The 113,509-nt window shown below is 66.5% G+C and carries 103 protein-coding genes, 1 tRNA gene and 1 pseudogene (2 of these 105 cut by a window edge); 45 read left to right on the top strand and 60 right to left on the bottom strand.

Features of this window, described 5'->3' with window-relative positions:
• Positions 1-938, bottom strand: partial view of a uroporphyrinogen decarboxylase gene (gene hemE, locus ACQY4Y_RS12980; RefSeq protein ID WP_428491031.1) — the 5' portion only. The gene continues 106 nt to the left of window position 1, outside the view; 938 of the gene's 1,044 nt are visible here — the first part of the coding sequence; it begins with the start codon at positions 936-938; its stop codon lies off the left edge, out of view.
• 127 nt (positions 939-1,065) lie between these two features.
• Here hemE and ACQY4Y_RS12975 point away from each other — a divergent pair, with 127 nt between their 5' ends.
• Complete coding sequence (locus tag ACQY4Y_RS12975; RefSeq protein WP_428489471.1) at positions 1,066-2,340, top strand: ISNCY family transposase; 1,275 nt, start codon at positions 1,066-1,068, stop codon at positions 2,338-2,340.
• 187 nt (positions 2,341-2,527) lie between these two features.
• Here ACQY4Y_RS12975 and ACQY4Y_RS12970 read toward each other — a convergent pair whose 3' ends face one another.
• Entirely contained in the window at positions 2,528-4,141 is a 1,614-nt protein-coding gene (locus tag ACQY4Y_RS12970; RefSeq protein ID WP_428491030.1) for a tetratricopeptide repeat protein, read from the bottom strand.
• 235 nt (positions 4,142-4,376) lie between these two features.
• Between ACQY4Y_RS12970 and ACQY4Y_RS12965 the strand changes: the two genes are divergently transcribed.
• A complete protein-coding gene (locus ACQY4Y_RS12965) occupies positions 4,377-5,447 on the top strand; it encodes a fatty acid desaturase family protein (RefSeq protein ID WP_428491029.1) in 1,071 nt (356 codons plus the stop codon).
• 9 nt (positions 5,448-5,456) lie between these two features.
• Here the strand turns inward: ACQY4Y_RS12965 and ACQY4Y_RS12960 are convergent, their stop codons facing one another.
• Complete coding sequence (locus ACQY4Y_RS12960) at positions 5,457-5,870, bottom strand: response regulator (RefSeq protein ID WP_428491028.1); 414 nt, start codon at positions 5,868-5,870, stop codon at positions 5,457-5,459.
• Between the two features lie 283 nt (positions 5,871-6,153).
• Positions 6,154-7,434 (bottom strand): hypothetical protein, encoded by a 1,281-nt coding sequence (locus ACQY4Y_RS12955; RefSeq protein WP_428491027.1) that lies wholly within the window; start codon positions 7,432-7,434, stop codon positions 6,154-6,156.
• 437 nt (positions 7,435-7,871) lie between these two features.
• On the opposite strand from ACQY4Y_RS12955, the gene ACQY4Y_RS12950 reads away from it, so the two are divergent.
• The gene (locus ACQY4Y_RS12950; RefSeq protein ID WP_428491026.1) at positions 7,872-7,994 is read left to right on the top strand and encodes a hypothetical protein; all 123 of its coding nucleotides are present in this window, start codon (positions 7,872-7,874) and stop codon (positions 7,992-7,994) included.
• A 94-nt stretch (positions 7,995-8,088) separates the two neighbouring features.
• On the opposite strand, the gene ACQY4Y_RS12945 is transcribed toward ACQY4Y_RS12950, so the two are convergent.
• Entirely contained in the window at positions 8,089-8,802 is a 714-nt protein-coding gene (locus tag ACQY4Y_RS12945) for a DUF2459 domain-containing protein (protein WP_428491025.1), read from the bottom strand.
• 107 nt (positions 8,803-8,909) lie between these two features.
• Here ACQY4Y_RS12945 and ACQY4Y_RS12940 point away from each other — a divergent pair, with 107 nt between their 5' ends.
• Together ACQY4Y_RS12940 and ACQY4Y_RS12935 are read left to right on the top strand one after the other, a co-directional pair.
• A complete protein-coding gene (locus ACQY4Y_RS12940) occupies positions 8,910-10,145 on the top strand; it encodes a CaiB/BaiF CoA transferase family protein (protein WP_428491024.1) in 1,236 nt (411 codons plus the stop codon).
• Positions 10,146-10,147: 2 nt separating this feature from the next.
• Positions 10,148-11,032, top strand: coding sequence for an HpcH/HpaI aldolase/citrate lyase family protein (locus ACQY4Y_RS12935; RefSeq protein ID WP_428491023.1), 885 nt, complete (start codon positions 10,148-10,150; stop codon positions 11,030-11,032).
• Positions 11,033-11,109: 77 nt separating this feature from the next.
• On the opposite strand, the gene ACQY4Y_RS12930 is transcribed toward ACQY4Y_RS12935, so the two are convergent.
• Complete coding sequence (locus ACQY4Y_RS12930; protein ID WP_428491022.1) at positions 11,110-12,885, bottom strand: c-type cytochrome; 1,776 nt, start codon at positions 12,883-12,885, stop codon at positions 11,110-11,112.
• Positions 12,886-13,191: 306 nt separating this feature from the next.
• On the opposite strand from ACQY4Y_RS12930, the gene ACQY4Y_RS12925 reads away from it, so the two are divergent.
• From ACQY4Y_RS12925 to ACQY4Y_RS12895, 7 genes are all read left to right on the top strand, one after another.
• On the top strand, positions 13,192-13,938 hold the full coding sequence (locus ACQY4Y_RS12925) for a Crp/Fnr family transcriptional regulator (protein WP_428491021.1): 747 nt from the start codon (positions 13,192-13,194) through the stop codon (positions 13,936-13,938).
• Between the two features lie 47 nt (positions 13,939-13,985).
• Positions 13,986-14,186 carry a hypothetical protein gene (locus ACQY4Y_RS12920; RefSeq protein WP_428491020.1) on the top strand — a complete coding sequence of 67 codons (201 nt, stop codon included), beginning with the start codon at positions 13,986-13,988 and terminating at the stop codon, positions 14,184-14,186.
• A 49-nt stretch (positions 14,187-14,235) separates the two neighbouring features.
• Positions 14,236-14,478, top strand: coding sequence for a hypothetical protein (locus ACQY4Y_RS12915; RefSeq protein WP_428491019.1), 243 nt, complete (start codon positions 14,236-14,238; stop codon positions 14,476-14,478).
• A 111-nt stretch (positions 14,479-14,589) separates the two neighbouring features.
• Complete coding sequence (locus ACQY4Y_RS12910; protein WP_428491018.1) at positions 14,590-17,115, top strand: helicase-related protein; 2,526 nt, start codon at positions 14,590-14,592, stop codon at positions 17,113-17,115.
• Between the two features lie 83 nt (positions 17,116-17,198).
• Positions 17,199-17,552, top strand: a complete 354-nt coding sequence (locus ACQY4Y_RS12905; protein WP_428491017.1) for an RNA-binding S4 domain-containing protein — start codon at positions 17,199-17,201, stop codon at positions 17,550-17,552.
• Positions 17,553-17,598: 46 nt separating this feature from the next.
• Positions 17,599-17,931 carry a ferredoxin FdxA gene (gene fdxA / locus ACQY4Y_RS12900; protein WP_428491016.1) on the top strand — a complete coding sequence of 111 codons (333 nt, stop codon included), beginning with the start codon at positions 17,599-17,601 and terminating at the stop codon, positions 17,929-17,931.
• Positions 17,932-18,391: 460 nt separating this feature from the next.
• Positions 18,392-19,003: a CarD family transcriptional regulator gene (locus tag ACQY4Y_RS12895; RefSeq protein WP_428491015.1), complete on the top strand. Its 612-nt coding sequence runs from the start codon at positions 18,392-18,394 to the stop codon at positions 19,001-19,003.
• Between the two features lie 61 nt (positions 19,004-19,064).
• Here ACQY4Y_RS12895 and ACQY4Y_RS12890 read toward each other — a convergent pair whose 3' ends face one another.
• From ACQY4Y_RS12890 to ACQY4Y_RS12865, 6 genes are all read right to left on the bottom strand, one after another.
• A complete protein-coding gene (locus tag ACQY4Y_RS12890) occupies positions 19,065-19,934 on the bottom strand; it encodes a CheR family methyltransferase (protein WP_428491014.1) in 870 nt (289 codons plus the stop codon).
• Positions 19,931-21,040: a protein-glutamate methylesterase/protein-glutamine glutaminase gene (locus tag ACQY4Y_RS12885; protein WP_428491013.1), complete on the bottom strand. Its 1,110-nt coding sequence runs from the start codon at positions 21,038-21,040 to the stop codon at positions 19,931-19,933. Before ACQY4Y_RS12885 ends, ACQY4Y_RS12890 begins: the two co-directional genes overlap by 4 nt.
• Positions 21,037-21,405 carry a response regulator gene (locus tag ACQY4Y_RS12880; RefSeq protein ID WP_428491012.1) on the bottom strand — a complete coding sequence of 123 codons (369 nt, stop codon included), beginning with the start codon at positions 21,403-21,405 and terminating at the stop codon, positions 21,037-21,039. Before ACQY4Y_RS12880 ends, ACQY4Y_RS12885 begins: the two co-directional genes overlap by 4 nt.
• Positions 21,406-21,411: 6 nt before the next feature.
• Positions 21,412-21,903 carry a chemotaxis protein CheW gene (locus ACQY4Y_RS12875; RefSeq protein WP_428491011.1) on the bottom strand — a complete coding sequence of 164 codons (492 nt, stop codon included), beginning with the start codon at positions 21,901-21,903 and terminating at the stop codon, positions 21,412-21,414.
• A gap of 46 nt (positions 21,904-21,949) precedes the next feature.
• Positions 21,950-24,685, bottom strand: a complete 2,736-nt coding sequence (locus ACQY4Y_RS12870; RefSeq protein WP_428491010.1) for a chemotaxis protein CheW — start codon at positions 24,683-24,685, stop codon at positions 21,950-21,952.
• A gap of 160 nt (positions 24,686-24,845) precedes the next feature.
• Positions 24,846-25,496 carry a histidine phosphotransferase family protein gene (locus ACQY4Y_RS12865; protein ID WP_428491009.1) on the bottom strand — a complete coding sequence of 217 codons (651 nt, stop codon included), beginning with the start codon at positions 25,494-25,496 and terminating at the stop codon, positions 24,846-24,848.
• A gap of 354 nt (positions 25,497-25,850) precedes the next feature.
• On the opposite strand from ACQY4Y_RS12865, the gene moaA reads away from it, so the two are divergent.
• The 4 genes and pseudogenes from moaA to secF all read left to right on the top strand — a co-directional run.
• Positions 25,851-26,837: a GTP 3',8-cyclase MoaA gene (moaA, locus tag ACQY4Y_RS12860; protein ID WP_428493632.1), complete on the top strand. Its 987-nt coding sequence runs from the start codon at positions 25,851-25,853 to the stop codon at positions 26,835-26,837.
• A gap of 113 nt (positions 26,838-26,950) precedes the next feature.
• Complete coding sequence (selB, locus tag ACQY4Y_RS12855; RefSeq protein ID WP_428491008.1) at positions 26,951-28,876, top strand: selenocysteine-specific translation elongation factor; 1,926 nt, start codon at positions 26,951-26,953, stop codon at positions 28,874-28,876.
• A gap of 159 nt (positions 28,877-29,035) precedes the next feature.
• On the top strand, positions 29,036-30,613 hold the full coding sequence (gene secD / locus ACQY4Y_RS12850) for a protein translocase subunit SecD (RefSeq protein WP_428491007.1): 1,578 nt from the start codon (positions 29,036-29,038) through the stop codon (positions 30,611-30,613).
• Positions 30,614-30,855: 242 nt separating this feature from the next.
• A pseudogene (secF, locus tag ACQY4Y_RS12845) lies at positions 30,856-31,779 on the top strand (protein translocase subunit SecF); the annotation flags it as partial.
• Between the two features lie 304 nt (positions 31,780-32,083).
• Here the strand turns inward: secF and ACQY4Y_RS12840 are convergent.
• A complete protein-coding gene (locus tag ACQY4Y_RS12840; protein ID WP_428491006.1) occupies positions 32,084-33,337 on the bottom strand; it encodes an arabinose transporter in 1,254 nt (417 codons plus the stop codon).
• 106 nt (positions 33,338-33,443) lie between these two features.
• On the opposite strand from ACQY4Y_RS12840, the gene ACQY4Y_RS12835 reads away from it, so the two are divergent.
• The 4 genes from ACQY4Y_RS12835 (at position 33,444) to ACQY4Y_RS12820 (ending at position 37,896) form a co-directional block, all read left to right on the top strand.
• On the top strand, positions 33,444-34,376 hold the full coding sequence (locus ACQY4Y_RS12835) for a LysR family transcriptional regulator (RefSeq protein ID WP_428491005.1): 933 nt from the start codon (positions 33,444-33,446) through the stop codon (positions 34,374-34,376).
• 265 nt (positions 34,377-34,641) lie between these two features.
• On the top strand, positions 34,642-35,637 hold the full coding sequence (glpX, locus tag ACQY4Y_RS12830) for a class II fructose-bisphosphatase (protein ID WP_428491004.1): 996 nt from the start codon (positions 34,642-34,644) through the stop codon (positions 35,635-35,637).
• Positions 35,638-35,950: 313 nt separating this feature from the next.
• Entirely contained in the window at positions 35,951-37,732 is a 1,782-nt protein-coding gene (recJ, locus tag ACQY4Y_RS12825; RefSeq protein WP_428491003.1) for a single-stranded-DNA-specific exonuclease RecJ, read from the top strand.
• Between the two features lie 88 nt (positions 37,733-37,820).
• Positions 37,821-37,896: transfer RNA gene (locus ACQY4Y_RS12820), tRNA-Glu, on the top strand.
• A 348-nt stretch (positions 37,897-38,244) separates the two neighbouring features.
• Here ACQY4Y_RS12820 and ACQY4Y_RS12815 read toward each other — a convergent pair.
• The 14 genes from ACQY4Y_RS12815 to ACQY4Y_RS12750 form a co-directional block, all read right to left on the bottom strand.
• A complete protein-coding gene (locus ACQY4Y_RS12815; RefSeq protein WP_428491002.1) occupies positions 38,245-40,236 on the bottom strand; it encodes a hydantoinase B/oxoprolinase family protein in 1,992 nt (663 codons plus the stop codon).
• Positions 40,236-42,263, bottom strand: coding sequence for a hydantoinase/oxoprolinase family protein (locus tag ACQY4Y_RS12810; RefSeq protein ID WP_428491001.1), 2,028 nt, complete (start codon positions 42,261-42,263; stop codon positions 40,236-40,238). The genes ACQY4Y_RS12815 and ACQY4Y_RS12810 overlap by 1 nt, the downstream gene beginning before the upstream one ends.
• 42 nt (positions 42,264-42,305) lie before the next feature.
• Complete coding sequence (locus tag ACQY4Y_RS12805; protein ID WP_428491000.1) at positions 42,306-42,560, bottom strand: hypothetical protein; 255 nt, start codon at positions 42,558-42,560, stop codon at positions 42,306-42,308.
• Positions 42,561-42,801: 241 nt separating this feature from the next.
• Complete coding sequence (locus tag ACQY4Y_RS12800; protein ID WP_428490999.1) at positions 42,802-44,745, bottom strand: sigma-54-dependent Fis family transcriptional regulator; 1,944 nt, start codon at positions 44,743-44,745, stop codon at positions 42,802-42,804.
• A gap of 114 nt (positions 44,746-44,859) precedes the next feature.
• Positions 44,860-46,491 carry a molecular chaperone GroEL gene (locus ACQY4Y_RS12795; protein WP_428490998.1) on the bottom strand — a complete coding sequence of 544 codons (1,632 nt, stop codon included), beginning with the start codon at positions 46,489-46,491 and terminating at the stop codon, positions 44,860-44,862.
• Between the two features lie 2 nt (positions 46,492-46,493).
• Positions 46,494-47,255 carry a metal-sulfur cluster assembly factor gene (locus tag ACQY4Y_RS12790; protein WP_428490997.1) on the bottom strand — a complete coding sequence of 254 codons (762 nt, stop codon included), beginning with the start codon at positions 47,253-47,255 and terminating at the stop codon, positions 46,494-46,496.
• A gap of 4 nt (positions 47,256-47,259) precedes the next feature.
• Entirely contained in the window at positions 47,260-48,282 is a 1,023-nt protein-coding gene (locus tag ACQY4Y_RS12785) for an amidohydrolase family protein (protein ID WP_428490996.1), read from the bottom strand.
• 47 nt (positions 48,283-48,329) lie between these two features.
• The gene (locus tag ACQY4Y_RS12780) at positions 48,330-48,695 is read right to left on the bottom strand and encodes an MmoB/DmpM family protein (RefSeq protein ID WP_428490995.1); all 366 of its coding nucleotides are present in this window, start codon (positions 48,693-48,695) and stop codon (positions 48,330-48,332) included.
• A 31-nt stretch (positions 48,696-48,726) separates the two neighbouring features.
• Positions 48,727-49,827, bottom strand: coding sequence for an aromatic/alkene monooxygenase hydroxylase subunit beta (locus ACQY4Y_RS12775; RefSeq protein ID WP_428490994.1), 1,101 nt, complete (start codon positions 49,825-49,827; stop codon positions 48,727-48,729).
• A gap of 30 nt (positions 49,828-49,857) precedes the next feature.
• Entirely contained in the window at positions 49,858-50,898 is a 1,041-nt protein-coding gene (locus ACQY4Y_RS12770; protein ID WP_428490993.1) for an FAD-binding oxidoreductase, read from the bottom strand.
• Between the two features lie 72 nt (positions 50,899-50,970).
• Entirely contained in the window at positions 50,971-52,641 is a 1,671-nt protein-coding gene (locus tag ACQY4Y_RS12765; RefSeq protein WP_428490992.1) for an aromatic/alkene/methane monooxygenase hydroxylase/oxygenase subunit alpha, read from the bottom strand.
• A 261-nt stretch (positions 52,642-52,902) separates the two neighbouring features.
• Positions 52,903-53,082, bottom strand: coding sequence for a hypothetical protein (locus tag ACQY4Y_RS12760; RefSeq protein ID WP_428490991.1), 180 nt, complete (start codon positions 53,080-53,082; stop codon positions 52,903-52,905).
• Entirely contained in the window at positions 53,079-54,140 is a 1,062-nt protein-coding gene (locus tag ACQY4Y_RS12755) for a WD40 repeat domain-containing protein (protein ID WP_428490990.1), read from the bottom strand. Before ACQY4Y_RS12755 ends, ACQY4Y_RS12760 begins: the two co-directional genes overlap by 4 nt.
• Positions 54,141-54,149: 9 nt before the next feature.
• The gene (locus ACQY4Y_RS12750) at positions 54,150-55,196 is read right to left on the bottom strand and encodes an NAD(P)-dependent alcohol dehydrogenase (protein ID WP_428490989.1); all 1,047 of its coding nucleotides are present in this window, start codon (positions 55,194-55,196) and stop codon (positions 54,150-54,152) included.
• A 313-nt stretch (positions 55,197-55,509) separates the two neighbouring features.
• On the opposite strand from ACQY4Y_RS12750, the gene ACQY4Y_RS12745 reads away from it, so the two are divergent.
• A complete protein-coding gene (locus ACQY4Y_RS12745) occupies positions 55,510-57,339 on the top strand; it encodes a sigma-54-dependent Fis family transcriptional regulator (protein WP_428490988.1) in 1,830 nt (609 codons plus the stop codon).
• A gap of 104 nt (positions 57,340-57,443) precedes the next feature.
• Positions 57,444-58,103 (top strand): phosphoribosylanthranilate isomerase, encoded by a 660-nt coding sequence (locus tag ACQY4Y_RS12740; protein WP_428490987.1) that lies wholly within the window; start codon positions 57,444-57,446, stop codon positions 58,101-58,103.
• A 19-nt stretch (positions 58,104-58,122) separates the two neighbouring features.
• Here the strand turns inward: ACQY4Y_RS12740 and ACQY4Y_RS12735 are convergent, their stop codons facing one another.
• Both ACQY4Y_RS12735 and ACQY4Y_RS12730 read right to left on the bottom strand, forming a co-directional pair.
• A complete protein-coding gene (locus ACQY4Y_RS12735; protein WP_428490986.1) occupies positions 58,123-58,530 on the bottom strand; it encodes an aconitase X swivel domain-containing protein in 408 nt (135 codons plus the stop codon).
• Positions 58,527-59,756, bottom strand: coding sequence for an aconitase X (locus tag ACQY4Y_RS12730; protein ID WP_428490985.1), 1,230 nt, complete (start codon positions 59,754-59,756; stop codon positions 58,527-58,529). Before ACQY4Y_RS12730 ends, ACQY4Y_RS12735 begins: the two co-directional genes overlap by 4 nt.
• Positions 59,757-59,987: 231 nt before the next feature.
• Here ACQY4Y_RS12730 and ACQY4Y_RS12725 point away from each other — a divergent pair, with 231 nt between their 5' ends.
• The 3 genes from ACQY4Y_RS12725 (at position 59,988) to ACQY4Y_RS12715 (ending at position 63,064) form a co-directional block, all read left to right on the top strand.
• On the top strand, positions 59,988-60,854 hold the full coding sequence (locus ACQY4Y_RS12725) for an ADP-polyphosphate phosphotransferase (RefSeq protein ID WP_428490984.1): 867 nt from the start codon (positions 59,988-59,990) through the stop codon (positions 60,852-60,854).
• Between the two features lie 365 nt (positions 60,855-61,219).
• Positions 61,220-62,821: a chaperonin GroEL gene (gene groL, locus ACQY4Y_RS12720; RefSeq protein WP_428490983.1), complete on the top strand. Its 1,602-nt coding sequence runs from the start codon at positions 61,220-61,222 to the stop codon at positions 62,819-62,821.
• Between the two features lie 57 nt (positions 62,822-62,878).
• Entirely contained in the window at positions 62,879-63,064 is a 186-nt protein-coding gene (locus ACQY4Y_RS12715; RefSeq protein WP_428490982.1) for a hypothetical protein, read from the top strand.
• A 13-nt stretch (positions 63,065-63,077) separates the two neighbouring features.
• On the opposite strand, the gene ACQY4Y_RS12710 is transcribed toward ACQY4Y_RS12715, so the two are convergent.
• The 5 genes from ACQY4Y_RS12710 to ACQY4Y_RS12690 form a co-directional block, all read right to left on the bottom strand.
• On the bottom strand, positions 63,078-63,635 hold the full coding sequence (locus tag ACQY4Y_RS12710; RefSeq protein WP_428490981.1) for a hypothetical protein: 558 nt from the start codon (positions 63,633-63,635) through the stop codon (positions 63,078-63,080).
• Positions 63,636-63,919: 284 nt separating this feature from the next.
• Complete coding sequence (locus ACQY4Y_RS12705) at positions 63,920-65,263, bottom strand: ABC1 kinase family protein (RefSeq protein WP_428490980.1); 1,344 nt, start codon at positions 65,261-65,263, stop codon at positions 63,920-63,922.
• 161 nt (positions 65,264-65,424) lie between these two features.
• Complete coding sequence (locus tag ACQY4Y_RS12700) at positions 65,425-66,375, bottom strand: NAD(P)-dependent oxidoreductase (protein WP_428490979.1); 951 nt, start codon at positions 66,373-66,375, stop codon at positions 65,425-65,427.
• A 19-nt stretch (positions 66,376-66,394) separates the two neighbouring features.
• The gene (locus ACQY4Y_RS12695) at positions 66,395-66,721 is read right to left on the bottom strand and encodes a carboxymuconolactone decarboxylase family protein (protein WP_428490978.1); all 327 of its coding nucleotides are present in this window, start codon (positions 66,719-66,721) and stop codon (positions 66,395-66,397) included.
• 155 nt (positions 66,722-66,876) lie between these two features.
• Positions 66,877-67,695, bottom strand: coding sequence for an SDR family NAD(P)-dependent oxidoreductase (locus ACQY4Y_RS12690; protein ID WP_428490977.1), 819 nt, complete (start codon positions 67,693-67,695; stop codon positions 66,877-66,879).
• 485 nt (positions 67,696-68,180) lie between these two features.
• Between ACQY4Y_RS12690 and ACQY4Y_RS12685 the strand changes: the two genes are divergently transcribed.
• A complete protein-coding gene (locus ACQY4Y_RS12685) occupies positions 68,181-69,413 on the top strand; it encodes an FAD-dependent monooxygenase (protein ID WP_428490976.1) in 1,233 nt (410 codons plus the stop codon).
• Between the two features lie 56 nt (positions 69,414-69,469).
• Here the strand turns inward: ACQY4Y_RS12685 and ACQY4Y_RS12680 are convergent, their stop codons facing one another.
• From ACQY4Y_RS12680 to ACQY4Y_RS12640, 9 genes are all read right to left on the bottom strand, one after another.
• Positions 69,470-70,675, bottom strand: a complete 1,206-nt coding sequence (locus ACQY4Y_RS12680; RefSeq protein ID WP_428490975.1) for an acyl-CoA dehydrogenase — start codon at positions 70,673-70,675, stop codon at positions 69,470-69,472.
• On the bottom strand, positions 70,672-72,207 hold the full coding sequence (locus tag ACQY4Y_RS12675) for a DEAD/DEAH box helicase (RefSeq protein WP_428493631.1): 1,536 nt from the start codon (positions 72,205-72,207) through the stop codon (positions 70,672-70,674). Before ACQY4Y_RS12675 ends, ACQY4Y_RS12680 begins: the two co-directional genes overlap by 4 nt.
• 705 nt (positions 72,208-72,912) lie before the next feature.
• The gene (frc, locus tag ACQY4Y_RS12670; RefSeq protein ID WP_428490974.1) at positions 72,913-74,223 is read right to left on the bottom strand and encodes a formyl-CoA transferase; all 1,311 of its coding nucleotides are present in this window, start codon (positions 74,221-74,223) and stop codon (positions 72,913-72,915) included.
• Between the two features lies 1 nt (position 74,224).
• A complete protein-coding gene (locus tag ACQY4Y_RS12665; protein WP_428490973.1) occupies positions 74,225-74,971 on the bottom strand; it encodes a GntR family transcriptional regulator in 747 nt (248 codons plus the stop codon).
• A gap of 182 nt (positions 74,972-75,153) precedes the next feature.
• A complete protein-coding gene (locus tag ACQY4Y_RS12660; protein ID WP_428490972.1) occupies positions 75,154-76,416 on the bottom strand; it encodes an alkaline phosphatase family protein in 1,263 nt (420 codons plus the stop codon).
• A 118-nt stretch (positions 76,417-76,534) separates the two neighbouring features.
• On the bottom strand, positions 76,535-77,038 hold the full coding sequence (locus ACQY4Y_RS12655; RefSeq protein WP_428490971.1) for an OsmC family protein: 504 nt from the start codon (positions 77,036-77,038) through the stop codon (positions 76,535-76,537).
• Positions 77,039-77,047: 9 nt separating this feature from the next.
• On the bottom strand, positions 77,048-77,842 hold the full coding sequence (locus ACQY4Y_RS12650; protein WP_428490970.1) for an N-acyl homoserine lactonase family protein: 795 nt from the start codon (positions 77,840-77,842) through the stop codon (positions 77,048-77,050).
• A 3-nt stretch (positions 77,843-77,845) separates the two neighbouring features.
• The gene (locus ACQY4Y_RS12645) at positions 77,846-78,874 is read right to left on the bottom strand and encodes an LLM class flavin-dependent oxidoreductase (protein ID WP_428490969.1); all 1,029 of its coding nucleotides are present in this window, start codon (positions 78,872-78,874) and stop codon (positions 77,846-77,848) included.
• A 158-nt stretch (positions 78,875-79,032) separates the two neighbouring features.
• Entirely contained in the window at positions 79,033-80,070 is a 1,038-nt protein-coding gene (locus ACQY4Y_RS12640) for an MBL fold metallo-hydrolase (RefSeq protein WP_428490968.1), read from the bottom strand.
• Between the two features lie 598 nt (positions 80,071-80,668).
• On the opposite strand from ACQY4Y_RS12640, the gene ACQY4Y_RS12635 reads away from it, so the two are divergent.
• A complete protein-coding gene (locus ACQY4Y_RS12635) occupies positions 80,669-82,285 on the top strand; it encodes a tetratricopeptide repeat protein (protein WP_428490967.1) in 1,617 nt (538 codons plus the stop codon).
• On the opposite strand, the gene ACQY4Y_RS12630 is transcribed toward ACQY4Y_RS12635, so the two are convergent.
• The 4 genes from ACQY4Y_RS12630 to ACQY4Y_RS12615 form a co-directional block, all read right to left on the bottom strand.
• Positions 82,228-83,313, bottom strand: coding sequence for an acyl-CoA dehydrogenase family protein (locus ACQY4Y_RS12630; RefSeq protein ID WP_428490966.1), 1,086 nt, complete (start codon positions 83,311-83,313; stop codon positions 82,228-82,230). The genes ACQY4Y_RS12635 and ACQY4Y_RS12630 overlap by 58 nt on opposite strands.
• A gap of 145 nt (positions 83,314-83,458) precedes the next feature.
• Entirely contained in the window at positions 83,459-84,607 is a 1,149-nt protein-coding gene (locus ACQY4Y_RS12625) for an acyl-CoA dehydrogenase family protein (protein ID WP_428490965.1), read from the bottom strand.
• A gap of 10 nt (positions 84,608-84,617) precedes the next feature.
• On the bottom strand, positions 84,618-85,664 hold the full coding sequence (locus ACQY4Y_RS12620) for a TIGR03617 family F420-dependent LLM class oxidoreductase (RefSeq protein WP_428490964.1): 1,047 nt from the start codon (positions 85,662-85,664) through the stop codon (positions 84,618-84,620).
• Positions 85,664-86,269, bottom strand: a complete 606-nt coding sequence (locus ACQY4Y_RS12615) for a 2-hydroxychromene-2-carboxylate isomerase (RefSeq protein ID WP_428490963.1) — start codon at positions 86,267-86,269, stop codon at positions 85,664-85,666. Before ACQY4Y_RS12615 ends, ACQY4Y_RS12620 begins: the two co-directional genes overlap by 1 nt.
• Positions 86,270-86,508: 239 nt before the next feature.
• Here ACQY4Y_RS12615 and ACQY4Y_RS12610 point away from each other — a divergent pair, with 239 nt between their 5' ends.
• On the top strand, positions 86,509-87,360 hold the full coding sequence (locus ACQY4Y_RS12610) for an MBL fold metallo-hydrolase (protein WP_428490962.1): 852 nt from the start codon (positions 86,509-86,511) through the stop codon (positions 87,358-87,360).
• A gap of 7 nt (positions 87,361-87,367) precedes the next feature.
• On the opposite strand, the gene ACQY4Y_RS12605 is transcribed toward ACQY4Y_RS12610, so the two are convergent.
• Together ACQY4Y_RS12605 and ACQY4Y_RS12600 are read right to left on the bottom strand one after the other, a co-directional pair.
• Entirely contained in the window at positions 87,368-87,766 is a 399-nt protein-coding gene (locus tag ACQY4Y_RS12605) for a putative toxin-antitoxin system toxin component, PIN family (RefSeq protein ID WP_428493630.1), read from the bottom strand.
• On the bottom strand, positions 87,766-88,002 hold the full coding sequence (locus tag ACQY4Y_RS12600; protein WP_428490961.1) for a hypothetical protein: 237 nt from the start codon (positions 88,000-88,002) through the stop codon (positions 87,766-87,768). Before ACQY4Y_RS12600 ends, ACQY4Y_RS12605 begins: the two co-directional genes overlap by 1 nt.
• A gap of 150 nt (positions 88,003-88,152) precedes the next feature.
• Here ACQY4Y_RS12600 and ACQY4Y_RS12595 point away from each other — a divergent pair, with 150 nt between their 5' ends.
• Complete coding sequence (locus tag ACQY4Y_RS12595; protein ID WP_428490960.1) at positions 88,153-89,307, top strand: LLM class flavin-dependent oxidoreductase; 1,155 nt, start codon at positions 88,153-88,155, stop codon at positions 89,305-89,307.
• A gap of 105 nt (positions 89,308-89,412) precedes the next feature.
• On the opposite strand, the gene ACQY4Y_RS12590 is transcribed toward ACQY4Y_RS12595, so the two are convergent.
• Positions 89,413-89,826, bottom strand: a complete 414-nt coding sequence (locus ACQY4Y_RS12590; RefSeq protein WP_428490959.1) for a hypothetical protein — start codon at positions 89,824-89,826, stop codon at positions 89,413-89,415.
• Complete coding sequence (locus tag ACQY4Y_RS12585) at positions 89,826-90,608, bottom strand: aldolase (protein ID WP_428490958.1); 783 nt, start codon at positions 90,606-90,608, stop codon at positions 89,826-89,828. The genes ACQY4Y_RS12590 and ACQY4Y_RS12585 overlap by 1 nt, the downstream gene beginning before the upstream one ends.
• A gap of 81 nt (positions 90,609-90,689) precedes the next feature.
• Here ACQY4Y_RS12585 and ACQY4Y_RS12580 point away from each other — a divergent pair, with 81 nt between their 5' ends.
• The 6 genes from ACQY4Y_RS12580 to ACQY4Y_RS12555 all read left to right on the top strand — a co-directional run bounded on the left by ACQY4Y_RS12580 (position 90,690) and on the right by ACQY4Y_RS12555 (position 96,597).
• A complete protein-coding gene (locus tag ACQY4Y_RS12580; protein WP_428490957.1) occupies positions 90,690-91,949 on the top strand; it encodes a Zn-dependent hydrolase in 1,260 nt (419 codons plus the stop codon).
• A 40-nt stretch (positions 91,950-91,989) separates the two neighbouring features.
• Positions 91,990-92,196, top strand: a complete 207-nt coding sequence (locus tag ACQY4Y_RS12575) for a DUF4258 domain-containing protein (RefSeq protein ID WP_428490956.1) — start codon at positions 91,990-91,992, stop codon at positions 92,194-92,196.
• 31 nt (positions 92,197-92,227) lie between these two features.
• Positions 92,228-92,419 (top strand): DUF2283 domain-containing protein, encoded by a 192-nt coding sequence (locus ACQY4Y_RS12570; RefSeq protein WP_428490955.1) that lies wholly within the window; start codon positions 92,228-92,230, stop codon positions 92,417-92,419.
• 351 nt (positions 92,420-92,770) lie between these two features.
• On the top strand, positions 92,771-94,294 hold the full coding sequence (locus ACQY4Y_RS12565; protein WP_428490954.1) for a sugar ABC transporter ATP-binding protein: 1,524 nt from the start codon (positions 92,771-92,773) through the stop codon (positions 94,292-94,294).
• 93 nt (positions 94,295-94,387) lie between these two features.
• On the top strand, positions 94,388-95,479 hold the full coding sequence (locus ACQY4Y_RS12560; protein WP_428490953.1) for an ABC transporter permease: 1,092 nt from the start codon (positions 94,388-94,390) through the stop codon (positions 95,477-95,479).
• Positions 95,476-96,597 (top strand): substrate-binding domain-containing protein, encoded by a 1,122-nt coding sequence (locus ACQY4Y_RS12555; protein ID WP_428490952.1) that lies wholly within the window; start codon positions 95,476-95,478, stop codon positions 96,595-96,597. Before ACQY4Y_RS12560 ends, ACQY4Y_RS12555 begins: the two co-directional genes overlap by 4 nt.
• Positions 96,598-96,731: 134 nt before the next feature.
• Here the strand turns inward: ACQY4Y_RS12555 and ACQY4Y_RS12550 are convergent, their stop codons facing one another.
• Complete coding sequence (locus tag ACQY4Y_RS12550; protein WP_428490951.1) at positions 96,732-97,280, bottom strand: carboxymuconolactone decarboxylase family protein; 549 nt, start codon at positions 97,278-97,280, stop codon at positions 96,732-96,734.
• An 85-nt stretch (positions 97,281-97,365) separates the two neighbouring features.
• Between ACQY4Y_RS12550 and ACQY4Y_RS12545 the strand changes: the two genes are divergently transcribed.
• A complete protein-coding gene (locus ACQY4Y_RS12545; RefSeq protein ID WP_428490950.1) occupies positions 97,366-97,857 on the top strand; it encodes a L,D-transpeptidase family protein in 492 nt (163 codons plus the stop codon).
• Here the strand turns inward: ACQY4Y_RS12545 and ACQY4Y_RS12540 are convergent.
• Positions 97,847-98,857 (bottom strand): Gfo/Idh/MocA family protein, encoded by a 1,011-nt coding sequence (locus ACQY4Y_RS12540; protein WP_428490949.1) that lies wholly within the window; start codon positions 98,855-98,857, stop codon positions 97,847-97,849. The two genes, ACQY4Y_RS12545 and ACQY4Y_RS12540, sit on opposite strands and share 11 nt — an antisense overlap.
• 106 nt (positions 98,858-98,963) lie before the next feature.
• Here ACQY4Y_RS12540 and ACQY4Y_RS12535 point away from each other — a divergent pair, with 106 nt between their 5' ends.
• A complete protein-coding gene (locus ACQY4Y_RS12535; RefSeq protein ID WP_428490948.1) occupies positions 98,964-99,710 on the top strand; it encodes an SDR family oxidoreductase in 747 nt (248 codons plus the stop codon).
• Positions 99,711-99,723: 13 nt separating this feature from the next.
• Here ACQY4Y_RS12535 and ACQY4Y_RS12530 read toward each other — a convergent pair whose 3' ends face one another.
• Positions 99,724-100,551 (bottom strand): TauD/TfdA dioxygenase family protein, encoded by an 828-nt coding sequence (locus ACQY4Y_RS12530; protein ID WP_428490947.1) that lies wholly within the window; start codon positions 100,549-100,551, stop codon positions 99,724-99,726.
• Between the two features lie 111 nt (positions 100,552-100,662).
• On the opposite strand from ACQY4Y_RS12530, the gene ACQY4Y_RS12525 reads away from it, so the two are divergent.
• Positions 100,663-102,099: an NAD(P)-binding domain-containing protein gene (locus ACQY4Y_RS12525; RefSeq protein ID WP_428490946.1), complete on the top strand. Its 1,437-nt coding sequence runs from the start codon at positions 100,663-100,665 to the stop codon at positions 102,097-102,099.
• A gap of 42 nt (positions 102,100-102,141) precedes the next feature.
• Here ACQY4Y_RS12525 and ACQY4Y_RS12520 read toward each other — a convergent pair whose 3' ends face one another.
• Positions 102,142-102,783 (bottom strand): endonuclease/exonuclease/phosphatase family protein, encoded by a 642-nt coding sequence (locus tag ACQY4Y_RS12520; RefSeq protein WP_428490945.1) that lies wholly within the window; start codon positions 102,781-102,783, stop codon positions 102,142-102,144.
• Between the two features lie 119 nt (positions 102,784-102,902).
• Positions 102,903-104,327 carry a phospholipase D-like domain-containing protein gene (locus ACQY4Y_RS12515; RefSeq protein WP_428490944.1) on the bottom strand — a complete coding sequence of 475 codons (1,425 nt, stop codon included), beginning with the start codon at positions 104,325-104,327 and terminating at the stop codon, positions 102,903-102,905.
• A 119-nt stretch (positions 104,328-104,446) separates the two neighbouring features.
• On the opposite strand from ACQY4Y_RS12515, the gene ACQY4Y_RS12510 reads away from it, so the two are divergent.
• Positions 104,447-104,716 (top strand): hypothetical protein, encoded by a 270-nt coding sequence (locus ACQY4Y_RS12510; RefSeq protein WP_428490943.1) that lies wholly within the window; start codon positions 104,447-104,449, stop codon positions 104,714-104,716.
• A gap of 178 nt (positions 104,717-104,894) precedes the next feature.
• Here ACQY4Y_RS12510 and ACQY4Y_RS12505 read toward each other — a convergent pair whose 3' ends face one another.
• Both ACQY4Y_RS12505 and ACQY4Y_RS12500 read right to left on the bottom strand, forming a co-directional pair.
• On the bottom strand, positions 104,895-105,920 hold the full coding sequence (locus ACQY4Y_RS12505; RefSeq protein ID WP_428490942.1) for a hypothetical protein: 1,026 nt from the start codon (positions 105,918-105,920) through the stop codon (positions 104,895-104,897).
• 638 nt (positions 105,921-106,558) lie between these two features.
• A complete protein-coding gene (locus ACQY4Y_RS12500; RefSeq protein WP_428489471.1) occupies positions 106,559-107,833 on the bottom strand; it encodes an ISNCY family transposase in 1,275 nt (424 codons plus the stop codon).
• 145 nt (positions 107,834-107,978) lie between these two features.
• Here ACQY4Y_RS12500 and ACQY4Y_RS12495 point away from each other — a divergent pair, with 145 nt between their 5' ends.
• The 4 genes from ACQY4Y_RS12495 to ACQY4Y_RS12480 all read left to right on the top strand — a co-directional run bounded on the left by ACQY4Y_RS12495 (position 107,979) and on the right by ACQY4Y_RS12480 (position 110,426).
• Positions 107,979-108,278 (top strand): hypothetical protein, encoded by a 300-nt coding sequence (locus ACQY4Y_RS12495; RefSeq protein WP_428490941.1) that lies wholly within the window; start codon positions 107,979-107,981, stop codon positions 108,276-108,278.
• A 60-nt stretch (positions 108,279-108,338) separates the two neighbouring features.
• Complete coding sequence (locus ACQY4Y_RS12490) at positions 108,339-109,490, top strand: acyl-CoA dehydrogenase family protein (protein ID WP_428490940.1); 1,152 nt, start codon at positions 108,339-108,341, stop codon at positions 109,488-109,490.
• Positions 109,487-110,068, top strand: a complete 582-nt coding sequence (locus ACQY4Y_RS12485; RefSeq protein WP_428490939.1) for a DNA-3-methyladenine glycosylase I — start codon at positions 109,487-109,489, stop codon at positions 110,066-110,068. Before ACQY4Y_RS12490 ends, ACQY4Y_RS12485 begins: the two co-directional genes overlap by 4 nt.
• Before the next feature lie 160 nt (positions 110,069-110,228).
• Positions 110,229-110,426, top strand: a complete 198-nt coding sequence (locus ACQY4Y_RS12480) for a hypothetical protein (protein ID WP_428490938.1) — start codon at positions 110,229-110,231, stop codon at positions 110,424-110,426.
• A 243-nt stretch (positions 110,427-110,669) separates the two neighbouring features.
• On the opposite strand, the gene ACQY4Y_RS12475 is transcribed toward ACQY4Y_RS12480, so the two are convergent.
• Positions 110,670-111,158, bottom strand: a complete 489-nt coding sequence (locus ACQY4Y_RS12475) for a PEP-CTERM sorting domain-containing protein (protein ID WP_428490937.1) — start codon at positions 111,156-111,158, stop codon at positions 110,670-110,672.
• Positions 111,159-111,567: 409 nt separating this feature from the next.
• On the opposite strand from ACQY4Y_RS12475, the gene ACQY4Y_RS12470 reads away from it, so the two are divergent.
• Positions 111,568-111,858: a DNA-3-methyladenine glycosylase I gene (locus ACQY4Y_RS12470; protein ID WP_428490936.1), complete on the top strand. Its 291-nt coding sequence runs from the start codon at positions 111,568-111,570 to the stop codon at positions 111,856-111,858.
• 4 nt (positions 111,859-111,862) lie between these two features.
• Entirely contained in the window at positions 111,863-113,281 is a 1,419-nt protein-coding gene (locus ACQY4Y_RS12465; RefSeq protein WP_428490935.1) for a M20 family metallopeptidase, read from the top strand.
• 60 nt (positions 113,282-113,341) lie between these two features.
• On the opposite strand, the gene ACQY4Y_RS12460 is transcribed toward ACQY4Y_RS12465, so the two are convergent.
• Positions 113,342-113,509, bottom strand: the end of a protein-coding gene (locus tag ACQY4Y_RS12460) for a LysR family transcriptional regulator (protein ID WP_428490934.1). 984 nt of this gene lie beyond the right edge of the window; the window shows 168 of its 1,152 coding nt (coding positions 985-1,152); its start codon lies off the right edge, out of view; the stop codon is at positions 113,342-113,344.

Raw genomic sequence — 113,509 nt, 5'->3', positions numbered from 1 at the left:
TGCAGGATTGCCGCTGTTTCCGCCGCCATCGGCGCGCCGCCGGCGACCACCGCCAGCGGGTCGAGGTTGCCCTGCAGCGCCAGCCGCGGCGGCAGCATCGCCGCCACCGCGGCGATATCGCTGCCGGTATCGACGCCGATGCCGTTCACGCCGGTGGCGGCGTAGTCGCGCGCCAGCAGCCCCGCCAGCCTGGGAAAGCCGATCAGTGGCAGCCCGGGATGGCGCGCGTTCAGTGCCGCCACGATTCGGGTGGCCGGTGCCACGCAATGGGTGCGGAACAGCGACGGCGACAGCACGCCGGCCCAGGAATCGAACAGCATCAGGGCCTCGGCGCCGGCGCTCGCCTGGGCTGAGAGGTATTCGATGGTGGCTTCGGTCAGCACGTCGATCAGCCTGCCGAACAGCGCCGGCTGGGCATAGGCCATGGCGCGGACGGCGGCGAAGTCCTTCGATCCGCCGCCTTCCACCATGTAGCAGGCGACGGTGAACGGAGCGCCGGCGAAGCCGATCAGGGTGGTGTCGGGAAAGCCTTCCGCCGCCAGGCCGGCTCGCACCAGGCGTACCGTCTGCATGATCGGGGCGAGCCGGTCGGCAACCCTGGCCGGGTCCAGCGCGGCGACGGAAGCGGCATCGCGCAGCGGCGGCAGCACCGGCCCCTCACCCTGCCTGTATTCCAGGCCGTGGCCGAGCGCCCAGGGCAGCATCAGGATGTCGCTGAACAGGATCGCTCCGTCGAAGCGATAGCGTCGGATCGGCTGCAGGGTGACCTCGGCGGCGAGGTCGGGGGTGGTGCAGAGCGCGACGAAATCGGCGACGCCGGCGCGCACCGCGCGGTATTCAGGCAGGTACCGCCCGGCCTGGCGCATCAGCCAAACCGGCGGCGGCCACACCGCTTCCCCGTTCAAGCTCCGCAGCAAGGGTTTCATCGAAAGGTCCATTCATCGCAGGTGGCACCGTTCCGACTGTGTCCAAGCTATCGGCGCGACGGTCAAGCGACGAACGCACACTGTTAGCCCCAAGTAGGAATGTCCCCTCCGTCCAAAGTTAGAATGTCCCCTTTTGCGCATGCTTGGGGACGCAATGGCCGAGACGGGGTTGTGGATGACGCAGGCGGAGCGCGATCGCGCCTATTGGGTGCGCCAGTCGATCGAATGTCGGTTGGGCCAGGCTGAAGCAGCGGAGCGCGTTGGCCTCAGTGTCCGCCAATTCAAGCGCTTGGTGCGTAAGGCGAAGACTGAGGGCGACGCGGGTCTGGTTTCGCATCAGCGCGGCCGGCCATCGAACAACCGGATGTCGGCGGCGCTGCGCGGTCGTATCGCGACGCTGCTGAGGGACAAATACCCCGACTTCGGCGCGACGCTGGCGGCGGAGAAGCTGCTGGAGTTGGACGGGATCGTCGTTTCGGCAGAGACGATCCGCCAGATGCAGATCGGCCTTGGCCTGTGGCGGCCCAAGCGCCGCCGGGCCAGGCGGGTGTTTCAGCTCCGCCAGCGGCGTCCGCGGTTTGGCGAGTTGATCCAGATCGACGGCAGTGCGCACCACTGGTTCGAGCGGCGCGGGCCGCGCTGTGCGCTGATCGTGTTCATCGACGACGCCAGCGGCCGGCTGACCGCGCTACGCTTCGCCCCGGCGGAGACGACGGCGGCCTATCTGGCGGCGCTGCGCGGCCACGTGCTGGACCATGGCCGGCCGCTGGCGTTCTACTCCGACCGGCACGGCATCTTCCGGATCAACGCTAAGGACGCCACGAGCGGCGACGGCAAGACCGAGTTCGGACGGGTGGCGGATCGGCTTGGGATCGAGCCGATCCATGCGCTGACCCCGCAGGCCAAGGGTCGTGTCGAGCGCGCCAACCAGACCCTGCAGGACCGGCTGGTCAAGGAGATGCGTTTGGCCGGCATTGGCTCGATCGAGGCGGCGAATGGCTTCGCGCCGGCGTTCATGGCGCGCTTCAACGCAAAGTTTGCGGTGCCGCCGCGCGACCCGGCTTCGGCGCACCGGCCGTGGACGAAGACCGCGCAAGCGTTGGACGACGAACTGGCACGGCGCGAGCAGCGGGTGCTGTCGAAGGCGCTGACCTTCCGCTCCGGCGGGACGATGTATTGCGTCAAGACACCCGGGCCTGGCACCGCGCTGCGCGGCGCGAAGGTGACGCTGCATCACTTTCCCGACGGTGCGCTGAGGGTGCATTACAAAGACCGGATCCTGCCGGTAACGGCCTATGCCCGCTATGCCATGCCCGCCCCGGCGGTGGACGGCAAGACCATCGATGCCCGGATCGACGCAATGATCGCTGCGCGGCACATCCCCAACGCCGCGGTTGAAACCGTCCCGGGGTGAGTACAGCCCGCGTAACAGCCGCCGCAGCCGTGGATAAGTGGCCCGCTTGCGCCCGATTCTGAACGATCACTCCAGCGGGCCACTTACCCACCGCTCCAACACCGCGATTGGACTAACGCTTGACCGGTGCCCACCCCCCGCCCAGCCCACAGGGGACATTTTAACTTTGGGGAGTCAGGGGACATCTCTACTTTGCATTGACAGCGACGAACGCACACTCCCGCATGCCGCCCGGGGGGGAGCCGAGGCCGCGGAATATCGCCATCGCCCCGAGCGAGGCGGCGGCGCGGGCCATGGCGCCGGACCAATCGCCGGGCTGGTCCTGGCGAAAGATGGTCAATCCGGGGTACCAGGGACTGTCGCGTCGGCCGCTGAGCCAGCGCCAGCAGCCGTCATAGCGATCCAGCAGGAACACCGGCTTGCCCAGCAGTCCGGCGAGATGCACGACGGAAGTATCGACGCTGATTACCAGATCGAGCGCGGCGATGATGGCCGCGGTGTCGGCGAAATCCGTCACCTCCGGCATCGGGTCGGCGATCTCGGCGCCGGGCGGGCGGGTCTGGCGCGCCGCCGGGCCGGCCTGGAGGCTGACGAAGGTTACGCCGGGCACGTCGAGCACCGGCTGAAATGCCGCCAGTCCGGCGCTGCGCCGGCGGTCCAGGGTGCCGAAGCCGGGCAGCGAGGGGCGAGCCTGGCCGGCCCAGACCAGGCCGATCCGCAGCTCGCCGATCGGCAGCCGGCCGGCCCAATGGCGCACCAGATCCGGGTCCACCGCCACTTCCGGCACCGGGGGGATGCTGCCCACCGTGGTGCCGAATACCCGTGGCAGGCTGAACATCGGGCAGACCAGGTCATGCGCCGGCAGGCGGCGGCGGTCGGTGACGATTGAGGCCACGCCGGGCACCGCGGCCATCAGCCGGGCCAGCGGCCGGGGCACAAACGCCACCACCCGCGCGCCACGCGCGGCCAGCAGCGGCAGGTAGCGCAGGAACTGCAGGGTGTCGCCGAAGCCGTCCTCGTGCATTGCCAGAATGGTCATCCCGGTCAGCCGGTCCCCCGGGCTGAGCGAGGGCATCAGCCGGCCCGGTTCGACCAGCGGCACCTCGGTGAGGTCGAGCCGGGCCTCGTAATCAGTCCAAGCCTCGGTCCAGCGGCCGGCCTTCAGCAGCGCCACCGCGCGGTTCACCCGATGGCGCGGATCGCCGCCGCCGATCACCACGGCGCGGTCGTGGGCGGCGATCGCCTCGTCGAAGCGGCCCTCGATCTTCAGCACCATGCCGAGGTTGGACCAGCTTGGCGCGGCGTCGGGGTTCAGCGTGACGGCACGCCGGAAACTCTCCGCCGCGGCGACGAACTGGTTCAGCTCGGCCTGTGCCAGGCCACGCAGATGGTGACCGGCGGCGCTGTTGGGGCCGTCTTGCAGGATGCGTTCGGCTTCGCCGGGCTGGCCGTTGTCGAGCAGGAAGCTGGCGAAGCCGAGGCGCAGGGCGTCGTCGTCCGGGGCGAGAAGCAGGCAGGCACGGAACTGGCGGGCGACCAGGGTGCGGGGCAGGCTTGGGCGTAGCTGGGCGAGGTCGGCGCAGGGATGATCCGGCTGCGCTGCCTGCGCGGCGGCCCGGTTGAGGATCGGCGCGGCGCGTTCATTCTCGCCCATCGCGGCGACCGCCAGACCCAGCAGGCGCAGCGCTTCGGGGTCGGCGGGATCGTCCGCCAAGGCTGCCTGCGCGGCGACCTCGGCCTGGTGCCAGGCGCCGGAAGACAGCAGCCGGTCGACCGCCTCCAGTTGTTCAGGTGACGCCATCGCCTGGTCTCCGCGAAAGCGCCAGGATGACCGAGTAAAGTTAACAGTGGGTTAGCGAGGGCGGTCCGTGGCTGCCCCGGTGCGGTGGCCTTGACGGGGTGTTGCGCGGCAATCTGAAAGGTATTTGAATGATGCTTCTGGCCGACCATTTCAGCTAAGTATTCCAGCGCACCATGCCAAGGCGGAGCGTCCATGTGCGGATGCCGCCAACCCCCGGCCGACGAAAAGACCTTGCATGAACGTTCAGCCTTTGCCCGACCGGCCGGATCCCGATCGCGGCGCGATGCTTGCCAGCCTGGCCGCCTACCAGACGCCTTCGGCCGGGCGCAGCGTGGCCCAGCTTGGCATCACCGCCGCGCCGTACGCGGCGCTGCTGGGGCTGATGTATTACGCCTATTATCACCTGTCGCCCTGGCTGAGCCTGGCGCTGGCGGTGCCGGCCGCGGGACTGGTGGTGCGGCTGTTCATCATCCAGCACGATTGCGGCCACGGGGCCTATTTCCGCTCGCGCTGGGCGAACGAGACGGTTGGCTGGCTATGCGGTCTGACCACGTTCACGCCGTATGCGCTGTGGCGCCGCCACCATGCCATGCACCACGCAGTGTGGAACAACCTGGACAAGCGTCCCCGCGGCGTCGACATCTACTCCGGCTGCCTGACGCTGGCCGAGTATGAGGCGTTCCCGCCCTGGCGCCGGCGACTGTACCGGGTCGCGCTGCATCCGCTGGTGTCGCAACTGCTGCTGCCGCCGGTGGTGTTCATCCTGATCTACCGCATCCCGCTGGACGCGCCGCGCGGCTGGCGCAAGGAACGTTTCAGCGTTTATTTGACCAACCTGGGCATCGGCGGATTCCTGCTGACGCTGACGCTGTTGCTGGGCTGGCAACCGGTGCTGCTGGTGCAGTTGCCGGTGATCACGCTGGCCTCGATCATCGGTGTCTGGCTGTTTTCGGTACAGCACCGGTTCGAGCATTCGCTGTGGGCGCGGCAGACCGACTGGACCGCGGCGGGCGCGGCGTTGCATGGCAGTTCCTGGCTGCGGCTGCCGAAGGTACTGCAGTGGTTCACCGGCAATATCGGTTTCCATCATGTGCACCACCTGATGCCTCGGGTGCCGAATTACCGTTTGCAGGCGGCGCACCAAGCTGAGCCAGCGTTCGCCGCCCATGTCACCGGGCTGACGCTGTGGCAGGCGCTGCGGGCGCCCAGCTTCACACTGTGGGATGAGGCGCACGGCGCGATGGTTCGTTTCCCGCGGCCGCTCGGTGCCCGGCGGCGACGGCGGGCGGGGGTCAGCGGCGGATGACGCGCCCGGTCATGCCGCGACGCAGGACGTCAGGTTGGCTGGGGCATCCGTTGGGGCATCCGTTGGGGCATCCAGCAGCCTGCGTGCCATCGCCGAGAGAGCAACGAAGCTATAGGGCTTGGCGATAAATCCGTCGCGCGGGCCGATCTGGTTCTTAACGCTGTCGGGCCGGCCGCTGACGTAGATCACCGGCAAACCCTGATTACGTTGCTTGGCCGCCGTCGCGACGGCATTACCGTCGGCCAGGCCGGGCATGGCGATATCGGTGATCAGCAGGTCGAACCCGCCGGGCTGAGCGATCAGGCCGAGCGCGTGGTCGCCGTTGGTGGCCAGGACGACGTCGAAGCCGTCTTCCAGCAGACATTCGGCGATCCACAGGCGGATCAGGTACTCGTCCTCGACGACCAGGATGCGTTCGGTCATTGGCGCCCCCGACGGCAGCTATTGTTGGGCATAGGAGACAGTGCGTGACCGCAGGCTGCCCTGACGGGTGTGGGACCGAGCCGGTATGCTGGTCGATCGAGCACCGCGGTTGGCGGATCAGTTGCAAGTGGGCGCATCGACCTCCATCCGGGGGTAGGAAACCATCAACGCTAAAGGTTTTCGGACATGACTTCGTAAACTTCAAGCTAACAGATCGTTCGCTTTCGTGAAAAATGTTGCGCTTGCGTTAACCTTCGTTATTTCGCCCGCGCGATGAATGATTTCAGGGCGCCAAGCCGCGGAATCCGGTCGGCCGGCCGAAATGGGCGCGCGCCACATAGGTTGCGTGGTTAAGCTGCTGGGCCGAAACATGCGAGTTGTACATTGCCACGTCGCGGAAGTAGCGCTGCAGCCGGCTGGCCTTCCTGGTGGGCGCCGAGAGGGCGTTCTGGAACAGCAGCTCGACCGCCTGGCGACCCAGGCCGCCGGCCTGCTGGGCCAGTGCCCAGAGCCGCAGATTGTCCTCGACGCTGATCGGCGTGCGATCGCGCTGCCAGCGCCGGCAATAGTCCATGTAGCGCTGAGCCACGCCGAGCAGAATCGTCTCCGCCGCCTCGGTCATCGCCAGCGCCTGGCCGAACGGGCGCAGATAGTCCGGGTGGTCGGCCCATGGCAGGCTTGGGTCGGCCAAGGAACGATTGGCCGGCATCAGGGTCTCGAACTCGTCGAGCGCGGCCCAGGCGGCGCCGACCACCGGGGCCACCAGTGAGCAATGATAGGGGCCCATCATGCGCCCGAGATACATCGGGTTGGCGTGCAGCCGGGTGCCGGGCGTGCCGTGCTCCATGCCGTCGGGGCGCGCCGCCATCCAGTCGAGCCGCACCGCCATGTGATCGGGCACGAAGGCATCGGTGACCCGCGCGCTGTTGGAGCCGCTGGCGCGCATGCCCAGGGTGCGATCGCCACCCCAGTCGTCGAGGACCTGGAACGCGGCGCGCGGCACCACGACCTGGCGTGCCCCGCCGGATCGGGGGCCGCTGGGGGCATCGAGCAGCGCGCCGCATAGCAGATGCGTGGCGTAGGGGATGCCGGAGCAGTAGTTCCACTGTCCGTTGAGGATGTAGCCGCCCGCGACCGGGCGCAGCGTGCCCATGGTCGCCGGCCGATGTGGGGCGATGAAATGGCCGTCGGCGCCGAACAGTTCTCGCTGTGCCTGCGCGGGCCAGTGCGAGCCGACCACGTAGGCGTGCGAAGCGCCCAGTGACAGGCACCAGCCAGCGGCGGGGTGGCCGCGCGAGACCTCGACGATCAGGCGGTAGAAGGTGGCGAGATCGAACTCGTAGCCGCCGAACAACCGCGGCTGGGTGATGCGGTAGAACCCGGCTTGCAGGAACGCCTGGTGGATGTCGGGCGCGTAGCAACCGCGCTCCTCGGCGTCATCCTGCTGCTGGCGCAGCTTCGGGCGCAGGGCGATGGCTCGGTCGAACAATTGGTCGGGCGTCAGGCCGGGTTCGGGGACCGGGATCGGCGCGGATGTTGCGGCGGTGGAAAGGTCCAGGTTCACGAGGTTGCTCCGGGCGGCCCAAGGGAGCTGATACTACCCGGTTCAGGCGATGGGCCAAGCGGTCGGGTGACGGCTGTTTTGCGTCGGCAGTGCGGCGGGGCGCATCGATTGATCCGGATCAAGCGCCGGGTGGGACGCGGCCGACGGCCCTGGGTCCAGGCCTTGTCGCCGCGGACCTGGACACGCCATGACCGGCGTGGTTCAAAACGCCCCGGGGGTGCCGCCTGTCAGCATGGTCGCGACGCATGAAGCAACATTCAAGGTGCGTGACGCATGTGACACAACGAGGAGCCAGAATATTCACCGGCTGTGGAGTTAGCCGGAGACGTTCCGCGGCGCCTGCCGCCACACCATGGTTTGTTGCCAGACAACAATCGTTGAACGGTACCGGTCGGGACCGAGCGTTATGCTGACCGGCGCCACTTGAGGAAATGCCGATGCGCTTTGCCCTGATTGCCCTGTTGCTGCCGCTCGCGCTGGCGGGCTGCCTGTCGTTCAGCAGCAGCGATCCGCCACCGCCGGCCAACCACACCACGGTGGTGACGCCGCCGGCGCGATAGAGCGTGATCGCCATGAGCGGAACGTTCACAGCGCGTGAATCACGCGATCAATAGTTAGAGCACTTTCAGCATGCATAGTCTGGCTGAGAATGCGCTAACGCCGTAGTGCTGCGGCCTGGCGCGCGCCGATCCAGCGCGCCGGGCCCATCACCTGGCCGGCGAACAACACCCCGTTTGAGGCTATCGGCAGGCCGGCGCCACGCAGCGTCTCGGCGGTCCAGGTATTGCAGGTGTAGAGCCCGTCGTAGGTGGTGCGCGCGGCGTAGAACACGCTTCCCGGATAGGGTCCCTCGGCCAGACGCAGCGGGCGGCCGGACGGCGACAGGTCGAGTTCGCGCCAAATCCTGTCTTGGATCCGACGCACGGTGAGGCCGGAGACATGCAGCACCACGACATTGCGCCGCCCGAACGCCTGTTCCGGGGTCGCAGCCAGCGCGGTCATCAGCAGGGCGCTTGGGCTGGGCAGCAAGGCGGCCAGCATGGCGCCGACGCTTGTTTCGCGGTTCACCACGAACTGGCGCTCGCCGAAGCCGAAGGTCAGGAAGCGCACGCCGGGCAAGCCCTTCGCCAGCATTGCCAGAGGGGGACCGAGCGCGGCGACCGGCAGGCCAATATCGGTGTGCCAACCGCGTCCGATGACGTAGATCACCGCGTGGCCCGGTGTTGTGGTTTGTCCCAGCGACGTGGCCTGGTCGGGCGCGGCCTGGTCGGGCGTGGCCTGGTCGGGCGCGGTTTTGGGCGGGGCCGAACAGCCGGTGACGACGAGCAACCCGGCAAGGCACGCCAAGACAACCCAACGGCGTAGCATGATGACGCAGGCCTCTCCGCAAGCAGTCCATGGCAGCAGCGGCCCTTGCGCGCCGACTGCGTCTGACCAGACAATACAAGCCGTTACAGCATTGTCCCAGGGCCCGCATGATTCCTCGCATTGACTTCGATCCTTCCGCCGCCGCCCCGCTCGATGGCATCCGTGTGGTCGATCTGTCCCGCCTGGTGGCTGGCAACATGGTCAGCCTGCAGCTTGCCGATCAGGGCGCCGAGGTGATCAAGATCGAGGACCCGAAGCTGGGCGACCCGCTGCGCGCATGGCGGGTCAATGGGCTGTCGCTGCACTGGAAAGTGTATGCGCGGAACAAGAAGAGCCTCGCCATCAACCTGCGCGCGCAAGCCGGCCGCGACGCGCTGCTGGATCTGCTGGCGACCAGCCAGGTGCTGATCGAGAACTACCGGCCCGGCACGCTGGAGCGGATGGGGCTTGGGCCAGACGTGCTGCACGCACGCAATCCGGGACTGATCATCGTGCGGATCACCGGTTTCGGTCAGGACGGACCCTATCGCGACCGCCCCGGTTTCGGCACCCTGGTGGAGGCGATGTCGGGGTTCGCCGCCAAGAACGGCTATGGCGACCGTCCGCCGGTGCTGCCGCCGCTGGCGATGGCCGACATGGTCTCCGGGCTGTATGGCGCCTATGCGGTGATGATCGCGCTGCGGGTGGTGGAACGCGGCGGGCGTGGCCAGGTGATCGACCTGCCACTGCTGGAGCCGATGATCTCGGTGCTTGGACCGGACGCAGCGACCTTTCGGGTGTCGGGCGACAAGCCGGTGCGCACCGGCAGCCGGTCGCTGACCACGTCACCGCGCAATGTCTATGCCACCAGCGATGGGCGCTTCATCGCGATCTCGGCTTCGATCCAGGCGATGGCGGAGCGGCTGTTCCGCGCCATCGGCCGGCCCGAGGTGATCGAGGATCCGCGGTTCCGCACCAATACCGACCGGGTGCGCAACATCGATGCCTGCGACGGCATCGTCGCCGAGTGGATCGCTAAGCGCACGCTGGCGGACAACATGGCGGTGTTCGAGGCGGCCGAGGTCACCGCGACGCCGATCTATGAGATCGACCAGTTGCTGGACGATCCGCATGTGCAGGCGCGCGGCGTGTTCGTCGAAGCACCTGACGCGGAGGCGGGTTCGGTGCTGATGCACAACATCATTCCGCGTTTGTCGGACACTCCCGGCAAGCTGCGTTCGCCAGCCCCAAGCTTGGGGCAGCATACCAGCGCCGTGCTGCAATCGATCGGCTATGACGCGGAGAGGCTGGCCGCGCTGGCGGCCGATGGCGTGATCGCTGATGGGAAGATCAGGGAGAGTTGACGATGCGCGACGATCTGCCGGTTTGGCGGTCCCTGATGTTCGTTCCGGTCACCGCGGAGAAATTTGTCCGGACCGGAGCCGATCGCGGCGCCGACGCGATCATCCTGGACCTGGAGGATGCTGTCGCGCCGTCCCAGAAGGATCACGCGCGCACGCTGATCGCGGGGGCGATTCCCCAGGTCTCGCGCAACGGCGCCGATGTGGTGGTGCGGGTCAACCGGCCGTGGCGGCTGTTGGTGCGCGACCTGGAGGCGGCGGTGATCGCGGGCGTTCACACCCTGATGCTGACCAAGGTGGACAGTCCAGAACACGTATGTGCCTGCGGCGAGATCGTTGCGGAACTGGAAGCCGAGCGTGGGTTGCCGGCGGGGCGCATCAAGTTCATCGCGCTGGTGGAGAATGCGGTCGGGTTCTTCCGCGTTGACCAGATCGCGCGCTGCCATTCGCGGCTGGTGGGCATCAGCCTGGGGTCGGAGGATTTCGCCGCCGATGTCGGCATGCAATCGGAGCCGGAGGGGCTGTTCTATCCCAAGCAGCAGACGATCTTCGCCGCACGGGCGGCCGGGATCATGCCGATGGGGTTCATCGGCTCGATCGCCGATTTCCGCGACCAGGAGGCGTTTCGCGCCATCGTGCGGCGGTCCCGCAGGCTTGGGTTCATCTGCGCCAGCGCGGTGCATCCGCTGCAGGTCGCGGTGCTGAACGAGGAGTTTTCGCCTGATCCGGCCGAGGTGGAACGGGCGCGTCGGATGATCGCGGCGTATGAGGATGCCTACGCCAAGGGGCTGGGGGCGGTGCAGTTCGAGGGGGCGATGATCGACGTTCCTGTAGTGGAACGAGCACGCTCGGTGGTGCGGCGGGCGGCGGCGTTGGCGGCTCGCGCATGAGGGCGTGAGGGCGAGGCGGCGGCCGAACCAGCGGCGGTGACCGGGCCAGGCCCGGTCACCAGACGATGGTCGACTCCTCAGTGCGCGTCGCGGTGACTGATCGCCCAGACGTAGTCGGCGACCGCGGCGACGTCGGCCTGCGAAAGCTGCGCCCCGCCCATCGGCGGCATCGCACCGGTGTGGTCCTTGGGCTTCGGAACGCCGCTTTCGATGGTGCGGGTGATCGCCTGCACGCTGCCGTTGCCCCAGGTCCACTTGTTGTCGGCCAGGTTGGAACCGACCTCGGAGCCCATGGCGTCGGTGCCGTGGCATCCGGCGCAGGTCCCGCCGCGGGCGCCGTGGAAGATCTGCTCGCCGAGGGCAACCTGGTCGGGCGATCCGCCGGGCGGGATTGGCAGCGGCTTGCCGGCGTCGGGATGGATGCCCTCGGGCGGCGGCACGTTTGCCGAAGCCGCCGCCAGCGTGGCCGATGGAGCCGCCGCCGCGGCGATCTTGGCGGCCTTGTCGCCGCCCTGGTAGGTCACCTTCCAGATCCGGCCGCCGATGTCGTCGGAGATGTACATCGAGCCATCAGGGCCAAATGCGAGGCCGCCGGGACGATGCAATGCGCGGCCGGGCTGCTTGTCGGGGCCGGCGAAGCCGTCGGCGAAGACGATGAACGGGCCTGACACTTTGTCATTGGCCAATGGCTGGAACACGATGTTGTAGCCGCCCTGCGGTCCCGGCGCGCGGTTCCACGAGCCGTGGAAGGCGATGAAGGCACCGCCCTTGTAGGCGGTCGGGAATTCGTTGCCCAGGTAGATCTGCATGTCGTTCGGCGCCCAGTGCGCCGGGAACGCCGCGATCGGTTCCTGCTTTTCGGCGCAGACGCCGACTTTCTTGCCGCCGTCGCCGCCATATTCCGGCGCCAGCACGAGTTTCTTCTGGGTGTAGTCATAATAGCACTCGGGCCAGCCGAAATCGGCGCCGCGCCGCAGGTGGACGAGTTCCTCGGCGGGCTCGTTCTCGCCCTGGGTCTGGGTATAAAGGCGCGGGAAATTCTCCCACAACTGGTCGCGGCCGTGCTGGGTGCCGATCAGGTTTCCAGCGGCGTCGAACGAGAAGCCCTCGCCGTTGCGCAGACCGGTGTCGAAGCGTTCAGCCGGCGAGAAGTGCTGGTTCAGCTTGTTGGCATCGTAGCGCCAGGTGCCGCCGCGGGTTTTCAGTTCGGTGCACGGCTTGATGCCCGGCACATTGGGCATGCGGTTCTCGCTCTGGCAGGAATTGGTCGCCGTTCCGAGGTCGACGTAGAGATCGCCTTTGGCATCGATCCCGAACGGGTGCATCGGGTGATCGCCGGTGACCGGCATGCCTGAGACGACGGTCTCGGGCTTGGTGGTCGGCGCGATGCCGTCGGCCGGCAGCTTGTAGCGGACGATGCGGTCGTTGGTCTCGGCGTAGACATAGCCTTTGTAGACGCGGACGCCGGTGCCGCCGTGGTCGCCGTCGGCGAAGGTCGGGCCGAAGCGGACGATCTTGTCGGCCTGTCCGGCGCCCTTGGCGGCTTGCAGCGCGATCAAAAAGCCGCCCGCTGGGGGAGTGTCGTTATGGTAGTAACGACCGCTCCAGGTGTTGGCGTAGAGCACGCCGTCGGGTGCCACGGCCATCTGGCGGACATGGCCAAGCTTGTCGGCGAAGACCGACGCGCAGAAGCCCGGGGGGACGGTGATGCCACCGGCATCGCCTTTGCAGGCGGGTTGCGCCGGCTGGGCTTGAGACTGGGCCGGCGCGCCGAAGCCGAGCAACAGCGTGGTGGCGAGGGCGGTGGCGGCGGTCAGCGTGGACTTTCCGGCGAATTTTGTCTGAGAGTTCATTGGCGCAAACTCCTTGGATCGGATTGGGATCAGTGGTCTCGACAGAACCGACGGTAGTGCCGCCTGACTACAACTGCGCGAAAACGAGCGAGCCGGCAAGCCGGCGTTCGCCGTGCCGGGCAACCGTTACGCATCCGGGTAATCGTTACGCATCCGGGTATAGCGGCCGAGGCCGAAACAACCCGTGCCTCATTGGCGTCTTGTAATCGTCTCTGGCCATAGCCATTAGCACTTAGAGCGCCCAATACAGCCTCGGCTTGCGCGCTTGAGAGATGTGTGTGCTCCCGCCGGTGAAGGGGAGCACGCATGTCAAATGTCGCGGCCGTACATACGACTCGCAACCAATTGCTTGCTGCCCTGCCGCCGGCCGACCTGGCGGCAATCCTGCCCAAGTTGCGCCGGGTCAGCCTGACCGTGCGCGACAGTCTCATTACACCGGATATGCCGATCGAGGCGGTGTATTTTGTCGAGAGCGGATGGGTCTCGCTGGTGGCGACGCTGGAGGATGGCTCGCAGGCCGAGGTTGGATTGGTCGGCCGCGAGGGCATGGTCGGCCTGCCGCTCATCGTCGGCGTGGAAAGCGCATTCGAGGAAGCCTTCGTCCAGGCTGATGGCTGCGCGCTGCAGATCCAGACCAAGGCTTTCAATGAGCTTTTGCGCCAGATCCCGACGCTGCACCGGCTGCTGTATAGCTACAGCGAAGCGATGCGGTCGCAGACCACCCAGACGGCCGCCTGCAACGGCCGCCACCCGCTGGAGCAGCGACTCGCCCGATGGCTGTTGATGGCGCATGACCGGGCCGATGGCGATAAACTTCCTGTCACCCAGGAGTTCCTGGGACTGATGCTTTGCGTCTATCGCCCGACGATCACAGTCGCAGCCGGCATTCTGCAACGCGCGGGGATCATCCGCTACTCCAGGGGCCATGTCGAAGTGCTGGACCGCGCCGCGCTGGAGGCGACGTCATGCGATTGCTACGCCACGGTCAAACGTCGATTTGATCGCCTGCTTGGAGCGAACGCGGCGGAAATGTACGCTGCCCGACAGTCGTAGGGTCGTTTTCGTCGCCACACCATGTCGGCAGAATTGGCAGGTGCGGGATGGCGGATTATCGAATTTTCTTTCTGGGGCCGGACGAGCACATCACCGGCGTCGAAATCGTGGAATGCCGCAGCGACCTCGAGGCGATGGCGGCTGCGGGCGTCGCCGGACGGCCCGACGGCGGGGTGGAAGTCTGGCAGAACGCCCGGATGGTTGGCCGTATCAATGTGGCCGGGCGGCCGGTTTCGATGCATCGATGACGAGCAGCGGCACGCCGCGTTGACGCTGGAATCTGTCGGACGCGGGCAAATGGCCGTCCACAAATTCAGTCTCGGCCAGAGGCTGGTGTTCAAGCCCGGTACGGAGTTCATGGTTCGCATATCGGCTCGCTGCTCGGTCACGCGGCTGCTGCCCAAAGAGGGCGCCGAGTATCAGTATTACGTTCGCACCGAATTGGATGGCCAGTTGCGTCGCGTCCTGGAGAGCCAGCTTAGGGACGAAACGGCTGGGCCGAGGCGCCGCCGAGAGATCGAGACGCTGATCCAAAAATGACAGGCGGGCAGCCGGCGAGCCGGTTGGACGTCATGTCGGCAGCCGATCGCCGATGAAGCGGCCGCATTTTCTTCGCTTGCATTCCGCGTCGCGGCACCCAAACATCGCAGCATGATCGGCTTCGACTCCGGTTTCGCCGCTCGCGTCAAGGCCGTTCTGGGTCCGACCAACACCGGCAAGACGCATCTGGCCATCGACCGGCTGCTGGCGCACGCGTCCGGCATCATCGGCTTCCCGCTGCGGTTGCTGGCGCGGGAGAATTACGATCGCATGGTGGCGATCAAGGGTGTCCGCCACGTCGCGCTGATCACCGGCGAGGAGAAGATCATACCGCCCGAGGCACGCTGGTTCTCCTGCACCGTGGAGGCGATGCCGCTGGACCGGCACGCCGAATTCGTCGCGGTGGACGAAATCCAGCTTTGCGCCGATCCCGACCGCGGCCACGTGTTCACCGACCGTTTGCTGCGCGCGCGCGGCATGGTGGAGACCATGCTGCTGGGGGCCGAGACGATCGCGCCGCTGATCCGCCGTCTGGTGCCCTCGGCGCATATCGAGACCCGGCCGCGGTTGTCGCAACTTTCGTACGCCGGCCCAGCCAAGCTGGCGCGGCTGCCGCCGCGGTCGGCCGTGGTGGCGTTCAGCGCCGCCGAGATCTATGCGCTGGCCGAGCTGATCAGGCGTCGCAAGGGCGGTTGCGCGGTGGTGATGGGGCGGCTGTCGCCGCGCACGCGGAATGCCCAAGTGGCGCTGTATCAGGCTCGCGAGGTGGATTTCCTGGTCGCCACCGACGCCATCGGCATGGGGCTGAACATGAATGTCGATCATGTCGCCTTCGCAGGCTTGGGCAAGTTCGACGGCCATCGGCCGCGCCGGCTGACCGCGGCCGAGGTGGCGCAGATCGCCGGGCGCGCCGGGCGTGGCATGAAGGACGGCAGCTTCGGCACCACCACCGAATGCCCGCCGATCGGCGATGACATCGTCGCCGCGGTGGAGGCGCACAGCTTCGAGGCGCTGGACATGCTGTGCTGGCGCAACAGCGACCTCGATTTCGCCTCGCTGGATCGGCTGGTCGACAGTCTGAACGCGGCGCCCCCGGGACCTGGGCTGGTGCGTGGCAACCAGGCCTCCGACCTGGAGACGCTGATCGCGTTGTCGCGCGACCCCGAGGTCTGCCGGCTGGCGCAGGGGCGGCGGCGGATACGGCTGCTGTGGGATGCCTGCCAGATTCCCGATTTCCGCAAGCTGGCCGATGACACCCATGCCAGGCTGTGCGCCAGGGTATTCGGCCACGTCGCGTCCGACACGCATTTGCCGACAGATTGGCTGGCGGGTCAGATCGCCGCGCTGGACCGAGCCGACGGCGACATCGACACCTTGATGCAGCGGCTGTCGGGGGTGCGGGTGTGGTCCTATATCGCTGCCCGCTCCGACTGGGTCAGCGACACCGCGCACTGGCAGGGGCGGGCGCGCGAGGTAGAGGACAAGCTGTCCGACGCGCTGCACGAAAGCTTGACCAGCCGGTTCGTCGATCGCCGATCGGCCCATCTGGTGCGACGACTGGAGGAAGCCGACGGCCAGGCGCTGTTGTCGGCGGTGACGCCTCGGGGCGAGGTGGTGGTCGAGGGTCACAGCGTCGGGCACATCGAGGGCTTCGCGTTCGTGCCCGACCCGCTGGCGGTGGGCGACGAGAAAAAACTGGTGCTGCGCGCCGCCCGCAGAGCGCTGCACGCGGAAATGCCGCGCCGTGTCGGGGTATTGGTGGGGGCCGCCGATACCGCTTTCGGCTTGACCGCCAACCATCTGGTGACCTGGGACCAGGTGCCGGTCGCGCGGCTCGCTCGCGGGGCGGTGGCGTTGCGGCCTCGGGTGCAGGTGCTCGACAGTGAGTTCCTTGATGGCGTGGCGCGGCGGCGCATCGGTGACCGGCTGGGCGGCTGGCTGGAGCGGCGGATCCAGGGCGATCTCGGCCCGCTGTTCGCCGCCGAGACCATGGCGCGTGACCACCCTGCTCTGCGCGGGCCGCTGCACCGGCTGATGGAATCGCTGGGGCTGATCCCGGGGCTGGACGAGGCAACCTTGTCGCCCGAGATCCGACCTCGGTTGCGGGCGCTGGGTGTTCGTTCGGGGCGGTTCGCGTTGTTCATGCCGGCGCTGATGAAACCGCGGGCGAGTGCGATGCGGGCTCGGCTTTGGGCGTTGCAGCAGGCCATTCGGCTGCCCGAACTGCCGCCGGCCGGGCTGATTTGCCTGCCGCTGCATCAGCCCGACTGGCCGGATGGCTTTGCCGCGATGGCCGGCTGGATCGAGGCCGGGCCGGTACGGCTTCGGCTGGACATCGCCGAGAAGGTCGCCGGCGAGCTTGGCTATCGCTGCCGGCGCGGGGCGGCGGCGCTGCCGTCGGGGCTGGCGTCGCGGTTCGCGATCAAGCCGGACATGCTACCGGCGGTGTTGCGCCAGCTTGGCTTTCGGGTGTTGCCCGCGGCGGGGCTCGGAGCTGACCAGGTCGGGCCGCCGGCGCCGCCGATGCTGATGCCGTTGCGGCGGCGGCGGCCGGCGATCGAGGACCCGGCACCGGCACCGGTCGCCGCCGGGCCGTTCGCCGCACTGGCGGTCTTGCGGCGAGGAGGCGTGCGATAGGCGACGGGCGCGATACCGAGGACCTGGACACCGAGGGGCGAGACTGGCAGCGGCTGGACAAGTGGCTGTGGTGCGCCAGGGTGATGCGCGCACGCACCGATTGCGCGGTGCTGGTGAGCCGGGGGTCGATCCGGATCAATCGTCAGCCGACCGCCAAACCGCATGCCAGGCTGCGCGTCGGCGACGTGCTGACCATACCGGTGCATGGCAAGGTGCGTGTGCTACGCGTCGTTGATCTGGCGGGGCGGCGCGGTCCCGCGGCCGAAGCCAGCCGGCTCTACTTCGACCTTGGCGATGGCGATGCCGGCGGGGGCGATGCCGGCGGGGGCGATGCCGGCGGGTGCGATTCCAGCCGGGGCGATGACGGCGAGGCGGTGGGGGAAGTTTCAGCAGCATCTTGCATCGGCGTGGATTCGTCGGCATATCGCGCGCCATGATTGTCGGCTCCGCGCCGCGCATTTCCCACATCTCGGGGGTTGCCCAATGACCTATGTGGTCAACGAAAGCTGCATTCGCTGCAAATACATGGACTGCGTCGAAGTCTGCCCGGTGGATTGCTTCTACGTCGGCGAGAACATGCTGGTGATCCATCCGGACGAATGCATCGATTGTGGCGTGTGTGAGCCGGAATGTCCGGTCGAGGCGATCCTGCCGGACAGCGACGACAGGGGCGCCGCCTGGTTGGAGACGAATCGCAAATACGCCACGCTGTGGCCGAATATAACCCGCAAGGGCACTCCTCCGGACGACGCCGACGACTGGAAGGACAAGCCCGGCAAGGGTGAGATGTTCTCGCCGGAGCCCGGCAAGTCGTGAGGATCGGCCGGTTCGCCGGCCTGGGAATAGGCTTTGCGGACCCGGCGCCGGCTTTTGTGGCCCCGGCTTTTGCGGTCCCGGCTTTTGCGACTCGGCTTTAAACGCTGACTTGGCCCGATTTTTGTGTTATGGTCCTGCATTGTTCCGGTGATCGACCAGCTTTGATTGGCCTCGATCAGGGTTGCTGGAGCATCTTGGGCGTCTGCAACAGCGCGGACATGGGGGTGAGTCCCTCGGGTGGCTGACGATCGGGCAAATTGGCTTATCAGGAAGCCGGCTGGCGGCCCCCGCTGGCGGCTCGACGACGGCACCCGATCCAGCCGCCGGTCAGCAACCGTGGGTTGGCGGCGTGGACATGGAAAGAAAAAAATCAGGTCCGGGGTGACCTGAAGCGGCTCCTTCAGGGGCGGCGATTGGGGCGAGCGGGACGGCGGGCAACAATATGGGTGAGCAACAAACAGTGGAACAAGTCTCCAATCAAGTGATTGAGCAGCCGGCTGGCGCGAGTCCGGCGTCCGAGTCGCGGCCCGGTGTGCGGCCGGGGCATAATGGACCGAACCTGACGCCTCGGGCGATCGCCAAGGCGGAAATCTTTTCCGAGGGGGATTACGTGGTCTATCCGACGCATGGCGTCGGCAAGGTGGATCGCATCGCCGTCGAGGAGATTGCCGGCCACCGGCTTGAGTTGATCCATATCACCTTCGAAGAGAACCGCATGACACTGAGGGTGCCGGTGCCGAAGGCGCGGACCGCGGGGCTGCGCAAGCTTGCCACGCGCAAGCAGTTCGACGAGGCGATGACCATCTTGCGCGGTCGGGCCCGGATCAAGCGCACTATGTGGTCGCGTCGGGCGCAGGAGTACGAGGCGAAGATAAACTCCGGCGATCCGTTGGCGATCGCCGAGGTGGTGCGTGACCTGCACCGCAATGCCGGGCAGCCGGACCAGAGCTTTTCCGAGCGGCAGATCTACGAATCCGCGATGGACCGGCTGGGCGCCGAACTTGGCGCGTTGGACAGGACCGACAAGCAGGCAGCGATCACCAAGCTGACGGATTTCCTGAACGCCGCCTGATCGGGGGGCGCAGGAGATCGGGTCAGCCGACGGCGCCCGGCATTATCCTGGGTGAGCGCGGTCAGCCCGCGGCGGCCAACTGCGAGGCGGCGGCTGACGAAGCGGCCTGTGGCACTACGCCGTAAACGCCTCTTTCGTTCGGCAACGCGGCGAAACGGGAGGTAATGCCCAACACGGTCTCGGCGCCGCCGAGGTAGAGCAGCCCGTCCGGCGGCATCAATCCGGCGATCGCTTCAAGCACCCGGGTTTTCGTCGGCTGATCGAAATAGATCAGCACGTTGCGGCAGAACACGATGTCGAACCGACCCAGCGCGCGCAGGTCGGACAGCAGATTGTATTCGCGAAACTGCGCCATGGATCGAATTGGCTCGGCGATGCGCCAGTTGCTGTCCTCCTTGCGGAAATAGCGCATCAGCATCTGCACCGGCAGGCCGCGCTGCACCTCGAACTGGGAGTAGAGGCCTTCGCGGGCGCGGGTCAATTGATCGCGGGCGATGTCGGTGCCGACGATCTCGACCTTGCGGCTGCCCAGCACGGCGCCCGATTCGGCCACGATCATCGCCAGCGAGTAGGCCTCCTGGCCGGAGGAGGCAGCCGCCGACCAGACCCGGAGGGGCGCGGCGGCGGAGCGGGCGGCGGCCAGTCGCGGCAGTGCTTGGCTGCGGAAATGGGTGAAGGGTTTGTCGTCGCGAAAGAAGAAGCTTTCGTTGGTGGTCATCGCCTCGACCACGTCGCGGGCCAGCGCATCGGTGCCGGGGCGCCGCAGCCGTTCGGCCAGGGCGTTCAGGTCGGCCAGTTTTTCCCGTTTGATGATGCCGGCCAGGCGGGTTTCCAGCAGGTACAGCTTGTCGGTGCCGATGATCAGGCCGGATCGGGTCTTCAGCAGGTTGGCCAGGGTGTCGAACGCGATAGGCAGCAGGGGCGCGGTCACGGACGTGTCCCTTTCAGCATTTCCAGCAGCTTGGGTGCGATCTTCGGCAGCGGCAGAACGGCGTGGCACAGACCGGCTCGGGCGATGGCGCCGGGCATGCCCCAGACCACGCTGGTGGCCTCGTCCTGGCCGATGGCGGCGCCGCCGGCCTCGATCACCTTCGCGGTGCCGGCCAGTCCGTCGCGGCCCATGCCGGTCAGCATCGCGACCAGCACGCTGCCGGCGCAGGCGGCGGAGGCGCTGCGGAGCATCGGGTCGACCGACGGGCGGCAGAAATTTTCCGCCGGGTCGCTGGTCAAGCGGGCGCGCAGCACGCCGCGACCGCCTTCCACCAGCAGGTGCCGGTCACCTGGGGCGAGGTAGATCCGTCCAGCCACCAGCGTTTCGCCGTCACGCGCCTCGGTGCAGGGCATGACGCCCATGCGGTTGAGATGGTCGGCCAGGATCGGGGTAAAGGTCGCCGGCATATGCTGGGTCATCACCACCGGAACGCCGACCGCCCGGCCCAGCCCCTGCACCAGGGTGAACAGTGCCTGCGGCCCCCCGGTGGAGCTGCCCACCGCCAGCAGCGCCGCGGGCTGCGCCGGCGCCGCGCGCAAGGCCAGTGGCGGCTGAGGCGCGGCGGGCATGGTCGCGCGCCGGCGCAAACGGCCCAGCCCCTTGACCTTCTCGAGCAGCTCGCGCCGGAAGCCGTCATCGGCGACGGTGCCGACGCTGGACGGTTTCGGCAGGTAGTCGGCGGCGCCCATGCGCAACGCCCGCAGCGCGATGTCGGCGCCGCGTGTGGTCAGGGTCGAGGCCATGATGATCCGCACCCCCGGATCGGCGCGCAGCAGCAACGGCAGCGCGGTCAGCCCGTCCATCACCGGCATCTCGATATCCAGCACCACGACATCGATCCGGGCGGCACGTACCGCGTCCACGGCGAGTTTGCCGTTCTGCACCCTGGAAACCACCATGATGCCGGGGTCTGATTCCAGAATGCGGGCGAGGGCGCCGCGAATCACCGCCGAATCGTCACACACCATCACCCTGATTGCGGCGCCCGCGCCCGAGCATGGCGCCGCGGCCGGGGATCGCGCCAGATCGACCGCGGGTGCGATCACAGCAGCCCCACCTGGGCGAGCTTGCCGGTCAGGATGTCCTCGTCGAACGGCTTCATGATGTATTCCTGAGCGCCGTTCAGCATCGCGGTTTCGATGTGGTCGAAGTCATTTTCGGTGGTGCAGAACACCACGGTCGGATTGTCCGGCCCAAACTCCTGGCGCAGCGCCCGCAGGAACGCCAGCCCGTCCATCACCGGCATGTTCCAGTCCAGCAGAACGCAGTCGGGCAGCTGTTCGCGGCAGGCGTTCAGGGCGGCCTGTCCGTCGTCGGCCTCGATCACCGCGACGCCGTTCGATTCCAGGATGCGGCGGGCGACTTTGCGGACCACGCGGCTGTCGTCGACCACCAGGCAGGTGCGCGCCATCTTGGATCACTCCCCCGTGGACAGAGCGAGCAGCCTGGACACGTCCAGCACCACCAGCAGCCGCCCGTCCAGCCGGAAGATGCCGGTGCTAAACTCGGCCCAGCACTTTTCCAGCGTCGGCGGGTTACGTTCGAACAGCGAGGCATCCAGGTTGAGCACTTCGGAGACCTGATCGACCAGCAGCGCGTAGAGTTCGCCGCCCTGTTCGGCGACCACCGACATCCGTGGCTGGCCGGCGGGAACCGGTGGCAACCGCAGCCTGCGGCGCAGATCGATCGCGGTGACGATGCGCCCGCGCAGGTTCAGGCTGCCGGCGATCTCGGGCGGCGCCAGCGGGATGCGGGTGATCGTCTGCTCACCAAGGATATCACGCACCGCGAGCACCGGGACGCCGCAAAGCTGGTCGGCGACGGTGAGGGTAACCAGGACCTGGGTTTCCGCCGCCGATGCGGGGTTGGGGGCGGCTGTCGGCGGCCGGTCCAGTAAGTCGGTGGCCATGGCGGATCCTTTCGTTGGCGAAGCGGTGAGGTCTCGATCCGGCGGGTCAGGCGGCGGCCATCTCCGTCAGGCTGGCATGGAGTCCGGCGATCAGCGCCTCACGCTCGAATTTGGCGACATAGTCGGTGAACCCGGCTTCGCGTCCAATGCGCGCGCTTTCCAGGTCGGAGTGGCCGGTCATCGCCAACAGCGGGAGTGCCGCCCACGCGCCGCCGGCGCGGACCGCGCGGGCGAACTCCACGCCGCCCATGCCGGGCATTTCGATGTCCGACACGATGGCGTCGAACATGCTGCCGGAGTCGCGCAGGCGCAGCGCCTCGGCCGCGCTGGCGACGGCGGTGACCCGGAAGCCCGCGGCGCCCAGCGTGGGCACCATCAACTGGCGGAAGAACTCGCTGTCGTCGATCAGCAGGATGTGCTTCTGCTGCGTGGTCGTGCCTTGGCGGGGCACGCCGCGGAACCAGTCCTGCCAGGCCTGCATCAGCCAATAGCCGGTATCCAGCACGTCGGTTGCCTGGCCGCCGATGACCGCGGTTCCCAGCAGTCCGGAACGGGCGCCGGCGAGCTCGATGTCGAGGCGATCCTCGACCACGTCGATGATCTCATCGACCATCAGACCCATGATGCGGTCGGCCTCGGCGAACACCAGCAGCGGTTGCGTCGGCTTCTGCTGATCGATGGCGGGGTCGATCGCGATCAGCGGCATCAGCTTGCCGCGATATTGCATCACCGGCGCGCCGCAGGACAATTCGATCTTCTCACGCGGGATGTCCTCCAGCCGCGCCACCAGCCCCAGGGGTACGCCCATGCGGCGGTTTTCGCCGGCGCGGAACAGCAGCATCGCGGTCTTGTCGGACGAGCTCTGCGCATCGACCCCGCCGGCGTGCCCCATTTTGGTTTCCGATCCGGCGCCGACGCCGCTGGCGCGGGCGATGCCGTTGGGGTCGAGGATCATGATAACCGACCCGTCACCCAGGATGGTGTTGCCGCTGAACATGGTGACATGGCGCAGAATGGGCGCGACCGGCTTGACGACGATTTCCTCGGTATCGAACACCCGATCGACGATGATGCCCATGGTGTGGGCGCCGACCTGGGCGACCACCACGTGCACCGCCGATTCGGCAGTGTCCTCGACCCCCAGTGCCAGCAGTTCGGTCAGGCTGACCAGCGGCAGCAGCCGGTTGCGCAGCCGCAGCACCGGGGTGTCGTTGATCCGCTCGATCACGCTGTTGGCGGCGCCGTCGTTGCCGGCGGCGACGGCATCGCGATGCGCCCGCACCAGTTCCACCACGGAGAGTTGCGGGATGGCGAAGCGTTCCTTGCCGGCTTCGACGATCAGCGCCGAGACGATGGCCAGGGTGAGCGGGATCTTGACGGTGAAGGTGGTGCCCTGGCCGGCGGTGCTCTTGAGTTCGATGGTGCCGCCGATCTTCTCGATATTGGTCTTCACCACGTCCATGCCGACGCCGCGGCCGGACACCGACGACACGGTCGCCGCGGTAGAAAATCCGGCGCGGAAGATGAAGCGCTGGATCTGGCCGTCGGTCATCGCGGCGAGTTCGGCCTCGGTGGCCAGGCCGTTGGCCAGCACCTTGGCGCGGATCCGATCGACCGCCAGGCCGCGTCCGTCGTCGGAGATTTCCATGATGATGTAGCCGCCTTCGTGGAAGGCGTTCAGTTCGATGGTACCGGTCTCCGACTTGCCGGCGGCGCGGCGTTCGGCGGGGGTTTCCAGGCCGTGATCGCCGCTGTTGCGGATCATGTGGGTCAGCGGGTCCTTGATCATCTCCAGCACCTGGCGATCAAGTTCGGTCTCGGCGCCCAGCATGCGCAGTTCGATCTTCTTGCCCATGTCGTGGGACAGGTCGCGCACCAGCCGGGGCAGCTTGTTCCAGGCATGGCCGATCGGCTGCATGCGGGTCTTCATCACGCCTTCCTGGAGGTCGGAGGTGATGTGCGACAGGCGCTGCAGCGGCACGGTGAAGTCGCTGTTTTCCTGGGTGCGGGCGAGTTGCAGAAGCTGATTGCGGGTCAGCACAAGTTCGCTGACCAGGGTCATCAGGTCTTCCAGCACGTCGACGGTGACGCGGATGGTCTGGGCGCCGCCGGGGGCGGCGTTGTTCTGTGCGCTTGTCGTGGCGGCTACGGGCTGCATGCCGGTCGGCGAGGCAACGGCCTGCACGCCGGTCGGCGAGGCAACGGGCTGCGCGCCCGAGGGCGACGTCACGGGCTGCGCGCCCGAGGGCGCGACGGCGGCTGCCACGGGACTACCGATGTGCGGCTCGGTGACGATCGGCGGCTGGGCCGTAATCCCGGGCTGTGCGGTTGCCCCAAAGACCAACTCGACCGCAACCGGCTCGACCTCCGCGTGGGCCGGGGCGGCGCCCGCCTTGAGCGCCTGCGCGCCGGAGGCGGTGAGGTTCAGTTCGGCGATCAGGTCGGCGTCGTCGCCAGGCGGCTCAGCGCCGGTCGCGCCGAGCGCGGCCACGATCGCCTTGATGCAGTCGATGCCGGCCAGCACCTGGGTCACGATATCGGGGGTGACCACCAGGGTGCGGTCACGCAGCTTGCCCAGGACATTCTCCCCGGCATGGGCCACCCGCTCCAGCCGAGGCAGGCCGAGAAAGCCGCAGGTGCCCTTGATGGTGTGCACCAACCGGAAGATGAACGACAGCGTTTCGGCATCGTCGGGCGTGCGTTCCAGCGTCAGCAGCGCGCCGTCAAGCTCAGCCAGGCTCTCATTCGTCTCGGTCAGAAAGTCGGCAAGCAGATCGTCCACGGCGGCCCCCTTGGAGAGCCCGTTACGCTAAGCGCGTACATCGGGCGGGAGCACATCCTTGTCAGGACTTCGCAAACAAAAGGTAAATGGCGGACAAGATTTTCGCGTCGTGCAGCCGACCGCCGGCGTTATCTGACCGCCCCGATCTAACCGCCCCGATCTAACCGCCCAGCCGAAGGATCGCCGGTTCATTGGTCACGTTCGGAGACAGCACGAGCGACAGTCGTACGCGGGCTGCGTGACCCAGCAGCGCGGTCAGCGCCATCTGCAGGCTGCGCTGTTCGGTCAGCGCCGATCGCGCCTCGGTCTCGTCGGCGAGGCAGACCGCGATCCCGGCCGGCCACGCGGCGCTGGGCCCGGCGAGCCGGATGAACAGGTCGTCGGCCGAACCGGCGACGATGATGGTGCCGCCGAACGGCAGGCTGTCGGCCGCCAGCAACAGCAGGTTCAACACGATGCGCCCGTCGTCAGCCGGGAACACGGTGTCGGGGCGCAACGCCGAAAGATCGACCCCGACCCGCCCGGGCAGGCCGCCGGCCATCCGCTTGAGCCGCGCCAGCGAAAGCGGCTCACCGTCGGGGCCGGCCTGCGGTCCCCAGGCGGCCCGGCGCAGCTCCAGCCGGGTGGTCAGCGCCTTTGCCGCGGCTGGCGCGGCGGTGTCGCGGTCCGGCTGGATCGGCGCGGCGGCGGCCGGATCGCCGGGCGCGGGCGGGCGGCTGCCGTCCAGCAATCCCACCAGGCCACCGAGGTCACTGCACAGATGCGCCGAGGTCAGCTCGATCAGGCGTAAGGCACCGTGGGTGCCGGACATGAGATTTCCCCGCGAGTCGCCGTTTGCGGCAGGATGACCGGCTTGGCGCCGGAAGTCGAGGCGATTTGAGCGCCGGCGCCAGGGTTGCGCGCCGGCCAGCGCCGGGGCGCCCGCCTGCCCTGCCCGCCTGCTCCGCACCCGCTTCCCGACCGGGGGGCTTGAACCGGGGTCCGCGGCGGCGCAAATCATTAACTAACGTCATATCAATTCAGTGATGCAGGTCGGGCATACACGCCCGGACTCGACAGTCCACGGCCAGATGCCAGTATCTTGAGGCAGTCCACTCAATGCTTGATTCCGATGCCTGACGCTAATCTCGATGCCAACCTTGACCGCACCCTTGACCGCTCGGGCATGATCGATCCGTTCGGCCGGGCGATCACCTATTTGCGCGTCTCGGTCACCGACCGCTGCGATCTGCGCTGCGTCTACTGCATGTCGGAGGACATGACCTTCCTGCCGAAGCGCGATTTGCTGACGCTGGAGGAACTCGATCGGCTGTGCGCCGCGTTCATCCGGCTGGGAACAACGAAAATCCGCATCACCGGCGGCGAGCCGCTGGTCCGGCGCGACGTCATGCGGCTGTTTGGCAAGCTGGGCGAGCGGTTGGGGCACGGGCTGGACGAGGTGACGCTGACCACCAACGGCTCGCAACTGGTGAAGCACGCCCAGACGCTGGCGGCGTCCGGCGTGAAGCGGATCAACGTGTCGCTGGATACGCTCGATCCAGTGCGCTTCGGCCAGATCACCCGCTGGGGCAGGATCGAGCAGACCCTGGACGGGATTTTCGCCGCCAAGGCGGCTGGGCTGGCGGTGAAGATCAATGCCGTGGCGATGAAGGGCGTGAACGAGACCGAGTTCGATGCGCTGCTGGCCTGGTGCGGCGAGCACGGGTTCGACCTCTGCCTGATCGAGACCATGCCGATGGGCGACATCACCGGGGACCGGACCGAGCAGTACTTGCCCCTGTCGGTGGTGCGGGCGCGGCTGCGAAAGCGATGGACGCTGCGCGATACCGACTACAAGACCGGTGGCCCGGCGCGTTATTTCGATGTCGAGGAAACCGGCCGGCGGATCGGCTTCATCACGCCGATGACGCACAATTTCTGCGAAAGCTGCAATCGCGTGCGACTGACCTGCACCGGCACGCTGTTCATGTGCCTCGGGCAGGAGGACTCAGCCGATTTCCGCTCGATCTTGCGGGCTGGCGCGTCCGACGACCAACTGGAGGACGCGATCCGGGAGGCGATCTCGCGCAAGCCGAAGGGTCACGATTTCATCATCGATCGGCGCCACGACAAGCCCTCGGTGGCCAGGCACATGAGCGTCACCGGCGGGTAGCCGCGCCCACTGGCAGGAGCCTTGCAACCGAGGCGCCCCAGGGGATCGCGCCCACGCCCGCTTGACTCCCGGACCCGCAGCGACACGCTGCGCGGACGCCAGGAAATCGCTTCATGATCATCGGCACCGCCGGCCACGTGGACCACGGCAAGACGGCGCTGGTCAAAGCTCTGACCGGCGTCGATACCGATCGGCTGGTGGAGGAAAAGCGCCGCGGCATCACCATCGATCTGGGCTACGCCTATGCCGGCGAGCTTGGCTTCATCGATGTGCCCGGGCATGAGCGGCTGGTCCACACCATGCTGGCCGGTGCCAGCGGCATCGACGCCGCGTTGCTGGTGGTGGCACTGCCCGAGGGGATCCGCCCGCAGACCCGTGAGCATTTGCATATCCTGTCGCTGCTGGGCATCGGCCAGGGCGTGGTGGCGCTGACCAAGTCCGACCTCGCGACCGACCGCATCCAGGAGGTCAGCGACGCGCTGCGGGCGCTGCTGGCCGGGACGCCGCTGGCGGGGGCGCCGGTGATCCCGGTCTCGGCGGTCTCCGGCCACGGGGTGGACCGGCTGCGGGCCGCCCTGCTGGCCTGCAACCCGCCGAAGCGCGGCCTGGCGGGCTATCCGCGGCTGGCGGTGGACCGTGCCTTCACGCTGTCGGGCGCGGGGCTGGTGGTGACCGGCACGCTGGTCTCGGGTCGCATCGCGGTGGAGGACCGACTGCTGTTGTCGCCGTCGGGGCTGGAACTGCGAGTGCGCGGGCTGCACGCCCAGAACAAGGCCGCCGCCGAGGCGCGGGCCGGCCAGCGAGTCGCGCTGAACATCACCGGGGCGCGGCTGTCGAAGGATGTCGTGGCGCGGGGCGACTGGGTGGTGCATCCGGCGATCCATGCGCCGGTCGTCGCGCTGGATGCGCGGGTCAGCCTGCTGGCGGACAACGCCAGGGCGTTGCGCCAGGATGCGTTTGTGCACCTGCATCTCGGTGCGGCGCACGTGATGGCTCGGATCTCGCTGCTGGATCGTGACCGGCTGGACCCAGCCGAGGCGGCGCTGGTCCGGCTGACCCTGCAACAGCCGATCGGGGCGCTGGCCGGGGACCGCCTGGTGCTGCGCGACACCGGCGCCACCAGCACGATCGGCGGCGGCGTGGTGCTGGATCCGTTTCCGCCGCGGCGCGGACGGCGGTCTCCGGCGCGGCTGGCGCAGGTGCGGGCGCTGGACGCGCCCGATCCGGCCCAGGCACTGCGCGCCGTGCTGGCGGTCGCGCCGGGCTGGACGGATGCGGCGTCGTTCCTGCGCGGGCGCAATGTGCGGGACACCGATCGGGCGGCCCTTGTGGGGTCGGTGCCGGCGATCGACGCCGGTGGCCTGTTGCTGTCAGCCGGTGCGGTGGAGCGGCTGCGCGGCGCGGTGGTGGCGGCGCTGGCGGCGGCGCACCGAACCTCGCCGGAGTTGCCGGGGCTGCAGGTCGAACGGCTGCGTTCGTCGTTGAATGAGCGGCCGGCGGCGGCGGGATTCGCCGGGATCATGCAGCTATTGCTGCGCGACGGCACGATCGCCCAGGACGGACCATGGTTCCGCCTGCCCGGTCATCGCATCGCGTTGTCGGCCCAGGACGAGACGATATGGTCCACCGCGCGGCCGCTGATCGCGACGGAGCGGTTTCGCCCGCCCCGGGTGCGTGATCTGGCGATCGTGCTGAAGCTGCCGGAGGCGGTTGTACGGGCGACGCTGAAGCGGCTGGCGCGGATGGGCAGGCTGGTGGAGGTCGCCCCGGACCACTTCTTCCTGCGCCAGACGGTGGCCGAGATGGCCGCCGTGGCGGCCGAAGCGGCCGGCACCGACGGAAAGCTGACCGCGGCGTCATTCCGTGATCGGCTGGATAACGGCCGCAAGGTGGCGATCCTGATCCTGGAATTCTTCGACAGGGCCGGGGTGACGGTGCGCTCGGGCGATCTGCGGCGGGTCAGGATCGATCGGCTGGGATTGTTTGGGCCGCCCGGCGATGACCGCGCACTGGACAATGGCAGCGCGCGCGGCGCATAGCACCGGCGCCGGGTGACCGGCGCTGAATCGGCGGCGCCGGAACCGGCGCTGAATAGGAGGCGTCGGGTGACCGGCGCTGAATCGGCGGCGTCGAGTAGCCGGTGCTCAATCAGCGCCGTCGAACCAACGGGATGAGCCGGGAGCCTCACGCGTCAGACCATGATGTATTTCAGCCGTATGAAGACCACGCTCATTCTGGGCGTCTGTCTGCTGGGGATGCTGTTCGGGGTTCCCAACCTGTTTCCGGCTCCGGCCAACTGGCTGCCTTGGCGCACCGTCCACCTCGGGCTCGACCTGCGCGGCGGCAGCTATCTGCTGCTGGAGGTGGATATGAACGCCGTGCTGAAGGAGCGGCTGGACAGCCTGACCGATGGGGTTCGCCAGGCGCTGCGCGGCGGACAGATCTTCTATCAGACGCTGGAGCCGCAGGCGGACCAGCATCGCGTGCTGTTGCGGCTGCGCGACGCCAGCAAGACCGACGCCGCGGTGGCGGCGCTGAAGCCGCTGATCGGCCAGGACGGACCGACCGGGCGGCCCGACATGGCGATCGCGTCCGATCCGAACGGCACGATCACGCTGACTTTGTCGGCGACCGCTCTGGCGGCCAGGGCGGCTGGCGCGGTGGACCAGTCGATCGAGATCGTGCGCCGCCGGATCGACGACACCGGCGTGCTGGATCCGCAGATCACTCGCCAGGGTGAAAGCCGCATCGTGGTGCAGCTTCCCGGCGTCGGCGATCCGGACCGCATCAAGCGGCTGATCGGCAAGACCGCGCACATGACGTTCCGGCTGGTAGACGAGACCGCCAATGCGAACGCCGGCGGTCTGCCTCCGCCGGGCGACGACTTCCTGCAGATGCAGGACCGTCCGAACGAGAAGATCGCGGTGCGCAAGCGGGTCGACGTCGACGGCGCCGACCTGACCGACGCGCGCGCCGGCACCAGCCCCGAGACCGGTGAATGGGTGGTGAATTTCACCTTCAACTCGGTGGGTGCGCGGCGCTTCGCCGATGTCAGCCGAGCGAATGTGAACCACCGGTTTGCCATCGTGCTGGACGACAAGGTGATCTCGGCGCCGGTCATCCGCGAGGCGATCACCGGCGGGCGCGGTCAGATCAGCGGGTCGTTCAATGCGCAGTCGGCCAGTGACCTGGCGGTGCTGCTGCGGGCCGGTGCGCTGCCGGCGCCGCTGACCGTGGTGGAGGAACGCTCTGTGGGCCCCGAACTGGGCGCCGACAGCATCCGCGCCGGGGCGATTTCGCTGGCCGCCGGGTTCGTGCTGGTGATCGTTTTCATGGCGGTGTTCTATGGCCTGTTCGGCTGGTTCGCCAACCTGGCGCTGGTGATCAACCTGTTGCTGATGCTGGGCATCATGTCGCTGCTGCAGGCCACCCTGACGTTGCCCGGGATGGCCGGCATCCTGCTGACGCTGGGCATGGCGGTGGATGCCAACATCCTGATCAATGAACGCATCCGCGAGGAACAGAGGCTGGGCCGTCCGCCACTGGCCGCGCTGGAGCATGGCTTCAAGCGCGCCTACAGCACGATCTTCGACAGCAATGCCACGGCGTTTCTGGCCCACGTCATGCTGTTCGTGTTCGGGTCGGGCCCGGTGCGTGGCTTCGCCGTGACGATTACCGTGGGCATCGCCACATCGCTGTTCACCGCCTGGATGCTGACCCGGCTTCTGGTGTCGCGCTGGTATGTCGCCACGCGGCCCAAGCTGCTGCCGGTCTAGTGTCACGAGTCCGAAGTTCGCCATATCAGGCGAACATCAGTTTCGCGACACTAGCTCTTTGTTTTCAGTGGCCTGCCGATCCCATACGTCCGCCGCAAAGTGCGGCGAACGTATGGGGCAGGACACTAGAGGGATTCCAGGCTGAGTGTCAGCCTGGAATCCCTCTAGCGCTTTGTATTGTCGCATGATTCACGCGCTTTGAACGTTCCGCTACGCGCGATCATGCTCTAAGGTCTCCGCCGATGTTCATCAAACCCCGCTTCCGCCTGGTTCCCGACAACACCCGTATCCGGTTCATGCGCGGCCGCTATATGGGGCTGATCGTTTCGGCGATCCTGTCCACCGCATCGGTGATCATGTTTTTCTACCCGGGGCTTAACCTGGGCATCGACTTCTCGGGTGGCGTGGTGATGGAGGTGCGCACCCAGGGTCCGGCTGACTTCACCCAGATCCGGGCCGCGCTGAACGCCGAGCACATTCCCGACCAAGGCGTGCAGCGCTTCGGTGGCGCGTCCGAGGTTCTGATCAGGCTGGGGGAGCAGTCCTCCGAGCAGGGTACTCAGGCGGCGGCGACGCGGGTGCGCGCGGCGTTGCAAAAGGGCGTTCCAGGGGCGACGGTGCAGCGGGTCGATGCGGTGGGTGCCAGCGTATCGGCCGAACTGTTCCGCAACGGCCTGATGGCGCTGGGCATCAGCCTGCTGATGATCCTGGTGTATATCTGGTTTCGCTTCGAGTGGCAGTTTGCCGTCGGCGCGGTGGTCACGTTGATACTGGACATCACCAAGGCGATCGGTTTCCTGGCGTTGACCCGCATCCAGTTCGACCTGGTGATGGTGGCGGCGATCCTGACGGTGCTGGGCTATTCGACCAACGACAAGGTGGTGGTTTACGACCGGGTGCGGGAAAATCTGCGCAAGTACAAGTTGATGCCGCTGCGCGAACTGATCGATCTGTCGATCAACGAGACGCTGAACCGCACGCTTGGCACGTCGATGACGGTGTTCCTGGCCAGCCTGCCGCTGGCGTTGTTCGGTGGCGAGTCGATCTCGGGGTTTGCCTGGGTGATGCTGTTCGGCATCGTCGTTGGCACGTCGTCGTCGATTTTCATCGCCGCGCCGATCCTGTTGTTCCTGGGCGAGCATCGGCTGCGCCGAGAGGCGGCGGCACCTCGGCGGGACGCGGCTGGGTCAGGCAAGGCAGTGGCGGGGACCGGTGGGGCCGGCACTGGTGGGGCTGGGACCGGTGCGGCGGTGACGGCGGCGGCGGGTAAGAAGCAGCCAGCCAAGTCTGGCTCGACCAAGGCTGGAGCTGACAAAGCCAGGCCGACCAGGGCATCCTCAGCCAAAGAGGCGACGTTGCCGAGGCGGTGATTGCTGATCGTGGATTGCCTGCGTTTGGCGGTTTGGCTGCGGGACTGCGGAGTCGACGCGGCAGGCGTTGTTTCACACCGCGGTCGCGCGAAATCAAGGATCATCCTGCAATCCCGCTCGGCGTTTCATGCAGCAGCCGAATCGCGATAAAGGCCGCGCCCAGGACGATCAATGCCGCTGCGAGGAACACCGAGTCCAGGCCCGCCCACCCCGCAATCAAGCCCAGCGCGGGACTGCCAAGCCCGAGCGCCACGTCGAGGAACGCCGTGTAAGCCCCCATGGCGAGGCCGCGGCTCTGTGGCGGTGTGCGGCGGACGGCTTCGACACCCAGGCCGGGATAGACCAGCGCAAATCCGAAGCCGGTGAGGATTGCCCCCACGGCACCCATGGTCTGGCCGGGCACCAACCAAATGAGTGCCAATCCGCCAGCCTCGATCACCACGGAGACCAGCGCAACCCTGGCTCCGCCAAATTTGTCGGGTATTTGACCCAAGAGCAAACGAGCGATGACCAGGGAGCCCGAGAAGATGCTGAATAACAGCCAAATCGGGTGCCATTGGCGTTCTATCGACAACAGCGAACTGAAGGCGATCATCACGCCAAAGCCGATGCTGCTGAGTGCCGAACCGAAACCTGGCATCCAGACCAGGGCAGCAACTTTGAGAAGTGCTGGACGCTTACCACGTTGCGGAGGGCTGCAAGCTAGCGGAGCCACAAACAGTATCGCCGCGAATGGAACCAGGGCTGTCACGATCGCGATCGCCTTGAACCCACCGGCCTGATAAAGTGCGCTCCCTATAGGCGCTCCCACGGCAAGCGCGGCGAACATGGCCATCCCTATCCAGGCGATGACGCGTCCGGCGTTTGCCGGAGCGAGGAGTGTTAGTCCCCAGCTAACCGCGCCGGTGATGATCAAGCTCTCGGCCATGCCGAGGACGGCGCGGCCAAGCAGAAGAATGGTGACCGAAAGCCTCGGCAGATCGAGGAACTGGAGTGATGTGAGATAAAGCAGGCCGCCAACCACTGCCGTCAACAGGCCGGCGACGACCGCGCGTTTGGCGCCTCGGCTGTCCGCGTAATTGCCCGCCCATACGCGGGACATGAGCGAGGCCACGAACTGACTGCCGGCAACCAAGCCCACCGTGAAAGTGCTCAGGCCAAGGTCCTGATGCACGTGCAGTGGCAGAACCGGCAATGCGATGCCGATGATCAGGAAGGCAATCGATACGGCGGCCATGATCGGCAGCAGCGCGATAACCACCGAAGCACCCGCCGGCGCCGAAGAAACGGTGGCGGACACGCTTGCGCAACCTTCATCCGGCGCCGATCGAATACGGCCAGCATCTGCGTTCATACTTCGCGGTCCTGATATGACTGATCCAACAGGCGGTTAATTTAGTTGCCGGCGCGGGCCTGATAAGCGAGTATTATCCGCATGGACCTATAAGCAGGAATTATGAATGTCCGGAGCGAGGCTCGACGATCTGGCGGCCTTCATAGCGGTCGCGGAGGAACAGAGTTTCACCCGAGCGGCGGCAAAGCTTGGCGTGTCGCAGTCGGCCCTTAGCCAGACGATCCGCGGCCTTGAAGCAATGGTGGGCATTCGGCTGCTGGCCCGCACGACCCGCAGCGTGGCACTGACCGAGGCCGGTGACCGCCTGCTGCGGACCGTGCGCCCTCGGTTGGAGGAAATCAGCGCCGAGCTGGCCGCGTTGGGCGAACTGAAAGACAAGCCGGCCGGCACTATTCGCGTGACATGCACGGAGAACGCGGCCGAAGCGGTGCTCTGGCCCGCGCTTGAGACGCTTTTGCCGAATTACCCGGATATCAAGGTTGAGATCGTCATTGATTATGGCCTAACCGACGTGGTGGCGGACCGATGCGATGCCGGGATTCGGTTCGGCGGTCAGGTGGGGCGGGACATGATCGCGGTCCGCATCGGACCCGACATACGCATGGCGGTCGTGGGTTCCCCGAGCTACTTCGCGAAACACCCGGCGCCCAGGATACCCCAGGATCTGACTGTCCACGACTGTATCAATCTCCGCCTCCCGGCCCACGGCCTGTATGCCTGGGAGTTCGGCAAAGGCGGGCGCGAACTTCGGGTGCGCGTCGACGGACAATTGGTGTTCAACAGCACCACTCTGATCCGCAACGCGGCGGTGTGCGGACTTGGGTTGGCACATCTGCCAGAACAGCAAGTGCAAAAACACCTCGATCGCGGCGAACTTGTCCGTGTGCTTACCCCCTGGTGCACACCCTTCACCGGCTATCACCTTTACTATCCGAGCCGCCGGCAACCGTCAGCGGCGTTTGCGATCATGGTGGACGCACTGCGCTACCCAGCCAAACCCACGCGGCTGCAACAGGAAAGCCGCCGTGCAGCATCGTGACGATCATAGCACACATGCAATTGTCGCGCGAAAGTCACGATCGCTCCGATCTTGCATAATTCGGTAGAAGCCGGGTGATCGAGCACCAGATTTACCGGCATGAACCGACGAAAGCATCCTTTAATCGCCTTATTTCCGGTTTCTACCACGATCATGCCGAGAACCGGGCGGATGGTTCACGTGGTGCATGTCCGCCGCTGTGTCGCCGCGTGGTCCGTGCTAGACTGAGGCAGACTCGAATCGCGCCCGACAGGAGCTAAAGCCGATGGCCGACCACGACAAGCTTGCCACCGCGATGATGACCGACCGCAACCTGGCGCTGGAACTGATCCGGGTCACCGAAGCGGCGGCGATCGCGGCGTCGCGCTGGATCGGCCTCGGCAAGAAGAACGAGGCTGACGGCGCGGCGGTCGAGGCCATGCGCAAGGCGTTCGACGCGGTGGCGATCGATGGCACCGTGGTGATCGGCGAGGGTGAGATGGATGAAGCGCCGATGCTGTTCATCGGCGAGAAGGTCGGCGCCGGCGGCCCGTCGATGGACATCGCAGTCGATCCGCTGGAGGGCACCACCCTGACCGCCAAGGCCGGCCCGAACGCGATCGCCACGCTGGCGTTGGCCGAAAGCGGCAATTTCCTGCACGCACCCGATATCTACATGGACAAGATCGCCGTCGGCGCCGGGCTGCCGGCGGGGATCGTCAACCTCGACGCCCCGGTGGCGCAAAACCTGCGTGATCTGGCTCGGGCGAAACACTGCGACGTTTCCGACCTGGTGGCCTGCATCCTGGATCGCGAGCGCCACCACGACCTGATCGCGCATTGCCGCGAAGCCGGCGCCCGGGTGATGCTGATCAGCGACGGCGACGTTGCCGGGGTGATCGCCACCGCGATGCCTGATTCCCAGATCGATATCTATCTGGGTTCCGGCGGCGCGCCCGAGGGGGTGTTGGCGGCGGCAGCGCTGCGTTGCGTCGGCGGCCAGATGCAGGGCCGGCTGCTATACGAGTCGGACGATCAGATCGAGCGGGTGCGCGGCATGGGGCATGCCGATCCGAAGCGCTGCTTTTCGTGCGAGGAGATGGCCAAGGGCGATGTCATGTTCGCGGCCACCGGGGTGACCGGAGGGGCGATGTTGCGCGGCGTCAAACGCAGCCTGGGCGGCGCGATCACCCATTCCATCGTGATGCGCAGTCATTCCGGCACCGTTCGTTATATCGAGGCGCACCACAACTTCGTGCAGAAGACCTGGACGCCGACCTAGTGCGGCGTTTCCTGGGAACTGCGCCAAAAGGCGCGGCCGGAACCGCTGCGCTAGTATCGCGCATCAGTGAAGCGCGATACGTCGCTATTTGTTTGAGTATTCGATTCGCGCACCAAATCGCGGACGCTTCGCGTCTCGCGCTTCTCTGCGATCGGATACTAGGCGGGCCTTTTCAATGGCCTGCTGATTGCCCGCGTCCGCCGCAAAGTGCGGCGAGCTTCTGGGACAGCACACGAGTAAGGCGGTGCCTGGTCGGCGCTATCCCGACTCCGCCAGGGCCCCACCTGCCCTGCCGTGATGCCGGTGCTGACGGATGCTGACGGTGGAGAACACGGTGCTTGGCGTCAGCAGCAGCCTGTCCGGGCGCCGCTGGTTGTGGCGAGGCGGCGAGGACCGGGTCGCCGCCGCCATTGCCCAGCGGCTGATGCTGCCCGAAATCGTCAGCCGCTTGCTTGCCGCCCGCGGCATCGGGATCGACGATGCCGCCGACTTCCTGCAACCGACGCTGCGGGTGCTGCTGCCCGATCCGTCGCTGGTCACCGACATGGACATCGCCGCCGACCGGATCGCCGATGCGGTGCGCCGCGGTGAGACCGTGGCGGTGTATGGCGACTACGACGTCGATGGCGCGTGCAGCGCGGCGTTGATGGTCGGCTTGCTGCGCGACCTGGGGTGTGAGGTGCTGCACCACGTGCCGGACCGGATCAAGGAGGGCTACGGTCCGAACACGCCGGCTTTGGCGTCGCTGGTCGCCCGCGGCGCCGGTCTGGTCGTCTGCGTCGATTGCGGCACTGCCGCCGGGGTGGCGCTGTCGGCCATCGCCGGGCAGGCCGACGTCATCGTGCTGGACCACCACAAGCCCGAGGGGACGCCGCCGCCGATCCTGGCGACGGTCAATCCGAACCGGGTCGATTGCGCCTCGGGTCTGGGCCATCTGTGCGCCGCGGGGGTCGTCTTCCTGACCGCGATCGCGACGGTACGGGCGCTGCGTCGGCTGGGTTTCTTCGCCGGCCGGACGGAGCCCGACCTGATCGGGTTGCTGGATCTGGTGGCGCTGGCCACGGTGTGTGACGTGATGCCGCTGACCGGCGTCAACCGCGCGTTCGTCTGTCAGGGGCTGAAGGTGATGGCGCGCCGGTCGCGCCCGGGCATCACCGCGCTGTTGCAGGTGACGCAGGCACGCGATCGGTTGACGGCGGCCACCTGCGGCTACGCACTGGGTCCCCGGATCAACGCCGGCGGCCGCATCAGCGAGGCCGACCTTGGTCTGCGCCTGCTGCTGTGCGGCGACCCGATCGAGGCGACGGTTCTGGCCGAACGGCTGGAGGCGGTGAACCGGATGCGCCAGGACGTCGAAGCCGGCATCATGCAGGCGGCGATGGCGGCGGCCGAGGCGCAGGTCGCGGCCGGCCGGGCGGTGGTGCTGGTAAGCGGCCACGGCTGGCATCCCGGGGTGGTCGGGATCGTCGCCGGGCGCATCAAGCAGCGGTTCAACCGCCCGGCCTGTGTTGCTGGATTCAGCGACGGGTTGGGCCGCGGGTCCGGCCGGTCCATCGCCGGCATCGATCTGGGGGCGGCGATGATCGCGGCGCGTCAGGCGGGGCTGCTGGTCACCGGCGGCGGGCATGCCATGGCCGCCGGATTTTCCGTGCTGGCGGATCGGTTGGCGGCGCTGCACGGGTTTCTGGACGAACGGCTCTCGGCGGCGTCCGCCATGCCGAGCGCCGCCGACCTGATGGTCGAGGGTACGCTTGCGGTGCCCGGCGCCACGGCCGAGTTGGCGGCCCAGTTGGAACGCCTGGCACCGTTCGGCGCCGGCAATGAGGAACCGATTCTGCTGCTGCATCGCGCGCGAGTGGTGCGGGCCGACCGGGTTGGGCGTGAGGCCAATACGATCCGCGCCTTCGTGCAGGGCGAGGCTGACGGGCCGCGTCTGAAGGCGATGATGTTCCGGGCCGGCGAGGGCGCGGTGGCCGAGGCGTTGCTGGCGCGCGACGGGGGCGTGCCGCTGCACCTGGCCGGGCACCTGCGGGCCGAGGAATGGAACGGTTCGGCCGCTGCGTGCTTCGTTGTTCTGGACGCGGCCCCGGCATGAGCCGCGGGTTGCCGACAGCGCTTGACCGGTGGGAATGGGTCCGCTACCCAGCGGCGGCGTAGCGGAAGTCTCGGTTTGCGCCAGCCTTGTCCCGTTCGTCTAGAGGCCTAGGACACCGCCCTTTCACGGCGGTAACACGGGTTCGAACCCCGTACGGGACGCCAGGGAAATCGAACAGGGCCGTCCGACCATCGATGTGACAGGAGCAAAACTCCGGGCAAGGCTGAATTGTTGGCTTGCCCCGGCGCGGTTGAATTCGATTCGAGATTTGTGTGAGCCCGCCTCGAGATTTGTGTGAGCCCGCCGCAACGATTCAGGAAGCGATGCCGGGTTGTGCGCCCGCAGGCTTGGCCCGGTCCCCCACTTTCCGCGGGCTGGTCGCATGACCGAAGCAAAAATCGGCTGTAATGTGACCAACCAACCAGCCTTGGTATATCAGTCCGCGTTAAGGTCAAATAACCCGAACGGCATACTGAAGAAGCGTAGCCGCAGGCATAGCCATGCAGCAACGCCTATGACACCGTCCGGCCCCTTTCTTTGCGCATCTTTTCCCGCCGTTGCCGCGTCGCCTCGGCATCGACCATCAGGCCCTCCGGGTCATTGACCGGATCGCCGCGTACCGCCACGCCGTAGTCGCGCAACGCGCCTTCAATCGACACATACTCGTCGCGCACATCGCGCTTGACCCGCTCGGGATCCCGCGTCAGCGGGTTGCCCCAGCCACCACCGCCACCGGTTTGGTAGCGAAACGTGGTGTGCGGCGTGGTCTTCCGGATCGGCGTCGAGGCAAAATAGAAATACTTCCCGTTGACCGGATCGATCTGCTTGGTTTCCGGGTGCAGCACCCCGCCCACTGGCGTTGAGCGGGCGTAGATGTCTGGGCTGGTCGGAAGCAGCCTGCCCTCGCGAGCGCTGTCGAACGCGTCGGGACTGAACATCCAGGTCGCCTGCGCCGTGCCGTCGCGGCCGCCGTAGACGCCCATTCCGGTGGGCGACTTGGTGTGCAGCGGCATCGACCAGTGCTCGGCGTCGGTAAGCCAGAACGTGTCCTTCAACACCGCCGCCCCGCCTCGGTTGGCACCCGGCCCCGCCGTGTCGACGGCGTACTCCTTGCGCATGACCACGACCGGAATGTCGCTCTCGATCGCCTCGGTCGCCGGATCGATATTGTTGGCGAGTTGGAACACCGTGTAGCTGTCACCGTCGGCAACCTTGGTGCCGCTCCACGGCCCATGCTCGCCGCCGCACTGAGCGACCGTGACCCAGGGGATACCGTCCTTCACACCGTTACCATTGTGGATCATCAGCGAGCCGTAATCGCCGCCCACCGCGTCCTCACCCAGTGCGTTCGACAGCGCGCGGAACAGCGCGAGCAGCACAGGGCCGGAGCTCTCCCAATACAGGAATATGGGCCCGTCCGGCGGGGTGGCGCTGCAAAATGTGCCGGGTGGGATGACAAGGTCGATGTTGCGATAACAGCCCGATGAGTACGGCGCCTTCTGCTCGATCAGCATTTTGAGCGCGACGCCCACCGCCGCCTTGACGTCGAGCGGCCCGCAATTGACGCTGCTCCTCGCCTGCACCGAAGTGCCGCTCAGGTCGATCTCAATATTCTCGCCGTGTTTTGTAAGCTTGAGTTTGAGCCGGTATTCGATGGAGTCGTCCACGCCGTCAGCATCGAAGCCGTCCTCTGCCTCATACACGCCATCGGGGATCCTGGTGCGAATCGCCTCGCGCATCGCATCGGCTGAAACATCGCAGTTGTAGCGCATCGCACCAAGAAAGGCGTCCACGCCGTAACGCTCTATGCTTTCCAGCAGGAGCCGTTCGCCGAGCATCAGGCTCTGGTAGAGCGACTTGATGTCAGGCAGCAGAAGGGCGGCAAACCGTGCGTTATCAAAGATCAGGTGGAAGCTGGAGGCGACCGGCTTGTCGTTCCGATACAGGAAAGTAGGCGGAATCACCAGCCCGGTCTCGTAGACGTTGCGCTTGCTGCCACTGAACCCCGCGGGCACGCTGCCGCCCATATCCAGCTGGTGCGCGCGCATGGTCACGAAGGCGACGATCCGGCCCTGGTGGAACACTGGGCGGATGAAGCTCACGTCGTTGACGTGGTTGCCCCCGCGATAGGGATCGTTGGTGACGATAACGTCCCCGGGCCGAAGTTCGCTGGGGCCGATTTCCTCGACCGTGTTGCGCACCCCCTCGCCCATGGTGCCCATGAACAACAGCAGGCTGTCACTCACCGTGCTCATCGGGTAGTTCATTTCGGGCGGCCCGGAGATCACCGCGGCAAAGTCGTACCAGTCGCGCAGGATGAGTGAGAAGGCGTTGTTGAGCAGCCCGACGCTCATGTGCTGCACGACGTAGCGCATACGGCTCGCCACTACCGAGGTCGTGAAGCGGTCTGCGCCATAGCGCGCTGTGAAGCCAGCGTCGTCCAGGGCGCGCAGATTGACCGTCTCGGTCGAGCCAATCTCGGGGTTGGTGATGGCATCCATCATCATGATCTCCGGATCCGGAGTTCGCCGTACTCGCCGACCTTTAACGTCTGGCCAGGAAGCATGAAAGTCGTCGATAGCGGCTCGCGGACCACCGCCGGACCGGCGATTTCGTCTCCCTCGCGGAGATCCGCGCGTTGATACTCAGGGCTCTCGACCGGAGCCTCGGTGAGGTAATCGATCATGATGTGGCGCGCAGGCTCTGGCTTGCCCCCCGTACGCGCGCCGACCTTCGGATACTCCACCTTGGAGGTCGGGATAGTGGCCTCGACCCGGTACGTGACACCCTGCACCGGCAGCATGGGGAACGAGTTGCCAGAGCGCGCCTTGTACACCACGTGGAAATTGTCGATCATCGTTTGCACCGCCTCCGCGGTGATCGGCCCTCTGGGGATAGGAATGAAGGGGGTCTCCCAGGTCTGCCCGACGAGCCTGCCATCAAACCGACGCTCGAACCTCAGGTCGGGATGCTTTTGCTTTAAACGGTCACGCATCCGCTCCTCCATTTCGCGCAGCACCGCATCGATCGCAGGCGCCGCTTCGGGCGTAAGGGTCGTATACGCGCTGCGGCTGTCGCCGTAGGTCTGCTCGGAGCTAACGAGGCCGAGCGCGGAGAACAGGCCGGGATGCGGCGGCACGATTACTTCGGCGACATGAACGAGATCGAGCACCGCCGGCAGCAGCATCGGCCCTGCCGCACCAAAGGCGACGAGACTGTAATCACGCGGGTCGATGCCGTGCCGCACAGCGATGCCCGTGAGCCCCTCGGCGACGTTGTTCACTGCCACATTGAAGGCATAGCTGATCCGATCGGCGAGCGAGAGCCTCGTGTCGAGCGCCCCGAAGGCGCGGCTCGAAAGCGTCTTGTCGAGCTTCATCCGCCCGCCTGCGAAGCCGTCGGGATCGATAATCCCCATCATCAGGCAGGTATCAGTGGTGGTCGGCTGAGTGCCGCCTTTGCCATAGCAGGCCGGCCCCGGATTCGCCCCCGCGCTGCCGGGCCCAACCTGCAACTCACCCACCGGGCTGATCGTGACCAGGCTGCCGCCGCCTGCGCCAATGGATGAAATCTCGTTCGACAGCGCATTCACAACGAGATCGTGCTCGAGTTGGAAGGTGGTGTTCACGAACGGCTTGTGGTCGGTGACCAGGCTGATGTCGCAGGAGGTGCCGCCCACATCGCAGCACAGCAGCTTGCCGGCGCCGATCATGCCGCCGAAATGGGCGCTCGCAACCGTGCCCGCGGCCGGCCCGGCGAATACGATCTCGAACGGCCGCTGCATCGCCACATCCGCGCCCACGAGCTGGGCGGCGCAGTTGGCATAGTTGAGATCACCGCGAAACCCTCGCTCCCGCAATCCGGCATCGAGGCGTTTGGTGTATGCGCCATAGATGAGTTGCATCAGCACGTCTATGACCGTGGTCGAGGCGCGGGCGAACTCCTTCGCAAGCGGCGAGACCTCGCTGGAGATCGAGCACGCCACGGGCCCGAGCACCTCGCGTACGAGATCGCGCAACTGCTCCTCGTGCCTATGGTTGACGTAAGCGTTGAGCAGGCAGATCGCGACGCCCTCGACCCCGCACTTTTTCAGCACAGCGAGCTGCGTGCGCGCTTGCTCGGCATCGAGCGGCAGAAGAACCTCGCCGGTCGCAGTGATGCGTTCATGGACGCCGCGGCGCAAATAGCGCGGCACGAGAGGCCGCGCCGCATCCCCGAAGGAGCGTCGCCAGTGCGGATTAGTCAGGTCGGCCTGCGGGCGCCAAACCCGCCCGGCGTCCAGGATGTCGCGATGGCCGATCGTCGTGAGGAAGGCGATCTTTGGCAGTCGGCGAGTTATCACCGCGTTCAACCCATGCGTGCTTGCATGGTTGAACACTTCCGCCTCGCGCAGGCCTGCCTCGGTCGCACCCTCGATCACGCTGCGTTCGGTGTCCGTCGTATCGGTCGCGACCTTGACGGTACGGATTACACCCTCGGAAATCGCCACCACGTCGGTGAACGTGCCGCCGACATCGACACCAATCATCATCGGTGGGATCCTCCGTTTTGGATCAGGGTTGGACAGGCGGTCTCAATCGAGCACGAGCCCTTCCGACAGCAACGCCACCGGGCCGAGTAAACGCCAAGGTTTGCGGCTGACCGACCGCAGGGTGCGCTGATGCTTGATGACCATGAACCAACCGCCTTCGGAAAGCACTGGATAGCGGCGGAAATCATCAGCGGTGGAGCCGGGAAAGTCGGCCAGATGGACGCCCTCGGCGCGCAATTCCGCCGCGGTGAGGGTCTCGCGCGGCTGGTCAACCCCCGGCGCGCGGCGCTGTTCCACTTGCGCTTCTCTGGACAAGAGCATCCTCCTCTTTGCGGTATTCGATCCGCTGTATTGAACTCTCCCAACGAAGGTCGCTTGTTGTCAACGTCGGAATAATGAATTGTCGTCAGCTCGGTGTTTCGTCCGAATTTTGTAGCTCGTGAAGTGTCCCGTCATCTGGATCTCCCGGGACAGGAGCTTGCCGTGGCGATGTCGAGGCTGCGATTGCACAGCGCCCGGCGTCGTTGGTCCGGTCCACTTACAGTCGCATGCCCCAACGCGCCGCCTTGCGATAAAGTGTGCTGCGTGAAATGCCGAGCAATCGAGCGGTCTCCGCCACATTATGCCCGGTCGAGTCCAGCGCCTGCATCACAGCCGTGCGCTCCGCACCATCGATCGTCGGCAGCGGGAATTCTGCGCCGCCGCTGTCGACGATAAGCGGGCGCAGTTCGGCTGCGGTGATTTCGTCCGTGTGGGTCGTCAGCAGCAGGCTTTCGACCACGTTCCTGAGCTCCCTGGCATTGCCCGGCCAGGTATGCCTCAGCAACAAACCTTGCGCCTCGACGTCAAAGCGCCTCGGTTGCAGCCCGTGCTTGAAACCGAGCGTCTCGGCGAAGTGCTCGGCCAGCAGCAGGATATCCTCACCCCGTTCGCGCAGCGGCGGGATGGGCAATCGCGTGACCCCGATTCGATAGAACAGATCGCGCCGAAACCGCCCGGCGTTCACGTCATCCAGCAGCGCGCGATTGGTCATCGAAATCAGACGCACGCTCACGCTGCGCGGCTCTGTGTCGCCGACGCGGTAGATCGTGCCCTCCTCCAGGGCGCGCAGCAGGAACGGCTGGACGTCCAACGGCAGTTCGCCGATCTCATCGAGGCATAGCACACCGCCATCGGCCAGCTCAAAACGTCCGGCGCGGCCCTCGGTGGTGGCGCCTGTGAACGCGCCGCGCACATGGCCGAACAGTTCCGCGGCGACCAGGTCCTTGGTGACCGCGCCGCAATTGAACACCACAAATGGCTTCGCGGGGTCGGCCTCGCCATGGATCGCACGGGCGAGCAACTCCTTGCCGGTCCCGGTTTCCCCCTCGATCAGCACCGGCACGTGCTTGGAGGCCAGCAGCCGCGCGCGTTCGATCAGCTCACGCATCGAAGCGTTCCGTCCCAGGATGGCGCTGAAATTCATCCGTTGCGGATCAGCCTCCGAACCGCTTCTGGCCCGCGGTCGCGGTGCGGGAACCACAAGCAGCGCGCCGATCGTTTCGCCTTTCACCTTGATCGGGTCGAACCACTCGGGGCGCCATTCCGGCGGCAGATGATCGGCCCAGTTTGCCACCGCGGTGCGCTCATCCAATCCGGGGATCCGCTGACCCAGGTGCACCGGCATGGCCACCCGCCCGGTGGTGTGCAGCAGCGTGCCGCGGCGGTCGATCGCCACCAGGCCGCCGACGTCGCGCCCTGACATGCGCTGCAGGCACGCTTCGAACAGCGCCGCCCGCTCGCGCATCGCGCGTTCGGCCAGCACGGCCTCGATCTCGCGCGCCGTCGCGACCGCCAGATTGAGGTTGGTGCGCTGATAGGTCGTGGGCGGGCCGGAGATATCGATCACGCCCAAGATCTCCTGGCTGACAGGATGGAAGATCGGCGCCGCGGCACAGGTCCATGACTTGATTCCCTCGCAGAAGTGCTCTGCCGCATGAACCTGCGCCGGCCGGGCAGTCGCCAGTGCGGTGCCAATGCCGTTGGTGCCGATCCGGTCTTCATGCCACTGGCCGCCGGCCATCAGGTGGATCAGTTCGCCCTGCTCCATGGTCAAATGATCACCGGTGACTTCCAACACCACGCCGACAGGATCGGTCAGGATCAAGATGGTGCGCGATCCCGACAGCGTTTCGGCGGCTCGGTCGAATACATCGCGGGTCGCCGACAGCAGGGTTGTGTTGTGGTTGCGCAACAAATTTATGGCATTGCCAGTCGCGGCGATGGGCGCCGCCCGGCCGGTGGGATTGACCCCCGCGGAACGGCTGCGCAGCCAAGAGGAGACGACGTAGTTGCCCGATGGCATTTCGCCGCCGTTGGTCAGGAATCGCTCCCACGCAGCGATGGTGTCGCCGTATTCGGTCGGGCGCCGCACATAGGCAGCCCTAGGCTGGCGGTGGGCGTCGCGGAATTTACCTCCCGGCGTCGTCAGTTTTCCCGACATCGGCGCACCTTACGGTCGTCTCGTTCAGTCCGACCCGTGCTGCATGCGACACCGTCGCGGCAGCTTCGCAGTGGTTCATCATCCACGACTTCGACGCAGCGTAAAGCGCGGCGCTCAGGCCCGCCCCAGCTTTTCGGCCCCGCCCCCAAGCGCGGCGCCGGAGGTCGGATCCAGATACTCCGGCCGGTCAGCGATCAGCGTATGCGTCGTCAGGATCAACGCGGCAATCGACACCGCGTTGCGCAGCGCGGTATGGCTGACGCGAACCGGATCGATCACGCCGGCCGCGATCATGTCAGTGATCTTGCCGGTGTTCGCATCAAAGCCTGACCCGGCGTCGGCGCGCAGCACTCGTTCGATAACAGCGTCGGGCTTCATGCCGCTGTTCACGACGATCGCCGCGAGCGGGCACGCGAGGACGCGCTGCAGCATCTGCACACCCTCCCGCCTGCCGCCGCCAAGGTCTCGCGCCAGATCATCCAATCCCGGTGCCACCTGCAAGAATGCCGCGCCACCGCCGGGCACGATGCCCTCCTGCATCGCCGCGCGCGTCGCATTAACCGCGTCCTCGGCCATCTGGGCGCGACGTTTCTGTTCGACCGGAGTCGCTCCGCCGACCATGATCATCGCCGTCCCACCGGACAACTTCGCCAGCCGTTCGGCGAGCTTGTCGCGCTCCACGTTTGGCGGCGCCACCGCCAGCTGCGCGGCGACCTGCTGCCGCCGAGCGGCGATCGCGCCGAGGTCGCCGGCGGGGCCTGAGATCATGGTCTGGCCCGACGACACGCGGACCTGGCGCGCGCCGCCCAGGTCACGCGGCTGGATCGCCGCGATCGAACCGCCGAGGTCGCGGGCGATCACCCGCCCGCCGGTCAGGATCGCCAGGTCCTCCAGCATCGCCTTGCGCCAGTGGCCATACTCCGGCGGATTGATCGCGACCACCGGCGGCAGGCCGCGATCGCGTCGCTGCAACAGCATGACCACGCAGGCGGGTGCGATTTCTTCAGCGACGACCAGCAACGCCCGGTCCCGTGCCAGTGCCTCGATTGCCACCACCTCGGCCTCGGTGTGCAGCTTCTGGTCGGTCAGCAGCACCAAGGGATCGTCGAGCACCGCCTCCATGCGCGCGACGTCGGTGATCATGTGGTGCGAAATGTAGCCACGGTCGAACGCCATTCCGTCGAGCACGTCCAGCGTCGTCTCGATCGTCGGGCTGAACTCCACGCCGACGATTCCGCTTGGCCCCACCCGCTGCAGCGCATCCGCCACCAACCCGCCGAGTGCCGCATCGTTGGCCGAGATCGCCGCGGCGGCACGGGTCTCCTCCGGCCCGGATAGCGGGCGCGCAAGCTGGCGCAATGCCGTTGCGGCCGCCTCGGCGGCCATGTGCATCCCGTCAACCAGCTCGATGGGATTGGCGCCGGCGGCGAGCGAGGCAAGACCCTGCTGCACCAACGCATCCGCCAGCACGATCGACGTCGTGGTGCCATCGCCGGCCAGCTCGTTGGTCTGCTTGGACACCTCGCGTGCCACCTGCGCGCCCATGTTCTCGAAGCGGTCGTCCAGCGCAACCTCATCGGCGATCGAGACACCGTCGCGCGAGATGATCGGCGTGCCGATCGGGCGGTCGATCACCACGTTCATGCCGCGCGGCCCCAGCGTTCCGCGCACCGCTCGGGCGAGCTTCGCCACACCCCGCGCCAGCGCCTCTCGCGCCGCGTCGTCGTGCAGCATCATTTTCGCCATGACTATCCTCGCCCGGGCTGTTGGTAGTCCCGGATGAAATGCAGCAGCTCCGGTTGAGACGTATCACGCGGTGCGTCTTTATATCGCGCCGCCAGCAAGCCGCGACAAAGCGCGCCGTTGAACTCGACGTTAATGGTCACCCGTCGCAGGTCGCGCAGGTATTCGGCCAGGCGGAGCGGGTCTATCCTGTGCCCGTCGGCATCGACGAAAGCCGCATCGGCATCGGACGCTGGTCCGGCGAGGTCGCGCTTCTCCAGGTACCGCTCCGCCAACTGACCACCCAGCGAGCGCAGCATCGAAATCGTCATCTCGGTCAACGATTGCGGTGTCTGGCCGGCGTCCAGCAGATCGCGCAGCACCGCCTCCTGCCGGCGCTGGAATGCCTTGATCCCGAAGCTGCGCCGTACCCGCGAAAGGTCGGCCGAAGCCTCGGTTGGAAATGCCTGCTGGAACGATAGGCCATCCGCCATGCCCCGATTGATCTCATCGGCATACATGTGGTCATCGATGGTCAAGCTGACGTTTCGTACCCAAGGCAACGACAGCGCCGCGCGACGCAGATCCTCGGTCATCATGAATGCGAAGTTGGCCGCGCACCAATAGGTCGGCAGGCGGAAAGAGATCGCAACGTTGCCCGCCGGATCAGTCTGCACCTGGCTGACAAAACCCAGTTCGGTGACGGATTCATCCAGCTCCGGGTCGGTCACCATCGACAGCCGCGCCCAGACTTGCTGGGCGCGGTCGTTCGCGTTCGCAACGGACATGCTGCTACTCGGCCGCGACGGAGGCGTGCCCCCCGGTAAAGGCCTTCTTCTTCGCCGCGACGTCGATGTCGTAGAGCCGCGCGGCATTCAGGCCGAGGATCTTCTTCTTCGCCTCCAGCGTCAGATTGACACCCTTGTCGCGCTGGATTTGTTCCGGCAGTTCATAAGCCATGAAGCGCTCGACCAGCCATTTCGGCGTCCAGATGCCATAGTCACTGGCAAAAAGCAGCTTGTCTTCACCAAGCCAGAACAGCAGTTCCGAAATCACATTCGCGAAGTAGTCCGGCCGCGGATGGATGAACGGCAGCGCCACCGCCAAGCCGCCATAGACGTTGGTCTCCTGAACCGCGATCCAGCAGAAATCGTCCAGCCGGGGCAGACCGCAATGCTCGACGATGAAGTTCAGGTTCTGGAAGTCGGTCGCGACATGATCGATGTCGGCCACATCGAACGCGTCGCGATCGAGCGGGATAATCGTCGGGCCTTTGTGGACGTGTATGTTCTTGATCCCAAGCTTCTCGCAACGCTCGAGGTACTTGTAGGACATCTTGTCCGTAAGCTTGTAGCCTCGGCTTTCCCCGCGCCATTCGGCGGTGTAGAGCTTCACGCCCCTGAGCTGGTGTTTCTCCGCCAGTTCGTCGAGTTCGTCCAGTCCACGCTCGCCATCGCGCGGATCAAAGGCACCGTTCAAAATAAACCGTTCCGGCCACTTCTTCTTCATCGCCGAATTGCGCTCGGTTGTATTGAAACCGTTCTTGTAGAAATCGGTCAAGTAGGTCGATTGCAGGATCGCCATGTCGTCGGGCCCGTCGACGAACAGGTCGTTGTACATGTCCTCGGCGCTATACTTCTCGAATTTCTCCTTTGGCCAAAGCTCTTCCTTTGGGCTTAGCGCATTGTGATAGCCGTAGAAGCAGTCGATGAATTGCTTGCCGTGCACGTTCTTCTGGTTGGCCGGGCTGCCGTCCCAGAAATGCGTGTGCCCGTCAATGACGAAGATCTCTTCGCCGGTCTTGGTTTTGTACATGTCACTCCCCGATTATTTGCGATGCTTGCCGTGGCGACCAGTAGAGGTCAATCGTATTCGATATACGGTTTGGCCGCCTCCATGCTGCCGAACACGATGACGGTGTTGTCATCCACCATCACCATCCGGCCATAATGGGTCGACGTCGAAATTTCGAAAAGATGCGGCGTCATCTCGCGCCCTAGGGCCTCACTGATCTCGTCCATCTTGAATTCCACCTGGCCACGCCCGTCGATGCGGATCAGCGATGGCTGATGCGTCACGTTGATGCCGGGCTTCTCTCGCATCACTTCGGCGATCGCGCGCGCCTCCACGCTGTCGTTCATGGTGATTCCGCACTCGTCCGAAATGGTCCGATCGAACTTGATCTGGTCCATGGTGCGGAACACCGACTTGGATGTGGCCTCTGACATGGGGTCCTCCTTTTGCTTTGATTTGCCTGCCTCAGGCATCGGCCAGCGAACGGACGTCCAACCCGACCTCGGCGCCGATCGCACGCAAGCGATTTTGCGCGGATTCCATCGCCTCGGTAAATTGCGCCACCTTCACCCGCGGCTGCGACCACAACGGCTGCAACCCAGCCGCCGCCCGCCTGGCTATGGGGCCATGCCTGTTCAGCCAGCCCAACATGACCTCGCGGTTCGCCTGCCCGTGCGCGGCGTCCTGCGTCAGCATCGAGAACAGCTCAACGGTGTTCGCCAGATTACGCTCATAATCGCCTTCGGCCGCGGAGACCACGGCGGGCGTGATGAAGTCGTTCTGTGCCGCCGCAAGCTGCATGATGAAGCCGCTGCGGAACAGTTCGCCGACCAGCGGCTCGAACACCACGTTGGTGGCGAAATACTGCTCAAGATAGTCGGTCGCGCCCATGATCGACTCGACCGCCTCACGCGTGCCCTGCCAGTTCTCGTCCTCCAGCCAGTGCTGCTTGCCGGCTTCGGTGTCGAGGTTCGGCAGGTCGATCTGCAACTCGCCCAGATACAGCGTCAGGTCCTGCGAGAAGCGCAGCTTGTAGGACGAGTTGGTCAGGATCGCGTTGTTGATCATCTGCGTGTAGCCGTATCGCTGCGCCTGCATCGTTGCGGTACCGAGGCCAAATTCGGCGTGCTTCCAAGCACCCAGGTGATTTTGCATACACTTCACCCAGGCCGGATCGAAGCGCTGCGGCGCTCCCGACTTGCGGCCGTTGTTGATGACGTTAGTCAGCATCCCGACGATGGTGGACTGGCGCTGATAATGGGTCTTTTCCCACTCCTGATCGACCGCGCGGAACTTATGCCAGTCACTGCATTTCAACGCCGTCCAGCTCTCGGCGTAAGTCGGGGTTCCGTCGGCGAAGCTGATGATCCAGTCCTGCAGCAAATAACGCTTGGGGTCCGGCTGCACGTCCAGCGTCATGTCCTCGTAGTGCGTCGCTTTGCGCCCCTTGGGATCGAAATAGTTGAATTTGCGGCTGTCGGACCCTGAGAATTTCGCGGCGCCGGCGGCACCGGACTTGGCAGAACCCGAGATCGTGCCGCCTTGCTGGTCTGTGGTCACGCTCATTGTTACCTCCCTCGTTATGCCTTGGTCCCGCTAAGACTCGCGCGCAGCGGGCGTAAATTTGTCGAAGTGGATGTGCTCCGGTTCGCAGCCTGCCATGCGCAGCGCTGGCAGTGCCGCATCGATCATCGGCGGCGGCCCGCAGGCATAGGCGTCGATGTCGCCGTCCAGCGCTTCCTCGCGCAGCAACCGAGCCATCACGTCGTGAATGAGGCCGCGCTCGCCTTGCCACGCCGTGTCGGCGTCGGCATCCGACAACGCCGGGATGAAGCGGAAATCCTCGATCGGTTTGGCGATCCGGGCAATCTCGTCCTGCCAGAACAGGTCGCGTTGCTGGCGTGCGCCATAAAACAGGCGAACCGGACGCTGCTCGCCGCTCGCCGCCTGGTCGGCCAGTATCGACAGCAGTGGCGACATGCCGGACCCGCCGCCCAGCAGCACCATCGGACCCGAGCGTCCCTCGCGCCGGAAGCAAGTGCCGTATGGTCCTTTCGCCTTCAGAATGTCGCCTTCGTGGATATCGCCGTCCAGCCGAGCCGAGAACGCGCCGTCTTCGTAGCGCTTGATGATGAAGTCAGCCCTGTTATCCGCCTTCGGCGCATTGGCCATCGAGAATGACCGCGTGATTCCGTGCTCGGGCAACGTTATATCGACGTATTGCCCGGCCCAGAATCGCAGCGGCGCGTCGAGCTCGATCGACAGCAGCCGGATGTCGTGCGTCAGCGCCTGCAGGCCGACGACGCGGGCACCGAACGGCTTCACCGCAATCGAGCGGCTCAGCATGTCCTCGTCGTAGTTCAGCAGTTCGATCACCAGATCGCTGTAGGCGTGGGTGCGGCAAAGCAGGATGTGATTGTTGTCACGCTCATACTCGGGAAGAGCGAAAGTTGAATGCTTCAGCAGCTCGATATCGCCTTCCACCAGCAGCGACTTGCAAGCGCTGCACTGGCCTTCCTTGCAACCGTGCATCAGTGCGATGCCCTGGCGAAAACCGGCCTCCAGGACCGTCTCGCCTTCTTGGACATCCATCTCGACGCCAACCGGTTCGAACCGGACGTTGTAGCTTGCCGCCATGCTCCGCCACCGCAAGTAAGTATCAGATGAAAGTAACCTCCGGGGGTGGGGCGCCCCCGGAGGCCGTCAGGGTCAGTTGACCGCGTTGATCGTGAAGCCTCGCCGATACTCCGCCGCGGCCTTTTCACGCTCGTCTGGCGCCAATGCGCGGAAGGTCTCGAGCGGGCTCATCAGCGTGTGCCCGCGCACGTCATCCAGCGTCCACATCTCCTTGTCGTCAAAGCGCAGATGTGGCTGCGGGATCAGCGTCTTGCCGTCCGCCCGCACGAAGCCGAGGTCCTTGATGCAGTCCGCCAGGTCGATGTTGTGATAGCAGGTCTCCCATTCGCGCCGGCCGGAGAAGCGACCCATCGCCGGCGTCTTGCGGCCCTGGAACTCACCGGCAAACGCATGTTTGTGGGTCCAGCGGCACTCCTCGCTGCAGTAGGTGTAGACCTTGCCGTCAACCTCGTCGTAGCAGAACTCCTCGCGCACCAGTGCCGGCACCATGCAGCTCCAGCAGCGGTGCGGGTAGACGTAGCCGGTTTCGGCGGCGAAGGTGATCGGCGTGCTGCCCTTGTGCGACAGCTTGTCGTACCACTTCCAGTAATTACCGAATTCGGCATACCAGCCTGGGTACTTGTGCTCGAACCATTCGAAGTCGCGGTCGGTCTGCGCGTCGATACGCCAGAAGTTCACCGGCCAGCCCACCGAGAAGAATTGCGCCACCTTGTGGACGTAGTTCTTCTTCACCAGGCGATCCCAGGCGTGGGCCACGTCGTCGTGATGGATCTTGATGCCGTATTTCTCCAGCGGCAGCATATAGGTCCGATAGTAATCCTCGTAGATCCACCGGTGCCACAGCTCGGTGTAGCTCTCCTTCTTCTTGTCGCGATTGGTCGTGCCGTACTCGATGAAGGTGCCGATCGCCGCATCGACGATCGCGTGGTTCTGCCAGAATGCATACTTCAGATCGCGCTCCAGCAACAGGTGGTTGTCGGGTTCCTGCAGCATCGCCATCAGCATCGAATGGCCGTTGCCAATGTGCCGGCTTTCGTCGGACTGCACGCTGAGGAACACGGTCGGCAGCGCATAGTCACCGTTGCGCGCGGCCTCAGACGGCATTGCCACGAACAGCGTGTTGGTGAACGCGGTCTCGGCAACAACAGTCAGATAGACGTTGGCCGAGGTGATCGCGTCACCGGTCACGAAGCCTTCCGCGAACTGGCGGCCGATCGTGGTCGCGTAGCACTTGCCGAACGCAGCTTCGGTGATGTCGAACCCGGCGGGGTCGATGTAGTTCTCCATGTACCACTTCTTCAGGTTCATCTGAATGGTGGAGTGCCGGAACTCATCGACCATCTGCATGGTGAAGCCGGTGCGCAGCTCCTCACCCGGCGCCAGACGCCCGACCATCGCCATCGAGCGCGCGGCCGAAATCTCCGGGAACGGAATGATCGCCAGGAACAGCTTCATCCACTCGATCCAGCGGGGCTCGACGTTGCGGAACATGTCGCCACGCAGCGCCGCGTCGAGCGCGCCGTATACACGATTGTCCTTCTCTTCCTGCATCGGGAAGTAAGACCGCAGGACCTGCTTCATCGGGTCACGCGGTGTCTTCTTGATCTTGTAGTCGGTCGGGAAGGTCATCGCTTCCTGAACGTAGGTCGGTGTCCAGCCGAGATCGGCGACCCGCTTGGCGGCCTCGCCGATGGTGATCCCGCGTTGCGCGGTGATCTTGTTGAGCGTCAAGCCTTCGGGCATGTGTTTAGTTCCTCCTGATTGGGATCAATTCGAGCGTTGTTGCTGCCATCACTGTTTTCCAGGTCACGCAAGTGTAGCGGGCCGCGCCCAGCACTGTGTTGACGAAGCTTTCGGCAGCAAGGCCTGTGCCAACTTGTCCCCCCGCGATCAACCATTTGAAAGTGAATGTCTTCGGCGCCGCCGAAGATACTTGCCGCAACGCACCATGTCGCACGGCAACGAACCGCCTTGCGACAGGTGTCGCATTTTGCAACGCGACACTCACGCCCCTTGTCCATCGGACAGCCGCGCCAGCGGTTTGCCTTCGGCGATGAAGCGGGCGGCGATAATCAGCGCCCCCATCGTAAAGTCCTTGCCGTGCAGCGCGATCATCTCCTCGGCAAGCGTGCCGAGGCGTTCGAACATGCGGTCCTTAGAAGCAGCTTCGGCTTCAGCTGTCATGCCGCACTCTCCCGCACGCCCGAGCGCGCTCCTTCGCGGAACAGCAGGTCCGGCAGACGGACCAGAGCGCACGCCGCGCCGCCCATCGCCAGCCACTCTCCGCTGGCATCGAATGCCAGGCTGTGTACCGGCGAGGCGTCGACCGGGCAGAGCAGCAATGTCTGGCCGGCCCGCGGCAATCCCAATGTCACTGCGCCGCTGGCGTGTGCAATCGCCAGCAGCGGGCGTCGCGGATGAAAGGCGACCGCGAGAGCGGGGGTATTGCTGACAGCGCCTAGCGGCGTGGCGGGGCCATCGAGCTCGACTCCGGGTCCGAGATTCCAGCACTGCACGCCGCTCTCGCCGGCATGAACCAGCAGCCGCGCGTCACTGGAAAAAGCGATGTCCAGCGGTTCGCCAGCAGCCCCGTTCAGCACCACCGGCGCACCGGCGCCGACGCGCCAAATTTTCATTCCGATAGCAATCTGGCCGCCGGTTGGGCTGAACACCAGGCGTCGCACCGAACCCCCGACCGCAAGGCGCGTGGTCCCGCGATCGCGCAGCGACACGCCGCCGGCATGGGCGATCGCCAACATACCGCCATGGCGCGCCAGCGCCCGCGGATCGATGATAGCCTCCAGGGCTTGCCCGCTCGCCATGTGGACCGCGCCGCCGGCGATGCACGCCCAACCCGCCTTGCTCCACGCGACAGATGTGACCGGGCGGCCATCGAACTTCGCCAGCTTCCTCGGTTGCCCGTCCTGGTTGACGCGGCGGAGCACGCCGTCCGCGCTGCCGACCAGGAAGTCATCGCCGGCCGATGTCAGCGACAGGCATGGCGCGGGAGCCAGGGCCGCGCGCGCCAACGGCGGCGGCGGCCCAACGGCGGGCAGCAGCTCCACCCCGCCGCCGCCATCGCGCAAACGAGCCGCGGGCGAGCCTTCCCAGCCACCGCGTGCGATCGCCACGCTGCCGTCGCTCAGCGCGAACGCCGCCTGCCGGCCGCTCCAGGCCAGCGCGTTCACCGTGGCGTCCAGCGTCCACGTCGCGCCCAGAACATCGGTAAGGGGGGTGTGCATCGCGGTGCCTCAGGACGGGATCAGCACCGCGCGGCCCTTGATCTGCCCGTGATGCAGATCGGCCAACGCCTGGTTGGCATCGGCGAGCTTGTATTCGCGCGTCGCCAGATTGACCCGGCCGCGGTCCGCCAGCGCCATCAATTCCACCAGCTCGGCGTAAGTGCCGACCAGGTTGCCCACGATCGACTTCTCGCTGGTAATCATGTCCATCGTGGGCAGCTCGATCTTCCCGCCGTAGCCGACGATATAGTAGGTGCCCGCCTCGCGCGTCATCGCCAGGCCATGCGCGACCGACTCGCCCTCGCCGACGAAGTCGATCACCGCCTCGGCGCCCTTGCCGGCGGTCACATTCAGCACGGCCTGCACCTCGTTGCCATCCGCCTTCACCACGTGATGGGCGCCACACTCCTTCGCCAGTTGCAACGACTGATCGGCGCGATCGATCACGATGATTTCGGCCGCACAAAGCGCGGCGACGACCTGAATGCCGATATGTCCGAGCCCACCCGCGCCGATAATGGCGCAATATTCGCCGGGAACCAGATGCCGCGATGCCTTCTTCGCCGCGCGATAGGCGGTCAGCCCGGCGTCGGTGTAAGGCGCGACCTCTTTGGGCGCGAGAGACTTGGGCAGCTTGATCAGCGACCGCTCGCCAGTCGCGAGGTATTGCGCGTAGCCGCCATTGGCATTGATGCCGGGAAACCGGCTGCCCTCGGCATGCATGTCGTCGCCCCGACGGCACGCCAGGCAATGCCCGCTGGTGACCAGCGGATGGCAGATCACCGGGTCGCCCTTGCGCACGCTCTCGACGCCAGAGCCGACTTCCTCGACCCAGCCGGCGTTCTCATGGCCCATGATGTAGGGCAGCTTCACATCGACCTTGCTGCGCCAGATCCCTTCGATGATGTGCAGATCCGTCCGGCAGACGCCGGCCCCGCCGATCCGCACGATCACATCGCTGGGGTGCTCGATTTTCGGATCGGCAACGTCTTCGTAGCTGACGAACTGCTTGCCCGACAGACTTGTGTTGTACTCGTGCAGGACCGCGGCCTTCATTCGCTCCTCCTTGCGGTATGCCGTTTCTGCTGACGGCACGTTGTCTGATGTTGCGCAGCGTTTGGTGTTGCGCAGCGTTTGGTCTTGCGCAGCGCGCAGCAAACCCCGTGCCACCCCTGATCGCCGCACAAATCCCCCCCTCGTGGCGGCGCAACGGCAAGTGTTGTTCCGTTTCGGAACAGCGCGTGCGCAGCACTGTGTTCCGTTCCGGAACATGCCGCGGCACATCTTTTACGCGGCGTGACAAACCGGTGTCTCTGTGCGACGTTTTCAGTTCAGCGACGCCAAAATGCGCGTTCTGGGAGGAGAGCGGATGCTCACGTCCGCGGACGAAAAGGCGATTGGTGCGCACGACGTGCAGCAGGGCGGCGGCATCACCGATGCGGTATCGCTGCGACCGCTGATTTCGGATAGCTGGCAGCGTTGTCTTGCCGCCGGTCTTGATCCGCGCACCTCCCCGCCGCTGCTTGAAGTGGGCGGCCACGCCCTGGCTCAGGCTCGGGATGCGACCGGGGCCGTCCGTCGGCTCGTCTTGGCGGAATTGGAACTGCTGTATCAGCAGATCGCCGGCACCAACCATATGGTGGCGTTCGCCAGTCCGAGCGGCCTGCTACTTGATACTATTGCTGACGCCACGTTCCAGGACGCGGCGCATGCGGCGCGCATCGCCGCCGGCACGGTCTGGCAAGAGACCGCCTGCGGCACCAACGCGCTTGGCACCACGGCGCTGCTGGGCAAGCCAGTCACGGTGCACGGCGCCGAACATTTCTTCATCAGACACCGCAAGCTGACGTGCACCGCCGCCCCGATCCTCGACCCGGATGGCAATCTGGCGGGCGTTCTGGATGCATCGTCGGACTACCGCTCGCGTCAGCAGCACACCCGTGCCCTGGTCGCCATGGCGGCGGCGCAGATCGAGAACAGCCTGTTGCGTGAACGACATGGTAACCAGATGCTGATCGCCTTCCACGGCCGCGCCGAATATCTTCACACCCTCAGCGCCGGATTGCTGGCGGTTGACCCCGACGGCTGCATCCTCGCCGCGAACGGCCAGGCGCGCTACCTGCTGCATGGTCTTCCGGCAACCCGCGGTCGGCATTTCAACGATGTCTTCCGCACCCGCCTGAATGACGTGTTCGACGCCGCGCGCGACGGCGCGCGCACCCGGATCGAGGATCGGGTCGGCAGTATCCATGCCGCGCGGGTGGAGAACGCACCCTCGCGCGGCGTCGCGCAGGTCGGGATGCCGAGGCGAATCGCCGCGGCCGCGTTCGTGACCGACGATCCCGCCATCACCGTTGCCGTCACTCAGATCGAGCGTGCCGCCGTGCGCAGGGTGCCAGTGTTGATCCGTGGCGCCACGGGCACCGGCAAGGAGCAGTTTGCCCGCCACGCCCACGCCGCCAGCGGGCGCCACGGCCGCTTTGTCCCGGTCAACTGCGCCGCACTTCCCGAGACCTTGGCCGAGGCGGAATTGTTCGGCTACGTCGAGGGCGCGTTTACCGGCGCTCGGCGTGGCGGTGCGCCTGGCCTGATCGTGGAGGCGGAGCGGGGCACGCTGTTCCTCGATGAGATCGGCGATATGAAGCCGAGCCTGCAGGCGCTGCTGCTGCGATTCCTTGACGATTGGACGGTTCGCGCAGTCGGCGGCGGCCAGTCGCGCACAGTCGATGTGCTGCTGGTCTCCGCGACCAACATCGATATCGCCGAGGCCGTTGCCGAGAAGCGTTTCCGCCCTGATTTATTCTACCGGCTGGGCGGCATCGAAGTGGCGCTGCCGCCGCTCAGCCACCGCAGTGATTTCGGTGCTATCGCGACGGCCACGTTGGCCGATATCGATCCTCGGCTGGTGCTGAAGCCGGAGGCGATCGACGCGCTGATCGCGGCGCCCTGGCCGGGCAACATCCGCCAATTGCGCAGCGTGCTGACGCGCATGACGTTGTCGGCGAGCGGCGCGGTGATTACGGGTGAGGACGTCGCCGCCGCACTGGATGGCGCGGCGATCGAGACCGCCGCCGCGCGGCGGCGGGTGCGCGAAACACTGGTGTCCACATCAGGCAACATCAGTGAAGCCGCTCGGCGCCTTGGGGTGTCACGCAACACAATCTATCGCGCGCTGGGCGGCCGGGATTCGCCGCGGTAGTTACCCGCCCACCGGCTAGCCCAACTCGCCTGGGGTGTCGGTGACACGCTTGACGGCTACCCCGACGCGCGCTTGGGTAATCACACAAGCCATCGGGCGCCGCCATGCTGACCCAGATCTACGAGGTCTCCACACCCGAACAGGCGACTGCGCTGTCAGCCATCGGCATCAGCCATATCGGCTTGCTGGTGGGTGATGGCGAATTCCCGCGTGAGTTGGCGGTCACCGAGGCAGTGCGGATCGCCGGCCACATCATTCCTCCATCGAAATTCGTGGCGCTGTTTCTGACCGCCGATCTCGGCCGGGTCGAAACCGCGCTGCGCCACCTCGCCCCCGCCATCATCCACCTTGGCGCGGCAGCCGAACTGCTTGGCCCGGCAGACGCCGCGAAACTGAAGAACCGATCGCCGAACCGGGTCATCATGCGCAGCGTTCCGGTGTTCGGCGAACCCAGCTTGAACATCGCGCGTAGCTACGACGGTATCGCGGATTTCTTGCTGCTTGACAGTTACCATCTCCAGGACCGGCAGATCGGCGCTCTCGGTGTCACGCATGACTGGAACATTAGCCGCCGGATCGTCCGATCGGTGCGCACGCCGGTGATCCTTGCCGGCGGCCTGGGACCCGACAACGTCGCTGACGCAATCAGCGCGGTTCGCCCGGCCGGTGTCGATTCCAAGACCAAAACCGACACGCCGGGCTCGCACGACAAGGATATCGACCAGGTGCGGCGCTTCCACGCCGCGGCCATGGCAGCACGATAATGCCGCGGTCGCGATCGCGTTAGCCCAGCACCCGCAGCAGCGCCGGAGCGGCGGTGTCCAGTTCCACCAGTGCGCCGTCGGCCACCACGCGGGTGATATCGACGTCGAAGCCGGACATCATCGTGGCGTCGGCCAGCGCGGCGCCCTGCACCATGATCGGATTGACGGTGTTGAACACCAGCGCCGCCGGCAGCATGCCGCGTGCCGCCATTTCGTGCAGCATCCAGGCCGTCGCCACGCCGCCCTTGGCCCGGTCCAGGATCAGCACCAGCCCGACATAGGATCGTCCGAACAACGCGTGCTGGGGCCGGGAGAACACGCCGGCGATGCGATCCAGGTCGTAGCGCGCGGAAAATCCGTCGCTCGCCACCAGTGCTTGGCCGCGAACCTTCCGGCCCATCGCCGCCCTCGCTGGGTAGGCGGTCATCGGATGCGCCCCGAACAGGCGGCGTCGATGCATTGGTCCATCGACAACAGCACCGGCGCGTAGCCATAGCCGCCCAGGATGTTGGTCAGCTTGGCCGAGTTCGTCGCCAGGCGCTTCCACCCGTTCGCCTCGGCCAGTTCGCGGGCGTAACTTTGATAAAAGCACATGCCAGACAGCAGCATCGCGCCGGAGGCCTCGATCCGCGCGGTCAGGCCCATGCGGTCGGCGTCGGGCTTCACCTGCGGACTGGTGATCGCCAGCAGCGGCACCGTGGCGCGGCGTCCGTCCAGGCGTTCGGCGAGCAGCCGCAACTCCAGCAGCGATAATTGCGGCGCCGAGAACACCACGACATCGACCGCATCACCGCCGCCGGCGTATTCGCCTAGCAGGGCGGCGACGTCGGACCGTCCCACTGTGATCGGGGCCGGCGGCGCGGCGTCGAACGCATCCACTGCCTCGGGCGTGACACCCTCGATATGAAACATCGCAACGCTGCCGAAACTTGCCATTGCGGCGCCGAAGTGTTTCAGCTCGTCCGAACCGGGCACCCTATCCTGGCCGCGGACCACCGGCACCCGCCAATAATCGCCGGCAAGCCGGCCGACCACGCCGCCGAGGGCGCCCCATTCGTGCAACGCGCCCGGCGTCCAGGCCGTCTCGATCAGCAACGACCCGCGGCGGCATCGGTCCAGATGGTAACCATAGCGCGGGGTGAAGCCGGTCAGCCCGGCGGCGAGCGCAGAGGGGCCGCCCTCGAAATTGGACCGCGCGCCCAGCACCGAGTTGCAGTAGATCGCCACCCCGGTGTCGCCGTACGCCATGTGCTCGCCGCGCACCGGCGGCATGATGGTCTGGTAGTTGATGCAGGTGTCGGTCATCAGGATTCCGAGCGCGGCGAACGCATCGCAGGTACGGCGCTCCAGCGCCACCATCCAGTCTCGCTGACGCAGCCGGGCTGCGGCGCCGAAATCGGTGCCGCGCGGATCCGTTATCGTGGGAATGCGCACCTGCCGCTCGGTTTTCGGCATCGCCGCGAGGCGTTCCAGCAGCGCGACGCCGGCTTCGCCCAGCGACTCGCTGTCGGCCATGATATGGGCCTGTCGCACGGCGACCAGGTCACCGGCGCCGAGGTAGCCGCCGACGCGGATCTGGTGCTCGACCGCCCAACGCCTGGCCGCGCCCATCTCGCCGCGGCGCATCGCTTCCGCCTCGTCGCCAAGCCGCATCCGGGGTTCCTCCGCTGCCCTGCCGATCAGGCTCGCGACCAGGCCGGGCGTCAATATCGGTTCGACCGCGACCACCCTTCCGGGCCGGTCCGATGCGTCGGCTTGACGCTCCGGGCACCAGGCCGCAGAAGGCGTCCTCGCGTTGCAGTAGCCACGGGATGGGTCGGCCAAGCCGCGTGACGTCATCCGCCGATCATCGCATTGGCGGAACGTTATCGTAAGAGGAAAGCAATGAAAATCGAACCCAAGGATTTCCATGTCCCCGAGGCTGCTCGGGTCGACCTGGATAAATGGCCGACCGAGGTGAAGAAGGTCTACAAATCAAAGCATGACTATCACAAGATCCTGGACGACCATGTCGAAGCGCTGAGCGAGCAGCAACAGTTGCTGTACAGTTCCCGCGGTCACGCCGTGCTGCTGATTTTCCAGGCCATGGATGCGGCGGGCAAGGATGGCGTGATCAGGCACGTGATGTCCGGGGTCAACCCGCAAGGCTGCCAGGTTTACAGTTTCAAGCAACCCAGCGAAACCGAGTTGGCCCATGATTTCCTGTGGCGAACCACGCGACAGTTGCCGGAACGCGGCCGCATCGGCATCTTCAACCGCTCGTACTACGAGGAAGTCCTTGTGGTGCGCGTGCATCCGGAGATCCTGCGCAACGAGGGCCTGGTCGAACCGATCGACGAAGCCGCCGTCTGGAACAGCCGCTATCGTTCCATCCTGGACCTGGAACGCCATCTGCACGACAACGCGACCCGTACCATCAAGTTCTTCCTGCATCTGTCGAAGCACGAACAGCAGAAGCGTTTCCTGGCCCGCATCGACAAGCCGGAGAAGAACTGGAAGTTCAGTCAGGCCGACGTCAAGGAACGCTCGTTCTGGCAGCAGTATATGACCGCCTACCAGGAGTGCCTGGGCGCCACCAGCACCGACCACGCGCCCTGGTATATCGTCCCCGCCGACGACAAGGACAATGCTCGGCTGATCGTATCGAAGATCATTCTGGATACGTTGCAAAATCTGAAAATGCGCTTCCCGGTGACCGGCGATGATCGCCGGGAAGAACTGATGGCGATTCGCAAGCAACTGGTGAAGTAGACGCGCTCGGGCCGTTTTCCCGGCACACGCCAGACACCCCAACACGGCAGGAATCGTGCACCGCGCTGATGCGGACGGTTGCCCCGCCGACCGCGCGGGTCGCGGATGCGCAACGCCGGCCGGCAACGACGCAGACCCCGGCCGGCCTTCGCCAAGCGCGGCGGCGGATGGATTTGCCCCCTGGCACTCGCCCGGGAAGAGTGCTAAAGGCGGCGCGCCGATGAACCATCTCTGTCGCGGCGGGCACGATTGGCCCGCCTGATCGCCTGCTCGCCACGGCGTGCGGCGAGCGGCCGATAACCTCGTCACCGGCCGGTGCCGGTCAGTAGCCGGCGACGCAGTCGATTTTCGGGAAGGATACGCACATGCCTGCCAAGGACGTTCGATTCGGAGGCGATGCCCGCCAGCGCATGACGCACGGGGTTGATACCCTGGCCGAGGCGGTGAAGGTCACCCTGGGTCCCAAGGGACGCAACGTGCTGCTGGACAAGAGCTACGGGTCGCCGCGCAGCACCAAGGACGGCGTCGCCGTCGCCAAGGAGATCGAGCTGTCCGACAAGTTCGAGAACATGGGCGCCCAGCTGGTGCGCGAGGTCGCCAGCAAGACCAACGACATCGCCGGCGACGGCACCACCACGGCGATCGTGCTGGCCCAGGCGATCATCCGCGAGGGCGCCAAGGCGGTGTCGGCCGGGATGAACCCGATGGACCTGAAGCGCGGCGTCGACAAGGCGGTGAACGCGCTGGTCGAGGAACTGAAGAAGCGGTCGCGGAAGATCACCACCCAGGCGGAGACTGCCCAGGTCGGCACCATCTCGGCCAACGGCGAGGCCGAGATCGGCAAGATGATCGCCCAGGCGATGCAGAAGGTCGGCAACGAGGGCGTCATCACCGTCGAGGAAGCGAAGACCGCGCTGACCGAACTCGATGTCGTTGAGGGCATGAAGTTCGACCGCGGCTACATGTCGCCCTATTTCATCACCAACGCCGAGAAGATGACGGCAGAGCTGGAAAATCCGTATATCCTGCTGAACGAAAAGAAGCTCTCCAGTCTGCAGTCGATCCTCCCGGTGCTGGAGGCGGTGGCGCAATCGGGGCGTCCGCTGCTGATTATCGCCGAGGACGTCGAGGGTGAGGCGCTCGCCACCCTGGTTGTCAACAAGCTTCGCGGCGGGCTGAAGGTGGCCGCGGTCAAGGCCCCGGGCTTCGGCGATCGGCGCAAGGCGATGCTGGAAGACCTGGCGATCCTGACCAAGGGCGAGCTGATCAGCGAGGACCTCGGGATCAAGCTTGAAAACGTCACGCTGGCGATGATGGGCACCGCCAAGCGGGTGCTGATCGACAAGGAGAACACCACGGTCGTCGAAGGCGCCGGCAAGAAGGCCGACATCCAGGGCCGCTGCGCGCAGATCCGCGCCCAGATCGAGGAAACCACGTCGGACTACGACAAGGAGAAGCTGCAGGAACGGCTGGCCAAGCTGGCCGGTGGCGTTGCCATCATCCGCGTCGGCGGCGGGTCCGAGAGCGAGGTGAAAGAGCGCAAGGACCGTGTGGATGACGCGCTGCACGCGACCCGCGCGGCGGTCGAGGAAGGCATCGTGCCAGGCGGCGGCGTGGCGCTGGCTCGGGCGTCACTAGTGCTGGCGAAGCTGAAGGGCGACAACGAGGATCAGCGGGTCGGGATCGAGATCGTCCGCCGCGCCGCGCTGGCCCCGATGCGCCAGATCGCCTCCAACGGCGGCGAGGACGGCGCGGTGATCTCGGGCAAGACGCTGGACAAGGACGATTACAACTGGGGCTTCGACGCGCAGACCGGGGACTTCAAGGATCTGGTCAAGGCCGGTATCCTGGATCCGACCAAGGTGGTGCGTTGCGCGCTGCAGAACGCCGCCTCGATCGGCGGGCTGATGATCACCACCGAGGCGATGGTGGGCGATCATGTGGAACCGCCAGCCAAGGACGCCTGATCGCTGAAATGTCTGGCGCTCGCCGCATCGGTTGCGGCGGGCGCCGCGGAGGACGCGATGACTGAGCAAGACAAGCCCGATCCGACGCCGGAGGCGTTGACGGCGGAGCTGATCCGGAGGGAGGCGCTTCGCCGCGCGGCGGCGGAATTGTCGACGACCGCGCCAGCCGGAGTTGAGGGCGTGCTGGCTCGGATTTCGGCCGAAGTGACCGCGGCGGCGAGAGAGAAGAAGCCCAGACGATAAGGCCGCGCAACGATCAGCCGCGGATGCCACCTAGCGGAAAGGATTGTTCCTGGGCCCGCGCGGTCGCCAGGTTCGCTTCTTGCACGTAGGGCAGGTTTGACAGGATCTGCATGGTTTGTTGCGGCGGGTAGGTGAAGATTGGCGAGGTGAGCACCTGCCCCGCCGCCGGACCGTTGCCAGTCTGCAGATCGAGGCTCAATGCCAGTAGGGTGTTGACCACGAGCTGCGACGGAGTGCCGGTGCGGATGCCGAGAATGGCGCGAAGCTGGTCGCGCGCTTGGCCCATGCGGAACTTGATCGATTGGTCCATGCTGAACCAGCGGGGGTTCTCCCTCAGTTCGCCCGACAGATATTCCAGCGCGACCACCGCCTTGGCGGCATCGATTGGATTGCCCCTGGTGTTGGCGGCTGAGCTGAACGCCCAGGCCGATTGGTTGATCGCACCAATGTCGTTGTCTTCATAAACGCCATAGACACCGGCCGGCAGGTAGGGAGTACGGCGGGACGCCGGCAGTGTGCCGCAGGCGGAAAGACAAAGCGCCAGGACCGACAGGCTGACCAGGGTGCGCATGAAGGCGGTTCCAAACAATGCCAGCCTCGATATTGGGAGGTTCGGGTGGCGTGGCTAGAGTGCGATCGCTCTTGGTTGCATCACCAAAAGCGTGAATCACCCTCTCGAACAATGAGTTGCCGAGCATTGTCGGTTCAGTCTGAACCGACAATGCTCTAGTCACCGGCAGCCTGGGGCGCCGACAATGGAAAACGACCGGCCGGGCTACCGGGAGAGACTGGCGGGATCAAAGCCGGTACCATCGGGGCCGGGGTCAGTGCGGTCGAGGCCGCGGACGGTGCGGATCAGCGCGCTGACGGAACGCCGGCCTCGGTCAACGCCGCGGCCTGCCGCTGGGCCAAGGCGGCTTCGCTGAAATCGGCGATCAAATCGTGGAACAGGCGGCTCCAGTTCAGTTCCGCCTTCAGCCGCACGAAGACACCGCCAAGCCCGATAGCCGAACGATCCATCAGCACGAACTCGCGCGGCGGCATCACCCCGCCGGTGCGCTTCAGCCCGGCATGCACCCGCTCGGCGACTTCGCGGCCGAAGGTCGGATCGTTGGTCTCCTGAATGTTGCGCACACGGTCCTGGGTCAGCGGCTCATACAGGAACCGCGCCCACATGTTCAGCACGTTCATCTTTTCCCGCGACAGATCGGTGAAGCCCCAGGTCTCGTAGGCATGATGCGCCTTGTCGTCGTCGTGGTCGCGCACCGCCTCGAACAATTCGATGACTCCGGAGACGAAGCGCGCCCCGAACACCCGAATAGCACCGAAATCGAGCAGATTGACCGATCCGTCCTGGCGCACCTGGTAGTTTCCCAGATGTGGATCGCCATGGATCACGCCGTAGCGGTAGAACGGCACGTACCAGGCGTGGAACAGCGCCTCGGCGATCCGGTTACGCTGGTCCTGCGGCGGGTCCTCGGCGAGGACCTGCATCAGCGGCCTTCCGTCTAGCCAGGTCATGGTCAGCAGACGATTGGTGCTGAATTCCGGCATCGGCACCGGCACGTGCACGCCTGACTGGCCGTTGAGCATCAGCCCGTACAGCCGCATCTGAGAGGCTTCGCGCAGGTAGTCCAGTTCCTCGCGCAGCCGCTCGCGCAATTCCTTATAGATCTCATCCTGCTGAATCGCGTTGTCCATGCGATGATAGACCGCCATCGCCAGTTTCAACTGCCGCAGATCGGCCTCTACCGTGCTGGGCATGTCGGGATACTGCAGTTTGCACGCGACCTCGGTTCCGTCCGGCAGGCGCGCGCGATGCACCTGCCCCAGGCTGGCGGCGGCGGCGGCGTCTTGGCTGAACGAGGCGAACCGTGCCTGCCAGTCCGGTCCGAGTTCGCTGGCCATGCGGCGGCGGACGAAATTCCAGCCCATCGCCGGCGCGTTCGACTGCAACTGCGCCAGTTCGGCGGCGTATTCGGCGGGCAATGCGTCTGGCACGGTGGACAGGAACTGGGCGACCTTCATCAGCGGTCCCTTCAGGCCGCCGAGGATGGTCTTCAGATCCTCAGCATGCGAGGCTCGGTCGGTCTTGATGCCGAACACCCGCTCTCCGGCGACACGGGCGGCGATCCCGCCAACGGCGCCCGAGGTGCGGGCGAAGCGGCGGAACTCGCCGAACAGGCTGCTACCCGACATGGCCGAGCCAGGGCAGAGATGGCCGAGCCGGGGATCTCATCGGGCAGTTCTCATTCGGTTGCGCATCAACCTTAATATTTGCGACGCCGCGGCCGATTGCAACCACCGATCCGGCTGGGCAATGTCGAAGTCCGCGCCGCCCCGTCAAGCGACCGCCGCTGTCAACCGTGTTTCGTCTTGTTCTCCATCGCCTCGGTCAGCCGTTGCGGGTCGACCTTGACCTCGACCCCGGCGCGTTCGGTCTGCAACTGCATTATCGATCGCGAGTCGCGATTGCCCCAGCCGCGGTTCAGCCCCTCCGACAGATCGGCCAACGCCAGGTTGGCCAACCGCATCGGCACGTTGAGCTCACGGCCCAGGCCGGTGGCGAGGCTGACATCCTTGTGCGCCAGGCGCAGGGCGAAGGCGGCCGGCTCGTAGCTGTTGGGCAGGAACTGGTCGGTCAGCGATTCGAACGCGCCGCGCCGGCCGATGGCGCCTTGGCGGACCGCTTCCCAGATCGCCAGCGGCTCGATGCCGGCCTTGACGCCCATGCTGAACACCTCGGCGGCGGCGGCGGTGGCGATGTAGCCGTAACAGTTATGCACCAGCTTGGCGACCGAACCGGCGCCGATCGGGCCGATATGGGTGGCCGCGTCGCCGATGGTGTCCAGCACCGGCTTCCACTTGGCGAATACGCCGGCGTCGCCGCCGCACCAGATCGCCAGCTTGCCGCTCGCCGCCCCGCGCGGGCCGCCGCTGACCGGGGCGTCGAACAGATGGGCGCCCTTGTTTTGATAGTCGGAATGGGCCTTGCGCACCGTGGTCGGCGAATTGGTCGTCAGGTCGAAATAGGCCACGCCGTCGCGGATCGCCGACAGCAGGCCGACGTCGCCGTAGGTCACCGCATCGAACTCGACCGGTCCGGGCAGCGAGGTGAAGATGATGTCGCAGGTGGCGGCGATCGCCGCCGGCGTGTCGGCCCACACCGCGCCGTTCTTGAGGTGGGTGGCCGCGGCGTCACGGCGGACGTCGTGAACCAAGACGGTATGGCCGTCCTTCTGGATGCCCTTCTGCAGATTCGCGGCCATGCTGGCGCCCATGGTGCCAAGGCCGATAAAGCCCGCCTTCATCGTTCGCGTCCCCTCAATCCTACGGATTGGCCTCGAAAATCTCCCGCGCGAGGTTGGCGGCCGACATCGCGGCCGGCCAGCCGGCGTAGAACGCGACATGGGTGATCATTTCGGAGATCTCGGTCTTGGTCAGGCCGTTGTCCAAGGCACGCTGCAGGTGCCCGCGCAGTTGTTCTGGACGATAAGTGGCTGTGAGTACCGCGCAGACGATCAGGCTGCGGTCTCGCTTGGATAGTTCCGGACGTTCCCAGATATCGCCGAACAGGACCTGTTCGGTAACCTCGATCATTTTCGGCACGGTATCGCGCACGCGGTCGCGGGATGCGGACGAGGGAACCTGAGCCATGATTTTCCTCCTGTTGGCTGTCGTGGCATTGCACACCAAGCCGGTTGCGCTGTCCAATCGTCAACCGCCTGACGCGCCGCTTCCAGGTGGCCGCGAGACCAGTTGGGCTCGGCATCGGCAGCGGATCACAGGTGGTCGGATCGGCGCGACAAAATTCAGGGCATCGCCGCGGTGCTGCCACCGTCCACCACGATCTCGGTCGCGGTGATGAAGCGCGCCTCGTCGGAGGCCAGGAACAGCACGGCGTGCGCCACATCCCAGGCGTCCCCCATGTGTCCCATCGGCACCGCCGCGTTGCGCGCATCAATCAGCTTCTGGGCGTCGTTGCCGCCGACCGTGCGGGCCAGCCGATACTCGACCAGAGGGGTGTGCATCAGCCCCGGCACGACGGTGTTCACCCTGATGCCCTGTTTGGCGTAGCTGCCGGCAACCGAACGCGAAAGCTGGATCACCGCGGCCTTCGCGGCGCTGTAGCCGACATGGGACCGGTTGCTCAGGAAATCGTTGCGCATACCGGCGACCGAGGCGATGTTGACGATCGCGCCCTTGCCCTGGTCCAGCATCACCGGCAGCACGTATTTGCAGCCCAGGAAAGCGGTTTTCAAATTGAACTCGATCTGGCGGTCCCAGACCTCCTCGGTCATCGAGACCGGGTCGCCGGGGGCTGACCCACCGACGTTGTTGACCAGGATATCGATGCGCTTGAAACGATGCAGGCACGCCTGCACCATCGCCTCGACGTCGGCCGCGACTGTCAGGTCGCAATGGTGGGTGGCGCTGGTGCCGCCTGCGGCCTCGATGATCGACCGGGTTGCCGCGACTGCCGCTTCGTTGATGTCCACCAGGAAGACCGAGGCGCCCTGGCGGGCCAGCAGGATGGCGGTGGTCTTCCCGTTGCCCCAGATCTCGCTATCCGCCGGACCGACCGACCCAGCACCAGCGACGACCGCGACTTTTCCCGCCATATCCAGCATTCGGCTTGCTCCCTTTCGATGCCCCGGCACCGCGGCCGATGCGCCCGGTCCAGGTCGCCGTGGCCGGGGCGCCTTGCCAGGCAGCATTCCCCAGCCACGCTGCGCGGGCTGATCCGGCCATGCTGCGCATCCGCTCGACGGTTGGCAAGCGGCCATCCGGCTGCCCGATGAGCGGGTTCGCATACGAGACAATGGCCGGGATATCGCCACTGAAGGTAAAACGATCGCGACAAAACATTGTCACTTGCCAACGCATTGGTCCTGTATCCGAGACGATGCGGGGCTCAGTTGTACGAATCAGTCGCATGGACGTGCCTATTGCAGCGTGATGGCTCAAAATCCAGTTCAGATCACGAGTTTTGATCCAAGATGGCGTCGGGTGCCGATGCCGTCCGCCGGTAACGGATGACCGCCTCATTCGCTGTTGATTATCGGGCCGTGCACCATTCGGCTACATCGTTTCGATGTCTCGGGAGCGGCGATCAGTGACTACCAGCCTCGTTTCGCGTCGTTCAGATGGCTCCGGTTGCTTCGACGTCGTTATCGTCGGTGGTGGCGTCGGCGGAACCCTGGTGGCGAGGCTGCTGGGGCAGGCCGGATACGAAGTGTGTCTGATCGATCGTCATGCGGTCTTTCCGCCGAATTTCCGAGCCGAGCATCTGGATGGTCCGCAGATCGGGCAACTCCGTCGCCTTGGCTTGCTGGATGACCTGACGCTTGGTCTCTATCGTGGCGAAACGGTGACGACCGCTCGGGCCGGACGTATCATCGGGACCAGCGGCACGATCAACTACGGCCTGCGCTATGAAGACCTGGTCAACCGGGCGCGTGCGTCCTTGCCGGCAACGGTGCAAACCGTGATCGGGCGCGTTGCCCAGGTCGACGCCAGCGATACGATCCAGCGGGTGCGGTTGTCCGACGGGGATATCATCAGTGGTCGTCTGGTGGTCCTGGCCACAGGTCACGGACAGGCGATCGGCAAGGCCCTGGGGATCGGTCGGCGGCTGATCCGGCACGCGCATTCGCTGACCTTCGGGTTCGATATCGAGCCGGTTGGCGAGGCTTTCGAGCATTCCTTCCTGGTCTATCAGCGCGAGCAAATCCGCGACCGGATGGACTATCTGGCGGCATTCACGATGGGCGCGACGACGCGGGTCAACCTGTTCACGTACCGCGACTACAAGGAGGCCTGGACCAGGGCTTTCCTGGCCGATCCGGCCGCCGGCCTGCGCGCCACGCTGCCCGGGCTGGCTTCGGTCATCGGCACCTATCGCCCGATCGGGCCGGTGGTGGCGCGGCCGATCGATCTCTACACCTCGGAGCGGCATCGGCGGGACGGGGTCGTGATGATCGGGGATGCGTTTCAGGCCGCCTGTCCGGCGACCGGAATGGGCATGGTGCGGCTGTTGACCGATGTCGAGCAGCTCACCGCGCTGCACATTCCACGATGGCTGCTGACGCCGGGAATGAACGCGGCCAAGATCAGCGCGTTCTACGACGATCCGGTGAAGCGGGCCTGCGACGACAAGGCGTTGCACGATTCGGAATACCGGCGCGCGGTTTCGATCGAGCAGACGCCTGCCTGGCGATTGCACCGGGGTCGGGTTCGGGCGATGGAGACCGTGGCGGGATGGTGGCGCCGTCAATCGGCGCTGTCCCGTCCGCGCATCGGCACGGACCAGCCCGGCGACATCGCCGGCGATCCCGCCCGGGCGTAATCATGATCGGTTGATTATTGTTGCCGGCGACCCGGGTATCGATGTCAGTCCGGACTCTATCCCCCGAACGCCGAGAGCCCCGTCTGTGCCCGTCCCAGGATCAGGGCATGCACATCATGAGTGCCCTCATAGGTGTTCACCGTCTCCAGATTCATCACGTGACGGATGACATGATACTCGTCGACGATGCCGTTGCCGCCATGCATGTCCCGAGCAACCCTGGCGATGTCCAGCGCCTTGCCGCAATTGTTGCGCTTTAGCAGACTGATCATCTCCGGTGCCGCGTCGTGTTCGTCGATCAACCGGCCCAGCCGCAGCACCGCGTGAAGCCCCAAAGTGATCTCGGTCTGCATGTCGGCCAGCTTCTTCTGGACCAGTTGCGTCCCGGCCAGCGGCCGGCCGAACATCATCCGCTGCAGGGTATATTCGCGGGCCGCCTGCCAGCAGAACTCGGCCGCCCCCAAAGCGCCCCAGGCAATGCCATAGCGCGCGTTATTCAGGCACGAGAACGGGCCGCGCAGACCCTTGACCGACGGCAACTGGTTTTCAGCCGGTACAAACACGTCCTGCATCATGATCATGCCGGTGACCGAGGCACGCAGCGAGAACTTGCCCTCGATCTTCGGCTGCGTCAGGCCGTTCATGCCGCGTTCCAGGATGTAGCCGCGAATGTCGCCGGCGTCGTCCTTCGCCCACACCACCAGCACATCCGCGATCGGCGCGTTGGTGATCCAGGTCTTCGACCCGTTCAGCAGGAACCCGCCATCGACCGCCTTCGCCCGCGTCCGCATCGACGCTGGATCGGACCCTGCATCGGGTTCGGTCAGACCGAAACAGCCGACCAACTCCCCGGTGCGCAATCCGGGCAGATATTTCCGCCGCTGATCCTCCGACCCGAAGGCGTGGATCGGATACATCACCAGCGACGACTGCACCGAGAACGCCGACCGGTAACCCGAATCGACCCGTTCGACCTCACGCGAGATCAGGCCATAGCTGACATAATTGATGCCCGCGCAGCCGTAGCCATCCAAAGTGGCGCCGAGGAATCCCATCTCGCCGAACTCGTTCATGATCTCGCGATCGAACTTTTCCAGCCGGTTCGCCATCAGAACGCGCGGCCACAGCTTCTCCTGGCAAAACGCATGGGCGGCGTCGCGGATCGCTCGCTCGTCCTCCGACAAGGCGGTTTCAAGCCGCAGCGCATCGTCCCACGCGAACCGCGTGAAATGGCCGGACGGACGTGGCGGGGCGTCGTTCATGCGTCACTATCCCCAGTTCGCGCGGTCGGGTTCGGCCGCGCACGCAGCGACATGAAGGCCGGAACCTCGTCGCCGAAGCCAACGACGGCGGCCCCCAGGTCGTCGTCGCGCCGATAACGGCCCCGACGGCCATCCTCCCGTCTTGGCTCCTCCCGTCTGGGCTCCTCCCGCCTGGCCTCTTCCCGCCTCGGGTCCGGCCGGCGCGCTTCCCCGCGCCTGGCCTCGACCCGCCTCGCTTCATCGCGCCTCGGCTCGTCGCCCCGCGCAGCGCGATCCGCGGCGATCGCCAGTTCGGGTTGTTCAGCGGAATTCGACTGCGAGCGGTCGGAGCGCCCACGTTCACCCCGCGGCTTGCCGGTTTTTTCCCGACCCTCCCGACCTTTGGGCTTGACGGCAGATGTCTTCGGCTCCGCCGGCTTGCGCCCGCGCCGCTTGCGGCCATCCCGCTCGGCCCAATCCACCGGATCGAGGCCCTCGACCAGGATCGGCGGAATCGGATGGCCGATCAGCTTCTCGATCTGCTCCACGGCATAGCGATCGTCCGGGGCCGCGATGGTGAAGGCCTTGCCTTCCAACCCGGCACGACCGGTGCGGCCGATGCGATGAACGTAGTCCTCGGCGTGAATCGGCACGTCGAAATTGAACACGTGCGACAGACCGCCGATGTCCAGCCCACGAGCCGCCACGTCGCTGCAAACCAGCAGGCGAAGCTCGTTCGCCTTGAACTTCTCCAGCGTCGCGAAGCGCACCGTCTGGGCCATGTCGCCATGCAGCGCGCCGGCATTGAAATTGTGCTTGCTCAGCGATTTGTACAGGATATCGACATCGCGTTTGCGGTTGCAGAAGATCAGTGCGTTCTGCACCGCCTGACTGCGGACCAGCCGGCGCAACGCTTCCCGCTTGTCGTGCTCCGCCACCAGCGCGATCCCCTCGGTGATCGTCGTGGCCACCGAAGCGGCTCGGGACACCGCGATTTCCTTCGGATTGGTCAGGAACGCATTCACCAACCGGCGGATTTCCGGCCCCATCGTGGCCGAGAAGAACAGCGTCTGCCGCGTCGCCGGCAACATCGAAACGATCCGCTCGACGTCGGGGATGAAGCCCATGTCCAGCATGCGGTCGGCTTCGTCGATCACCAGCAGCCTGGTGTCGGTCAGCAGGATGGTGCCGCGGTCGAACATGTCCAACAGCCGACCCGGCGTGGCGATCAGCACGTCGACGCCGCGGTTCAGCACCTCTTTCTGGTCGGACATGCTCTCGCCGCCGATGATCAAGGCGTGGGTCAGCTTCAGATATTTGCCGTATTCGACGAAATTCTCCGCGACCTGCAGTGCGAGCTCGCGCGTCGGCTCCAGGATCAGGCTGCGCGGCATGCGGGCGCGGGCGCGCGAGCCGGACAGGATATCCAGCATCGGCAAGGTAAAGCCGGCGGTCTTTCCGGTCCCGGTCTGCGCCGTGCCCATGACGTCGCGACCCATCAGCACGTAGGGGATCGCCTGCTCCTGGATTGGCGTCGGATGCCGGTAGCCCATGTCGTCGATGGCGCGCAGCACCTCGTCGGACAGGCCAAGATCGGCGAACACGGTGCGGGCGTCTTCCGGCGGCGGCCCGGCCTCGATCGGGATCAGCTCCGGCTGACCTCCTTTATCGATGGGTTGCTCGTCGGACGAATGGCGCTCGACCGCACCGGCTGCGTCTGCGGCGGGATCACCGACCGCGCGCTCAGGCGCATCCTCCGGCAGTTCGGATCGGTCCGCGGCGGTTGGCGCGCTGGCTTCGCCCGATGGCTGGCTATTTGCGTCCGCCCCGGTTGGCGGTTGCACGCTGAACGGGTCGGCAGCGGATGAATCGCCCGCCCCGAAGTCGAGCGCGACCCCGCTCGCCTCGGCGACGTTCGAGTTCTGAACAGCCTGGTTCGCTGCCTTATCCTCCGCGACATGCGGCTCCGCGTCGGTGGGTTCCCGTGGGGCGGTGGTGGTTTCGTTCAAATCCGGTCCAGTCGATGGCATGGGTGCGTTTGATGGTCGATCGTTCCGCATTTGGCGGCGGGTGCCGTGGCTGTACCCTGTGGCCAAACGCAAATCCCGCATGCGAGGTGCCCAGCATCCACTCGCGCGCCGGGCGGGGTATCGGTATTACAAGGGCAAAAGTCAAGGATCAGTGCTGCGCGGCGTCACATCGAACCTTGCATGCGATCAACCACCCGGCAACCCGCCCGCCAGCCCGAACCCCGCCGCTCACCCGGCCGCCGCCCGCCGTGCCGCGCCGAGCGCTCCGGAGGCCAGCGCCTCCGCCACCTGGCTGTCGTCGAGCTTCAGCACGCTGCGCAAGATTTCCTCGGTATGCTCGCCCAGCAGCGGCGAGCGTTTCACCTCGGAACCACTATCCGACATCTTGATCGGATTGCCGACCGAGAGGTAGCTGCCCCGCGTCGGATGCTCGACCTCGACCACCGTGCCGGTGGCGCGCAGCGATCGGTCCTCGACCAGTTCCTTCATCGACAGGATCGGACCGCAGGGAATGTCGTATTTGTTCAGGATGTTCATCGCCTCCAGCTTGTCCTGCGTCATCGTCCAGGCCTCGATCGTGTCGAAGATCGACCGCAGCCGAGGCAGCCGGGCGGCGGGCTTGGCATAGTCCGGATCGGTCTTCCAGTCCGGCTTGCCGATCACGTCGCAGATCGATTCCCAGACCGGCGCCTGGGCGATGAAATAGATATAGGCGTTCGGATCGGTCTCCCATCCCTTGCACTTCAGGATCCAGCCGGGCTGGCCGCCACCCGAGGCGTTGCCGGCACGCGGCACCGCCTCACCGAATTCGCCGTCGGGATATTGCGGATACTCGGTCAGCGGTCCGTGCGCCAGGCGCTGCTGATCGCGCAGCTTGACCCGGCACAGGTTCAAAACGCCGTCCTGCATCGCCACGTCGACCCGCTGCCCGCGTCCGGTGGTGTTGCGCTGGAACAGCGCCGCCACGATCCCCAGCGCCAGGTGCAGGCCGGTGCCGGAATCGCCGATCTGCGCCCCGGTCACCATCGGCGGCCCATCGTCGAACCCGGTGGTGGAGGCCGACCCGCCGGCACATTGGGCGACATTCTCGTAAACCTTGCAGTCCTCGTACGGGCCCGGTCCGAAACCTTTGATCGAGGCCAGGATCATCCGCGGATTCAGTTGCTGGATGCGCGGCCAGGTAAATCCCATGCGGTCCAGCGCGCCGGGGGCGAAATTCTCCACCATGACGTCGCAGGACTTGACCAGTGCTTCGAGCACCTCCTTGCCAACCTTGTGCCGCCCGTCGATCTCGATCGAGCGCTTGTTGTGGTTCAGCATGGTGAAATACAGGCTGTCGACGCCCTTGATGTCCTGCAGTTGCCCGCGCGTGATGTCACCGGTTCCCGGTCGTTCGACCTTGATCACGTCGGCACCGAACCATGCCAGCAACTGGGTGCATGTCGGGCCCGACTGGACATGGGTAAAATCCAGGATGCGGACGCCCCCCAATGCCTTGGCGTCTCCCAATGCCTTGGCGCCATCAAGTGCTGTGGTCATGTCATTTCTCCCTGCTGTAAATTTTACATGGCGCTGCTTCCACAGCCGGCGGCTGCCGGTCGAGCAACCCGCCATGCCGCTCGACATGCTCCGCCAGGCCCAGCGTGTGCGCCCGCACCAGCCGTTCGGCGAGGTCGGCATCGCCCGCCTGCAGTGCTGCGATGATCGCACGGTGATCCGCCACCGAACGCTGCGCCCGGTTGTCCTGCGTCATCGTCACCGCGCGAACCGCGCGCATATGGATGAACAGCGCGTCGGTCAGGCTCGACATCAGCTCGATCCCGCCCAGGCGGATTATGGCGCGGTGAAATTCCATGTTGGCGTCGGAGTATTCCGTCAAGTGCCCGGACGGGTCTTCGTCGAACGCATCCATCAGCCCGCTCAGCGCGGCGACGTCGGCCGGCAAGGCATTGTCCGCGGCCAACCGTGCCGCCATGCTCTCGATCGCCGCCCATACCGTGATCATCTCGACGATCTCGCGCTTCGTCTTGCGCACGACGATGATGCCGCGGCGGGGAATCGAGCGCACAAGCCCTTCTTGCTCCAACACCGAAAGCGCTTCGCGGATCGGCGTGCGGCTGACCCCCAGATCTTCGCTGAGTTGCCGCTCATCGAGCCGGATCTCCCCGGCGTGGCCGTAGAGCTCCATGTCCATGATCGCCCGCTTGATCGCGTCAGAGGCCTGTTTGCGCAGGCCGAAACCGACATCGAGCGGCGCTATGCGTAGTCTCGGCTGGGTTTGGGACAAACCGTGTAACCCCGTGCTGCAGTAGTTTGTATTTTGTATACCACGGAAGTCAAGCAAGGGCGACCCGGCGGAGAGAAGGCCCTAGCGCCATCCCTCCGTCCGCCGCGCTGACCGGGCAAAATCGGCAGTCATGCTGTGTTCCACGAGTGGCCGGCGCAATTCGTGTGCTCCGGAGCCCACCTCTACAGTGCACGCCCCTCGCAGCCATCCCCCGACAGCCCCAGGTGACGCAGCAACGTCGGTCCCAGGTCAACCACCGAACTCGGCGCCCCGGACGTCGCACCGGCCTCGAAGCCGCACCCCGAGATCATCAGGAACGGCATCTGTTCCCACGCACCCAGGCCGCCATGCTGGCCACACCCAAGCCGGTCAGACTTGCCCTCCGACGGCTTCGCGCTCGCCCCGCTACCGGCAATGCCGAACCCATTGGGCGCCGCGTCGCTGCGCATCGAAACCGCGCACACCAGCCCATCCACCGCCGCCTGCCCCGCCGCTTCCAACCGGGCCCCTTCCAGCACCTCGCCGGCCCAACCGCGCCCGCGCAGAAACCCCACCACCGCCGATGCATCCGCCGCGCGATCCGGGTGCAGGTAAATCAGCGCCGAGGTGCCATTGGACACCGCCAGCAAGCTGGCATCCCCGGTGCGCTTCAAGCCGGCCGAGACGAATTCCAGATCGATGTCCACCACCTCGGTCACCGTCTGGTGGCCATGGTCGGAACAACCGATCAGCAGCACCTCCTCCCCGGCGGCTCGCCGCGCGCTGACCGCCTCCCGCACCCGACCGAAGCAACTGTCGGCCGCAGCCACCGCCGCCATCGCCGCCGGTGAGCCCAGCGGGTGCTCGTGCTGCGAATGGTCCGGTTCACCCAACCACAGCACGGCCAAGGAAGCCTCCCGGCCGGCCAGCGCCCGGTGCAAAAAATAGCCCGTCAGCCGATCGTCGCCCGCGCTGTCGAGCGTGACATCCCCCACCCCATCCGCCGCTTCCAGCCGGCGTCCACCAGGAGCGAAACAGCCGGCTCGATGATACACCCAGCCATGCCCGTCCGGATCGTGCGCCCGCGCCGCGCCTGGAGACACGTTGCTGAACACCATCGCCTCGAGCCCCGCCTCGGCCAGGCGCTGCGCCAGCGTCGGCACCGCCAAGGTGCGCCCGCGCACCCGGCGCCAATGGTCCATGAAGTCCGGCCGCCCGACATCGCGCGCCACCAGCGCGCCATTCTCCATCAGCGCCACCGAATTCCCTTGCAGCCCATGCCGGGCCGGAAAGCAGCCCGTGGCAAAGCAGGCCGAAACCACCCGGGTGGCCGACGGAAACACCGAACGGTGCGCGCCGAAAGCGGTTGCCTCGGCGCGGAACGCATGCAGTTTCGGCGTCGTGTCCGGCCCGACCAGGTCCCGCCGCAACCCATCCAGCACCACCACGACCGCACGCCGCGTCATCCCGCCCCTCTTTCCAACGCGACGCCACGCCAGGAGCGCCGACCACCCCCAATGCTTCCGTCAGCCAGCGAAATCCTCAGCCGGACGCGCCGGGCTGCCCCCCAACGCCCGTCCGACCTCAAACAATCTCCATCGCAATCCTCGGCGGCGCCTTCAACGTCTGCAAAATCACGCAATACCGCTCGGTGGTCTGGATCATCCGTTCCAGCTTCGCCGCATCCGCGTCGCAGTCCACCTCGAACCGCAGCGTAATCTCGCTCAACCCCACAGGAGCCGCACGATCCACCCCCAGCGTGCCCCTGGCGTCCCACACCCCCTCGGCAATCACCTTGCCGCTATGGACAGTCACCCCCATCGCCGTCGCCACCGCCCGCAGCGTCACCCCGGCGCAGCCTACCAACGCCTCCAGCAGCATATCCGCCGAACAGGCCAACTCGCCCGACCCGCCACCCGCCTTATGCAGCCCGGCAACCACCGTGCCATGCCAGGCATCGACATTCACCGCGATGTCGTTCCGATCCAGGCTGCCCTCGGCCCGCGACACCACCCTGGCGGCATCCGGCCGGTTGCGGTAGGCTTGCTTCAACGGCGCCTGAACGGCGCGCAGTTCGTCGGCGTTCATCATCCCTCCTTATTGCGCTGGCGGCACATCCAGCCGGACCACGATGCCGTCCAGCTCGGACGAGGGCGGCGGATAGCGCCGCATCACCTGCGGATCGTGACCCGGAACGATCAGCTCCGCCGACGCGGCATGCGCGCGCAGCGTATCGAACGCCTCCAGCATGTCGCCGACATGCAGCGCCACCGTGAACGGCCGCTGGGTATCCATGTTCTCATAGAAATGCGTCACGTCTGACGCCAGCACCACGACGCCACGCTTCGTATTCACCTTGACGAACTGCAGCCCGGCCGAGTGCCCGCCAGTCGGCACCACGTTGATGCCATCGGCCACCTCGGCGGCACCGTTGTGATACACCACCCGGCCATCGAAGTTCAGCCGCACCATGCCGCAGACATCGTCCGGCTCGAAGCTTTTCGCCAGTTGCTTGTGCCGCATGTAGCGGCCCACCGCGTAGTGCATCTCCGGTTCCTGCAAGTGAAACCGAGCCTTCGGAAACTTGTCGAAGTTACCGACATGATCGTAGTGCATATGCGTCAGGATCACGTCCCGAACCGTCGCCGGATCGACCCCCAGCAACGCAAGCGAATCGATCGGACAGCGTTCCAGCTTGCGCCCGCGCTTGCCGCCGCTTTCGGCGGTGAAGCCGATGTCGATCACCACCGCGCGGTCGGCGTTGCGCGCCACCCACACGAAGTAGTCCATCGGCATCGGCCCGTCATGCGGATCGCCGCCGATGAAGTGCTCGCCCCGCCGAGCCTCACGTGTGGCGTAACGCAGGGCGAACAACTCATATACCGCCGTCATCGTCTAGACCGCCTCCTGGTGCGCGCTGATGTCGGGCATCACCTTCCGGGTGAACAGATCGATCGAATTCAACGCCTCGTCGCCGGTGATGTCGCCGAACGCGAAGCGACACAGCAGATAGTTCAACCCGGCCTCGTCCACCGTCCGCTGCAAAAAATCGCGCACCTTGTCCGGCGTCCCGGCCACCGCGCGCCCCTCCGCCTCAGCATCCTCGAAACGTTCGGGAAAGATCGCATGTGCCGACGGCATCATGTCGTGCGCGAGCCACAGCTTCAGGAAGCTGGCGCGCCACTTGTCATACCCACGCCGAGCAATGTCCAACGCCTCCCGCTCGGTCTCGGCGACCACCACGTGCCGCCCCACCCCCATCAGCGGTAGATCAGCGGAATCGAGGTCCAGCGCAGCCCATTCGGCTCTGTAACGATCGGTCAAGGCGCGCATTCCCGCACCCGGAAGATTGCCGACGATATTGACCCTGTGCTTCGCCGCCCACGGCACCGCCTCAGCGCGGCCCAGACCGTACCACAGCGGTGGATACGGACGCTGGAACGGCGCGATCTCCATCGGCACGTCACGAAAATTGTAGTACTGGCCTTCGAAATTCAGCACCGAATTGGTCATTCCGCGCAGCAGCACGTCCAGCGCCTCGGCATACATCGCCGGCGTCTGTTCCGGATCCAGACCATAATAGCGCAGCTCGATCGGCGAAATGCCGCGTCCCACCCCCAGCAACAGCCGCCCGCCGCTGATCTGATCCAACATGCAGATCTCTTCCAGCAGCTTGATCGGATGATACAGCGGCAACAGGTACACCAGCGGCCCGAACCGCAACCGCTGGGTGCGCTGCGCCACCGCGGCCAGCCACACCCCAGGGGCCGGAGCCACACCCAGCGGCGTGGCATGGTGTTCGGCGACATGATAGCCGTGGAACCCGGCGCGGTCATACGCCTCGACCAGCTTCAACCGCTCCTCATAGAACCGGTCCAGCGGCGCAAGGCCGCGATCCATGTGGTCGAACACACCCAGCTTCATGGCGCACGCCCCGCCGTCGCGCCCACTCGACGCAGCCGGTCCGGCCCTCCGCCATCCACAATCGTCGTCATGCGACGTCTCTTCCCGACAATCGTCGAGTCGTACTCGCGGGTCAGCGGCTTGTCCAGGCCGACAAACCGCCGCCGCCGGGACCCGGCTCAGTGCGTCAGCGGCCCATCCGCCCGTTTCCACGCATCGATCCCACCCGCGATATGGCTGGCCCGCTCCAGCCCAGCCTCATGCGCCGCCCGCACCGCCATGGCCGAGCGTTCACCGAACGCGCAATAGAACAGCAACCGCCGCTCGGTCGCCGACGCCAGTTCATACAGCATCCCACCCGGCTGAATGTTCTGCTCCAGATCCGAATAAGCCGCATGCAGCGACCCCGGAATCGAGCCATGCTTAAGCCGCTCGGTTTTCTCCCGCAGATCGACCAGAACGGTCTCCTTGCAACCGACCATCGCCTGCGCCTGCGCCGCGCTGCACGCCCACCCGAGCCGCGCGATCTCCTCCTGCGCCAGCCCCTGCCGCTGGTTGGCCGGCACCGCGACATCCATCATCTTCGGATTGGACAGCTTCAGCCCGTTCATCAACGCGGCATATTCATCCACGGAGTTCACCTGCAGCCGAGGATTGCAACGCTTCTCCTCGCCGATCGTGCTGACCGTATCGCCTTTGTAATCGTGCGCCGGAAACACCATCGTCTCCTCGGGCAGCCGCAGCAGCCGGTTGAAGATCGAATCATATTGCATCCGCGGACAGCCGTTCTGGAAATCGGTCCGCCCGGTGCCGCGGATCAGCAGCGTGTCCCCGGTGAACACCCGGTCCTGCATGTGAAAGCTATACGAATCGTCTGTATGGCCCGGCGTATAGATCGCCTCCAGTTCCACCCCTTCGATCCGCAACCGGTCGCCATCCGCCACCCGCATCGACACCACGTCGACGCTGGACTGCTCGCCCATCACGGTAATGCACCGCGTGCTGTCACGCAGAGCCCCCAGGCCGGTGATGTGATCGGCATGCAGGTGCGTATCCACCGCCTTGACCAGCCGCAGGTCCAGTTCCCGGATCAGCGACAAATAGCGGTCCACCTTCTCTAGCACCGGATCGACGATCAACGCCTCGCCCCCCCGGCGCGAGGCCAGCAGATAGGTGTAAGTGCCCGAACTCGCGTCAAAAAGCTGACGGAATATCACCGCAACCTCCGTTGGTAATGAAACAAACCCGCCGATCCATCACTTGCGCCAATCCGGCGCCATCCGGACCCAGGCAAAAACAAACCCGAACAGGCCGCAAGACAAATTCCTCTCGCAACCCAAAACATAAGAGATAACCATGCCACGGCAAAGCGGTTCCAAGAGATAAACTTCTTGCAACCCGCGCCCCGGCAATCCCGCACCGCTCAACCCCGGCGCAATCCCCCGCGGAAAAGTCCGATCTCGCCCGACGCAATCAGAGAGCGTGGAACAAGCGGCGACCCCTCTGATCCATACGATGGCATGCCGACCAGGACTCCCTGCCGATGGCCAAGGTCAAGGCCCACAGCCGCGAAGCGGGCCGCCAACGGCGGCGGCCGAGGTCGGTCATCGGCAAAGGGACAATCGACAGCACTATCGGGTCGCCCGCTCATCGAACACTGTCCGTCGGCTCACGTCCCGAGGTTGACAATTCACGCGCCCCGCCACCGCACCACAGGTCCCCCCCGCCGCCACATCACGAACGCCCCTCGCCATGCGCCCCGCCCGAACGCGACGATTCAGCCCTCGTTAACCATTCAGCCGGCAGAATCGCCGCATGTCCGCTGTCCTCGACGACGCCCCCGCCCCATCCCCGGTCACCCCGGCGCCGATCGAGGATGGCCGCGACCTCTACGTCCAAGCCCTGCTGGCGCTGCGGGACGGCAATGCCGAAGACGCCGCCTCGCTGCTGATCCAGGCCCTGCGCCGCCAGCCCAACCACGCCGGCATGCGCCGCAACCTGGTGCGCGCCCTGCTCCTCGCCCAACGGTTCGACCAGGTCGTGATCCACGCCAACGCTGCCTTGGCAACCGCCCCCGACGACGCCGAACTGCACTTCGCCCGCGCCACCGCACTCAACGCGCTCGGAGACCACACCCGCGCCTGCGCCGCGTTCACCCGAGCGCTGGCGCTGAAGCCCGACCACGCCGCCAGCTACCTGAACCTGGGCAACGCTAAGGCCGACCTCGATGACCTCTCCGCCGCCGAGACCCTGTACCGGACCGCGATCCGCCTCGACCCGACACTCGCCGAAGCCCACGCCAGCCTGGGCCACATCCTGACCCAACAAGGCCACTCGAACCTCGCAATCGAGGCCTGCGAAACAGCGATCCGCCTGCGCCCGGACTTCGCCCAGGCACACTGGAACCTGGCCATCGCGGCCCTGCTGACCGGCGACCTGACCCGCGGCTTCGCCGAGTACGAATGGCGCCGGCGCCACCCGCGCTATCGCGACCGCCTGCATGATCTTCCGGAAGCCCGCTGGGACGGCACCCACGCCGCCGGACAGACCATCCTGGTGCGCGCCGAACAAGGCTTCGGCGACGCCATCCAGTTCGCCCGCTACCTGCCGCTGATCCGCGACACCGGCGCCGTTCCGCTACTGGCCTGCGCCGCCTCGCTGGTCCCCCTGATGACGTCCATGGGCCTCCACGCGGTATCCGCATCCGACCCCCTGCCGCCCTACGATGCCTGGATCGACCAGATCAGCCTGCCACTGGTGTTCGCCACCACACTGGACAGCATCCCCAGCACCACCGCCTACCTTCACGCCGACCCGGCCCGCGTCCACGCCTGGCACACCCGCCTGGCGGTCCCGCCGCACAATCCGCCGTGTGATGCCGACCATCCGCCGCGCGACGACCACCAAGCGAACATCGGCCTCGCATTCGCCGGCAACCCGCAACACCCGGCCGACCGAGCACGCTCGATCCCGCCACACTTCGCGGCCAAATTGCTCGCCATCCCCGGCTTCCGCTTCGTCAACCTCCAGCACGGCCCATCCGCCGCCGCGCTCGCCCTGCCCGACCTCACCCGATGGATGACCGACTACGCCGAAACCGCCGCGCTGATCGAAAATCTCGACCTCGTCATCACGGCTGACACCTCGGTCGCCCACCTTGCCGGCGCCCTGGGCAAGCCGGTCTGGATCCTGCTGCCGCACGCTCCCGACTGGCGCTGGCTGCAGGCCCGTTCCGACAGCCCCTGGTATCGCTCCGCCCGCCTGTTCCGCCAGCCCAAGCCCGGAGACTGGACTACAGTGCTGCACCAGGTAACGGACGAATTGGCCGCTCCCCCGCCGCCGCCCCACGCCGCCGCCCACGATCCCGACGCCAATCACGCCACCGCCGTCAGCATCTCCCACAACCGGTCCGCGCCATTGCCGCAGGCATAGGACCCGACCCGAGCCGCCCATTCCGGGTCCGACCCGAACTCCTCGCGCCACGACCACAGCCGGCGGGTCGACAGCTGCAGCGCATACTCCTGGGTGAACCCAATCGCGCCATGCACCTGGTGCGCGATCTCGCAGGCCAGCGTCGCCGCCTCCCCCACCCTGGTCTTCGCCACCGCGATCAGGAACGTCTCCCGTTCGGCGTCCGACCCGCCCAGCGCCTCGATCCCCAGATTGGCCGCCGCCACCGCCGCCGCGGTCTGCCCCGCCAGCACCGCCAGGTTCTGCTGCACCGCCTGGAACTTCGAGATCGGCCGCCCGAACTGCACCCGCTCCTGCGCATACCCCACCGCCAGGTCCATCGCCCGCTCCAGCGCCCCCGACATCATGGTCGCCCGAGCCAGCGCGCCGCGGCGATACAGCGCGCCCCGCGACACGCCCTTCCCCAGCGCCCCCACCGCGTCGGCCGACAGCCGCGCACCGCCAAACGCCAGCGTGTCCCGCGCCTCGCCGGCGATGTTCTTGCCCGGCGTCAGATCCGCCCCGCCGATCCCGTCCAGCAGCACCGCCATCTCGCCATCCGGCCCATCCGCGACCAGCACCGTCCGAGCCACCTGCGCCGCATAGGGCAGCCGCGCCGCCCGCCCCGACAGCCGCCAGCCATTGCCGTCGCGCACCACGCTCAGCCGATCCGCCCCGCGCACCGGCCCCACCGTCATCGGCCCATCGGAGACCTCCAGCCCAGCGCTGGCCGCGACCCAGGCCGCCAGCATGGTCTCCGCCAGCGGCAGCGGCACCGAAAACCGTCCCGCCAGCCGCAACACCGCAAACAGATCCGACCACGCCGCATCCGCCCCGCCCGAGGCTTCCGGCAATGCCGCCAGCGGCACCCCGGTCTCGGCCACCACCGACCACAGATCGGCGGCGAACTCACCACCCTCGGCCCGGTCGATCACCGCCTTGGTCGATCTGTCCTCGAATAGCCGGGTCATGCTCTCCAGCAGCATCCTGGTCTCATCGCGAACCGCCATCGCCCCGCCTCCCTTCAACCCAGCCCCGTTCAGCGCGGCGCCAGTCCGCGCAGCCCCAATCCGCGCAGCCCCAGTCCGCGCAGGCCCAGTCCGCCCAGCCCCAGTCCGCCCAGCCCCAGTCCGCTTCCCGATCCGCGCGGCGCCTTCAGCGCAGCCCCAGCCCACGAGCAATAATCCCGCGCAGGATCTCCCGCGTGCCGCCCTGGATCGAAAACCGCGGCGCGTTCATCGTCGACCGCGCGATCATCGCCACATAGGTCTCCACCGCCTCCAGCTCCGGCTCGACCGGGAACAACTGGCGCGCCACCACCGGAATGTCCTGCTCGTAGCGAGTCCCCAGATCCTTCACCACCGCCGACTCGGTATTCGGCTGCATGCCCTCCTGCAGCATCCCCGCGATCGACAGCGACATCCCGCGCAAGGTCGCCAGTTGCGCGATCAGCTTGCCCAACGCCGCCGCGGTCGCCTGGTCCGGCGACGGGCCGGCCATGCGCACCATCTCGCGCAGCATCTGGAACAGCACCAGGAAGCGGTCCGGCGCGCTGCGCTCGAACGCCAGTTCGCTGGTCACCTGGTTCCAGCCATTGCCTTCCTGTCCCAGCAGCCGGTGCTCTGGAACCACGACATCGGTCAGGAAGATCTCGTTGAAATGGTGCTCCCCCAGCAGGTTGCGCACCGGCCTGATCTCGATCCCCGGCAACTTCAAATCGAGCAGGAACTGCGTCGCCCCGGCGTGCCGGTCCGGCTCCTCGCGGCCGTCGCCCGCCATCTTGCAGAACAGGATCGCATAGTCCGCCCGATGCGCGTTCGACGTCCACAGCTTGCTGCCGTTGATCTTGTAGCCGCCATCGACCTTCACCGCCCGCGTGCGCGTGCCCGCCAGGTCGGACCCCGAGTTCGGCTCGCTCATGCCGATGCAGAACGTCAGCTCCCCAGCGGCGATCTTCGGACAGAAGAACTGCTTCTGCTCCTCGCTGCCAAAACGAATGATGTTCGGCCCGCTCTGCCGGTCGCCGGTATAATGCGCCCCCAAAGGAGCCCCCGCCGCCAGCATCTCCTCGATCAGCACATAGCGCTCGAACGCGTTGCGCTCGCCCCCGCCATATCGTTTCGGCCACGTCATGCCGATCCAGCCCTTGCGACCCATCGCGCGGCTGAACGCGCGGTTGAAGTCGCCGCGCGGGAATTTCATCAGGTCCTGATGCTGCCCGAGGAATTCGCGCACCTCGGCGCGCATTGCCAGCGCCTCCGGCGGCAATTCCACGGGATCGAAACGAAACATCGGCGCCGCCATCTCTCCTCCCCTACCAGTCGGTGTTGAAGCCGGCGAAGGTGTGTGGAATGCGCTGGATGTCGCGCACCAGTTCCCCAGCCAGCCCCGGCGCGATCCCCGCCGGAAAACGCAGGTCGATCGAATCCGCCACCCCGCCGAATCGCCGCTCGATCGCCGCCGGCAATTCGTCATAGGTGCCGCACGCAGCAAATATCCGCACCGCGTCGTCCGGCACCTCCGCCGCCATCCGGTCCCACTGCCCCTCCACCGACATGCGGTGCAGCCTGGCCCCCAGTTCCTCCAGCCCATGCAGCGCCAGGATCGGCAGATAGGTCCGGGTGGACCCATAAAACCCGATACGCCGCCTGGCCTTTTCCATTTCCGCCGCAACCGTCGCCTGATCCGGCCCGGTGCAGACGAAGCCGCCGCCATGCACGTCGAAGTTCAGCCGAGACCGACCGCTGCGCCGCATCCCCTCCATCATCTGCGGCAGGCCCACCTGCTCCAGATACGCCCGCGAGCACAGCGGATGCAGCCGCACCCCGTCGCCAACCTGACCGGCGACCCGCAGCATCGCTTCCCCCACCGCCGCCACCGTCACCGGCACCATCGAAAGCCCGGTGGGTTCGGGCGAGAAATCCGGCGTCATCAGCGAAAGCTTGTAATGCGGGCTGTCGAAATCCAGCCGCCCGCGCGTCTCCCACGCCCGCCACACCGCCCGCAGCGCGCCGACATAATCGCGCATCCGAGGCGCCGGCGCGGTCCAGCCAATGCCGAACCGCCGCTCGTTGTGCCCCTTCACCTGGCTGCCCAGCCCCAGCACCAGCCGCCCGCCGGAATTGGCGTGAATATCCCACGCCTGCTGAGCCAGCACCGTCGGGCTGCGCGGAAACGCCACCACCACCGACGGCGTCAGCTCCGCCCGTTCGGTCGCCAACGCCGCCAGCGCCAGCGGTGCCAGCGGGTCATGCCCCAGCTCCACCGTCATCAGCGCATCGAACCCCACCGCCTCGGCGGCGGCGGCGGCCGGACCCACGTCACGCCAATGCCGCTGTGGCAGAACGGTGAAGATCCGCATCAGCCCCTGGCCAGCCGGCGCTCGACAAACGCCAGCCGGTCCTGTCCCCAGAAAATCTCTTCCCCGATCACATAGCAGGGCGCGCCGAACACGCCCCGCCGCAGCGCCGCCTCGGTATCGGCGATCCGCCGTTCCGCCCAGCGCGGGTCCTCCCCCAGCTTCAGCACCTGATCGGCGTTCAGTCCCACATCGCCGATCAAACCCGCCAGAGTGGCAACGTCGCCGGCGTTCTTGTCCTCTTGCCAGACCGCCTTCAGCACCCGGTGCGCCAGCTTGATCGCCGGCCCGTCCCCCATCGTCTCGCGCACCCCGATCACGCAGGGCGCGGAAAGCTGCTCGCTGCTGGGAAAGAACTTCGGCTGGACCTGGATCGGGATTCCCAGCCAATCCCGCCACCGCGCCAGTTCGGCCAGCCGATAGGCCTGGCGCTGCGCCGATCGCTTCGGCAGCGGCAACCCACCGGAGGCGGCAAAGATCGCCCCGAAATCCGCCGGATAGATCCGCATCGTGGCACAAGCGGCCATCGCCATCGCCTCGATCCGCGCCGCCCCCAGATGCGTCCAAGGCGAGTTCAGCGAAACATAATAATCGATGTGCAAACCCATCCGCGTCCTCCCATCATTGCAGCCGATCCTGATCGAGCCCACCGATCCGCACAAGCCGATCCCCGCCGCCCAGCGAACCGCCCGATCCGCGCGACCACCCCGCAACCAACGATGAACTCGCCAATAAACCCAATCCGCGTTCATCCGTGTTAAAACACTTCACCCCGTCAACGCTCGAACCGATCTCAGAACCTTCCCCCACCCGCGGACACTTCGCAGCCCGACCAGGAGCACCCCCCATGAACTGGACCATCGGCGACGTCACGGTGACGAAAATCATCGAACTCGAAATGACCGGCGGCTCCCGCTTCCTGCTGCCGCAGGCAACCCCCGAGGCAGTACTGCCGATCACCTGGCTGCAACCGCACTTCGCCGATGCCACCGGCCGGCTGCGCCTCAGCATCCACAGCTTCGTCGTCGAAACCCCGACCCGGCGCATCATCGTCGATACCTGCCTGGGCAACGACAAGCAGGGCCGCCGCATCCCGCACTGGAACGACCGCGACGGCCCGTTCCTCGCCGATCTCGCCGCCGCCGGCTTCCCGCCGGAGAGTATCGACACCGTGCTGTGCACCCATCTCCACGTCGACCACGTCGGCTGGAACACCCAGCAAGTAGACGGCCAATGGGTGCCCACCTTCCCACGCGCCCAGTACCTGATGGGCCGCGCCGAATACGAGCACTGGCAAAGCGTGCAAGACCGTCCCGACATGGCAACCATCTTCGCCGATTCCGTCACCCCGATCATCGAGGCCGGTCTCGCCACCCTGGTCGAGACCAACGCCCGCATCTGCGACGAAATCACCCTGGTCCCGACCCTCGGCCACACCCCCGGCCATGTCAGCGTGATGATCCAGTCGAACGGTGAGCAAGCCCTGATCACCGGCGACTTCATGCACCACCCCTGCCAGATCGCCCACCCGGAATGGAGCACCCTGGCCGACAGCGACCCCGAACAAGGCATCGACACCCGCCGGCGGATGTTCCGCCGCCTCGCCGGCACGCCGGTGCTGATCATCGGCACCCATTTCGCCGGCGTCACCGCCGGCCGTCTTGTCGCCGACGGCGATACTTATCGGCTGGATGTGTGAAGCAAAGTCAGGGATTTGCCAAAAGATAGTCCGCCGGGCGGAGAATGCGTCTGCCGCGCCAACGGGTCAGCACCAACAGGTCTTTGTCACTCGAAACCAGTTTATCAGCCTGAGCGGCCAACATGAGCTCCAGGTATTTGTTGTCGCTGGCATCCCGGCAGTCGGCAACCGCATCAGTCGGCTCGAACAACCGCGCTGACGCAAGCAACAGGGCAAGAAATTCGTCACGCAACGTCTCATCCAGGAAGCGAGCAAGCTTCGGTCGATTGAACACGTCGAGGATCTCGTCCCGCACAGCGCGAGAAAGCGCCAAAGTGTCGACCGCGAGTGCCCTGTCGAATGCCTTTCCAGGCGTTCCGGACCGAACCATCGCCGCCCCCACAAGCGTGGAGGCATCGAAAACGATCAGCGCTGACGCTCGGCCTGATGGCCGGCCAATTCCGCTTCCACCAGCTCCTCGGTCAGACCCTTGGCCCGCGCATCCGCGGCGATCCGGTCCATGGCCGCAAGCAGCCGCCCCGCCCGCCGCTCGGGCCGTAGCCAGTCGCTGATCAACTCGCCCAGCGCTTGGCGCTTGAGCGGGTCTCGCTGGAGTTCCAGCGCCGCGGAATCCTCGACCGGTATCGCGACATCAACCGTCATGCGCATGCTCCGCTTCCGAGGTTATGCCCCCGCTCCGTTGCGCGGTCACGCGTTGTATCGAAAGGTCCCGCATTGAACCACGAGCAAAACGCGATCAAAATACCGTTCCAACGCCCATGATCCCCGAAAACGAACCTCCGGAACCACCCCATGACCCACCTCAACAGCGGCATCTTCCTCGCCCCGTTCCACGACCTCCGCGAAAACCCCGTCCTCGCCCTGGAACGCGACTTCGAATTGCTGCAGCACCTCGACGCGCTGAACTACACCGAGGCCTGGATCGGCGAACACCACTCCGGCGGCTTCGAGATCGTCGCCAGCCCCGAGGTCTTCATCGCCGCCGCCGCCGAACGCACCAAACACATCCGCCTCGGCACCGGCGTGGTCTCGCTGCCCTACCACAACCCGTTTCTCGTCGCCGACCGCATGGTCCAGCTCGACTACCAGACCCGAGGCAGAGCCATGCTAGGTGTCGGCCCCGGATCGCTGGTCCACGACGCGGTCAAGATCGGCATCGACCCCGCCGACCAGCGCCGCATGATGAACGAATCGCTCGACGTCATCATCGACCTGCTGCGCGGCGAGTCCGTCACCCGCAAGACCGACTGGTTCGACCTGCACGACGCCCGCCTGCAACTGCCCCCGTTCACCCGTCCGCGCATGGAAATGGCGGTCGCCGCCGCCCGCTCCCCCGCCGGAGCGCTCGCCGCCGGCCGCCACGGCATCGGCATGCTCTCGATCGGCGGCACCAGCGACGACGCCCTGAAACACCACGCCAGCAACTGGGACCTCTACGCCCGCACCGCGCGCGAGGCCGGCCATCAGCCGGATCGCAAGAACTGGCGTTTGGTCACCCTGATGCACATCGCCGAAACCCGCGAGCAGGCCAGGGAAAACGTCAAGCACGGCTTGGACCGGTTCTGCGACTACTTCCGCGACGTCGCCACCTTCCCGATCGTTCCAAATGAAATCACCGACCGTTACCAGTTCATGGTCGAAAGCGGGTCGGCCTGCATCGGCACCCCCGACGACGCCATCGCCTTCATCGAGCGCCTGCTGCAAGGTTCCGGCGGCTTCGGCGTGATCATGGAACTGGCGCAGAACTGGGCCGACTGGGCGCAAACCAAGCGCCACTACGAACTGATGGCGCGCTACGTCCACCCGCACTTCCAGGCCTCCAGCGAATGGCGCGGCGACAGCTACACCTTCGCCCGCGACCACCACGACGACTTCATCGGCCAATCCAGCGCCGCGGTGCAGGCCGAAATCGACCGCCACGCCAAGAAACCCCGCGCCGCCGAATAGCAATCGCCGGTACGGCCTGGCGGTGCCCCACGCCGCCAACTGCCGCGCCGGTCACGGCGAAAGGCCTTGGCCGCCCGGATCGATGGATCGCCTGCGGCCGCCGTCCTACCGCACGTAAACCCGCACCTGGTCGGCCGTCAGCCCCGGGTCGGTGCGCAGCGCCAGGTGGATCCGGCTCGACGGCACCTGGTCGCGCATGATCGAGCGCATCACCCCCAGCGCCCGCTGCTGCCCGGTCGACAACTCCCCGGCGTCCTTCATCATCGACACCACGTCATACTGCACATCGGCATCGCGCATCTCCGCCGCGCGCACCGCATAACTCAGCAACGCGGCATAATTCGGCGACGCCACCGTATAGTCGATCGTCACCAGCGGCGCCCGCGTATCCAGCACCACCGGCGCCGGCGGCGGAGCCGGCTGCGCCTCGGCCTCCGGCGACGGCGCGAAGGTCCGCTGGTCGATCAGCGTACAGCCGGTGAAGCTCAGCAGCGCCACGATAACCGGCATCATCCGCATCACTGGCGATACTCCGGCGCGTCACGATCCAGTTGCCGCTTGATGCTGGCCAGATGCAGTTCGGCCGAATCGCGGCCCCCCTCATGGCGCATCTGCTCCGCCGTCGCCGCCGCGATGTGGTGCGGCACCGACACCACCCTGCGCCCGGTGGACTGCGCCAGGACCTGCACCTCGCAAGCCCGCTCCAGATAATACAAGTCGTCCCAGGCCTTGGCGATGCTCGGCCCCAGCACCAGCACGCCGTGATGCTTCATGAACACGATGTCGGCGTCCCCGACGCTGGCGGCGATCCGGTCGCCCTCGGATTCGTCCAGCGCCAGCCCGTTGTAGTCCGCATCCAGCACCGTGCGGCCATGGAACTTCAGCGCGCTCTGCCCGGCCCAGACCAGCGGCTCGCCCTCCACCATGCACAGCGCGGTTGCGTTCGGCATGTGGGTATGAAACGCCGCCCTGGCGCGCGGCAGCCGCGCGTGCAACCGAGCATGGATGAAGAACGCGGTGTCCTCCGGCACCCCGTCGCCGGCGACCACGTGGCGATGGAAATCGCAGATCAGCAGTCTCGACGCGGTGATCTCGGAAAACGCCCAGCCGTCGGGATTGACCAGGAACAGGTCCTCCCGCCCCGGCACCATGAACGACAGATGGTTGCAGATGCCCTCGTGCAGGCCGCGCGCGGCGGCCGCCCGGAAGCACGCCGCCAGATCAACGCGGGCCCGCCATACCTCGGGGCCATCAAGCGCGCTGTTGCGCATAATCGAAGCATGGGGAATCGATACGGTCATGACCCATAGGCTTGCAGGAAGCCGCCCACTGGGCAAGATGCCCCAACACCGAACCAAGCGAGAAGATAGCCGGACCAAAAGATGCAACAGCCAGACCAACCCCGCACCAACCAACCGATCGACGCCAGGCGCCTGTGGGACAGCCTGATGGACTTCGCCCAGATCGGCGCCACCGCCAAGGGCGGCGTCCGCCGCCTGACCCTGACCGACATCGACAAGCGCGGCCGCGATCGCTTCCGCGCCGAGTGCGAGGCGCTCGGCCTGACCGTCCGCGTCGATGCCATCGGCAACATGTTCGCCCGCCGCCCCGGCCGCGACCCCAACCGACCCCCGGTACTGTTCGGCAGCCACCTCGACAGCCAGCCCAGCGGCGGCAAGTTCGACGGCGCCCTCGGCGTGCTCGCCGGGCTCGAAGTAATGCGCAGCCTGAACGACCTCAACATCGTCACCGAGGCACCGCTCGAACTGATCAACTGGACTGACGAGGAAGGCAGCCGGTTCGGCCACAGCCTGATGGGCTCCGGCGTCTGGGCCGGCGTGTTCGGCCTGGATAAAGCCTACGCCCTGACCGACACCGAGGGCCAATCCGTCGCCACCGCTCTCGACGCCATCGGCTACCGCGGCGACCAGCCAGCCTCGCCGTTCAACGCCGACGCCTATTTCGAGCTGCATATCGAACAAGGCCCGATCCTGGAACGCGAGGACCGCCGCATCGGCATCGTCACAGGCGCCCAATCGCAGGTCTGGTACGATATGGTTACGACCGGCCAGGACAGCCACGCCGGCACCACGCCGCCGTCTGCCCGCAAGGACGCGCTGGTCTGTGCCGCGCGCATCATCGACCTGGTGGACCGCCTGATGCGCGCCCGCGGTGACGACGGCCGCGGCACCGTCGGCCAGCTTCTGGTCACCCCCAACAGCCGCAACGTGATCCCCGGCGAGGTCCGCTTCTCGGTCGAGTTCCGCCATCCCTCGGATGGGCAGGTCGATGCCCTCGACCGCGAATTCCGCCCCGCCGCGCAAGCCATCGCCGACGCCGGCGGAATCCGGTTGGAGCTGACCACGCTGTTCCGCATCCCGGCCCAGCCGTTCGATGCCGGCTGCGTCGACCTGGTGCGCCAGGCCACCACCCGCCTGGGCTACAGCGCGCGTGAGATCGTCTCCGGCGCCGGCCACGACGCGGTCTATGTCGCGCGCCACGTCCCCACCGCGATGATCTTCACCCCGTGCAAGGACGGCCTGTCGCACAACGAGGCCGAAAGCATCGAACCCGAACAAGCCCAGGCCGGCTGCCAGGTGCTGTTCGAGGCGGTGCTGGCGCGGGCCAATCGGACCTTGTAACAACAGTGATCGCGCTCCACGTGAGGAACAATCGTGCCGAATGATACGATTGACCAAACATGCGGCCGACGCGATGCAGGCCAGGGCTATCCGCTTTGAGTGGGTAGAGCAGACGCTAGCGCGACCAGATTGGATCAATGCCGACCCGGACCACTCCGATAGGATGCGCGCCTTCAAGGCAATTGCGGAACTCGATGGTCGCGTTTTGCGTGTCGTTTTTCGCCCAGATGGGCAGATGTGGCGGTGATCACGATCCACCCGGATAGGAATGCCAAGCCATGATGCGAACTAGCTATGATCCGGAAGCAGATGCGATGTTCGTCTGGTTCGCCCCCGAGGGCACCAAATCCTTAAGCACGACCAAAGTCGCTCCCGGCATCATGCTCGACTATGACAAAGACGGAAACTTGATCGGCATCGAAGTGCTCGACGTACGCGAAAGGGTCAGCGAACAGCGGAGCAAGGCCTGAGATCCTGGAACGACCCACGCGGATTATTCCACGCGAAACACTTCATCAGGGCATCGAGACCTGACCGAGTAAGGCCTGCTCTCCGCCCTCACGTCAATCCGCAGTGTCGCCAGCACCCGCACCACCGCATTATAGGGCTTGATCGCCGGCGTCAGGTCCGCGATCTGGTCATTCTCAAGTTCCGTTTTTCTGCTAGCGCCCGTTGCCCAGTTCCTTGCTTGGCGCGCCCCTTGCTTGGCCTGCCCCTTGCTCGGTTTCGGCTAAGGGGGACACCACATTGGCAGCGCCAGCACAAGACGAAGCCACACACCCGGTCTGGCGGACCGACGGCTTCCCGGGCTGGGTCTCTGCTTGACCCAGCCCCCGGCCAGCCCATCAGGCAGCGGTCCCGACCGCGCACCGCTGCTTCGCCTCGACGGCATCCACAAAAGTTTCGGGGCCACCCGGGCATTGCAAGACGTGTCGCTCTCGCTGCGGCCCGGCGAAGTGCTCGCATTGCTTGGCGAAAACGGCGCCGGCAAGTCCACCCTGATCAAGATCTTGGCCGGAGTGCATTCCCTCGACCAGGGCGAGATCGTGTTCGACGGACATCCCGTTCGCGCCACCATGGCCGATCTGCCGATCGCCTTCGTCCATCAGGACCTCGGGCTGATCGAATGGATGACGGTGCTGGAGAATGTCTGCCTGACCCGAGGTTTCGCCCGTTCGGCCGGGCTGATTTCATGGCGCGCCTCACGTGCCGCCAGCGTCGCCGCGCTGGCGGTGCTGGGCGTCGAGATCGACCCCGACACCCGCGTCCGCGACCTGAGCCGAACCGAACGTTCCCTGGTCGCCATTGCCCGGGCTTTGAGCACCAATGCACGCATCGTGGTCATGGACGAGCCGACCGCCTCGCTGCCCGCCGATGAGGTAGCCCGCCTGTTCGCCGCCGTGCGGCGGCTGCGCGCAAGCGGCGTCAGCGTGATCTACGTCTCCCACCGCCTCGAAGAGATATTCGAAATCGCCGATCGGGTGGTCGTGCTGCGCGACGGTCGCGTCGTCGGCGACGGCGCGACAGCCGGCCTCAGCCCCGAGTCGCTGATCCACATGATCGTCGGCCGCAACACCGCCGCGACCGCCCGCATCCAGGGCCCGCCCAAGGCGCCCGAGGCATTGGCGATGCAACAGGCGATGATCGGCGATGTCGGCCCGCTGACATTCAGCCTCGGGTCCGGTGAGGTTCTCGCCCTGACAGGATTGCGCGGCGCCGGCCAGGAGGCGGTCGGCCGCGCCCTGTTCGGCTTGCTGCCGCTGGACGCCGGCGCGGTCCGCCTCGGCGGGCGGGAAACCCAGATCCCGGAACCGGCGGCGGCGATCCGCCAGGGCTTGCGCTATGTCAGCGCCGACCGCGATGGCGAGTCGGTGGTGCCAGGCTTCTCGGTGGCGGAAAACCTGTTTCTCAATCCGCGCGCCGCCGGCCGAACCCTGCTGGGCCGCATCCGCCACCGCAGGGAAACCGCCGAGGCTCGGCGGATCGGCAGCGTCCTCAGGCTCAGCCCCAACGATCCCGCCGCCCAGATCGAGGCGCTCTCGGGCGGCAACAAGCAAAAGGTCGTGCTCGGACGCTGGCTGCACCTGCGCGGCCAGATACTGATTCTGGAGGACCCGACAGCCGGCGTCGATGTCGGCGCCAAGGAGGGCATCTACCGCCTGCTGCACGATGCCGTCGCCGACGGCCTCGCGGTGCTGCTGATCGCCACCGACTTCGCCGAGGTCGCCGCATTGTGCCGCCGCGCCCTGGTGTTCAGCCGCGGCCGGATCGTGCGCGAACTGGCCGACGAGGCGCTGACCGCCGGATCGGTCCTGGCCGCGGCGTCGATGACCAGCGTCCCGTGAACCGCCATCGCATGACCCCCCGCATCGCAAGAACCCCCATCGCATGACGATCGCGCGTGACGCCAGGCGCCATCAGCCCCACCAAGGTGAGACATGCAGTCGCTGAAATCCAACGCGCTGGAACCCACAGCCGCGGAGTTGGCACAACTGCCGATCGGCCAACGCTTCGCCAAGCTGCTGCCGGTCTACGGCCTGCCGGTCCTCGCGGTCGCGCTGATCGTGCTGTTCTCGTTGCTGTTTCCGGATACCTTTCCAACCGAGGCCAACTTCAGCGCCATCATCGACAACAAGGCGGTGATCGCGCTGCTGTCGCTGGCGGTGCTGTGTCCGATGATCACCGGCAAGATCGACCTGACGATCGGCTACGGTATCGTGCTCTGGCACATCATGGCGATCAGCCTGCAGGTCCGCTTCGGCGTGCCATGGTTCGCCGCGGTGGCGATCGTGCTGCTGGCAGGGGTCGGTCTCGGGCTGCTCAACGGGCTGCTGGTCGAGATCGCGATGATCGACTCGTTCATCGCCACCCTCGGCGTCGGCACGGTGCTGTATGCCATCGCCCTGTGGCACACCGGCGGACAGCAGATCGTCGGTGACCTGTCCCCGGCGTTTACCGCCATCGATACGCTATTTGTCGGACCGCTGCCGATCACCACGTTCTATATTGTGGGCCTTGGCGTGGTCCAGTGGCTGGTGTTCGAACACACACCATTCGGGCGAGCGCTCTACGCGATCGGTGCCAACCCGCGCGCCGCGCTGCTCAATGGGATTCCGGTTCGCCGCTACGTCATCCTTGGTTTCGTGGCGTCCGGCCTGCTCACCGCGGCGGCCGGGGTGGTGCTGGCAGCCAAGCTGCAGATCGGCCAGGCCAGCGTCGGGCTGGACTATCTGCTTCCCGCCCTGGTGGGGGTGTTCCTGGGCTCGACCACGATCAAACCCGGACGCGTCAATGTCTGGGGCACCCTGGTTGCCGTCGTCGTTCTGGCGGTGGGGATTTCCGGCATCCAGGAGTTCGGCGCGGACTTCTACGTCGAGCCGCTGTTCAATGGCGCGACGCTGCTGGTCTCGATCGCGATCGCCGGCTACGCGCAACGCCGATCCAATTCGGCAAACCGCAAGCCGGCTGGTTCCCCCCGATCGGCCATCGATATGGCTGCACCCGTAACTGTGAATGGAGACGAAATTTGACCGCCAGGCAGACTCTGATCGCGGCTGGCGCCGCCCTGTTGTGCTCCGTCGCCCTGTTGTGCTCCGTTCCAGCGATCGCGGCCGATAAACTGGACGTGGCGACGGCGAAGGCCATCGTCGCCAAGGCCAGCGCCCCGTCGCTGCCGTGGGACGGCCCGACCACCGGCCCCAAGGCACCCACCGGCAAGAAGGTCATCCTGGTGTCGGGCGATCAGCGCAACGGCGGCTCGCTCGGTGTCAGCCAAGGGGTGACGGAAGCCGCCAAGGTGGTCGGCTGGGACCTGCGCATCCTCGACGGAGCCGGATCGATCGCCAGCCGCACCGCCGCCTTCGCGCAGGCGATCGCGCTGAAGCCCGACGTGATCATCGCCGACAACGACGACGCGGTCGAGCAGAAAACCAGCCTGGCGAAGGCCAAGGCCGCCGGCATTCCGGTGATCGGCTGGCACTCCACCATCAAGCCCGGCACCGACCCAGACGTGGCGCTGTTCACCAATATCTCGACCGATCCGCTGAACGTCGCCCGGGTCTCCGCCGCCCTCGCGGTGGCGCTGTCGGACGGCAAGGCCAACGTGGTGATCTTCACCGATTCCAGCGGCAAGATCTCCATCCTGAAATCCGATGCCATGGCCGCCAACATTCGCGCCTGCCCCGGCTGTTCCGTGCTGACCACCATCGACACGCCGTTGGCCGATGTCTCCAACCGCATCCCACAAATGACCGAGTCGCTGCTGCAGCGCTATGGCGCGAAATGGACCTATTCACTGGCCATCAACGATGGCTTCTACGACTTCATGGCGCCGTCGCTGAAGGCGGCCCGCAAGGCTCCGGGCGACGCACCGCACAACATCGCCGGCGGGGACGGCAGCATCGCCGCGTTCGAGCGCATCCGCAACGGCAGCTATCAGGTGGCGACGGTCGCCGAACCCCTGCACCTGCACGGCTGGCAGGCAATCGACGAGGCCAACCGCGCGCTGGCCGGACAGCCGCCCAGCAACTACGTGGCGCCGACCCATCTGGTGACCAAGACCGACATCGGATCCGACGGCGGACCCGACAACGTCTACGACCCGTCGAACGGCTATCGCGCTGCCTACCGAAAGATCTGGGGCCGGTAGAACCGGCAGCAGCCCCGGTTACCAGACAGTTGACGATACAAACCTCGTGCCCGGCCTGGACGCTTCAATCGAAGCGCCAGTGCGGGCGCCATGATTACCTGTGCAACTAACTCATGGCGTATGCCACGGCGCTCTCACTGCGGCAACGGAAACCGCTCCAGGTAAGGCATGTATTCCGGCTCCACATCGATCGCCAGCGTCGCCAGCACCCGCACCACGGCATTGTAGAAGCCGATCGCCAGCGTCAGATCCAGCACAATCTCATCGCCCAGCTCGGTGCGCAGCGCAGCAAACGTCGCCGCTTCCATCGCGCCGTCCGCCGTCATCTGACGCGCCGCGAGCAGCACGAGTTTCGCCAACGGATCAAGACCGTTCGGCCGTCCCGCGGTATCATCGATCAGATCCTGGACATCCTGGTCGCTGACCCCGAAATCATGCCCCAGCTTGACATGATGCGACCACTCGTAGGGCGATCGCGCCAGCCAGCCGACCTGCAGGATGGCAAGCTCGCGCAGCCTCGGATCAAGCTTGCTGCCGTGGCGGATATAGCCGCCCAGACCCAGGAACGCCCGCGCCGCCTTGGGCGAATTGACCAGCGCCTTGGCCAGCGCGATCGGTCGCTGCAGCAGATCGCGGTCCGCCGGCGCAAGATCGGATACCTCAAGGTAGGGCAGACGAGCCATCGGTTTCCTCCGTTCAACCGGTTCAGGCTATAACCGCTTCGTCCGGCATGAAATCCCCGCCGTCCCCACCCAGGAACCCGCAGCCATGCTCGCAGTCGCCACCGCCGACGGACACCTGACCATCGGCGCCGAAACGTTCCGCGCGGGGCTGGGGCGTGGTGGCGTGCGCGCCGCAAAGCAAGAGGGCGACGGCGCCACCCCGCTGGCCGCGCTGGCGTTGCGCCAGGTGCTGTATCGCTCCGACCGCGGCGCCGCCCCGGTCTGTGCGGTTCCGGTCGAACCGTTGTCGCCGCAAGACGGCTGGTGCGACGACCCGGCCAACGCCGCCTACAACAGGCGCGTCCGCCTGCCGATCCAGGCCAGCGCCGAACGGCTGTGGCGCGACGACGCGCTCTACGACATCATCGGCGTGCTGGGCTGGAACGACGCCCCGGTCCGGCGCGGCCGCGGCTCCGCCATCTTCCTCCACATCGCCCGCCCGGACTACGCACCGACCGATGGCTGCATCGCCCTGGCGGCGAACGACCTGCGCCGCGTGCTGGCGCTGGGACTGACCGAGATCATGGTCAGGACGTGACTGGCACGAAACGATACGCCTCGGCCTGGCAACGCAGCGCCAGCCGGCACGCCGAGAACAGCCGCCCAGCCTCCGCCATCCGCCCGCCGCGGTCGCGCACATCATCGAGGAAGTCGCGGTAATAGGCCACAGGCCGGTCGGCGCGGCCGTCGTAGCGAGTCCGTTGCTTGCAAGTTATGAACATGTGATCGCCGCCGGGCCGGCCCAGCAGGTCCAGGTTCTTGCGCAGCTCCAGCGTGCCCTCGGTGCCGACCAGGAACAGCCGCCCATCGCCCCAGTCCGCCAGCCCGTCCGGCGTGAACCAGTCCAGCCGCATCGAGCCCGTCATCGCCGCACTGCGCAGGGTGATCTCGGCAAAATCCTCGAACCCGGGCGGAGCGGTGCCGAAACAGCCGATGGTGGCCGCTGCGATCGTTGCATCGGAAACATCGGCGAAGGCCAGGAACTGATCGATCGAATGCAGGCCGATATCGTTGATGATGCCGCCATAGGCCGCGCGATCGAAGAACCAGGCCGGCCGCAAGGCCCGGTTCAGCCGATGCGGTGCCAGGCTGGTCAGGCTGACCAGCCGACCGAGCTCCCCCGAACGTGCCACCGCCAGCGCCGCCTGCACGGATGCCGAGGTCAGTCGCCCCAGCGCGACTGACCAGATCCGCCCGGTCTCCGCTACCGCCGCCTCGACCGCGGCCAGCTGATCGGGCGTGGTCACCCCCGGTTTGTCCACCATCACATCCTTGCCGCATCGCATCGCTCGGATTGCCATCGCGGCGCGGTCGCGCGGCACCGAACACAGCACGACGAAGTCGATCGAGGGATCATCCAGCAGCCGGTCCCGACCCATCGCCGGGACATCGGGAAAGCGCTTGCGAAACCCCGTCAGCACCCGTGGGTCCGAGGTCTCCGGGTCATGCCCGGCACACACCGCGCCGGCCGCCAGCAGCCCGGCGGTCAGATCGTAAACGTGACGATGATCCAGTCCGATGGCGGCAAAGCGTGGCATGATCGATACCTGAGCGTTCCTAACCGATCAGCCTCGCACCATCTTCCCCCGCGGGCAACCACGGTCCACAATGGCGCCCGGTTCACACAACGGGGGAACACCAACCATGGCTGATCGTGTCGCCATCATCACCGGGGCCGGCAGCGGCATCGGCCGCGCCACCGCGCTCAATCTGCTGGCGGATGGCTGGTCGGTCGCGCTGGCCGGACGGCGCCGCGACGCGCTGGAGGAAACCGCCGGCATGGCCAAGGCCGGCAACGCCCTGGTGGTGCCGACCGATGTCACCGACCCAGCGCAGGTGGACGCGCTGTTCGCCAAGGTGAAGGCCGCGCATGGTCGGCTCGATACGTTGTTCAACAACGCCGGCGGCAACGTGCCGACCACCAACTTCGGCGACTTCACCTTCGAGATGTGGCGCCATGTCTGCGCGATCAACCTGGACGCGATGTTCCTGTGCGCCAACGCCGCGTTCCGCATGATGCGCGACCAGCAGCCGCAGGGCGGGCGGATCATCAACAACGGCTCGATCTCGGCGCACAACCCGCGCCCCGGTTCGGTTGCCTATACTTCGACCAAGCACGCGATCACCGGGTTGACCAAGTCGATTGCGCTGGACGGACGGCAATACGACATCTGCGCCAGCCAGGTCGACATCGGCAACGCCGCCACCCCGATGACCGCGCGTTCGACCAATGGTCAGATGCAGCCGCACGGCCAGATGGCGGTCGAGCCGCGCATGGAGGCCGACCATGTCGGCAAGCAGGTGGCGTTCATGGCCAGCCTGCCGCTGGAATCGAACGTCCAGTTCGTTACCATCATGGCGACCAAGATGCCGTGGGTCGGCCGCGGCTGACCCCGGCCAGCAATCAGTACGGCCGGTCGCCCTTGATGGTGACCCGGTAGCCGGAGCGAAGCTGCGGGTAGTAGTCCCACATGGCGATGTGCTGCACCGCGCGGTTGTCCCAGAAGGCGATCGAATGCGGCTGCCAACTGAACCGCACCTGGTAGGCCGGCTTGGTGCAGTGCGCATACAGGAAGTCCAGCACCGCGCGGCTTTCGTCCTCCGACAGTTCGTTGATATGGGTGGTGAAGTTCTCGTTGACGAACAGCGCCTTGCGTTTGCTCACCGGATGGGTGCGCACCACCGGATGCTCCGCCTGGGGGAAAACCCGATGACGGTCGTCCACCCCATTCAGGCGGTTGGTCCGGCGGTAGGACCGCTCCCCCGAATGGGTCGCGGTCAGTCCGTCGAGGAAACCCCGGAACGCCGGCGTCAGATCGTCGTACGCCGCCGACTGGCTGGCGAAGATGGTATCGCCGCCGGTCTCGGGCACGGTGTGCAGCGCCAGGATGCTGCCCAACGGCGGCTCCGCGTCGCACGACACGTCGGAGTGCCACCGCTCGCCGTTGGCCCGCTTGGAGTTGGCGTCGGTGTGGATCGGCAGGATCTCGGGGTGGCCCTCGGGACCTGGGGTATTGGGGTGGATGTGCAGTTCACCGAAATGACGGCCCAAGGTCTTCTGCTGCTCCAGGCTGATCTTCTGATCGCGGAAGAACAGCACCTGGTGGTCGGCCAGCGCCGCGTGCAGGTCCTCGACCTGGCGGTTGCTGAGCACGGCGGTCAGATCGATGTCGGAGATCTCGGCGCCCAGCCGGGGCGTCACCGGGCGTACCCGGATCGAGGCGTAGGTCATGGCGTGGTTCCTCCGTTTCAGGGCGTCGGTTGCGCAACGCTCGCCGATGCTGAATTGATGATGCCGACCCGGACTTTCAGCCAGGCGCCGACAACGTGCAAGGGTGAGCGCATGAACCAGACCAGCGATCCCGACCTCGCCGCCGCTGCGGCACTGCGCCTGATCGGCCCCGATCCGGCGAACTGGGTCCCCGACCGAACGGGGATCGACCACAACGTCGTGCTGGTCGGCGGCGGCCAGACCGGGTCGGCGCTGGCGTTCGCGCTGCGCCGCGCCGGCATCGGCAAGGTGTCGGTGATCGATGCCGCAGCCGACGCGGCGCATGCCGGCGGTTGGCTGACCTCGGCGCGGATGAACCTGTTGCGCACGCCGAAGAACCTGCCCGGGCCGGAGTTGGGCATTCCGGCGCTGGGGTTTCAGGCCTGGTACGAAGCGCGACACGGGCAGGCCGCCTATGCCGCGATGGAGCGGATCCCTCGCCTGGCCTGGGCCGAATACCTTGGCTGGTATCAGCGCTTCCTCGCCATTCGGGTGCGCTACGGCTGTCGGCTGCTGCGCATCGAGCCGGCGGCGGACGGCTTTCGCCTGCATCTGGCGATCGACGGACGCGAAACGGTCGAGACCACGCGGAAGATCGTGCTGGCGACCGGGTTCACCGGCAATGGCGGGGCGTATATCCCACCGGTTCTCGCCGAGCTGCCGGCCTCGGTGCTGTCGCACACCGAACAGACGATCGAGTTCGCAGCCTTGCGCGGCAAGGTGGTGGCGGTGGTCGGGGCGGCGGCGGCCGCATTCGACGCCGCCGGCGTGGCGCTGGAGCAGGGCGCCGCTTCGGTGCATCTGTTCGCTCGCCGGGCCTCGATCGCCTCGGTGCCGATCACCCGAACGCGCGGCTATCCGGGCGCCTATGACAACTACCGCGACCTGCCCGACGCGGTTCGCTGGGACCAGGCGATCCGCTTCCGCCGCGCCGGATCGACGCCGACCATTGATGCGATCGAGCGCGCGGTCGGCTTCGCCAACTTCCACCTGCACCTTGGCGCCGTTTGGCATCAGGCGGCGGTGGCGGGCGGCCAGGTGGTGGCGGAAGTCTCCGACGGCGGTTATCGTTTCGATCACGTCATTGCCGGCACCGGCTATTTCGTCGATCCATCGGCGCGTCCGGAACTCGCCGGATTTGCCGAGGAGATCCTGCTGTGGCGCGACCGCTACCAGCCGCCGGCCGATCGGCAGGACGCTTTCCTCGGCGCCCATCCGTATCTGGGGAATGGGCATGAGTATCTGCAACGGACCCCGGGGCGGGCGCCCTATCTGCGCAACATCCACGTCCACAACCCGGCCGGTTTCGTCAGCTTCGGGCTGCCGATCGGGGACGTGCCCAGCATGCGGCGCGACATTCCGCTGGTCGCCGCGCGGATCAGCCGGGATCTGTTCCTGGCCGATCTGGACCGCCACCAGGCTCGCATGGGGGGGACGGTGGCGGCGGATTTTCCCGATCAGGTTTACGCGTCGGCGGTGTGGCAGCGGAGCGAGCGGCAATCGGGCTGAGCGGGCGCGCGGGGGGCTGGGGCGCGGTCGTCCGGGTGCCGGTCAGGCGACGACGTCGAGCGGCAGCGCGTCGACAGCCTGGCGTTCGGAGGCGAGCGCCAGGCGCACCACGATGGGGCGGTGGTCGGAGGCCTCGCGCAGCAGGGCGCGCGCTTCCAGGCAGGCGACGCCGCGGATCAGGCAGCGGTCGACGCGCAACGGCACCATATCGCCGGCGACATGGGTGGGTTCGCGCGGTCCGACGTCGCGAAACCCCGGCAGCAAGGGTGGCCCGATCAGGTTGTAGTCGCCCACCACCGCGGATCGGTACGGCAGCACCTTGGCGATGCGGCGCAGCTGGCGGCGGTTGAGGATCTGGCCGTGCGACAGATGGACGTTGGCGACAGTGATCGAGCCGAACTGGATGATCTGGCAGATCCGGTTGAACATCGCCCCGGCCTGCAGCGGCATCACCACGGGGCGGCTAAGCAGCGGGTTCGGGGTCCAGACCGCCAGGCCATGCACCCGGCCGGGCAACTGGTTGCGCTGATAATGACCGCCGACCCTGCGGGTCAGTCCATCGATGTCCTGGGTTGCCTCCTGCATCAGCAGGATGTCGGGGTCCTCGCGCCGGATCAGCCGGACGATGTCGTCGAGCGAGGCACCGGTCAGCCGCAGCAGGTTCCAACTGATCAGTTTTGTCATTGCGTTGCTCAAATGGGCCTGTACGATGAGTGAGACAATGGGGACTGTCTGCATGTCTGTCCTCTCGGTAGCAAGCAGAAAGTGAGGCGGAGCGGCCGTCTGGCGCGGATTCGGGCCGGTCACAGGTATGGCAGCATGAGCCGCGCGCCGGCGTCGCGCAGGGCTTTGGGGAACGGGCGGGCGTCGAGGTCGGCCTGGGTGAGTTCGGGGCCGCGGGCGTGCTGCATGAGTTCGCTCAACCGGGAGGCGAGGTCGGGGTCGTAGACCTCCATGCAGAGTTCGAAGTTCAACCGGAACGAGCGGATGTCCCAGTTGCAGCTGCCGATCAGGCACCACTCGTGGTCCACCACCATCAGCTTGGAGTGATGGAATGGCGGCGGGCTTTGCCAGATCCGCACGCCGTCGGTGAGCAATGGCCCGATATTGGCCTTGGTGGCCCAGTCCACCAGGCTGTGGTTGCTCTTCTGCGGCACCAGCAGCTCGACCGTGACGCCGCGCATCGCGGCCAGGGCCAGGGCGGTGATCAGGCGCTGGTCGGGCAGGAAATAGGGGGTCATCACGGCGATGCTGGCGCGGGCGCAGGCGACGGCCTGGAGCACGGCGAACTCGATCTTTTCCAGGTCCTCATCGGGGCCGGAGTCGATGACCCGAGCCAGCGGACCGTCGCGGGCGGGGATCGGCGGCAGCCAGGTGTCGCCTTCCAGGGTCTCGTCGGTGACGAACGCCCAGTCCTCGGCGAAGGTCTCGGCGAGTTGGGTGACGACCGGGCCGTCGATGCGGAAATGCAGGTCCTGCACCGGCTGGCGGGTGCGGGCGGCCATGACGTTGTCGTCGGCGATGTTCATGCCGCCGGTGAAGCCTGTGGTGCCGTCCAGCAGCAGGACTTTCTTGTGCGAGCGCAGGTTGATGAACGGCATGCGCCAGGGCAGCGTCGAGTGCATGAAGCGGTCGGCGGTGATGCCGCTCTCGCGCAGGCGATGGTAGGCGGGCGAGCGCAGCCAGCCGCCGCCGACGCCGTCGATCAGCACGCGGACGGTGACGCCGCGCGCCTGGGCGTCGGCCAGAGCGGCGATGAAGCGGCCGCCCCAGCGGTCGTCCTGGAAGATATAGGACGACAGGCCGATGCTGACCTTGGCCTCGACGATCGCCTGCAACATGGCGGGATAGGCCTGATCGCCGTTCTGGTAGGCCTGCACCTGGGTCCCGGGCAGCAGCTTGCGGCCGGCGATCCGGCCGTTGCCGCGCTTCAGCGCATCGAGGTCGGCCTCGGCGTCGGGGGCCGGTGCTGGCGATCGGGTGGCGGAATCGCTGTCCTGCGGGCGAAGCTGGCGGGCGCGGCGCCGGACCCGGTTGACGCCGAACATCAGGTAGCTGATGGCGCCGAGGATGGGCGCGAACCAGACCAGGCCGATCCAGCCGACGGCGGAGGCGACCTCGCGCTTGTGCAGCAGGATGTGGATGGTGGCGGCGATGGCGAGCACCAGGCCGATGGTCAGGGTGACGTCGGCGCGCAGGTGCAGCAGACTTTCCCAGAGTTCATTCATGGCGGTGGCGGGATTGGCGGTGGCGGCATTGGTGGCATCGCAGGATGAATAGCCGATTTTCGGGTTGGCCGCGCGCCCGGAAATTGCCTTTCGGCAGGATTGCGGCGGGAGCGGGTCGGTTGAGGAACCGATTTGGGGCGGCGCACGTTCCGGTTCCGACTGAACAGGCGGAGGACATCGTGGACCGGATCAAGATTCTTGACCAATCGTTATGGCATCAGGTGCCTCCGGAGGTGATCGCGGAGGCCGAACGTGCGGCGAAGGAAGCGCCGGTGTGGATTGCTCGCCAGGGCAACGGCCATATCGTGGCGATGGATGGTCCGGGTGATCCGGAAGTGGCGACGGGTGATGTGATGTTCATCGCCGAGGTCGCGCCCAGTCGGGGGTGATGCTTCCGGGGTCGTGGTTCGCTTCGAGGGTTGATTTGGCGGGGCCGAGGCCGGCTGCGGCGCGCGGGTTGATCCCGGCCGGAGCGGCGGCGGTATCGGCTGGGTCGATGGGTTTGGTCAGGGTCCGATGTTCTGGGTCAGGGTCCTGGCTCGGGGCGGTGCAAACGGCAGTGGCGGTTTAGCGGTTCGGCGAGATCGGGGTGCCGAGGTCGCCTGACCTGAGGCGGGGCGGGACGTTGCCGGAGAACAGGTCGGCGGCGGCTTTGGTCAGCACGTCGGCGCGGGCGCGGGCGGCGTCGCGTTCGGCTGGCGGCAGGTCGGCCATGCTGGCGGAGTATTCGTTGGCGACGACGGTCATCGCGGCGCCCCAGAGTTGCTGGAATTCTTCTGCGCTGGGTTCGGCGTCGGCGGCGGCGGGGGTTGGGGTTGCCGGGACTGCCGGGGTCGGGGTGGTTTGGCGGGGGGTTTTGGCGACCGGGGTTGCGGGATCGGCCGAGGTTGCCGGGGTCGGGATTGCCGGCGTTGGGATTGCCGGAGTTGGGATTGCTGGAGTTGGGGCGGCCGCAGCGGAGGTTGGCGCCTGAGCGGCGGCCGCGACGGGAGGCAGCGCGACGGAGGTTGGCGCCGGAGTGGCGATCGCGGCGGGGATTGGCGCCGGATCGGCGATCGCGGCGGGGGCCGGGGCGGCGGGACGGGCGGTGGCGTGGCGGGCCAGCAGCGCCTCACCCTGCTGGCGGACGGCGGCGAGGCGGGCGATCACCTCGGCGTCCTTGCGGTCGGCCTCGGGGTCGGGGATGAGGTCGCGGGTCGGGCTGGGGGCGAGCACCGGGTCGGCGGCTGGGCTGGCGCGGGTGTTTTGCAGCGCCCGCCGGGCGCGGTCGCAGGCGCGGTCCGAGGCATTGGCGCTGGCGCGCAGCCGCAGGGTCATCGCCAGCGGGATATCGTCCGCCATCGACAGGCAGGCGGCGCTGACCGAGGCCAGGCCGTGGGCGACGATCTGGGCGACCGCGATCAGGTCGACGTGGCTGCGGGCGCGGTAGGCGTCGACGGTCTGCAGCGCCGCGATGCGGGCGAAGTCGAGGTTGCCGCGGCAGACCGCGAGGAACATCGGCGCCAGCAGGGTGACGATCAGCTGCAGCAGGATGTCGCCGGGCTGGAAGTCGAGGCTCGACGTCGGGCGTGGTTCGGTTGCGGTGGCGGACATGATGGCCGGGGGTTGTTGGCTGGGGTGTGTTGTAGCGAGGGTGGCGCGGGGTTGTCAAGTAATATTTCCTATACTGTGCTTATAGTCCGCGATTTGGAGCGTATCCTGGGCTCGTTTTCCCGGATTTTGGTCCCGGATTTTGGTCTGGGGAGCGACGGGATCGGTGGGCGGGAATTGGGTCAGATCGGTGCGCGTGGCGGACTCGGCCGGGGCGACGGGTCGATCGCGGCGCATTGCGGCCGGGTGTGTCGGCGGGGTATCGGCCCTCGTCGGCGGTGCCGGTTTGCTCAGCACGGGTCGTGGGTGGCCGGGCCATACCTGGCCATGACGCAGGAGGGCGGCCTGGGGACACCGTCGAGCTGGGACCTTGGCGGCGGCGCTGGGGTGGAGCGGGCGCGGCGTGCCCGGGCGGATTTTCAGGCGACGCGGCGGGGCTGTCAATGCAAAGTAGAGATGTCCCCTGACTCCCCAAAGTTAAAATGTCCCCTGTGGGCTGGGCGGGGGGTGGGCACCGGTCAAGCGTTAGTCCAATCGCGGTGTTGGAGCGGTGGGTAAGTGGCCCGCTGGAGTGATCGTTGAGAATCGGGCGCAAGCGGGCCACTTATCCACGGCTGCGGCGGCTGTTACGCGGGCTGTACTCACCCCGGGACGGTTTCAACCGCGGCGTTGGGGATGTGCCGCGCAGCGATCATTGCGTCGATCCGGGCATCGATGGTCTTGCCGTCCACCGCCGGGGCGGGCATGGCATAGCGGGCATAGGCCGTTACCGGCAGGATCCGGTCTTTGTAATGCACCCTCAGCGCACCGTCGGGAAAGTGATGCAGCGTCACCTTCGCGCCGCGCAGCGCGGTGCCAGGCCCGGGTGTCTTGACGCAATACATCGTCCCGCCGGAGCGGAAGGTCAGCGCCTTCGACAGCACCCGCTGCTCGCGCCGTGCCAGTTCGTCGTCCAACGCTTGCGCGGTCTTCGTCCACGGCCGGTGCGCCGAAGCCGGGTCGCGCGGCGGCACCGCAAACTTTGCGTTGAAGCGCGCCATGAACGCCGGCGCGAAGCCATTCGCCGCCTCGATCGAGCCAATGCCGGCCAAACGCATCTCCTTGACCAGCCGGTCCTGCAGGGTCTGGTTGGCGCGCTCGACACGACCCTTGGCCTGCGGGGTCAGCGCATGGATCGGCTCGATCCCAAGCCGATCCGCCACCCGTCCGAACTCGGTCTTGCCGTCGCCGCTCGTGGCGTCCTTAGCGTTGATCCGGAAGATGCCGTGCCGGTCGGAGTAGAACGCCAGCGGCCGGCCATGGTCCAGCACGTGGCCGCGCAGCGCCGCCAGATAGGCCGCCGTCGTCTCCGCCGGGGCGAAGCGTAGCGCGGTCAGCCGGCCGCTGGCGTCGTCGATGAACACGATCAGCGCACAGCGCGGCCCGCGCCGCTCGAACCAGTGGTGCGCACTGCCGTCGATCTGGATCAACTCGCCAAACCGCGGACGCCGCTGGCGGAGCTGAAACACCCGCCTGGCCCGGCGGCGCTTGGGCCGCCACAGGCCAAGGCCGATCTGCATCTGGCGGATCGTCTCTGCCGAAACGACGATCCCGTCCAACTCCAGCAGCTTCTCCGCCGCCAGCGTCGCGCCGAAGTCGGGGTATTTGTCCCTCAGCAGCGTCGCGATACGACCGCGCAGCGCCGCCGACATCCGGTTGTTCGATGGCCGGCCGCGCTGATGCGAAACCAGACCCGCGTCGCCCTCAGTCTTCGCCTTACGCACCAAGCGCTTGAATTGGCGGACACTGAGGCCAACGCGCTCCGCTGCTTCAGCCTGGCCCAACCGACATTCGATCGACTGGCGCACCCAATAGGCGCGATCGCGCTCCGCCTGCGTCATCCACAACCCCGTCTCGGCCATTGCGTCCCCAAGCATGCGCAAAAGGGGACATTCTAACTTTGGACGGAGGGGACATTCCTACTTGGGGCTAACAGCGACGCGGCGGGGCTGGACGCTGCGGCCGCCGACGCCGACCATGGCGGGGCGTGCGGCCTCGATTTGGGGCAGAACGCGGCGCCCTTTGCGGAAGCGCTCGGCCAGCGTGGTGGCGGTCGCGGGGACGCCGTTGACGGCGAGAATGGATGGCGTGGCGGCGATCTGGTCGTGCTCATGCGGAGAGTGCAGCGGTTGGGGTGGTGGGGGCTGGGCCTCGCATGGCGCCGCCGCTGAGGGCGAATTTATCGCGGGGATTGCCGAAGCGGCGCAGCACCGTGTCCTTTCGGGTCAGCGGTTCGATCACGTGGCGACCACCAGGGCGACCACCGGGATGAAGCAGCCTCGGGGCGCATGGCTGATGGCCTCGGCGTTGCGGTCGGCGTGATTGCCGGATTGGAGATGGGCCCGGGCTTGATGCCCTGCCCCGGCGTGGCAGAGTGGCGCGATGGCTGATCCGATCGAGACTTGGCTGGCGCGGGACCCGGACCTTGAACACGACCCTCTGCCTGGGATGCGGCGGGCCGGATTGCTGGAGCCGGTGGCGGATTATGCCGCCATCGGTCGGGGCAAGGCGGTGCTGGTCGAGCGCACCGGGCGCTTGGGCATCGGCGGCGTCTGGGGCGGGCGGCAACTGGTGTTCCGCCATTTCCTGGGCGGTTTCGGCAGCGCGGCGCAGCAAGCGGCATGGAGCGGGCGGGCGCTTTCGGTGGCGATTTCGGAACCGGAGGTGGGGGCGCACCCGAAATTGCTGAGCACACGGGCCGAGGTGGTGGGGCAAGGCTTCCGGATCAGCGGGCGGAAGGCCTGGGTGAGCGATGGGCCGTCGGCGGATGCGATCATCGTATTCGCGATCACTGGGCAGGATCGGGGGCGCAAGCGCTACAGCGCGTTTTTGGTGCCCAGCGACACGCCCGGGCTGGGGTTCGAGGAAATGGCGGGGTTTCATGCGCTGCGGCCGTCTCGGCACTGTCTGCTGACACTGGAGGGGGCCGTGGTCCCGGCCGCGGCGATGCTGGGGGCGGAGGGCGGCGCCTATGAGGCGATGGCGCTGCCGTTCCGCGATATCGAGGACGCGGTTGGCACGTTCGGCACGCTGGGAGCGCTGCGGCACGCGGTGGGGTTGTTTGCCGGGGCCGGCGGGGCGACGCAGGCCGCGGGGCGGGGAACGGCGCCTTTGGCGGCGGCGGGGCCAGGGTCGGCGGCGGGGCCAGGGGCGGCTGAGATTGGCGCCGAGCTGGGGGCGATCGTGGCGCTTGTTGCGGTGTTGCAGGCCGGTGCGGAGGCGGTGGTCGGCAGGCTGGACTCCGGGCCGATGCGGACTGGCGAGGCGACGCTGGTGGGTCTGCGCATCCTGGCGATCGAGATCCTCGGGCGGGTGCGGGCGCAGGCCCTGATGCTGGCGCCGGGGGTCAGGGATCGGCTGGCGGGGCTGCTGGCGGACCTGGACGCCACGTTGTCGATCGCCCGCGGCGCCAGGCTGGCGCGGCAGGTTCGGCTGGGCGAGGCGGCGCTTCGGGGCGGGGCGGCGGGTGGCGGGACTGGGAGCGGCGGGACTGGGAGCGGCGGGACTGGGAGCGGCGGGACTGTGGGCGGGTGACGCTGACCCGCTGCCATTGGGCGGAGAACGCTGATGCCCGGATGCAGGCATACCACGACGCCGAATGGGGCGTGCCGCGGCATGACGATCGCGCGTTGTTCGAACTGTTGACGCTGGAGGGGGCTCAGGCCGGGCTGTCGTGGCGCACGGTTCTGGCGCGGCGGGAGGCGTATCGCGAGGCCTATCATGGTTTCGACATCGAGCTTGTGGCAGCGATGGGGGGTGCCGAGTTGGACGGCCTGGTTGCGGAGTCGGGGCTGATCCGCAACCGGCTGAAGATCTATTCGGTGCGCGACAATGCCGCCGCCGCGCTGGCAGCGATCGCAGGCTTCGGCAGCCTGGACCGGTATTTGTGGTCGTTCGTCGGCGGCCAGCCGATCCGCAACGGCTGGACCGAGCGCGGGCAGGTGCCGGCGACCTCGGCGCTGTCGGATGCGATGAGCAAGGCGCTGAAGCGGGCGGGCTTCCGTTTTGTCGGGTCCACCATATGCTATGCGTTCATGCAGGCGAGCGGGATGGTGGACGACCACATGCGGAGCTGCTTCCGGCACCGCCCAGACGGGCAAGCCCAGGAGTGAACCCGATACGCAATAACCGAGGAAGTCCGGCGCCTGGTCGACACCCGTCAGGACGACTGATCGCATTGTCCGACCCGAGCTGGGAGATGCCAGAGCTGTGCTACACCGAGGTCCGATTGTGCGCCGGACATACCGCGATGCTGGAGGCGAGGCGGTTCCGGTGAGCCGAGAAGTGGCCGCCATTCCGACGGGGATGACGGGTGAGGTGGGCGAAGGCGGCCCAGTCATTGCCATACTGGGTGAATACGACAGCTTACCCGGACCGTCGCAAGAAGCTGGCCTCACCGGTTGGGCGGTTTCGGCGTCGCCGACCTGCACCGCCGCGCCGCTGCTGCCGGGCGCGAACCGCGCGGCCTGATCGTCGCTTACCTTCCACAGCTTCTTGGTCACCTGCATTGCGCCGGTCCGCGCGGCGTGACTTGGGCCGTCGTGGAGCACATCCGGGACCGAGTCCGCTGTTGGACCGTGGCGGCGCCGTTGTGCGGGGCGGTGGCGCTGACGAAGTGCGTCGTCGTGGGTGTGGCCAACAGATCACACAAGCGGGCGCCCGCCGCGACGCGGACGCCCTTTATGTGTGAGCGGAGAGGCCCCGCCTAGGCTGTCAGGCGGATTTGCTGGCCGGCCGGCGACCAACCAGGCCCAGACCGAAGATGCCGGTTCCGAGCAGGGCCAGCGACATCGGCTCGGGAACCGGCGTGGACTTCGGATCCTGCACGTCCTTGAAGGTGGCGCCGATCTGTACCGAATCGGTGGTGCCGAACGTCGTCGGCATCGTGACGGGGGTCAAAGTGACATTCAGGATGGCTCCATCGGCAAAGGTAATTGTCCCTGGGTTGTTCCAGGTAATGTTGCCGGAGGCGAGATCGAAAAGCCCGAAGAACGCTATGTCTTCGGTCCCGGAGCCTTGGACGTTGCCGTTGCCGTCCGACGGCTGGGTGAAGTTGAAGTTGACCTCGATGTTGTCGGTGCCGCTATTGGAGAAGACGTTCGAGTCCTTTGCGGTAATCGTCATCAGGTCGTTGATAGAGTTGCTGTGGCCGGCGCTGGTTGTGAAATTGATCGGGCTGTCGCTTGTGCCGGTGAAATTCACCGAGTTGGATGAGCCGGAGCCGAGGTCAGTGAAAGAGTCGGTGCCGACGAACGTCGTGGCATGGGCTGCCCCGGCGGTAAGCAGCAGGGCAGCTACCATGCCGCCCAGAAACCGAGTATGCTTCGTTATTGTGTGCATCGTTATTCTCCTGTTCGTGCGCCTTCCGGGCGCGCAAGCTGGTGCGGAAGCAAGGCCAATGCCACTTCAGATCTATGGGATATATCAATCTCTTAGTTAAGAGATGACGGGGTACAGGGCCCGATTGTGTAAGGTTCTCCGACACACGCTTTCCGGCGCTTGCCGGTGCGGCCTTGTCAATCAACCGAAGGGCAGGCTCATCCGCGTCGTAACGAATGGATGGGCACTGTCGAGCCGGCTCCATGATGGGTAAGAAGGATATTCATATTCTGTGCGCGACAATGCTCGTGCCGCGCTGGCGGCGATCGCGCGGCAGGGCGCCCTCAACTGCTATCGGTGGTCGTTCGTTGGCGATACACCGATCTGCAACCACTGGACTGAGCGAGGCAGGGTATCGGCGACGACCGCGAAATCCGACCTGATGAGCAAGGCCCTGAGGCGCGACGGCTTCCGTTTCGTCGGTTCCACCCTATGCTGCGCGGCCATGCAGGCGAGCTGTATGGTGGACGATCACCTGCGGCATTGTTTCCGGCACAGCCCAGATTGGCACACCCAGGAGTGACCCGATGCGCAATACCGAAGAGATCTGGACGTTGATCGATGCCCAGCAGGACGATTTTATCGCGCTGTCGGACCGGGTGTGGGGGATGCCGGAGCTTTGCTACACCGAGTTCCGGTCCTGCGCCGAACACACGGCGATGCTGGAGGCGAAGGGGTTCCGGGTCAGTCGCGAGGTGGCCGGGATTCCGACCGCGGTGATGGGCGAGGCCGGCGAGGATGGTCCGGTGATCGCCATCCTGGGGGAGTATGACGCCCTGCCCGGGCTGTCCCAGGAGGCCGGGGTGGCGGAGCAGAGGCCGCTGCCGGGCGCGGGGTTCGGGCATGGCTGCGGGCATAACCTGCTGGGGTCGGCATCGCTGCTGGCGGCGACGGCGGTGAAGAATTTTCTCCACGCCAACGGTTTGAAGGGGCGGGTGCGGTATTATGGCTGCCCGGCCGAGGAAGGTGGCGCGGCGAAGGGGTTCATGGCTCGGGCCGGGGTGTTCAGCGATGTTGATGTGGCGATCTCGTGGCATCCGTCGTCGTTCTCCGGGGTCAATCCGGCGCACTCGCTGGCCAATACGCGGATCGATTTTGCGTTCCAGGGGCGGGCTTCGCATGCCGCGGCGTCGCCTCATTTGGGGCGCAGCGCGCTGGACGCGGTGGAGCTGATGAGCGTGGGGGTGAACTACATGCGCGAGCACATGCCGTCGGATGCGCGGGTTCACGCGGCAATCCTGGATGCCGGCGGGGTGGCGCCGAACGTGGTGCAGGCGTTCGCCAAGGTGCGCTACCTGGTGCGGGCGGCGACGCTGCCGGAGTTGTCGGCGCTGATCGGGCGGGTGCGCAAGATTGCCGATGGGGCGGCGCTGATGACGGAGACCAAGGTGACGGCCGAAGTGGTCAGCGCGGTGTCGAACCTGCTGGCGAACCGGCCGCTGGAGCAGGCGATGCAGGACAATCTGGACCGCATCGGGCCGCCGCCGTTCGATGACGCCGATCGCGCCGCGGCGGCGGAATTCCAGGCGACGCTGACGGAGGAGGATATCGCGGCGGCGTATCGCCGGGCGGGGATGGCGGTGAAGCCTGGCACTGCGTTATGCGATGAGATCGTGGCGGCGGATGCGCGGCCGCATGGCGGTGTGGGATCGACCGATGTGGGGGATGTGAGCTGGGTGGTGCCAACGGTGCAGGCCAGGGGGGCGACGTATGCGATCGGGACGCCGGGGCATTCGTGGCAGTTGACGGCTCAGGGCAAGATGGCGGCGGCGCACAAGGGGCTGGTGCATGTGGCGAAGGTAATGGCGGGCACGGCGCTGGACGTGATGCGGGACGAGACGCTGCTGGCGCGGGCGAAGGCGGATCATCAGGCGCGGGTGGGACGGACGCCTTATGTCTGTCCGTTGCCGGCGGAGTTGGATCCGCCGGTCGGGATGTCGGCTTGAGCGCGCCGGACAAGGCTGGGTCCATTAATTTGGAGTAACGGGTATTCTCAAGGCGGCAGCTTACGGTTCGGCCCGGCGTGACGCGGATCCACCGTCGTGGTCCGGTCGCGCCGAAGCAGGCCGTTGGTCCACCCGGGCGATGATCTCGTCGACCTTCGACAGGAAAAGCCGAAGCAGCGGTGAGGTGTTCGACTTATGGTAGCCGAGAACAAGGTCCACCGAGGGGGC

The organism is Rhodopila sp. (assembly GCF_965277165.1).
Lineage (GTDB): Bacteria > Pseudomonadota > Alphaproteobacteria > Acetobacterales > Acetobacteraceae > Rhodopila.
This window is presented reverse-complemented; position numbering and strand designations above follow the sequence as displayed.

Coding starts and splice junctions, on each gene's coding strand:
- ACQY4Y_RS12530 (WP_428490947.1), bottom strand. CDS start 100,551: ATGACCTACGCCTCGATCCGGGTACGCCCGGTGACGCCCCGGCTGGGC.
- ACQY4Y_RS12700 (WP_428490979.1), bottom strand. CDS start 66,375: ATGAAGGCGGGCTTTATCGGCCTTGGCACCATGGGCGCCAGCATGGCC.
- ACQY4Y_RS12920 (WP_428491020.1), top strand. CDS start 13,986: ATGGCGGATTATCGAATTTTCTTTCTGGGGCCGGACGAGCACATCACC.
- ACQY4Y_RS12835 (WP_428491005.1), top strand. CDS start 33,444: ATGTCCGGAGCGAGGCTCGACGATCTGGCGGCCTTCATAGCGGTCGCG.
- ACQY4Y_RS12675 (WP_428493631.1), bottom strand. CDS start 72,207: ATGGGCTACCGGCATCCGACGCCAATCCAGGAGCAGGCGATCCCCTAC.
- ACQY4Y_RS12785 (WP_428490996.1), bottom strand. CDS start 48,282: ATGTACAAAACCAAGACCGGCGAAGAGATCTTCGTCATTGACGGGCAC.
- secD (WP_428491007.1), top strand. CDS start 29,036: ATGATGTATTTCAGCCGTATGAAGACCACGCTCATTCTGGGCGTCTGT.
- ACQY4Y_RS12715 (WP_428490982.1), top strand. CDS start 62,879: ATGACTGAGCAAGACAAGCCCGATCCGACGCCGGAGGCGTTGACGGCG.
- ACQY4Y_RS12705 (WP_428490980.1), bottom strand. CDS start 65,263: ATGTCGGGTAGCAGCCTGTTCGGCGAGTTCCGCCGCTTCGCCCGCACC.
- ACQY4Y_RS12950 (WP_428491026.1), top strand. CDS start 7,872: ATGCGCTTTGCCCTGATTGCCCTGTTGCTGCCGCTCGCGCTGGCGGGC.
- ACQY4Y_RS12625 (WP_428490965.1), bottom strand. CDS start 84,607: ATGGCGGCGCCGATGTTTCGTTTCGATCCCGTGGAATTGCCGCCGGAG.
- ACQY4Y_RS12945 (WP_428491025.1), bottom strand. CDS start 8,802: ATGCTACGCCGTTGGGTTGTCTTGGCGTGCCTTGCCGGGTTGCTCGTC.
- ACQY4Y_RS12645 (WP_428490969.1), bottom strand. CDS start 78,874: ATGAAGCTGGGTGTGTTCGACCACATGGATCGCGGCCTTGCGCCGCTG.
- ACQY4Y_RS12650 (WP_428490970.1), bottom strand. CDS start 77,842: ATGACGGCGGTATATGAGTTGTTCGCCCTGCGTTACGCCACACGTGAG.
- glpX (WP_428491004.1), top strand. CDS start 34,642: ATGGCCGACCACGACAAGCTTGCCACCGCGATGATGACCGACCGCAAC.
- ACQY4Y_RS12730 (WP_428490985.1), bottom strand. CDS start 59,756: ATGCGGCTTGGCGACGAGGCGGAAGCGATGCGCCGCGGCGAGATGGGC.
- ACQY4Y_RS12765 (WP_428490992.1), bottom strand. CDS start 52,641: ATGCCCGAAGGCTTGACGCTCAACAAGATCACCGCGCAACGCGGGATC.
- ACQY4Y_RS12815 (WP_428491002.1), bottom strand. CDS start 40,236: ATGATGGATGCCATCACCAACCCCGAGATTGGCTCGACCGAGACGGTC.
- ACQY4Y_RS12535 (WP_428490948.1), top strand. CDS start 98,964: ATGGCTGATCGTGTCGCCATCATCACCGGGGCCGGCAGCGGCATCGGC.
- ACQY4Y_RS12545 (WP_428490950.1), top strand. CDS start 97,366: ATGCTCGCAGTCGCCACCGCCGACGGACACCTGACCATCGGCGCCGAA.
- ACQY4Y_RS12935 (WP_428491023.1), top strand. CDS start 10,148: ATGCGCGACGATCTGCCGGTTTGGCGGTCCCTGATGTTCGTTCCGGTC.
- ACQY4Y_RS12760 (WP_428490991.1), bottom strand. CDS start 53,082: ATGACAGCTGAAGCCGAAGCTGCTTCTAAGGACCGCATGTTCGAACGC.
- moaA (WP_428493632.1), top strand. CDS start 25,851: ATGATCGATCCGTTCGGCCGGGCGATCACCTATTTGCGCGTCTCGGTC.
- frc (WP_428490974.1), bottom strand. CDS start 74,223: ATGACCACAGCACTTGATGGCGCCAAGGCATTGGGAGACGCCAAGGCA.
- ACQY4Y_RS12515 (WP_428490944.1), bottom strand. CDS start 104,327: ATGAATGAACTCTGGGAAAGTCTGCTGCACCTGCGCGCCGACGTCACC.
- ACQY4Y_RS12770 (WP_428490993.1), bottom strand. CDS start 50,898: ATGGCGGCAAGCTACAACGTCCGGTTCGAACCGGTTGGCGTCGAGATG.
- ACQY4Y_RS12580 (WP_428490957.1), top strand. CDS start 90,690: ATGCAACAGCCAGACCAACCCCGCACCAACCAACCGATCGACGCCAGG.
- ACQY4Y_RS12465 (WP_428490935.1), top strand. CDS start 111,863: ATGCGCAATACCGAAGAGATCTGGACGTTGATCGATGCCCAGCAGGAC.
- ACQY4Y_RS12560 (WP_428490953.1), top strand. CDS start 94,388: ATGCAGTCGCTGAAATCCAACGCGCTGGAACCCACAGCCGCGGAGTTG.
- ACQY4Y_RS12525 (WP_428490946.1), top strand. CDS start 100,663: ATGAACCAGACCAGCGATCCCGACCTCGCCGCCGCTGCGGCACTGCGC.
- ACQY4Y_RS12960 (WP_428491028.1), bottom strand. CDS start 5,870: ATGACCGAACGCATCCTGGTCGTCGAGGACGAGTACCTGATCCGCCTG.
- ACQY4Y_RS12585 (WP_428490958.1), bottom strand. CDS start 90,608: ATGACCGTATCGATTCCCCATGCTTCGATTATGCGCAACAGCGCGCTT.
- ACQY4Y_RS12875 (WP_428491011.1), bottom strand. CDS start 21,903: ATGGCCACCGACTTACTGGACCGGCCGCCGACAGCCGCCCCCAACCCC.
- ACQY4Y_RS12620 (WP_428490964.1), bottom strand. CDS start 85,664: ATGCGGATCTTCACCGTTCTGCCACAGCGGCATTGGCGTGACGTGGGT.
- ACQY4Y_RS12500 (WP_428489471.1), bottom strand. CDS start 107,833: ATGCTTGGGGACGCAATGGCCGAGACGGGGTTGTGGATGACGCAGGCG.
- ACQY4Y_RS12570 (WP_428490955.1), top strand. CDS start 92,228: ATGATGCGAACTAGCTATGATCCGGAAGCAGATGCGATGTTCGTCTGG.
- ACQY4Y_RS12635 (WP_428490967.1), top strand. CDS start 80,669: ATGTCCGCTGTCCTCGACGACGCCCCCGCCCCATCCCCGGTCACCCCG.
- ACQY4Y_RS12505 (WP_428490942.1), bottom strand. CDS start 105,920: ATGTCCGCCACCGCAACCGAACCACGCCCGACGTCGAGCCTCGACTTC.
- ACQY4Y_RS12655 (WP_428490971.1), bottom strand. CDS start 77,038: ATGAACGCCGACGAACTGCGCGCCGTTCAGGCGCCGTTGAAGCAAGCC.
- ACQY4Y_RS12755 (WP_428490990.1), bottom strand. CDS start 54,140: ATGCACACCCCCCTTACCGATGTTCTGGGCGCGACGTGGACGCTGGAC.
- ACQY4Y_RS12915 (WP_428491019.1), top strand. CDS start 14,236: ATGGCCGTCCACAAATTCAGTCTCGGCCAGAGGCTGGTGTTCAAGCCC.
- ACQY4Y_RS12865 (WP_428491009.1), bottom strand. CDS start 25,496: ATGTCCGGCACCCACGGTGCCTTACGCCTGATCGAGCTGACCTCGGCG.
- recJ (WP_428491003.1), top strand. CDS start 35,951: ATGCTGACGGTGGAGAACACGGTGCTTGGCGTCAGCAGCAGCCTGTCC.
- ACQY4Y_RS12880 (WP_428491012.1), bottom strand. CDS start 21,405: ATGGCGCGCACCTGCCTGGTGGTCGACGACAGCCGCGTGGTCCGCAAA.
- ACQY4Y_RS12550 (WP_428490951.1), bottom strand. CDS start 97,280: ATGGCTCGTCTGCCCTACCTTGAGGTATCCGATCTTGCGCCGGCGGAC.
- ACQY4Y_RS12610 (WP_428490962.1), top strand. CDS start 86,509: ATGAACTGGACCATCGGCGACGTCACGGTGACGAAAATCATCGAACTC.
- ACQY4Y_RS12975 (WP_428489471.1), top strand. CDS start 1,066: ATGCTTGGGGACGCAATGGCCGAGACGGGGTTGTGGATGACGCAGGCG.
- ACQY4Y_RS12520 (WP_428490945.1), bottom strand. CDS start 102,783: ATGACAAAACTGATCAGTTGGAACCTGCTGCGGCTGACCGGTGCCTCG.
- ACQY4Y_RS12725 (WP_428490984.1), top strand. CDS start 59,988: ATGAAAATCGAACCCAAGGATTTCCATGTCCCCGAGGCTGCTCGGGTC.
- ACQY4Y_RS12810 (WP_428491001.1), bottom strand. CDS start 42,263: ATGATGATTGGTGTCGATGTCGGCGGCACGTTCACCGACGTGGTGGCG.
- ACQY4Y_RS12630 (WP_428490966.1), bottom strand. CDS start 83,313: ATGGCGGTTCGCGATGAGACCAGGATGCTGCTGGAGAGCATGACCCGG.
- ACQY4Y_RS12790 (WP_428490997.1), bottom strand. CDS start 47,255: ATGTCCGTTGCGAACGCGAACGACCGCGCCCAGCAAGTCTGGGCGCGG.
- ACQY4Y_RS12925 (WP_428491021.1), top strand. CDS start 13,192: ATGTCAAATGTCGCGGCCGTACATACGACTCGCAACCAATTGCTTGCT.
- ACQY4Y_RS12905 (WP_428491017.1), top strand. CDS start 17,199: ATGCGCGCACGCACCGATTGCGCGGTGCTGGTGAGCCGGGGGTCGATC.
- ACQY4Y_RS12735 (WP_428490986.1), bottom strand. CDS start 58,530: ATGACCGCCTACCCAGCGAGGGCGGCGATGGGCCGGAAGGTTCGCGGC.
- ACQY4Y_RS12695 (WP_428490978.1), bottom strand. CDS start 66,721: ATGGCTCAGGTTCCCTCGTCCGCATCCCGCGACCGCGTGCGCGATACC.
- ACQY4Y_RS12775 (WP_428490994.1), bottom strand. CDS start 49,827: ATGAGCGTGACCACAGACCAGCAAGGCGGCACGATCTCGGGTTCTGCC.
- fdxA (WP_428491016.1), top strand. CDS start 17,599: ATGACCTATGTGGTCAACGAAAGCTGCATTCGCTGCAAATACATGGAC.
- ACQY4Y_RS12540 (WP_428490949.1), bottom strand. CDS start 98,857: ATGCCACGCTTTGCCGCCATCGGACTGGATCATCGTCACGTTTACGAT.
- ACQY4Y_RS12595 (WP_428490960.1), top strand. CDS start 88,153: ATGACCCACCTCAACAGCGGCATCTTCCTCGCCCCGTTCCACGACCTC.
- ACQY4Y_RS12795 (WP_428490998.1), bottom strand. CDS start 46,491: ATGGCGAAAATGATGCTGCACGACGACGCGGCGCGAGAGGCGCTGGCG.
- ACQY4Y_RS12710 (WP_428490981.1), bottom strand. CDS start 63,635: ATGCGCACCCTGGTCAGCCTGTCGGTCCTGGCGCTTTGTCTTTCCGCC.
- ACQY4Y_RS12965 (WP_428491029.1), top strand. CDS start 4,377: ATGAACGTTCAGCCTTTGCCCGACCGGCCGGATCCCGATCGCGGCGCG.
- ACQY4Y_RS12740 (WP_428490987.1), top strand. CDS start 57,444: ATGCTGACCCAGATCTACGAGGTCTCCACACCCGAACAGGCGACTGCG.
- ACQY4Y_RS12490 (WP_428490940.1), top strand. CDS start 108,339: ATGGCTGATCCGATCGAGACTTGGCTGGCGCGGGACCCGGACCTTGAA.
- ACQY4Y_RS12615 (WP_428490963.1), bottom strand. CDS start 86,269: ATGGGTTTGCACATCGATTATTATGTTTCGCTGAACTCGCCTTGGACG.
- ACQY4Y_RS12780 (WP_428490995.1), bottom strand. CDS start 48,695: ATGTCAGAGGCCACATCCAAGTCGGTGTTCCGCACCATGGACCAGATC.
- ACQY4Y_RS12680 (WP_428490975.1), bottom strand. CDS start 70,675: ATGAACGACGCCCCGCCACGTCCGTCCGGCCATTTCACGCGGTTCGCG.
- ACQY4Y_RS12575 (WP_428490956.1), top strand. CDS start 91,990: ATGATACGATTGACCAAACATGCGGCCGACGCGATGCAGGCCAGGGCT.
- ACQY4Y_RS12600 (WP_428490961.1), bottom strand. CDS start 88,002: ATGACGGTTGATGTCGCGATACCGGTCGAGGATTCCGCGGCGCTGGAA.
- ACQY4Y_RS12930 (WP_428491022.1), bottom strand. CDS start 12,885: ATGAACTCTCAGACAAAATTCGCCGGAAAGTCCACGCTGACCGCCGCC.
- ACQY4Y_RS12940 (WP_428491024.1), top strand. CDS start 8,910: ATGATTCCTCGCATTGACTTCGATCCTTCCGCCGCCGCCCCGCTCGAT.
- ACQY4Y_RS12750 (WP_428490989.1), bottom strand. CDS start 55,196: ATGAAGGCCGCGGTCCTGCACGAGTACAACACAAGTCTGTCGGGCAAG.
- selB (WP_428491008.1), top strand. CDS start 26,951: ATGATCATCGGCACCGCCGGCCACGTGGACCACGGCAAGACGGCGCTG.
- groL (WP_428490983.1), top strand. CDS start 61,220: ATGCCTGCCAAGGACGTTCGATTCGGAGGCGATGCCCGCCAGCGCATG.
- ACQY4Y_RS12840 (WP_428491006.1), bottom strand. CDS start 33,337: ATGAACGCAGATGCTGGCCGTATTCGATCGGCGCCGGATGAAGGTTGC.
- ACQY4Y_RS12745 (WP_428490988.1), top strand. CDS start 55,510: ATGCTCACGTCCGCGGACGAAAAGGCGATTGGTGCGCACGACGTGCAG.
- ACQY4Y_RS12910 (WP_428491018.1), top strand. CDS start 14,590: ATGATCGGCTTCGACTCCGGTTTCGCCGCTCGCGTCAAGGCCGTTCTG.
- ACQY4Y_RS12800 (WP_428490999.1), bottom strand. CDS start 44,745: ATGTCGGGAAAACTGACGACGCCGGGAGGTAAATTCCGCGACGCCCAC.
- ACQY4Y_RS12660 (WP_428490972.1), bottom strand. CDS start 76,416: ATGACGCGGCGTGCGGTCGTGGTGGTGCTGGATGGGTTGCGGCGGGAC.
- ACQY4Y_RS12590 (WP_428490959.1), bottom strand. CDS start 89,826: ATGCGGATGATGCCGGTTATCGTGGCGCTGCTGAGCTTCACCGGCTGT.
- ACQY4Y_RS12970 (WP_428491030.1), bottom strand. CDS start 4,141: ATGGCGTCACCTGAACAACTGGAGGCGGTCGACCGGCTGCTGTCTTCC.
- ACQY4Y_RS12690 (WP_428490977.1), bottom strand. CDS start 67,695: ATGCTGGATATGGCGGGAAAAGTCGCGGTCGTCGCTGGTGCTGGGTCG.